Origin of the sequence: Bartonella kosoyi (assembly GCF_003606325.2) — a bacterium.
GTDB lineage: Bacteria > Pseudomonadota > Alphaproteobacteria > Rhizobiales > Rhizobiaceae > Bartonella > Bartonella kosoyi.
This window is the reverse complement of record NZ_CP031843.2, coordinates 1,783,127-1,898,469: the sequence shown is the minus strand read 5'-3', so window position 1 is coordinate 1,898,469 and position 115,343 is coordinate 1,783,127. Positions and strand designations below refer to the sequence as shown.

At 38.4% G+C, this 115,343-nt stretch carries 94 protein-coding genes, 3 tRNA genes, 1 other RNA gene and 1 pseudogene (2 of these 99 running past the window's edge); 63 read left to right on the top strand and 36 right to left on the bottom strand.

Annotated elements, in window-relative coordinates; genetic code table 11:
• Positions 1-74, top strand: the final stretch of a protein-coding gene (locus D1093_RS08305; protein WP_120101928.1) for a hypothetical protein. It extends 124 nt beyond the left edge of the window; 74 of the gene's 198 nt are visible here — the last part of the coding sequence; its start codon lies off the left edge, out of view; the stop codon is at positions 72-74.
• 681 nt (positions 75-755) lie between these two features.
• Here the strand turns inward: D1093_RS08305 and D1093_RS08300 are convergent.
• The 8 genes from D1093_RS08300 to rpmH form a co-directional block, all read right to left on the bottom strand.
• A tRNA-Leu gene (locus D1093_RS08300) sits at positions 756-840 on the bottom strand.
• 114 nt (positions 841-954) lie between these two features.
• Complete coding sequence (locus tag D1093_RS08295) at positions 955-1,575, bottom strand: 2,3-bisphosphoglycerate-dependent phosphoglycerate mutase (RefSeq protein WP_120101926.1); 621 nt, start codon at positions 1,573-1,575, stop codon at positions 955-957.
• Between the two features lie 28 nt (positions 1,576-1,603).
• Complete coding sequence (gene dapB / locus D1093_RS08290) at positions 1,604-2,416, bottom strand: 4-hydroxy-tetrahydrodipicolinate reductase (RefSeq protein ID WP_120101924.1); 813 nt, start codon at positions 2,414-2,416, stop codon at positions 1,604-1,606.
• 1,092 nt (positions 2,417-3,508) lie between these two features.
• Positions 3,509-4,201, bottom strand: coding sequence for a glutathione S-transferase family protein (locus tag D1093_RS08285; RefSeq protein ID WP_120101922.1), 693 nt, complete (start codon positions 4,199-4,201; stop codon positions 3,509-3,511).
• 140 nt (positions 4,202-4,341) lie between these two features.
• A complete protein-coding gene (gene yihA / locus D1093_RS08280; protein WP_120101920.1) occupies positions 4,342-4,986 on the bottom strand; it encodes a ribosome biogenesis GTP-binding protein YihA/YsxC in 645 nt (214 codons plus the stop codon).
• Positions 4,983-6,845: a membrane protein insertase YidC gene (gene yidC / locus D1093_RS08275; protein WP_120101918.1), complete on the bottom strand. Its 1,863-nt coding sequence runs from the start codon at positions 6,843-6,845 to the stop codon at positions 4,983-4,985. The genes yihA and yidC overlap by 4 nt, the downstream gene beginning before the upstream one ends.
• Positions 6,835-7,227, bottom strand: coding sequence for a ribonuclease P protein component (rnpA, locus tag D1093_RS08270; protein WP_120101916.1), 393 nt, complete (start codon positions 7,225-7,227; stop codon positions 6,835-6,837). The genes yidC and rnpA overlap by 11 nt, the downstream gene beginning before the upstream one ends.
• A 119-nt stretch (positions 7,228-7,346) precedes the next feature.
• Positions 7,347-7,481, bottom strand: a complete 135-nt coding sequence (rpmH, locus tag D1093_RS08265) for a 50S ribosomal protein L34 (protein ID WP_005864709.1) — start codon at positions 7,479-7,481, stop codon at positions 7,347-7,349.
• Between the two features lie 592 nt (positions 7,482-8,073).
• Here rpmH and D1093_RS08260 point away from each other — a divergent pair.
• Positions 8,074-9,135, top strand: a complete 1,062-nt coding sequence (locus D1093_RS08260) for an Mrp/NBP35 family ATP-binding protein (protein ID WP_120101914.1) — start codon at positions 8,074-8,076, stop codon at positions 9,133-9,135.
• 863 nt (positions 9,136-9,998) lie between these two features.
• Here the strand turns inward: D1093_RS08260 and D1093_RS08255 are convergent.
• The 7 genes from D1093_RS08255 to D1093_RS08225 all read right to left on the bottom strand — a co-directional run bounded on the left by D1093_RS08255 (position 9,999) and on the right by D1093_RS08225 (position 16,145).
• Positions 9,999-10,790 carry a pyrroline-5-carboxylate reductase gene (locus tag D1093_RS08255; RefSeq protein ID WP_120101912.1) on the bottom strand — a complete coding sequence of 264 codons (792 nt, stop codon included), beginning with the start codon at positions 10,788-10,790 and terminating at the stop codon, positions 9,999-10,001.
• Positions 10,791-10,845: 55 nt separating this feature from the next.
• Positions 10,846-11,091, bottom strand: a complete 246-nt coding sequence (locus tag D1093_RS08250) for a hypothetical protein (protein WP_005773112.1) — start codon at positions 11,089-11,091, stop codon at positions 10,846-10,848.
• Between the two features lie 103 nt (positions 11,092-11,194).
• The gene (locus D1093_RS08245) at positions 11,195-11,563 is read right to left on the bottom strand and encodes a YraN family protein (RefSeq protein WP_174767419.1); all 369 of its coding nucleotides are present in this window, start codon (positions 11,561-11,563) and stop codon (positions 11,195-11,197) included.
• Positions 11,564-11,579: 16 nt separating this feature from the next.
• Positions 11,580-12,470: a 16S rRNA (cytidine(1402)-2'-O)-methyltransferase gene (rsmI, locus tag D1093_RS08240; RefSeq protein WP_120101909.1), complete on the bottom strand. Its 891-nt coding sequence runs from the start codon at positions 12,468-12,470 to the stop codon at positions 11,580-11,582.
• A 296-nt stretch (positions 12,471-12,766) separates the two neighbouring features.
• The gene (locus tag D1093_RS08235) at positions 12,767-14,428 is read right to left on the bottom strand and encodes an electron transfer flavoprotein-ubiquinone oxidoreductase (RefSeq protein WP_120101907.1); all 1,662 of its coding nucleotides are present in this window, start codon (positions 14,426-14,428) and stop codon (positions 12,767-12,769) included.
• Between the two features lie 3 nt (positions 14,429-14,431).
• On the bottom strand, positions 14,432-15,352 hold the full coding sequence (locus D1093_RS08230) for an electron transfer flavoprotein subunit alpha/FixB family protein (RefSeq protein WP_120101905.1): 921 nt from the start codon (positions 15,350-15,352) through the stop codon (positions 14,432-14,434).
• 46 nt (positions 15,353-15,398) lie between these two features.
• Positions 15,399-16,145 carry an electron transfer flavoprotein subunit beta/FixA family protein gene (locus D1093_RS08225; protein ID WP_120101903.1) on the bottom strand — a complete coding sequence of 249 codons (747 nt, stop codon included), beginning with the start codon at positions 16,143-16,145 and terminating at the stop codon, positions 15,399-15,401.
• A gap of 532 nt (positions 16,146-16,677) precedes the next feature.
• Here D1093_RS08225 and D1093_RS08220 point away from each other — a divergent pair.
• From D1093_RS08220 to D1093_RS08210, 3 genes are all read left to right on the top strand, one after another.
• On the top strand, positions 16,678-17,550 hold the full coding sequence (locus D1093_RS08220) for a hypothetical protein (protein ID WP_120101901.1): 873 nt from the start codon (positions 16,678-16,680) through the stop codon (positions 17,548-17,550).
• 179 nt (positions 17,551-17,729) lie between these two features.
• A complete protein-coding gene (locus D1093_RS08215) occupies positions 17,730-18,656 on the top strand; it encodes a sulfite exporter TauE/SafE family protein (RefSeq protein WP_120101899.1) in 927 nt (308 codons plus the stop codon).
• Positions 18,657-18,658: 2 nt separating this feature from the next.
• Positions 18,659-19,471: a TIGR02186 family protein gene (locus D1093_RS08210; protein ID WP_120101897.1), complete on the top strand. Its 813-nt coding sequence runs from the start codon at positions 18,659-18,661 to the stop codon at positions 19,469-19,471.
• 24 nt (positions 19,472-19,495) lie between these two features.
• On the opposite strand, the gene D1093_RS10330 is transcribed toward D1093_RS08210, so the two are convergent.
• Positions 19,496-19,777 (bottom strand): DUF6460 domain-containing protein, encoded by a 282-nt coding sequence (locus D1093_RS10330; RefSeq protein ID WP_120101896.1) that lies wholly within the window; start codon positions 19,775-19,777, stop codon positions 19,496-19,498.
• A 1,048-nt stretch (positions 19,778-20,825) separates the two neighbouring features.
• On the opposite strand from D1093_RS10330, the gene D1093_RS08200 reads away from it, so the two are divergent.
• The 12 genes from D1093_RS08200 to D1093_RS08150 all read left to right on the top strand — a co-directional run bounded on the left by D1093_RS08200 (position 20,826) and on the right by D1093_RS08150 (position 38,404).
• The gene (locus D1093_RS08200) at positions 20,826-22,451 is read left to right on the top strand and encodes an ABC transporter substrate-binding protein (protein WP_120101894.1); all 1,626 of its coding nucleotides are present in this window, start codon (positions 20,826-20,828) and stop codon (positions 22,449-22,451) included.
• Between the two features lie 707 nt (positions 22,452-23,158).
• On the top strand, positions 23,159-24,790 hold the full coding sequence (locus D1093_RS08195; protein WP_120101892.1) for an ABC transporter substrate-binding protein: 1,632 nt from the start codon (positions 23,159-23,161) through the stop codon (positions 24,788-24,790).
• A gap of 659 nt (positions 24,791-25,449) precedes the next feature.
• Positions 25,450-25,572, top strand: coding sequence for a hypothetical protein (locus D1093_RS10485; RefSeq protein ID WP_280178758.1), 123 nt, complete (start codon positions 25,450-25,452; stop codon positions 25,570-25,572).
• 133 nt (positions 25,573-25,705) lie between these two features.
• Positions 25,706-27,337, top strand: coding sequence for an ABC transporter substrate-binding protein (locus D1093_RS08190; protein WP_120101890.1), 1,632 nt, complete (start codon positions 25,706-25,708; stop codon positions 27,335-27,337).
• A gap of 397 nt (positions 27,338-27,734) precedes the next feature.
• Positions 27,735-29,165: an exodeoxyribonuclease VII large subunit gene (gene xseA, locus D1093_RS08185; RefSeq protein ID WP_120101888.1), complete on the top strand. Its 1,431-nt coding sequence runs from the start codon at positions 27,735-27,737 to the stop codon at positions 29,163-29,165.
• A complete protein-coding gene (locus tag D1093_RS08180) occupies positions 29,143-29,769 on the top strand; it encodes a DNA-3-methyladenine glycosylase I (protein ID WP_120101886.1) in 627 nt (208 codons plus the stop codon). The genes xseA and D1093_RS08180 overlap by 23 nt, the downstream gene beginning before the upstream one ends.
• 1,273 nt (positions 29,770-31,042) lie before the next feature.
• On the top strand, positions 31,043-32,668 hold the full coding sequence (locus D1093_RS08175) for an ABC transporter substrate-binding protein (protein WP_120101882.1): 1,626 nt from the start codon (positions 31,043-31,045) through the stop codon (positions 32,666-32,668).
• 356 nt (positions 32,669-33,024) lie between these two features.
• On the top strand, positions 33,025-34,641 hold the full coding sequence (locus tag D1093_RS08170) for an ABC transporter substrate-binding protein (RefSeq protein ID WP_120101880.1): 1,617 nt from the start codon (positions 33,025-33,027) through the stop codon (positions 34,639-34,641).
• 111 nt (positions 34,642-34,752) lie between these two features.
• Positions 34,753-35,826 (top strand): ABC transporter permease, encoded by a 1,074-nt coding sequence (locus D1093_RS08165; RefSeq protein WP_120101878.1) that lies wholly within the window; start codon positions 34,753-34,755, stop codon positions 35,824-35,826.
• A 2-nt stretch (positions 35,827-35,828) separates the two neighbouring features.
• Positions 35,829-36,758 (top strand): ABC transporter permease, encoded by a 930-nt coding sequence (locus D1093_RS08160; RefSeq protein ID WP_120101876.1) that lies wholly within the window; start codon positions 35,829-35,831, stop codon positions 36,756-36,758.
• Entirely contained in the window at positions 36,751-37,635 is an 885-nt protein-coding gene (locus tag D1093_RS08155) for an ABC transporter ATP-binding protein (protein ID WP_120101874.1), read from the top strand. Before D1093_RS08160 ends, D1093_RS08155 begins: the two co-directional genes overlap by 8 nt.
• The gene (locus D1093_RS08150) at positions 37,622-38,404 is read left to right on the top strand and encodes an ABC transporter ATP-binding protein (RefSeq protein ID WP_120101872.1); all 783 of its coding nucleotides are present in this window, start codon (positions 37,622-37,624) and stop codon (positions 38,402-38,404) included. The genes D1093_RS08155 and D1093_RS08150 overlap by 14 nt, the downstream gene beginning before the upstream one ends.
• A gap of 599 nt (positions 38,405-39,003) precedes the next feature.
• Here the strand turns inward: D1093_RS08150 and D1093_RS08145 are convergent.
• Together D1093_RS08145 and D1093_RS10545 are read right to left on the bottom strand one after the other, a co-directional pair.
• Positions 39,004-41,847 carry an autotransporter outer membrane beta-barrel domain-containing protein gene (locus D1093_RS08145; protein WP_342212225.1) on the bottom strand — a complete coding sequence of 948 codons (2,844 nt, stop codon included), beginning with the start codon at positions 41,845-41,847 and terminating at the stop codon, positions 39,004-39,006.
• A 327-nt stretch (positions 41,848-42,174) separates the two neighbouring features.
• On the bottom strand, positions 42,175-42,531 hold the full coding sequence (locus tag D1093_RS10545; RefSeq protein WP_342212224.1) for a hypothetical protein: 357 nt from the start codon (positions 42,529-42,531) through the stop codon (positions 42,175-42,177).
• A gap of 230 nt (positions 42,532-42,761) precedes the next feature.
• Between D1093_RS10545 and D1093_RS10325 the strand changes: the two genes are divergently transcribed.
• Genes D1093_RS10325 through D1093_RS10320 form a run of 6 tightly spaced genes read left to right on the top strand, consistent with a single transcriptional unit; the run spans position 42,762 to position 45,829 of the window.
• A complete protein-coding gene (locus tag D1093_RS10325; RefSeq protein WP_244613984.1) occupies positions 42,762-43,781 on the top strand; it encodes a phage tail tape measure protein in 1,020 nt (339 codons plus the stop codon).
• Entirely contained in the window at positions 43,765-43,944 is a 180-nt protein-coding gene (locus tag D1093_RS08135; protein WP_150222287.1) for a hypothetical protein, read from the top strand. Before D1093_RS10325 ends, D1093_RS08135 begins: the two co-directional genes overlap by 17 nt.
• A gap of 11 nt (positions 43,945-43,955) precedes the next feature.
• Positions 43,956-44,402, top strand: coding sequence for a phage tail protein (locus tag D1093_RS08130; RefSeq protein WP_120102364.1), 447 nt, complete (start codon positions 43,956-43,958; stop codon positions 44,400-44,402).
• Positions 44,399-44,653: a tail protein X gene (locus D1093_RS08125; RefSeq protein WP_120101381.1), complete on the top strand. Its 255-nt coding sequence runs from the start codon at positions 44,399-44,401 to the stop codon at positions 44,651-44,653. Before D1093_RS08130 ends, D1093_RS08125 begins: the two co-directional genes overlap by 4 nt.
• Entirely contained in the window at positions 44,644-45,654 is a 1,011-nt protein-coding gene (locus tag D1093_RS08120) for a phage late control D family protein (RefSeq protein WP_150222289.1), read from the top strand. Before D1093_RS08125 ends, D1093_RS08120 begins: the two co-directional genes overlap by 10 nt.
• 28 nt (positions 45,655-45,682) lie before the next feature.
• Positions 45,683-45,829 (top strand): hypothetical protein, encoded by a 147-nt coding sequence (locus D1093_RS10320; RefSeq protein ID WP_244613969.1) that lies wholly within the window; start codon positions 45,683-45,685, stop codon positions 45,827-45,829.
• A 598-nt stretch (positions 45,830-46,427) separates the two neighbouring features.
• Here the strand turns inward: D1093_RS10320 and D1093_RS08110 are convergent.
• Positions 46,428-46,504 (bottom strand) — tRNA-Met (locus D1093_RS08110).
• 160 nt (positions 46,505-46,664) lie between these two features.
• Here D1093_RS08110 and D1093_RS08105 point away from each other — a divergent pair.
• Both D1093_RS08105 and D1093_RS08100 read left to right on the top strand, forming a co-directional pair.
• Entirely contained in the window at positions 46,665-47,621 is a 957-nt protein-coding gene (locus tag D1093_RS08105) for a Gfo/Idh/MocA family protein (protein ID WP_150222301.1), read from the top strand.
• A gap of 49 nt (positions 47,622-47,670) precedes the next feature.
• Positions 47,671-48,789 (top strand): DegT/DnrJ/EryC1/StrS family aminotransferase, encoded by a 1,119-nt coding sequence (locus tag D1093_RS08100; RefSeq protein WP_150222299.1) that lies wholly within the window; start codon positions 47,671-47,673, stop codon positions 48,787-48,789.
• Positions 48,790-49,093: 304 nt separating this feature from the next.
• On the opposite strand, the pseudogene D1093_RS10315 reads toward D1093_RS08100, so the two are convergent.
• Together D1093_RS10315 and D1093_RS08085 are read right to left on the bottom strand one after the other, a co-directional pair.
• Positions 49,094-49,736 (bottom strand): annotated as a pseudogene (locus D1093_RS10315) (hypothetical protein).
• A gap of 26 nt (positions 49,737-49,762) precedes the next feature.
• Positions 49,763-50,359 carry a DUF1134 domain-containing protein gene (locus D1093_RS08085; RefSeq protein WP_012232095.1) on the bottom strand — a complete coding sequence of 199 codons (597 nt, stop codon included), beginning with the start codon at positions 50,357-50,359 and terminating at the stop codon, positions 49,763-49,765.
• Positions 50,360-50,575: 216 nt separating this feature from the next.
• On the opposite strand from D1093_RS08085, the gene chpT reads away from it, so the two are divergent.
• Entirely contained in the window at positions 50,576-51,214 is a 639-nt protein-coding gene (gene chpT / locus D1093_RS08080) for a histidine phosphotransferase ChpT (protein WP_120101868.1), read from the top strand.
• A gap of 211 nt (positions 51,215-51,425) precedes the next feature.
• On the opposite strand, the gene ctrA is transcribed toward chpT, so the two are convergent.
• Positions 51,426-52,127, bottom strand: a complete 702-nt coding sequence (ctrA, locus tag D1093_RS08075; protein ID WP_005773147.1) for a response regulator transcription factor CtrA — start codon at positions 52,125-52,127, stop codon at positions 51,426-51,428.
• 566 nt (positions 52,128-52,693) lie between these two features.
• On the opposite strand from ctrA, the gene D1093_RS08070 reads away from it, so the two are divergent.
• Positions 52,694-53,089 carry a flagellar export protein FliJ gene (locus D1093_RS08070; RefSeq protein ID WP_120101866.1) on the top strand — a complete coding sequence of 132 codons (396 nt, stop codon included), beginning with the start codon at positions 52,694-52,696 and terminating at the stop codon, positions 53,087-53,089.
• 147 nt (positions 53,090-53,236) lie between these two features.
• On the opposite strand, the gene sciP is transcribed toward D1093_RS08070, so the two are convergent.
• On the bottom strand, positions 53,237-53,512 hold the full coding sequence (sciP, locus tag D1093_RS08065) for a CtrA inhibitor SciP (RefSeq protein ID WP_120101864.1): 276 nt from the start codon (positions 53,510-53,512) through the stop codon (positions 53,237-53,239).
• A gap of 424 nt (positions 53,513-53,936) precedes the next feature.
• On the opposite strand from sciP, the gene mnmA reads away from it, so the two are divergent.
• The gene (gene mnmA, locus D1093_RS08060) at positions 53,937-55,160 is read left to right on the top strand and encodes a tRNA 2-thiouridine(34) synthase MnmA (protein WP_120101862.1); all 1,224 of its coding nucleotides are present in this window, start codon (positions 53,937-53,939) and stop codon (positions 55,158-55,160) included.
• A gap of 279 nt (positions 55,161-55,439) precedes the next feature.
• Here mnmA and D1093_RS08055 read toward each other — a convergent pair whose 3' ends face one another.
• Entirely contained in the window at positions 55,440-56,258 is an 819-nt protein-coding gene (locus D1093_RS08055) for a TrmH family RNA methyltransferase (RefSeq protein WP_120101860.1), read from the bottom strand.
• Positions 56,259-56,954: 696 nt separating this feature from the next.
• On the opposite strand from D1093_RS08055, the gene D1093_RS08050 reads away from it, so the two are divergent.
• Positions 56,955-57,863 (top strand): cation diffusion facilitator family transporter, encoded by a 909-nt coding sequence (locus D1093_RS08050; protein WP_120101858.1) that lies wholly within the window; start codon positions 56,955-56,957, stop codon positions 57,861-57,863.
• Positions 57,864-57,965: 102 nt separating this feature from the next.
• On the opposite strand, the gene D1093_RS08045 is transcribed toward D1093_RS08050, so the two are convergent.
• Positions 57,966-58,802: a DUF1460 domain-containing protein gene (locus D1093_RS08045; protein ID WP_120102389.1), complete on the bottom strand. Its 837-nt coding sequence runs from the start codon at positions 58,800-58,802 to the stop codon at positions 57,966-57,968.
• A gap of 646 nt (positions 58,803-59,448) precedes the next feature.
• Here D1093_RS08045 and D1093_RS08040 point away from each other — a divergent pair.
• Complete coding sequence (locus tag D1093_RS08040; RefSeq protein ID WP_167309089.1) at positions 59,449-60,669, top strand: MFS transporter; 1,221 nt, start codon at positions 59,449-59,451, stop codon at positions 60,667-60,669.
• A gap of 254 nt (positions 60,670-60,923) precedes the next feature.
• Here D1093_RS08040 and carA read toward each other — a convergent pair whose 3' ends face one another.
• A complete protein-coding gene (carA, locus tag D1093_RS08035; RefSeq protein ID WP_120101854.1) occupies positions 60,924-62,120 on the bottom strand; it encodes a glutamine-hydrolyzing carbamoyl-phosphate synthase small subunit in 1,197 nt (398 codons plus the stop codon).
• Between the two features lie 259 nt (positions 62,121-62,379).
• Between carA and D1093_RS08030 the strand changes: the two genes are divergently transcribed.
• Entirely contained in the window at positions 62,380-62,832 is a 453-nt protein-coding gene (locus D1093_RS08030; RefSeq protein WP_120101852.1) for a GatB/YqeY domain-containing protein, read from the top strand.
• Positions 62,833-63,509: 677 nt separating this feature from the next.
• Here D1093_RS08030 and ubiC read toward each other — a convergent pair.
• The 4 genes from ubiC to D1093_RS08010 all read right to left on the bottom strand — a co-directional run bounded on the left by ubiC (position 63,510) and on the right by D1093_RS08010 (position 69,678).
• Positions 63,510-64,019 carry a chorismate lyase gene (gene ubiC / locus D1093_RS08025; RefSeq protein WP_120101850.1) on the bottom strand — a complete coding sequence of 170 codons (510 nt, stop codon included), beginning with the start codon at positions 64,017-64,019 and terminating at the stop codon, positions 63,510-63,512.
• Positions 64,020-65,219: 1,200 nt separating this feature from the next.
• Entirely contained in the window at positions 65,220-65,471 is a 252-nt protein-coding gene (locus D1093_RS08020; RefSeq protein WP_120101848.1) for a GlsB/YeaQ/YmgE family stress response membrane protein, read from the bottom strand.
• A gap of 1,227 nt (positions 65,472-66,698) precedes the next feature.
• On the bottom strand, positions 66,699-68,390 hold the full coding sequence (locus tag D1093_RS08015) for a Na/Pi cotransporter family protein (RefSeq protein WP_120101846.1): 1,692 nt from the start codon (positions 68,388-68,390) through the stop codon (positions 66,699-66,701).
• Positions 68,391-68,460: 70 nt separating this feature from the next.
• Positions 68,461-69,678 (bottom strand): mechanosensitive ion channel family protein, encoded by a 1,218-nt coding sequence (locus D1093_RS08010; RefSeq protein WP_120101844.1) that lies wholly within the window; start codon positions 69,676-69,678, stop codon positions 68,461-68,463.
• 135 nt (positions 69,679-69,813) lie between these two features.
• On the opposite strand from D1093_RS08010, the gene dnaG reads away from it, so the two are divergent.
• The 3 genes from dnaG (at position 69,814) to D1093_RS07995 (ending at position 75,218) form a co-directional block, all read left to right on the top strand.
• Positions 69,814-71,751, top strand: coding sequence for a DNA primase (gene dnaG / locus D1093_RS08005; RefSeq protein ID WP_120101842.1), 1,938 nt, complete (start codon positions 69,814-69,816; stop codon positions 71,749-71,751).
• A gap of 384 nt (positions 71,752-72,135) precedes the next feature.
• Positions 72,136-74,151: an RNA polymerase sigma factor RpoD gene (gene rpoD / locus D1093_RS08000; protein ID WP_120101840.1), complete on the top strand. Its 2,016-nt coding sequence runs from the start codon at positions 72,136-72,138 to the stop codon at positions 74,149-74,151.
• 605 nt (positions 74,152-74,756) lie between these two features.
• A complete protein-coding gene (locus D1093_RS07995; RefSeq protein WP_120101838.1) occupies positions 74,757-75,218 on the top strand; it encodes a YcgN family cysteine cluster protein in 462 nt (153 codons plus the stop codon).
• A gap of 29 nt (positions 75,219-75,247) precedes the next feature.
• Here D1093_RS07995 and D1093_RS07990 read toward each other — a convergent pair whose 3' ends face one another.
• The gene (locus tag D1093_RS07990) at positions 75,248-75,979 is read right to left on the bottom strand and encodes an SIMPL domain-containing protein (RefSeq protein ID WP_120101836.1); all 732 of its coding nucleotides are present in this window, start codon (positions 75,977-75,979) and stop codon (positions 75,248-75,250) included.
• A gap of 168 nt (positions 75,980-76,147) precedes the next feature.
• On the opposite strand from D1093_RS07990, the gene D1093_RS07985 reads away from it, so the two are divergent.
• Positions 76,148-76,224, top strand: a tRNA-Ile gene (locus tag D1093_RS07985).
• A gap of 1,111 nt (positions 76,225-77,335) precedes the next feature.
• Positions 77,336-77,518, top strand: a complete 183-nt coding sequence (locus tag D1093_RS10310) for a hypothetical protein (protein WP_005773171.1) — start codon at positions 77,336-77,338, stop codon at positions 77,516-77,518.
• Here D1093_RS10310 and D1093_RS07975 read toward each other — a convergent pair.
• Positions 77,442-77,756 carry a helix-turn-helix domain-containing protein gene (locus D1093_RS07975; RefSeq protein WP_005773173.1) on the bottom strand — a complete coding sequence of 105 codons (315 nt, stop codon included), beginning with the start codon at positions 77,754-77,756 and terminating at the stop codon, positions 77,442-77,444. The genes D1093_RS10310 and D1093_RS07975 overlap by 77 nt on opposite strands.
• Positions 77,757-78,234: 478 nt before the next feature.
• Between D1093_RS07975 and D1093_RS07970 the strand changes: the two genes are divergently transcribed.
• Positions 78,235-78,417, top strand: a complete 183-nt coding sequence (locus tag D1093_RS07970; RefSeq protein WP_120101834.1) for a hypothetical protein — start codon at positions 78,235-78,237, stop codon at positions 78,415-78,417.
• Between the two features lie 631 nt (positions 78,418-79,048).
• Complete coding sequence (locus D1093_RS07965; protein WP_120101832.1) at positions 79,049-79,360, top strand: hypothetical protein; 312 nt, start codon at positions 79,049-79,051, stop codon at positions 79,358-79,360.
• Positions 79,361-79,784: 424 nt separating this feature from the next.
• On the opposite strand, the gene D1093_RS07960 is transcribed toward D1093_RS07965, so the two are convergent.
• Both D1093_RS07960 and D1093_RS07955 read right to left on the bottom strand, forming a co-directional pair.
• Positions 79,785-79,964 (bottom strand): YegP family protein, encoded by a 180-nt coding sequence (locus tag D1093_RS07960; RefSeq protein ID WP_005773176.1) that lies wholly within the window; start codon positions 79,962-79,964, stop codon positions 79,785-79,787.
• Positions 79,965-80,352: 388 nt separating this feature from the next.
• Positions 80,353-80,886 carry a helix-turn-helix domain-containing protein gene (locus tag D1093_RS07955; protein ID WP_120101830.1) on the bottom strand — a complete coding sequence of 178 codons (534 nt, stop codon included), beginning with the start codon at positions 80,884-80,886 and terminating at the stop codon, positions 80,353-80,355.
• 366 nt (positions 80,887-81,252) lie between these two features.
• On the opposite strand from D1093_RS07955, the gene D1093_RS07950 reads away from it, so the two are divergent.
• Positions 81,253-82,302: a DUF475 domain-containing protein gene (locus D1093_RS07950; protein ID WP_120101828.1), complete on the top strand. Its 1,050-nt coding sequence runs from the start codon at positions 81,253-81,255 to the stop codon at positions 82,300-82,302.
• Between the two features lie 451 nt (positions 82,303-82,753).
• Here D1093_RS07950 and pncA read toward each other — a convergent pair whose 3' ends face one another.
• Positions 82,754-83,362, bottom strand: a complete 609-nt coding sequence (gene pncA, locus D1093_RS07945) for a bifunctional nicotinamidase/pyrazinamidase (protein ID WP_005775185.1) — start codon at positions 83,360-83,362, stop codon at positions 82,754-82,756.
• Positions 83,363-83,408: 46 nt separating this feature from the next.
• Positions 83,409-83,945 (bottom strand): hypothetical protein, encoded by a 537-nt coding sequence (locus D1093_RS07940; RefSeq protein ID WP_120101826.1) that lies wholly within the window; start codon positions 83,943-83,945, stop codon positions 83,409-83,411.
• A 177-nt stretch (positions 83,946-84,122) separates the two neighbouring features.
• Between D1093_RS07940 and ettA the strand changes: the two genes are divergently transcribed.
• The 24 genes from ettA to ligA form a co-directional block, all read left to right on the top strand.
• Positions 84,123-85,772, top strand: coding sequence for an energy-dependent translational throttle protein EttA (ettA, locus tag D1093_RS07935; protein ID WP_120101824.1), 1,650 nt, complete (start codon positions 84,123-84,125; stop codon positions 85,770-85,772).
• Between the two features lie 677 nt (positions 85,773-86,449).
• Complete coding sequence (locus tag D1093_RS07930; protein WP_120101822.1) at positions 86,450-87,388, top strand: ArsR/SmtB family transcription factor; 939 nt, start codon at positions 86,450-86,452, stop codon at positions 87,386-87,388.
• A 988-nt stretch (positions 87,389-88,376) separates the two neighbouring features.
• Positions 88,377-88,763, top strand: coding sequence for a hypothetical protein (locus D1093_RS07920; RefSeq protein WP_120101820.1), 387 nt, complete (start codon positions 88,377-88,379; stop codon positions 88,761-88,763).
• A 1,299-nt stretch (positions 88,764-90,062) separates the two neighbouring features.
• Positions 90,063-90,572 carry a lytic transglycosylase domain-containing protein gene (locus D1093_RS07915; protein WP_005775190.1) on the top strand — a complete coding sequence of 170 codons (510 nt, stop codon included), beginning with the start codon at positions 90,063-90,065 and terminating at the stop codon, positions 90,570-90,572.
• 94 nt (positions 90,573-90,666) lie between these two features.
• Positions 90,667-91,057, top strand: an RNA gene (gene rnpB, locus D1093_RS07910) — RNase P RNA component class A.
• 264 nt (positions 91,058-91,321) lie between these two features.
• Entirely contained in the window at positions 91,322-92,320 is a 999-nt protein-coding gene (rsmH, locus tag D1093_RS07905; protein ID WP_120101816.1) for a 16S rRNA (cytosine(1402)-N(4))-methyltransferase RsmH, read from the top strand.
• Entirely contained in the window at positions 92,317-92,724 is a 408-nt protein-coding gene (gene ftsL / locus D1093_RS07900) for a cell division protein FtsL (RefSeq protein ID WP_005775192.1), read from the top strand. Before rsmH ends, ftsL begins: the two co-directional genes overlap by 4 nt.
• Positions 92,721-94,463 (top strand): peptidoglycan D,D-transpeptidase FtsI family protein, encoded by a 1,743-nt coding sequence (locus D1093_RS07895; RefSeq protein WP_005775194.1) that lies wholly within the window; start codon positions 92,721-92,723, stop codon positions 94,461-94,463. The genes ftsL and D1093_RS07895 overlap by 4 nt, the downstream gene beginning before the upstream one ends.
• A 23-nt stretch (positions 94,464-94,486) precedes the next feature.
• Entirely contained in the window at positions 94,487-95,938 is a 1,452-nt protein-coding gene (locus tag D1093_RS07890) for a UDP-N-acetylmuramoyl-L-alanyl-D-glutamate--2,6-diaminopimelate ligase (protein ID WP_120101814.1), read from the top strand.
• On the top strand, positions 95,935-97,353 hold the full coding sequence (locus tag D1093_RS07885; RefSeq protein ID WP_120101812.1) for a UDP-N-acetylmuramoylalanyl-D-glutamyl-2,6-diaminopimelate--D-alanyl-D-alanine ligase: 1,419 nt from the start codon (positions 95,935-95,937) through the stop codon (positions 97,351-97,353). Before D1093_RS07890 ends, D1093_RS07885 begins: the two co-directional genes overlap by 4 nt.
• A 24-nt stretch (positions 97,354-97,377) precedes the next feature.
• The gene (mraY, locus tag D1093_RS07880; RefSeq protein WP_120101810.1) at positions 97,378-98,448 is read left to right on the top strand and encodes a phospho-N-acetylmuramoyl-pentapeptide-transferase; all 1,071 of its coding nucleotides are present in this window, start codon (positions 97,378-97,380) and stop codon (positions 98,446-98,448) included.
• 4 nt (positions 98,449-98,452) lie between these two features.
• The gene (gene murD, locus D1093_RS07875; RefSeq protein WP_120101808.1) at positions 98,453-99,847 is read left to right on the top strand and encodes a UDP-N-acetylmuramoyl-L-alanine--D-glutamate ligase; all 1,395 of its coding nucleotides are present in this window, start codon (positions 98,453-98,455) and stop codon (positions 99,845-99,847) included.
• Positions 99,848-99,992: 145 nt separating this feature from the next.
• Positions 99,993-101,141 (top strand): FtsW/RodA/SpoVE family cell cycle protein, encoded by a 1,149-nt coding sequence (locus D1093_RS07870; protein WP_120101806.1) that lies wholly within the window; start codon positions 99,993-99,995, stop codon positions 101,139-101,141.
• Positions 101,138-102,274, top strand: coding sequence for an undecaprenyldiphospho-muramoylpentapeptide beta-N-acetylglucosaminyltransferase (gene murG / locus D1093_RS07865; RefSeq protein ID WP_120101804.1), 1,137 nt, complete (start codon positions 101,138-101,140; stop codon positions 102,272-102,274). Before D1093_RS07870 ends, murG begins: the two co-directional genes overlap by 4 nt.
• Positions 102,258-103,685, top strand: coding sequence for a UDP-N-acetylmuramate--L-alanine ligase (murC, locus tag D1093_RS07860; RefSeq protein ID WP_120101803.1), 1,428 nt, complete (start codon positions 102,258-102,260; stop codon positions 103,683-103,685). The genes murG and murC overlap by 17 nt, the downstream gene beginning before the upstream one ends.
• On the top strand, positions 103,663-104,640 hold the full coding sequence (gene murB, locus D1093_RS07855) for a UDP-N-acetylmuramate dehydrogenase (protein ID WP_120101801.1): 978 nt from the start codon (positions 103,663-103,665) through the stop codon (positions 104,638-104,640). The genes murC and murB overlap by 23 nt, the downstream gene beginning before the upstream one ends.
• 239 nt (positions 104,641-104,879) lie before the next feature.
• Complete coding sequence (locus D1093_RS07850) at positions 104,880-105,800, top strand: D-alanine--D-alanine ligase (RefSeq protein ID WP_120101799.1); 921 nt, start codon at positions 104,880-104,882, stop codon at positions 105,798-105,800.
• Entirely contained in the window at positions 105,788-106,699 is a 912-nt protein-coding gene (locus D1093_RS07845) for a cell division protein FtsQ/DivIB (RefSeq protein WP_120101797.1), read from the top strand. The genes D1093_RS07850 and D1093_RS07845 overlap by 13 nt, the downstream gene beginning before the upstream one ends.
• The gene (gene ftsA / locus D1093_RS07840; protein ID WP_120101795.1) at positions 106,696-107,997 is read left to right on the top strand and encodes a cell division protein FtsA; all 1,302 of its coding nucleotides are present in this window, start codon (positions 106,696-106,698) and stop codon (positions 107,995-107,997) included. The genes D1093_RS07845 and ftsA overlap by 4 nt, the downstream gene beginning before the upstream one ends.
• Before the next feature lie 63 nt (positions 107,998-108,060).
• The gene (ftsZ, locus tag D1093_RS07835) at positions 108,061-109,833 is read left to right on the top strand and encodes a cell division protein FtsZ (RefSeq protein ID WP_120101793.1); all 1,773 of its coding nucleotides are present in this window, start codon (positions 108,061-108,063) and stop codon (positions 109,831-109,833) included.
• Positions 109,834-110,045: 212 nt separating this feature from the next.
• A complete protein-coding gene (gene lpxC / locus D1093_RS07830) occupies positions 110,046-110,930 on the top strand; it encodes a UDP-3-O-acyl-N-acetylglucosamine deacetylase (protein ID WP_120101791.1) in 885 nt (294 codons plus the stop codon).
• 161 nt (positions 110,931-111,091) lie between these two features.
• The gene (locus D1093_RS07825; RefSeq protein WP_120101789.1) at positions 111,092-111,985 is read left to right on the top strand and encodes an outer membrane protein assembly factor BamD; all 894 of its coding nucleotides are present in this window, start codon (positions 111,092-111,094) and stop codon (positions 111,983-111,985) included.
• Between the two features lie 7 nt (positions 111,986-111,992).
• Positions 111,993-113,654 carry a DNA repair protein RecN gene (gene recN / locus D1093_RS07820; protein WP_120101787.1) on the top strand — a complete coding sequence of 554 codons (1,662 nt, stop codon included), beginning with the start codon at positions 111,993-111,995 and terminating at the stop codon, positions 113,652-113,654.
• A gap of 133 nt (positions 113,655-113,787) precedes the next feature.
• Positions 113,788-115,343 carry the 5' portion of an NAD-dependent DNA ligase LigA gene (gene ligA / locus D1093_RS07815; RefSeq protein WP_120101785.1) on the top strand. It continues 604 nt past the right edge of the window, so the window shows 1,556 of its 2,160 coding nt (coding positions 1-1,556); its start codon is at positions 113,788-113,790; its stop codon lies beyond the right edge, outside the window.

Sequence of the window (115,343 nt, the reverse complement as noted above, 5' to 3'; positions counted from 1 at the left end):
CAGAATTAGAAAAAGTGATTAAAGAATGGGATGCAGCAATCGAGGGATTATTCGAGAAAGAACAAAAAAAGTGATACAAGGCTTCAAATTTTCTTATGGCACTCGTTTTTAAGCATCGAGATGTGTTATACTGATGATTGAATAGAGTGTATCATGTTTTAGATAGAACAAAAAAGAAGGTTAAAAAACACAGCTTAGATGTGTCTTTAGAATTTTTATATGCTGTTAAGATTGGCAAAAGTCTGTACCTATTGATATGGAAGCCAAAATCATAGAGCTCTTAGATTAAGAAAAGGCTTTTCTTTTCAGAAAAGGAGTCTCTATCTTTCTCGAAAGAATTCCAAAATCCGAGCTTTCTACTCTGTTGCAACATGAAACTGTTATCACGTGTATGAGAGTTTTAAATGGTTTGATGCAAGAGAGCTTACCCGTGCTCAAAAAATTATTAGAATTTTTCTAAAACGTACTTTGTAGAGGCATATTGAAAAAATTTATTTCCGCAATTTTATTCTCGTATCCCTTACGTTAAAAAATAACAAATTACACACAATAAAAAAGAGCATGCTGTTTTAGAGAGGGCTTTAAAAATTTTGACCTTTTAGAAGTGTAAGTCCTTTGGGCATTGAGCAAAGAAGTCTTGATTTTAAATAATTGAGGGACGCGTTAAAAAATCCTATACCCTTATGTTTATTTACGTGGCCCTCACATAAAAAATGTATACAAAATAAAAAAAGTTACTGTTGATATAAAGTTGATGGTGCCCGGAAGAGGACTCGAACCTCCACGCCTTGCGGCACAGGTACCTGAAACCTGCGCGTCTACCAATTCCGCCATCTGGGCTTATAAAAATCATCTAAGCCTGTGAAGCAATTCTGTCAATAAAATTATAGAATTTATTTTCTTTGTTTAAAACGATTGAATTAAACTTTTAGAGGGCATCATAGTTTTAAAAGTTTAAGGTGTGATGATTGTCCTGGATGCAATAGTTGAATCGGAATTAAAGGTGTAAAGAATAGGAATGCCGGTTGCTAATTCTTGAGATATAATTTCTTCACTGCTGAGACCTTCAAGCGCCATAATAAGAGCACGAAGAGAATTCCCATGTGCTGCGATCAAAACAGTTTGAGAGCGCAAAATATGAGGCTGGATATGATAAAGATAATAAGGCCAAATGCGTGCTCCGGTATCGCGTAGGCTTTCTCCATTAGGTGGCGCAATTGTGTAGGAACGGCGCCACATTTGCACTTGCTCTTGCCCCCATTGTAGGCGCACTTCATCTTTATTTAAACCAGAAAGATCTCCATAATTACGTTCATTCAATGCAGAGGTTTGGATCATTTCTAAATTTGATTGTCCCATTTGCTCTAAAATGTGCTGAGCTGTTTTTTGGGCTCGTTGTAAAGCAGATGTATATGCGATATCAAACTTCAAACCAGATTCTTTTAGTTTTTTTCCTGCTGCTATCGCTTCTGCATGCCCTTTTTCTGTTAAATCAGGGTCTTTCCAACCCGTAAAAAGGTTTTTGAGATTCCATTCGCTTTGTCCGTGACGGATGAGTACAAGTGCGCGTCCCATTATGAATTGCCTCTATTTTATTGATTGTTTAAAGTTCATCGTTTAATCCCAAGACATCGAGCATTGAATAAAGACCATTTTCATGGTTTTTTGCCCATAAAGCTGCTTTTAATGCGCCATTGGCAAAGATGGAGCGTTCTTGCGCTGTATGGGAGAGAACAATGCGCTCATGGGAGCCGGCAAAAATGACATTGTGTTCGCCAACAACTGTTCCACCCCGTGAACAAGAAAAACCAATGGAGCCTTTTTCGCGTTTTCCTGTATGGCCATTGCGTTCGTTGACACGTACATTTTGCAGCATAACATTGCGACCTTCAGCCGCTGCTTGCCCGAGAAGAAGAGCGGTTCCAGAAGGGGCGTCAACTTTGTTCGCGTGATGCATTTCGTAAATTTCAATATCAAAATCATTGGCTTCTAATGCTTTGGCTGCTTTCTTTACAAGGTTGGCTAAAAGATTTATTCCAAGGCTCATATTTCCAGATTTGACGATTGTTGTATGTTTTGCAAACTCTGCAATTTTTTTTTCTTCTGTTGTGCTAAATCCTGTGGTGCCAATAATATGGACAAGTTTTCTTTGAGCAGCATAGTGAGCATAAAGAATACTCGCTTGGGGTTGTGAAAAATCTATAATCCCTTCTGTGTTTGAAAAAGCCTTTGCGAGATCATCTGTGATGCACACCCCAAGAGAATCTGAGCCAATTAATGTACTGGCATCTTTTCCTACAAAAGGTGAGCCTTTGCGCACAAGAACAGTACAAAGCTCTACATCTTTCCTCTGCCGGATTGCTGTAATGAGTTCACGTCCCATTCTTCCATTTGCACCAACAATTGTAAGGCGCATTTTTATCTCCTTATGATGCTTTATTGCCCCGTAGTATAGGCAAATTCTTGCCTTCTTTCCAACCGTTCTTTTTCTTTATAGGAAAAAATTTTTTCTTGCTTTAATTTATCCTTTTGTACTGTAAAACTCTATCGTTTAGGGGAAGTGATATAAGATTTACAAATTTATAGAGAGATATTTTTTGTGAAAGTGTTTGATGGAGAGGGGGAGGTTTCTTGTAAAGCCTAATGGGGATTGTTCATTGCTTGACGTTTTTATTTCTCTCGTTCTTTAATGGGGCACAGCCCTCATGTACAATAAAACACTTCAAATAAAATACACTTAACTTATGCGCTTGTCTTAAAAAAATATGTATCAATGCTTTTAAGCTTGTTTTGTGATGACGTGCGTGAAGGGTATAACGAGAAAATCTCCATGAATAATATAAAATCTATTCTGTACGGCTACCTTTCATAAAAGCGCAAATTGGCACCATCATACGTTTTGCTCGCTCTTGGACCTTGAAATGATTCATAGGCATTATATACAATTTTTACACACCAAATGTTATCTGTGAATAAAACACATAAAAGGGGGGAGAAACAGAAAGATGTCTGAGAAGTTGGATTGTTCACACACAAGCGTTGGTCGGATTCTTTATTTTTTAGAGAGGCAAGTTGAAAAAGTTGTTATTTTATAAAAACGCATCATGATGGCACTTTTTTATTAAGTGCAAATGGTGTGCATATTATCCACTGCGTTTTTTTATAGATTAGGAAGAATGGAGGGGAACCATGCGTTAAGTATTGTTATTTTATTGGCCTCGCTTTCTAATGGTGCTGCAGCTCTTGTCTTTAAAGAAAGAGTTTAAAACCTTTTGTTAAATATCTTTATTTCTATAATTAGTCTTTTTGTGGATAGAGCAAAAATTGATTTTGGGGGGGCAGGATAAGAGGGCTTGAAATAAGAGATTATGATGAGTTCTTATTTTCTGTTCAATAGGATTGTGAAGCAATCTATTCTTGTATTATTTATAGGCAGGCATAAAGATTTATAAACGGGGAAGTCTTCTTTAGGTAAAATTTCATTTTTACTCGTTTTTGTGAGAGGAGACTAGAAATCAAGATCAGCATAGTGAGTACTTGCAACAATTCCACGGACACGATCTGTTAAAAGAGAACGAAAAGAAGGTCGTGATTTAATCCGCATATACCAGTCTTTGGCAGCAGGGGATTGTTCCCAGTCAATTTCCCCTAGAAAGTCAAGGACAGAGACAGCAGCGGCAGCGGCTAGGTCAGCATAGGATAAGGTAGAACCCACTAAGCTATCACGAGAGGCACAGAGCCAATTGAGATAGTTCATATGGGGTGGGATATTGGCGCGTGCATTGCGTAAAATTTGTGAATTGGGAGCCCCACCGCCAATGGAAAGGGGCATTTCACGTTTATGAATCCGTTCTCGTACAATATGACGTGTTGCTTCATTTTCAAATTTATTTAAAAACCAGTCATTAAGGCGGCGGACTTCCGCACGATCTAAAGGATTTTCTGGAAAGAGTTTATTTTCTTGTCGTAAACTTCCATGCGTCTCATCTAAATATTCACAGATAACAAAAGGACCTGATAATGGAACCTCGTGTTCATCGAGAAAAACAGGAACATGACCGGCGGGATTGAGAGCGAGAAATTCGTGTCTTCTTGCCCATTCATATTCTTCAATCAGTTGCGTGGCTACACCATATTCTCCAAGAATGAGGCGTATGAAGCGCGAAGCGGTGGATAGGGGAGAGTGAAAAAGTGTCAGCATAATTTACACAACTAAATAGAGTGGATAAGAATTCTTTCAAGTCATTCTTTTTTATAAAGATGCTTGATGAGAAGTACAAGATCATTAGCAGCTGCTAGCAATTATGCTTAATAAATTGTTAATAATATGAATGCCTTCTCTTATGCAATAGTTTGCAAAATGGCAGTACGTAATTCTTCCAAACCGTATGCTTTTTCTGAAGAGGTTGCAAGGATCTCAGGATACGCCGCTGGACGTTTGAGAAGTTTTGTTTGTGTGGTCATCATTAATTTTTCCAAAGCATTTGATTTTATTTTATCGCTTTTTGTCAAAACAATTTGGTAAGAAACGGCTGCCTTATCAAGGAGTGCAAGAACATCTTCATCATTATTTTTGATTCCGTGTCGTGAATCAATCAAGAGATATACACGCTTTAGTGTTGTGCGTCCCCGTAAATAGCTAAAAATCAAATTTGTCCAAGCATCAACCAGATTTTTAGGTGCAGCAGCGAAACCATAACCTGGCATATCTACCAATGTAAAAGGGGGAAGATCTCCTTGTTGTCCACTGAAGCCATCGGGGACAAAATAATTCAGCTCTTGTGTGCGTCCTGGTGTATTTGAGGTTCGTGCTAAGCCTTTTTGCTGGACAAGTGCGTTGATTAAAGATGATTTTCCAACATTGGAACGCCCCGCAAATGCGATTTCTGGTGGCCCTTCAGGGGGAAGAAAGCGTATTGCGGGGACACCACGAATAAAAATCCAATTGCGCGAAAAAATTCCATAAAGGGAAGAATCTCTTGTCATTCTTGCACTTCTTTTTGGGGGGGCACTTCTTTTTTGGGTGATTTTCTCCATATGGCTTTCAAATTGTCAAAAAGCTCAATTTTAACTCCCTGGCGCTTCATCATGATACCTTGCTGAATGATTGACAATATATTGTTCCATGCCCAATAAATGACAAGACCAACAGGGAAAGAAGCGAGCATAAAAGTAAAGACAACAGGCATCCATGTGAAAATCATCGCTTGGGTTTGATCTTGAGGTGCGGGATTCATACGCATTTGTAAAAACATCGTTATTCCCATAATCAAAGGCCATGCACCAATCATAAGAAATGTTGGCGTTGTATAGGGCAAGAGACCAAACAAGTTGAAAAGAGACGTTGGATCAGGGGCTGCTAAATCTTGAATCCAGCCAAAGAAAGGAGCATGGCGCATTTCAATGGTAATATAGAGAACTTTATAAAGCGCAAAGAATATTGGAAATTGAACCAACATTGGCCAACAGCCTGCAAGGGGGTTAATTTTTTCGGTTTTATACAGTTCTATAATTGCTTGTTGTTGTTTGTTTTTTTCATCGGGATATTTTTCTTTTATCTCTAGCAAACGCGGTTGGAGCAGCTTCATGCGCGCCATAGATTGATAAGATTTATTGGCGAGAGGGAAAAGAAGTGTTTTTAAGAGTACTGTGACAAGAAGGATGGCAATACCAAAATTTCCTGTTTGTTTATAAAGAATGTCAATGAGAGCAAACATGGGCTTTGTGATGAAATCAAACCAACCCCAATCAATTAAGAGAGCAAACTTGTTGATTTTTAGGTCATTTTGATAGTGATTAATGATTTCAACCTGTTTTGCACCAGCAAAAAGACGATTTGTAACGGTTTTTGTTTCATTGGGAGCAATCGTTAAAAGCGATCCTAGCAAGTCAGATTGATAATGTGTTTGCAAACGATCAAAATAAATAAAACGGCTTGTATATTCTTTATCTTGCGGGGGAATAACCGCTACAGCCCAATATTTATCGGTAATACCAATCCAGCCTCCTGTTACTTTGGAAAAAGTCATACTCTTTTGTCCATTATCAGGATTTGGATCAAGCTCTGCTAAGGTTTTATATTTTTCAGTTTTGAGCGAATCTCCAGCAATACCGATCATCCCCTCATGAAGCAAATAGGTGGCATTGGTATGTTCTGGTGGTGCTGCACGTGCAACGCGGGCATAGGAGGAAAGATAAACCGGTTGATCACTTTCATTGCTGATAGAATCCTCAATGGTAAACATGTAATGATCATCAACAGAAAGGGTACGGCGGAAGATTTGCCCCTGTCCGTTATTATAGATTAAAGTGATGGGTGTTGAAGGGGTTAGAGTTGTATTGTTTCCCTCTATTTGCCACTGTGTATTGGATTGAGGTAAAGCTTTTGCTGGCAAAGATGCACTTGCAAAACCAAATTCAGCCAAGTAGGTCGTTTTGAATCCTTTAGGATTCAGCAAATCAATTTCCGGTGATTTTTTATCGACGGTTACACGATATTTCTTAAGGTGAAGATCATCAAATTGTGCACCAACAAGATTAATAGAGCCTTCCAATTCATTGGTTTTGATCGCAACACGCTCTGTTTTGGCTAATACAGCTTTCCGGATTTCAGGAGTCATTGGCTGTTCGATGATTGATGTTGCTTGATGCGTTGAGGGATCGTCAGAAGAATTCGTCGTGGTAATAGAAAGGGATGACTGTTGTTTTGACAATTGCTGTTGTTGCGCGATGACTTGTTGTTTTTGTAACTTTGCTTGTTTGGGAGCAACATGAAGAAATTGCCATGCGATGAGCACTACGAAAGATAAGCCAATAGCGATAAAGAAATTGCGGTTATATTCCATTCGTATTCCCTTGTTGTCGTTGCTGATGTTTTGTTTTTGATTTTATTCGCCGATTCAATTCACTAATTAAAGATGTGAAAGGCGCATGTAATGCGTCACGATATGCTACAATGACATAGTCAGTCCCTGCTTCCATGTGGTTTGTTACACCAACTCTTACAGCTTCACGCAAGCGCCTTTTGATACGATTCCGTTTCACAGCATTTCCGTTTTTACGGGTAACAGTGAAACCTACACGCGCAACAAGAGAAGATTTTCTTTCTGTTGTTTGTTCACGAGATTTAACTTCGAGTAAAAATAAAGGACCACGTCGTTTTTCTCCTGTACGGACAGACAAAAAGTCTGCTCTTTTGCGAATGCGACAAGGATGTTTTTTCTTCATAAAAGAATATTTCGCAATTTCACTAAATCCTTGACTGATCAAGCATTAGAGGTTCATAATAAAAGTTTCACAACGAAGGAATAATGAGCAGTCGTCAACGGTTGTGAAAATTTAAGTGGTTAAGCAGAGAGCCGCTTACGTCCACGAGCACGTCTTGCAGCAATAACTTTACGTCCTCCAGCTGTAGCCATGCGTGCACGAAATCCATGGCGGCGTTTACGGACAAGTTTAGAGGGTTGGTACGTACGTTTCATTTACTTAAATACCGCGGAGTGCGGCCCTTCTTAATCTTCGTTTTATGAGCAGTTCTGCGCGTGATGAACAATTTTATCCTATCAGACAGCTGTTAACCCATAAGAAAAAATATGAAAAAAGTCAATCTCAGATTGTTTTTTCTTACGTTTGAAAAAATACAAAACACCTTATAACTGTTTGTGACACTTTTTTATGATACTTTGAAAGTGTCAGAAAATAGCGGTTGAGTCTACAGAAAATGAATGGCAAGAACGTTAAAGACTTAAAGAAAGCATGACAGATTATTGTATGCTCAATTTAAAAAATATTTTGATATTAAGAGTTTTTCTCAAGTTTTGTGTTTTATAAAACCCTTATCAAAATATTCATTAAAGTGTTAGCGCACAAACGTGATTGATAGGCTTTTAATAGCGGATTTTGTGCATGAATTTTTTTATTCAAGAGTGGTTTCGTGTTTTATAAAGAGATAAAATGTAAGTCATTTATATTTTGTAACTCTTAAACTAAAGTAGAAAATATTAGGTGATGAACCTGTCAGTATTTTTTGTTCGTATGCTTGTATTTGTTGGTATTTTATAGAGAGGAAAGAGCGTGGATCCTATCACAAGTGAGGCTGTCCGCAACGTGTTATGTAAAGTCAAAGGACCAGGTCTTGAAAGCGATATTGTATCGTTGGGGCTTCTTTCAGAAATATTCATTGCTGATGGCAAGGTTTTCTTTTCCATTACAGTTCCTGATGGACGTGTGCAAGAATGGGAATTATTGCGCCGTTCTGCTGAGGAGCTGGTGTGTGCTTTGGAGGGGGTCCAATCTGTTGTCGTTACGCTTACAGCAGAAAAAACAACAAAGGGAGTACCTCGACGCAGAGCAAATCTCTTGCCTGTGAAAATGCCCATAGAAGGTGTACGTCATGTCATTGCTGTTGCTTCTGGAAAAGGAGGGGTGGGAAAATCGACGATGGCAATCAATATCGCTTTAGCTTTACAAGATTCAGGTTTCAAAACAGGGGTGATGGATGCAGATATTTATGGTCCATCTTTGCCACGTTTGACAGGACTTGTTAACCAAAAACCACAGCTCATGGGAGGAAAAAAGATTCAACCTCTTGAAAAATTTGGTCTTAAATTAATGTCAATGGGCTTTTTGGTTGAGGAAGAAAAGCCGGTGGTCTGGCGTGGTCCTATGGTTATGGCTGCTGTAACGCAATTGTTACGAGATGTTGTATGGGGACCTTTGGACGTTTTAGTTGTCGATATGCCACCGGGTACAGGGGATGCTCAATTAACGCTTGCGCAACAGGTACAATTAACGGGAGCGTTGGTTGTTTCTACGCCTCAGGATCTTGCTTTAGTTGATGCACGAAAAGCGATAGAAATGTTCATGAAAGTCAATGTTCCTATTTTAGGACTGATTGAGAATATGAGTTATTTTATTGCTCCCGATACAGGAAAACGCTACGATATTTTTGGCCATGGTGGGGCGCGGGGTGAAGCAGAACGTCGAGAGGTCCCGTTCTTAGCAGAAATACCGCTTGATGCAGCTTTACGATTTTCTTCCGATGAGGGGAACCCTATTTTTGTTGTTCAGCCTAATGGCGAGCATGCTCAACGGTATCGTACAATTGTGGATCAAATAAAAAATAAACTCTGTTGAATATATGTTTTTTTTTAAAGAGTTTGCTAAAACACACTTATAAAAGATATAAAAATAGTTGCCTTTTTGTAAGGAAAATATGAATTCTAATCCGGAGAAAATAATTTTCTGTCATCATCATTTCATTTGTTTTTTCTACGTTCAAAAGCATCGAAAGAAAGATTTTTAAAAAGTGGAGATAACGCATTCTTTCACGGTTTCATTGTCCGCGGTTTTTATCGGGATAGGCTTTTTACGCAACAACAAAATTCTCACGAATATATTGATGCTGATTATGCAAGCGCTTGTTTGAAAAGAGAATATTTCTTAATGGGTTTCATTCGTTTTACGAGAGTACTTGTGAATGATAGAATGTAAAAACTCCTGTGAAGTGTAGAGATCTCATAGCATTTTTCCTTAAATAAAAAGAGAGAAGTCATACCCATTATGCTCTTTTCTTCCTCAAAATTTTCCTCTATTTTGCATAAAGTTGGCAAGTCTATTTACCTTCTTTTTTAACAATTTTATCGCAATGTTGCTTCCTTTTTAAGACACAAACAAACGTTTTTTATTTCATGACAAGAGAATAACGTAAAAAGGAAAAAGATTTTGTCAGTATTTTCATTTCAAATATTAAAGTATTAAAGAATGAATTTTCTTCCTATAAGCAATTTGGTGCTATAAAAATATCTTGAAGATTAACCAAAAGATTTATTGCTATTCATGTCAACTAAAAGGATGGGTAAATTAAAGGGATAGGTAGCTAAAAAATCCGTTTTCCTACTCTTGAAAGACCTATCGCAGACAATTTTATTAATTCATGTTCACAAAGAGCCCAATCAATAGATCCATAATTTTCATCTTTGAGATGAGAATTATGTTGGTTAAGTCTTTTTAGAAGCATTCATTTTTTGTAAAGTTGCCTCAAGAGCTGTTGTGAGAGCACTTTTCCCCCCTTGATGAGAAAAATAATTTGACAAAAATTCATTTGTTCCCCCCTTTGTTGAAAACTCTTTTTCAAGCAGTGCAAAATTAAGAGAGGTAGAACGATCCGTTGCTATAATTTTACGCATTTCATCCGTAAGATTTCCAAACATCATGGTCAGAAACTCTGCTGATTGCTGTTTGTTTAACCCTTGTGTTATAAACCATTGATGGGCTGTTTCGATAAAATTAAAATATACGCCCATAAGAGAACCAGCCGTCATAAAAAGATTAAACTGTTCTTCCTTTTCGAGCACCAATGTGCCCCCCAATGCATCAAATAAAATGCGTAAAAAGGGGTGATCGGGATAAATGGGCGTCAAATTTTTGCATTCTGCGACAAAAGGTAACGGAACAGCACGATAAACTTTATGGTTGATCCACGCTTCCACCTCTGCGGCTTTTGCCATAGCAAGAACGGAAATAACCAGCTGTTCTGGACGAAAACGAAGAGAGCGCAAAACACTTTCTGCAATTTGGTTGGGAAGGCAAAGAAAAACACAATCACTCATATCGAGCAATGCTTGGTTATTTTCAGCAATCACAACCTTATCATAAGTGCGTGAAAGACGCTCTGCTATTTCAGCATTGCGCGGTGAAACAATCATGGAAGAAACATTAAAGGCGCTTGTCATGAGGCCATCGATTATGCAAGCGCTGATTGTACCTGTTCCCAAAAAGCCCAGTTTCATTTTTATTTCTCAGTTTTATCTTTTAAAAGGAATCTCAATCAATATTTCAGGTGTTTTAACTAACATAAATGCTAATTGAAGAAGCAACACAGAGCATTGCAAGAATAATCAACCCCAAATAGATTTTGGGCTTGTCAAACAGAACGGCAAAAGCAGAAAACCAACCAACAATAGCTGCGGCTAATGCAAATAAAAAACCTGGTTTATTCATCAGTACAATATGCATTGCCATTAAACCACCAATAATCAGCGCTCCAAAAACAATGAGCAAACCTGTTGCAAACTTTTCATAATCATCCATATTTCGCTCCTTATAGCGCTCAAAAGATTATAGACTTTTTAACGTATATATACATAAAGGAGAAATGTTTTTTATGGAGTATGGTTAAAACGTGGGTCGCCTCTTATTGATCAGAGGTAAAAAATGCGGGGATATGTTGTGGCAAACGCCAAGGTAAAATTGCAATCAAATCAAAGCGTACAGACAAAAGCGCATAATCTTTTTGTCGTGCGAGCCAAATATCGGCTGCTGCTTCAATTCGCCTTTCATTCATTCGGGAAACCGCTTCCATTGCTTCCGCCAACGTTGAACGTGCTTTAACTTCAACAATTAACACAAGGTTTCCACGTCGTGCAATTAAATCAATTTCCCCACACTTTGTTTTAAAACGCATTTCGGCTATGTGAAATCCTTTGAAACGCAACCACCAAGCGGCCAATTTTTCTGCACGAATCCCTCGATAAAAAGACTTTTGTCTGTGTTTTTTTTGTATCGTTTTACGCATTATTTTACATATTTTTTAGAAAAATTAACCGTTGAAAAAGTTCCTGCTTTTTAAACCCGGTCTTTTTTGCAACCAAAGATGCGGCTTGAGCTGCGGAATGTGTTTGTGCGTGTTCTAATAACATTTTATCAATTTCTTGATCACTTATTACATTTAAGCAAGAAGATGATGTTTCTCCAACAAGCACAACAATTTCCCCACGAATCTGTGTCTGTTTTTTATAACTTTCCAACAAACTTCCCAAATTAGAAACGTCTATAGTTTCAAACTTTTTTGTTAATTCACGACAAATGGCGGCAGGTCTATCTGCCGAAAAAAGAGAGACCATATCTTGTAAAGTTTCAATAAGACGATGTGGTGCTTCATAAAAAATCAAGGTCGCTGGAATCTCTTTTAATTGTTCCAATCGTTTTTGACGCTGTGCTTTGCGGGCACTCAAAAAACCTGCAAAGAAAAAGCTATCGGTCGGAAGCCCTGTCGGTATCAGGGCAGCTAAAAGAGCGGAGGCTCCAGGGATCGGAATAATTTTATGACCTTCCTTACGGGCTTCTTCAACTAATCGAAATCCAGGATCAGAGATAAGCGGTGTTCCCGCATCTGAAACAAGCGCTACCGTTTTGTTTTCCGCTAAAGCCGCTAAGAGCTTTGGACCTGCTTTTTGCGCATTATATTCATGATAGAGAAGAACTTTTTTTTGAATACCGTAACGTTCCAACAAAACACGTGTTACCCGCGTATCCTCACACGCTAAAATATCAACACCTGCCAGCACTTGCAAAGCACGAAGTGTAATATCTGCAAGATTTCCAATAGGCGTTGCTACAAGATAAAGCCCTGGCTCTATGATGGGGGCTGAATAAGCATGCGTACCTATAAAATATGCTTTCTCACACACGCTCTTTTCTCTTCATCAAATTCCCCTTACCACAATAAAATTTTTATCCATACTCATAAGTTATTTTTGCTCACTTTTTACCAGCAGATTTTTATCATTACAACGGCTTATTTGCTCGAGACTCCTTGCTGAAATCGTTGATCATTTCACAATAGGATAACTTTTTGTATCGTGAAAGAGCTTAATGCATGAAGGTGATTGATAGATTTCTGATCTTAAGGGAAATATTTTGATCCATTGTGTTTTGTCTATTTCAATTTTAGGAGAACGAACAATGATGATATTGGCGGAAGAGATTACATATTGGGGTAGAAGGGACCCTCGCTGCCTTGTGGACAGGTCCAGGTAATGTTTTGATTTGGATCTTTGAGGTCGCACGTTTTACAATGTATGCAATTTGAAGCGTTGATCCTATACGTTAGATGGTCATGAGACTCTAGCCATTCGTAGACAGCGGCGGGGCAATAGCGTGTAGAAGGTCCTCCATAGACGGCATATTCGGAGTCCTTTTGTTTTTCTAATGAGGCTATTTTTAAATGACAAGGTTGATTTTCTTCATGGCGCGTATTGGAAAGGGCAACACTTGTAAGGCGGTCAAACGTTACAACACCATCAGGTTTTGGGTAAGCTATGGGTTGAAATTTTTCTGCTGGCTCAAGACAAGCATAATCTTCTTTGCTGTGGGTGAGTGTTTTAAATAAGGAAAATCCGAACAGCTGTTGCCACCACATATCAAAACCGGCAAGTTTAATTCCATATTTTGTCCCATATTTTGCCCAAAGCGGTTTGGCATTTCGCACTTTATAAAGATCTATACCAATGGGGCCTTTTCGCCATTGTTCTTCGATTTCCTTGACTTCATCATGGGCGCGCCCTTGTGCGAGAGTGGTAGCAATTTTATCGGCAGCTAATATGCCCGATAAGATGGCATTGTGTGATCCTTTGATACGAGGAACATTGACAAGGCCAGCAGAGCAGCCAATAAGCACTCCACCAGGAAAGGTGAGTTTTGGTACAGATTGCCATCCTCCTTCACTGATCACACGCGCCCCATAGGAAAGACGTTTTGCTCCTTTGAAGATTTCATAGAGTTTTGGATGGGTTTTAAAACGTTGAAATTCTTCAAAGGGAGAAAGATAAGGATTTTTGTAATCTAAGTGCACAACAAAACCAATAGAAATGATATTGTTTTCCTGGTGATAAAGAAAACCACCCCCACCGGTATGATTGTCTAAGGGCCAACCGGTGAAATGTTGCACTAAACCGCGTTGGTGTTTTTCGGGATCAATTTCCCAGAGCTCTTTGAGACCGAGACCAAATTTCTGGGGTTCACGATTCTTACTAAGGTTAAAATGCTGTATCAATTGTTTTGCAATAGAGCCGCGTGCACCTTCCGCAATTAGTGTATATTTTGCCAATAATGCCATACCAGGCATATAATTTTTTCCAGGGGTTCCATCTTTATTACGTCCCATATCCCCCGTGAGAACACCAATGATGGCTCCGTTCTCATTCTGGATGGTCTCTGTTGCGGCAAAACCTGGATAAATTTCTACACCCAGTGCTTCGGCTTTTTTGCTTAGCCAGCGGCAAACATTTCCAAGTGAAACGATATAACACCCGTCATTGGATAAGATTTTGGGGTGCAAGATATTGGGCAATCGTGTCGCTTTTTGAGGCTTTAGAAAAAAAAACTGGTCACGGGTAACAGGGGTTGTGAAGGGATGATCGTGGTCACTTCTCCATTCCGGTAAGAGTGTATCAATACCGATGGGGTCAACAACGGCGCCAGAGAGAATATGGGCTCCAACTTCAGTCGCTTTTTCAACAATTGTGACAGAAAGCTCAGGGTTAATTTGTTTCAGACGAATGGCAGCAGCAAGCCCTGCAGGACCTGCTCCAACAATGACGATGTCAAACTCCATACTTTCACGCTGATCATGCAGAGGTGCTTTCATGGCTTATAAAGCTTTCTCCAATTCTGGAATAATTTGGTGGAGATCACCGACAAGGGCGTAATCGGCAATTTGCATGATGGGCGCTTCTTCATCTTTATTAATGGCAACAATAATTTGTGCATCCATTATACCGGCTAAATGCTGGATTGCACCGGAAATGCCAACAGCGATATAGAGTTCGGGGGCAACGACTTTTCCTGTTTGTCCAATTTGCCAATCATTGGGAGCATAGCCTGCGTCAACGGCTGCGCGGCTGGCACCTAAAGCAGCATTTAATTTGTTTGCAAGGGGAAGAAGAAGGTCCATAAATTGTTCTTGTGAACCAAGACCACGCCCGCCTGAGATAATAACACGTGCAGAGGTAAGATCAGGACGATCACTTTTGTTGGTTTCTGCTTTTACAAAAGAAGAAAGATGGGGATTGGGCGCTGGTGTTATTGTTTTAATGGGTGCAGCATTATTTTGAGAAGGCGTTGGTAGGAAAGAGGCTGTGCGAACGGTGATAATCTTTTTGTGATCATTACTGCGGACAGTTTCAATTGCATTACCTGCGTAAATAGGTCGTTTGAAGGTATCGGGTGAAAGAACAGCGGTAATATCTGAAATTTGCATAAGATCAAGAAGAGCAGCTACGCGCGGCATCACATTTTTTCCAGTACTACTGGATGGCGCCATGATCACATCATAATCATTGGCTAATGTGATAATTGTATCGGCCATAGGCTCGGCAAGTTTATGGGCTAGATAATCAGCCTCAGCAATAAGAATTTGCCGCACACCATTAAGTTTAGCACTCCTTTCCGCTATCGTTTGAACGTTTTCTCCACAAACCAAAATATCGATATCGCTCTTGAATGCGTGCGCAGCGGTGAGCGCTTTTGCGGTTTCTTCTGTATGATGATCGGCCAATAAAAGAATTGCCATAAATTTTTACCCTTTTATATGCGTATTGCTTTTACTCTAGAGAATATTAAATGCAGTTTTTTTGCTTGAGTGCGCTGACAAGCTCTGCGACATTAGCAACTTTAATCCCAGACTGACGGGGTTTGGGCTCTTCAACACTTAAAATTGTTAGGCGTGCTTTCGTATCGATGCCAAGATCAGCAAGAGTTTTTTGTTCAATGATTTTCTTTTTTGCTTTCATGATATTGGGGAGAGAGGTGTAACGCGGTTCATTGAGCCGTAAATCGGCAGTCATAATCATGGGAAGGGGAAGGCAAAGGGTTTGTATTCCATTATCAATCTCACGTGTAACGGTAGCATGTCCATTTTCTAGGTTAAGATGTGAGGCAAAAGTTGCCTGTCCCCAACCAAGAAGAGCGGCGAGCATTTGTCCAGTTTGGTTGTTATCGTCATCAATTGCTTGTTTTCCTAAAAAGACCATATTGGGTTTTTCTTCATGAACAATGGCTTTGAGAACCTTAGCGATGCTTAAGGGTTCAAGTGTTTGATCTGTTGTGACAAGAATTGCGCGATCAGCCCCCATGGCAAGTCCTGTTCGTAAAGTTTCTTGGGCTGCTTCTTGTCCAATTGAAACAAGAACAACTTCTGAAACTTTACCAGATTCTTTTTGGTGAATTGCCTCCTCAACGGCTATCTCGTCAAAAGGATTCATAGACATTTTTACGTGAGACAGATCAACGCCTGTATTATCGGGCTTGACGCGTATCTTGATGTTATAATCAACAACACGTTTGACAGCGACAATTATCTTCATGATGATCCTCTTTGTTTGTCTGACCACAAGTTTATAGCAATACGCATAAGAAACCAAATTGTTTAAAATGAAGTCTCATTGATAACTTGTATTTTCTTTCATATAAGCTTTTTTATGTTTACGTGTACTTTCTTGTCGTCATTTTCAATCTTCATCTCTTTTGCCTTTTTATAATTGCCTTATTTGCTTGAATAAAAAGTAAAAAAATGATCGGTCTTGTGAGAATATTCTTTTTTCGTTTCATAGGCTTTGTTTATGATGAGAAATAGAGATTTTATGCAATGAAAAATACAGCAAAAAAATAAAAATGGGGAATGGTTTTACACTTCAAATTTTGAGGGTAGAAAAATTAAAGATCGTTCTTTCAAATAGTTGGGATGAATATTAAGCAAATATTTTAGATAAAGAGTGGGAAAAAATATTTCTAACAAAAAAATTGGGAATTCTTAAAGCTCTATTTACTAAAATAGCGCATACTTTCTCATCATTTCTTGTGATTCTTTTCAAAAAAGTTAATGAGGGGTAGGCATTTGTGAATACGAAGGGTCATACGATCGACCAGGCAGCCAATCAAGTTCGGAGTGATCAATTCTCTTCTTTTATTGAGCAGAAGGGGAGAGTGGATACGCCTGTGGAAGTAACAATGTCCGATATTGCTCAAAAATTACGCACTGTTTATGCACAAATGCAAATGAAACATTCACCTCGTCCTTTGAATCAACAGGGGAATGTCGAAGAACATTTTAAATCTTACTTAGATGATATTAGTCGGGCCATTTTGGCTGAATATTATATTCGTCGCCAAAGGGAAAAAAGACTTTTTGAGTCTTTAGAGCAGATTAAAACACTTATTCAAAATTTGCAGAGTGAAAAAAAAAGTTTAGAAGAAGCTGCGATAACACGACGGATGTCTCGTTTAAAATTATCTGATTCTGTTGTACAAAAACTTGCTCATATGGAGTGTGAGGGCAATCAAGAACGCTTATTCCTTCAAAAGGTGCAAAATTTTTCAGGACAAAACAGTTTTACGCCACTCCAAACAAATGTTGAAAATGCCTTACCGCAAGAAAATAAAAGCTCTCTACCCAGTGATGTACTTTTGCCAAGGGAGGCACTTTTGCCAAGCGATGCTCTGAAGTCTTCTTTTAAAAAAACTGAAGGAGCAGCGGAGCACACTGTGATAGAAGAAAAAAGTATGGGGGTTCCAGCATCTAACCATTGCTCAGTATCTCATCATTGCATGGAGAATGATTTTTCTCCTTCCTTAAAGGCGCAGTCTCGCAGACATGTCCCTTTTTTATCTGATTTTATAAAAAAAAGTGCCCTTTGTTTTTTAACCGTTGCATTTATGGGTGCGATAACGTTATGTTTTTATAGCTTTTTAAAAGGAGCTCGTTTTTTTTAGTTTGTACACTGTTGATGTTAATAGATGTGAAATGTATTACGCATTCATAAATTGTGCAAAAGCTATGGCAATTGAAATTATCCTTTTAAACACGCAACAGAGATTATTGGAAAAGAGGAGAGTTAGAGAAAGATTCTCCAATTGCTAAAAAACCTCAAATTATCTTAAAGGTTCTGCCAGTGAGTATTTATTTGCCAATTGCTGAAATGTCACTCAATATGCTGATCTTGATTGGTATGGGAGTCGTTGCTGGCTTTTTTTCAGGACTTTTTGGCATTGGTGGTGGTTTTCTCATCACACCTTTATTGATTTTTTATAATATTCCTCCTGCTATTGCTGTTGGAACAGGGGCTAACCAGATGATTGCATCATCTGTAACGGGGGCGATTACACATTTTAGACGACGGACTCTTGATATCAAGCTTGGTATTATTTTAGCAATTGGAGGAGGGCTTGGTTCATTAATCGGGATTCAGATTTTTTCTGTTTTGAAAAAGTTAGGTCAATTAGATCTTATGATTTCGCTTCTTTATGTGATTCTTCTTGGAAGTATAGGAAGTTTGATGATTGTTGAAAGTTGGTATGATATGAGGCGCAAGCGTAGGTTAGGAAAAGCCAATGTTCGTCTTGCAAGTCGACATCGACATAACTGGATTCATCGTTTACCGTTAAAAATGCGTTTCCGAGCTTCTATGATCTATGTCAGCATTATTCCAGTGTTAGGGATTGGTCTCATTGTTGGGTTGTTGTCTTCTATTATGGGAATTGGTGGGGGGTTTTTTATGATCCCTGCATTGATTTACCTTTTGCGTGTTCCAACCAGTGTTGTGATAGGGACTTCACTTTTTCAGATTACATTTGTGTCCTCTTTCACGACAGTTTTGCAAAGTATGACTCATCAGTCTGTTGATATTGTTTTGGCTTTTTTGTTAATGCTTGGAGGAAGTATTGGCGCACAATATGGAACACGGGCTGGACGGAAGTTAAAGGCTGAACAATTGCGTATGGCCCTTGCATGTTTGGTGTTGATTGTGTGTATGCGCCTTGCTTTTCAATTATTTGTACGCCCTGATAATCTTTTCTCTCTGGATATTCTTATGAGATAAAAATGGGTAGATTATTTTCTTTATGCATCATTGCAAGTTGCTTTTGTTTTGTTTCTTTTTCTACATGGTCACATGTAGGGATGACAGAAAAAACATTCATTGATCAAATTGATCACGAAACTGTCCAAATTATCGTCACAACGAATACGATTACGGTGGATACAAATTTTGCTGGTCGTGATCTTTATATTGCTGGTGTTTTGGAAAATATTGATCCATTATATTCTCAACAGAACCGTTATGATGTTGTTGTAAGCTTGGAAGGACAAGCGCGGCCAATGGTCATGCGGGAAAAAAAACGCAATGCCGGTGTATGGGTTAATACGGATTCCCTTATTTTTAAAAATGTTCCTCTTTTTTACTCTATGGTTACAACGCGTGAAATTGATGAGATTACTAGCATCGAAGATTATAAACGTTTGGGGGTAGGGGTACTCTATTTGCCATTACAGACAGATGAAAAGGATCAGAAAAAAGTACAAATCTTTCGTGATGAACTTATAAAACTGCAAAAAGCTAAAAATCTTTATTATGAAGAAGTAGGCGGTGTTCGTTTTGGTTCTGATACACTTTTCACGGCACATTTTCGTTTACCAGCCAATATCCCTGTTGGACATTATAAGGCTCGTGCTTATCTTTTTCGTGATGGGCAGTTTGTTGATAGTGCAACAACGACTCTTGAAATTGTTAAAGCACATATCGCTTATACAATTTTCTATGCAGCGCATAAGTATCGTTTCTTATACGGTATTGTTGCGGTGATTATCGCTGTGAGCACAGGATTTTTATGTCGTTTGATTTTTCGAAAAGACTAGCGCTAAGAAAAATATTTAAAGCGTTTATTTTTTATGAAAAATGCGTGAGATAAGAAAAATAGGCACAACAATAATAGCGCCCATCATAGTTATATGGAAGAAGTTTGTAAGCGTTATAAATCCTCTTTCCCATAAAGATTGAAGAAAATCTATTATTTTTTGTATGAGGTTGTGAGGTGTCCATCCAAAAAACTTCATTACGATGCCAATGAAGAATGAAAGGATCAGTAATTTTAGACCGACACGGCTGAATGTTTCTTTAAGAAATACATGAAAAGAATTTGACAATTTTTTCTTTCGGCTCATTTAAATATACTTTCGAATCTCTAGTGTTTTTATTTTATTATCATCGTAGAGTGGTTTTATTATCATAAAGGAAAAATATTTTCTTATTTTTTTAACACCTTTGTACTGGTGTGATACCGGTGGTGGTCGTTGAAATACACGCGTATTTTATTACATGAAGAAATCTCCTTTTATTTCTGAGAATTTCTAAGGGAATTTTTTAACGTTTTGATATTTCGCATTAGGGTGAGCGTTCTCATCCGTTAAAGATTTTGTAACGGACTTGTTATTATTCCGTGTATAGAAATAATATTTTGAGGAAATTTACTTAAAAAAAAGACTATCTATTCTGATAATGCTGTGCTTATATAGGCATTATATTTAGATATTTCAACCTTAGTGAATTGAAAAGATATTTTTTGCTGAAAAATACAAGCAATGAATTGAGTGTTGTTAAAGGAGCAGAGGGTATTAAAATAGGATGTTGAAAAAGTTTTGTGCTGTACGAATACGTGAGTAAATATCAGGGATTTTTGGTGCTCATGCTCTTTTTGTTTTGAAATACGCTATAATGAGGAGCTTGTTATTGAGCGGGAAAGTATGAAAAAATTCAAAACTCCTCTTGCAGCAGAGGGAGAGAGTTGGTTGGTGTTGAAAAATGGGTGAATTTTCCTGTTTTGTTGAAATATCAAATCGTTATTAAGGGTTATTAAGGCACTTGAGCTAACAGGGGGGCTTTGATGGCGTAAAAAACTAGAAGAAAGAAGGGGAAAGCTTGCTCGACAAGCAAGAGAGACAAAATCTTTGTCGTGTAGTTTTTAATGGTAGATGTTGTGATATCACGCGTAGATTTTGTTATCGGTTATACCATTTATTGTATATTAAATTGTTTTTCGGTGCATCTTGGGGGAGGAGCTTATAAGTATAGCAGGAGGAGTGGTTGGTAGGTAGTGTTGTTTGAAAGTTTTAAACCTTTGTCTCTTGGAGCCTATGGTTCATCTAATCTTGTTATTTTGCACGTTCTTATTGCGTGGGGAATTTATACAATAAACGTTAAAAGGAAAAGTCTATGAACTTGAAAAGAAAAATATTGAAAAGTAGCGGCTCTCTTATTTCTGTTCTTATGGCACTGGGGATGGTTGCACAACAGGCTTCAGCAAAAACGCCGGCGAATACTCTTGTGATGGCTTGGAATATGGATGCAATCAGTACATTTGATCCCGCGCAACTCACAGATGTTTATGGAAGTGAAATTATTCGCAATGTTTGTGATAATTTGGTGAGTGGTGCTACAGATAATCCTGCTAAAATGGTTCCGTCTTTAGCAACACATTGGGATGTTTCAGGGGATGATCACAGTACGGTGATTACCTTTCATTTGCGCGATGGTTTGAAGTTTAATGATGGGAGAGCAGCCAACGCCAATGATCTTGTTTGGGGGATGAAGCGGGTTGTTAAATTGAAGATGGGGAATGCAGCAATTTTTAATGAATATGGCATTACAGAGCAAAATGTTGATGATGCTTTGCAAGCTCCCAATGAAAAAACAGTGGTGATGAAATTTGATAAGCCTTATCCAGCAGAGCTTATTCTTAATAATATTGTGGCAAGTCCTGCAACAGCTTTGCTTGATCATAAAACAATTATGAAGCACGAAAAAGATGGCGATCTGGGAAATCAGTATTTAAAAACGCATGCTGCTTGTGTTGGTCCTTATCAGTTAAAAAGTTGGCGCCCTGGAGAAGCTCTTTTGTTGCGTGCAAGCTCCCATTATTGGGGGGAAGTACCAAAATTGAAGCAGATACTCATTCGCCATGTTGCAGAGCCTGGAACACAACGTTTGTTGTTGCAAAAGCACGATATTGATGTGGCTCGTAATTTGACCCCTGAAGATCTTGCAGATTTGCAAAAAACAACAGATGTTAAAATCGAGGAAGTGTTAGAGCCATCTATGATGTATTGGGGCTTCAATATGACAAATCCCATTTTTGCTAAGGAAAAAGTACGTTTGGCGATGCGCTATCTCATAGACTATGAAGGTCTTGGCAAGAAGCTTCTCAAGGGTGTTGGTATCCCACGGGCAAGTTTTATTCCTCTTGGCAATTTTGGCGCTTTGGATGAAAAAGAAGGACAGCCCTTTAAGCTTGATATTCAAAAAGCCAAGAAACTTTTAGCAGAGGCTGGTTATCCGAACGGATTTGAGGCCAATTTCCTCGTTTCAAATGATCCTTATAGGCTGCTCCTTGCTCAGTCAATCCAAGATAGTGCAGAACAGGCAGGTGTGCATCTTAAAATTGAGCGTTTGGCAGGGACACAGTTGTTTTCCAAACTTTATGCACGTAGCTTTGATACGATTTTTGTTGGATGGAATAATGACTCTGCGGATCCTCATACCATGGCTTCACGTCTTGTTTATAATCCTGATAATCGGTTTGAAGCAAAAAATACAGCCTATCCTAGTTGGCAGCATGGGTATGTTGATGTTAGGATGAATAAAAAAGTTGAAGAGGCTTTATTTCAAAAAGATCCACAAAAACGGGCAAAAATATATGCTGATTTACAACGTGAATTGATGCAAAAAGGACCTTATGCGTTTATCTTCCAGAAATATACCGTTATCGCGATGACACCTGATGTCAAAAAATGGGTTTGGAATAGTGCGCCACAAATTTTTTATAATAAAATTGAAAAATAAGTGTGTCTACAATGCTCTCAAATAGATAAAGAGTATAGCCATGATATATTCGGCGTTTTGCATAAGTTTTCGAGCTTTACAATATGCCGAATTTATGGGTGAGGAGTGAGTATGTTGTTGAATATCTTTTCAAGAAACTCTGTGAAGAGTGATTTTTTCTTCTTATTGAAGATGTGTTTGCATGGCTGTTAAGATTGAACATTTCAACTTCTCTGAATGCGAAAGAGGCAATTTCTTTGCTGAAAAAAACAGTACAACCAATGTCGCATAATGTATTATTTCTAAAGGATAAAAGGCTTTGCAATATTGAAGCAAAAATTTTTTATGGAAGTATATTGAGAGGGTGAGGAATATCCGTTTTTTATGGTGTTCGTGTTTTCTTTTTCTGTGAAAAATGATGAGATGCCAATTGGAAGGTGTTGTTTTACGGGGAGTGAAGCAAAAACTTGAAGAAAGAATGAAAGTCGTTGCACTTGGCAAATTGACGAAATTTTCTATTTTATCGATATTTCAAATTCTTATGAAGGCTCTTTGTTATTAAGGTACTTGAGCCAATAGGGGGGAGTGCTTTGATGATATTAAAAGAGGTTTTGGGGTGAAGGTTTTAAAACTTTATCTCTTGGAGCCTGTAGTTCATCCCATTTTATTATTTTGCGTATCTTTGTAGCATGGAAAATTTATATAATAACCTTTAAAGGGAGAAATCTATGAACTTAAAAAGAAAAATATTAAAAGGGAGCAGTCCTTTTATTTCTGCTCTTATGGCTTTGGGGATGGTTGTAAAACCAGTTTTAGCCAAAACACCGGCTGATACTCTTGTAATGGCTTTGAATCTTGATTCAATTGAGACTTTTGATCCTGCACAGATCAATGAACGTTATGGCAATGAAATTATTGGCAATATTTGTGATAATTTGATCGATTCTGCGACAGATGATGCTGCTAAAGTTGTTCCTTCTTTGGCAAAAAGTTGGGATGTTTCGGATGATGGCAAAGGGACGGTACTTACTTTTCATTTACGTGATGGTCTGAAATTTAATGATGGTCGTCCTGCTGGTGCCAATGATCTTGTTTGGAGTATGAAGCGGATTGTTAAGTTAAAATTGTCTGCAGCGGCAATGTTCAATGAGTATGGAATTACAGAACAAAATGTTGATTCTACTCTTCAAGCCCCAGATGACAAGACCGTGGTGATGAAATTTGATAAGCTTTATCCAGCACAGCTCATCCTTAGCCATATGGTTACGCTTCGTCTTGCTGCTTTGCTTGATCGTGAGACAATTATGAAACACGAACAAGATGGAGATATGGGCAATCGCTATTTGGCAAGTCACGCTGCTTGTGTTGGTCCTTATCAGTTAGTGAACTGGCGTTCTGGAGATGCGATTTTGTTGCGGGCAAGTTCCCATTATTGGGGAGAGGCGCCCAAGTTGAAGCAAATTCTCATTCGTCATATTGCAGAGCCTAGTACACAACGTTTGTTGTTGGAAAAACACGATATTGATGTGGCCCGTAATGTAACGCCAGAGGATATAGCTGATCTTCAAGCAACAACAGATATTAAAGTCGAAAAAGTGTTGGCTCCGTCCATGATAATATGGGGCTTCAATGCAACAAACCCTATTTTTGCCAATGAAAAGGTACGCTTAGCGATGCGCTATCTTATCGATTATGACACTTTGGGAAAGACCCTCCTTAAAGATGTTGGTATTCCACGGGCAAGCTTTATTCCCATTGGAAATCTTGGGGCATTGGATGAAAAAGAAGGACAACCCTTTAAACTTGATCTTCAAAAAGCCAAGCAGCTTTTAACAGAAGCAGGTTATCCGAATGGTTTTGAGGCTAATATTTATGCAGGAACCTCTCCCTATCCTTTTGCTTTGCCTATTGCTCAGTCACTCCAAGACAATGCAAAAAAGATAGGTGTGCGCTTTAAGATTGAACATTTTGTGGGGACGCAGTTGTTTTCAAAACTTTATGCCCGCAGTTTTGATACAATTTTTGTTGGATGGAATAATGACTCTGCGGATCCTCATACAATGGCTTCACGTCTTATTTTTAATCCTGATAATCGGTTTGAAGCTAAAAATACGGGTTACCTTAGTTGGTGCCTTGGGTATTTTGATGAAGATATGAATAAAAAGGTAAGGGAAGCCTTGTTTGAAAAAGATTCACAGAAACGGGCACAAATATATGCTGATTTACAGCGTGAATTTATGCAAAAAGGACCCTATGCTTTTATCTATCAGACATATAGCATTATCGCTATGACACCTGATGTTAAAAAATGGGTGTGGAATAGTGCACCACGTATTTTTTATGCTGCCATTGAAAAATAAACACGTTTTAAATGTTGTAACATACAACAATGAATGTGATGATGATATCTTCGGTGTTTTGCACAGGGCTTAAAGGCTTTGCAAAATATCGGAGTTTATCGGTAAAATGCATTTAAAATACATTATAGAATAATTCTAACATACTCTTCTTGAAAGAAGGGCTATGAATTTTTATTAAACATCTATATACATAGGTATTAAGATTGGAGATTTCAATCTGAAGTGAAGCAAAAAATAATAAATTTGTTTATTCAAGAAGTGGGCATACTGAATATAAGCAGAATTTAGTATTTTTTAGAAAAAGTGGGGACCTTAAAGTGTGTTGTTGAGAAAAATTGGGTTATATGCAGGTGCGTTGGGGGAATATGAGATTATTGTGGAGCGAATGCTTCAAATTTATCGTCTTTCCTAAAAAAACGATAAGAGGCTGGAGATTGTCCTTTGATGTGGTTTCATGGAAGGCTCAAATTTTCTTGTGAAGAAGGAGAAAAGTGGGCATTGCTGGAAACATACTTGTGAGGATTGTCAAAGTATCAAAGGGTGATTGAGGTTTTTAAAGAAACCGAAGTCGGTGCTTTAAAGACTCTTTTTAGAAAATCGCAAAAAGAGGTTTGAGGAGGAAGCCTTGTTTGATGCGATAAAGAAGATCTTTGGCTTGTATGTTCAAAGTTACAGGTGTTGTGACATCACCAATAGATGCTGTTGTCATTTGTGGTGTCACTCATCAGTTTATCAGATCATTTTCCGTTATCTCTTTTGTTTTAGCTACCAATATCGTCTAGGGGGCTGCTCCTGCTGTTTCAAGGGTTTGATATTTTGTCTTTAGGAGGTGTGTTTTCTAAGTTTGATCTTTTTATTTATGCACGTTTTTATTGCGTGAAAAATTTATATAATAAACTCTAAGGGGAAAAATCTATGAACTTAAAAAGAAAAATATTCAAAGGAAGCAGTTCTTTTGCCTCTGCAATTATTGCGTTTGGGATGTTAGTGCAACAAGTTGCAGCCAAAACACCGGCCGATACCCTCGTGATGGCTTGGGATCTTGATGCGATTAGTAATTTTGATCCTGCGCAGCTCAATGATCGGTATGGCGCTGAAATTGTTGTCAATGTTTGTGACAATTTGGTTGATTCTGCTAAAAATGATGAAGCTAAAATCGTTCCTTCTTTGGCAAAGAGTTGGGATGTTGCAAGCGATGACCAGAGTACAGTGATTATTTTTCATTTGCGCGATGATTTAAAGTTTAATGATGGTCGACCTGCTGGTGCTCGTGATCTTGTTTGGGGGATGAGGCGGGTTGTCAAATTGAAACTGTCTAATGCGGCAACTTTTAATGAATATGGTATCACAGAAAAAAATGTTGATGAGGCTTTTCAAGCACCCGATGAGAAGACCGTGGTGATGAAATTTGATAAACCTTATCCAGCAGAGCTTATTCTGAGCAATATTTCTACTAATCGTACTGTTGCTTTGCTTGATCGTGAAACACTTATGAAACACGAACAAGATGGTGATATGGGAAATCGCTATTTGGCAAGTCATGCTGCTTGCGTTGGTCCTTATCAGTTAGAAAGTTGGCGTCCTGGAGAAGGAATTTTGTTGCGTGCAAGTTCCCATTATTGGGGAGAGGCACCCAAATTGAAGAAGATTCTCATTCGGCATATTGCAGAGCCTGGTACACAACGTTTGTTGTTGGAAAAACACGATATTGATGTGGCTCGTAATTTGACGCCAGAAAATATAGCCGATCTCCAAGCAACAACAGATATTAAGGTGGAAAAAATATTGGCTCCATCTCTGATCGTATGGGGGTTCAATACAACAAATCCTATTTTTGCCAATGAAAAAGTACGCTTAGCGATGCGCTATCTTATCGATTATGACACTTTGGGAAAGACTCTTCTTAAAGATGTGGGCATTCCACGGGCAAGCTTTGTTCCTCTTGGTAATTTTGGGGCTTTGGATGAAAAAGAAGGGCAACCCTTTAAACTTGATCTTCAAAAAGCCAAGCAGCTTTTAACAGAAGCAGGGTATCCAAATGGTTTTGAAGCCAATATTTTTGCAGGAAAATCTCCTTACCCTTTTGCTTTGCCTATTGCTCAGTCTATTCAGGACAATGCAAAAAAGGTGGGTGTGCGCTTTAAGATTGAACATTTTATCGGGACGCAGTTGTTTTCAAAACTTTATGCCCGCAGTTTTGATACCATTTTTATAGGATGGAATAACTCTTCTTCCGATCCTCATACAATGGCTGCACGTTTTATTTTAAACCCTGACAATCGGTTTGAAGCTAAAAACACAGGCTATCCTAGTTGGTGCCATGGCTATTTGGATGAAGATATGAATAAAAAGGTGAAAGATGCCCTCTTTCAAAAAGATCCACAGAAACGGGCACAAATGTATGCTGACTTACAGCGTGAATTTATGCAAAAAGGACCCTATGCTTTTATCTATCAGACATATAATATTGTCGCTATGACACCTGATGTCAAAAAATGGGTGTGGAATGGTGCACCACGTATTTTTTATGCTGCCATTGAAAAATAATTTTTATTGGCAAAATGGAAAAATACGATCATGATATCTTCGACGTTTTGCATGTGGTTTAAAAGCTTTGCAAAACGTTGAAGTTTATCGCTAACAGATGGATGTGTTGTATAGAGAGGTCTTTTCAAGATAGGGCTCTTTTAGAAAGGTATTCTTTTTCTCATTAAATTTTTATGGATGTTGAGATTGAATATTTTAACCTTCATTGATAAAATTCTAGATGCAACAATCAGCTGATCTCCATGTTTTTAGCCTTGATGGTTTTGATCATCGGCGTGAGGTTAAAGGTGGACACTATTTGCTCATTGGTGTTACTGACATTGGGTAAAGCTATATTAAAAATTAAAGATGCGTTGTTTTAAAAAGATTCACAGAAACGGGCGTAAAGAATTAAAAAATGGTAGGTTTGTTTGGTGAAAAGACAAGTGCAACGAATGTTGCGGAATTTACTGTTTCCGAAATAGCAGGCGCTTTAAAGCGTGTTGTGGAAGAAAAGTTTGGATATGTACGGGTGCGTGGAGAGATCTCGGGTTATCGCGGTGCTCATGCTTCGGGTCATGCTTATTTTGCCTTAAAAGATGATAAGGCGCGGTTAGAAGCTGTTATTTGGCGCGGTTCCTTGGAAAAGCTCAAATTTCCTCCTGAAGAAGGGATGGAAGTTATTGCTGTGGGCAAGCTTACGACTTATCCAGGGTCATCGAAATATCAAATTGTCATTGAGGCTCTTGAACCAACAGGGGTTGGTGCTTTGATGACTCTTCTTGAAAATCGTAAGAAAAGATTTGCAGAAGAAGGCTTATTTGATGCAGCAAAGAAAAAGCCTTTGCCTTACATGCCTCGAATTATAGGGGTTGTAACATCCCCTACGGGGGCTGTTATTCGCGATATTATTCATCGTATTTCTGATCGTTTTCCGTTGCATATTTTGGTTTGGCCTGTTCGTGTGCAGGGGGAAACAAGCGGGAGCGAAGTGGCTGCTGCTGTTGAAGGTTTTAATGCACTTGCTTCAGGAGGGCTTATTCCAAAGCCTGATCTCATTATTGTTGCACGAGGAGGAGGAAGTTTAGAAGATTTATGGGGGTTTAATGACGAAGCTGTTGTTCGTGCTGTTTATGCTTCTGACCTTCCCGTTATTTCTGCTGTTGGGCATGAAACAGACTGGACTTTGATTGATTATGTCGCTGATTGGCGTGCTCCAACCCCTACAGGAGCCGCAGAAAAGGCTGTTCCCGTCAAGCTTGATCTTGAAGTGTGTGTCGCGTCACTTGGGGCACGTTTGCGTAAAGGACTTGCGCGTTCTTTTGATTTTCATCAACAAAAGTTGTGTGCAGCCAGACGAGGTCTTCCCTCTACTGATCAACTTTTTGCTCTACCGCGGCGTGGTTTTGATGAAATTTCAAGTCGATTACAGCGTGCTCTTTGTGTGAGTTACGATAAAAAACGTTTTTCTTTTCATGCTCTTCATCTCCGTCTTTCGCCCCGTTTGTTAAAGAGTGAAAAAGCACAACGCCATACAAAGGAATATACGGCACGCCTTTATCGTGCTTTTATGCGCAGTGTAGAAAAACAACGTGCGGCGTTAGAGTTGGCATGTAGGCTTTTAAAAAGCACTTCTTATCAGAATATTTTAGAGCGCGGTTTTGTTTTGGCTTTGGGGCAAGATCATAAACCTATTAAACGGTTGGCGCAGTTTCCTGAAAGTGGACAAATAAATTTACGCTTTTTTGATGGAGATATCTGTGTTGCAACACAAGAGCCTGTTTCTCCGACACGTTCAAAACATAGGAAGATAAAGTCGCTAAGCGATGATCAAGGAACTCTGTTTTAATACGGTGAAGATTATGCTTGCCGAAGGTCTTCTTAAGGGAGTGGATGGAAAAGTTCGTTGTGCATGGGCAGGAACCGATCCACTTTATTGTGCTTATCATGATAACGAATGGGGAAAACCTGTTTTTGAGGATATCCCTTTGTTTGAAAAAATTTGTCTTGAAGGTTTTCAAGCGGGGCTTTCTTGGTTTACAATTTTAAAAAAACGCTCTTTTTTTCGCGTTGCATTTGATGATTTTGACTTTGAAAAGATTGCTCATTACGATGCACTAAAGGTGCAAATGTTGATGCAGAATAAAGGCATTGTTCGCCATCAAGGGAAAATTCGATCTGTGCTGAATAATGCTTTGAGAGCACAGGAAATTATCACAGAGTGGGGGAGCTTGTCCAACTATTTCTGGTCTTTTCAGCCACCACAATCGGAGCGTTATGAAAAGATAGATTTTCAAGCATTGTTAGCAAATCCTATCACTCCAGCTTCTCTTCGTCTTTCTCAAGACTTAAAGAAGCGCGGCTGGAGATTTGTTGGCCCCACGATTTGTTATGCTTTTATGCAGTCTGTAGGAATTGTCAATGATCATCTTGAAGGGTGTTTTTGTCGATAAATTGGTAAAATTTCAGTCATAAGGGCCACTGATCAACTAGGATAACCATCGAATTGTTTCATAAATGTGCAATTATAAAACTCTATCGTATAAGATAATTGAAGCATACAAACGATACAATAGTGATGATTTTTTTAATTGTTGTTAGTCTTCAGTATACTTTAAAATGACAAAAGTATACTTTTGGGAATGAAAAAAAATGCAAAAAAGCGTAATATCTTAAACCTCCTGTATCTGGAGTTCGATAAGGACGATATTTTATATATAAAGCAGGATATCACTAGGTTGCTAATTCACGTGCTTTAAAAAACATTTCGCCCCTCAGCTCATTTTCGACGGTGCTGGTGAATAGGTATAACAGCGAAGTTATTGAGCATCACTATCTTACGCTTATGAAGGAATGAGCCGTACCATCATACACACTTCGCCAGTCCTAAAATATTATGACAGTGCTTGGCATTTGAAATGGTTTAGAAGAGGTGTTTTTATCTCAGTTAATGCCATGGACGTTATCATAAGTCATGAATATTTTATTCATGTTTATTGATGAATGCAAAATGATTTTTAAATGGAGCTGGTGTTGCATTGTTATATTTTGCTTGGGTTGTATGATCGTTGGTTTATGTGTGGTGGTCGATCATTCAAGACCTTTCTAGGTCATACAAAATAAAATGCTGCGATGAAAAATTGACGTTAAATAGCTCAAGCTGCTTGTGTTAGTTTTTTTTATCTGATAACTTTCTTCTATTAAAGAGGGGTTTTGCTGCGTGTGAGCTCCAGTTTTGGGGAGGATACTTAAGCTCAGACAGGCTGGTATTCACGACATTGCTCATTGAATCTCTGTATGTGGTTGTTGAAACCAAACGTTTTATTACAGCATGTTGTTTGCTATTCTATTTTTATAGCGGCAAAGCAATGATGCATACTAAAGTTTAGAAGGATTTATATTCGTTATGTCTTTGGGGAAAATTGTATCATGAATTTTGTTTTGATGATTAATTAGAGGGTGATAAAGCGCATTGTCGCGTGCAAAGAGCATTATGAAAAGAATGTGATATTGGTTGGTAAACATATATTCCATGTTCACTATGGTTTGATTAAGACTGTCAATCAATGAATTTATAAAGTGGATGAAATTTAAAAGGAGATGACTCTGTATAAGTGATGAGAACATATTTTCTCAATCTTTATAATTATAAATATGCCCTTTATGATTATAAATTTGCATGTCATTTCAATGTCATTCATTGATAAAAAATAAAGGGGAAATTTTATGAGCTTGAAGAAAAAAATATTGAAAAGGAGCAGCTCTCTTGTTTCTGTTCTTATGGCACTGGGGATGGTTGCACAACAAGTTATAGCAAAAACGCCGCCGAATACTCTTGTGATGGCTTGGAATATGGATGCAATCAGTACATTTGATCCTGCCCAAAGCAATGATGTTTATGCAAGTGAAATTATTGAAAATATTTGTGATAATTTGGTCACTACAGCAGCAGATGATCCAACAAAAATAGTTCCAGCATTAGCAAAACATTGGGATGTTTCGGGGGATGATCACAGTACGGTAATTACCTTTCATTTGCGCGATGGTTTGAAGTTTAATGATGGGAGAGCAGCTAACGCCAATGATCTTGTTTGGGGGATGAAGCGGGTTGTCAAATTAAAAATGGCTGATGCGGCAACTTTTAATGAATATGGGATTACAGAGCAAAATGTTGATGATGCTTTGCAAACTCCCGATGAAAAAACGGTGGTGATGAAATTTGATAAGCCTTATCCAGCAGAGCTTATTCTTAATAATGTTGTTGCAAATCATGTCACGGCTTTGCTTGATCGTGAGACAATTATGAGGCATGAAAAAGATGGCGATCTGGGAAATCAGTATTTAAAAACGCATGCTGCTTGTATTGGTCCTTATCAGTTAAAAAGTTGGCGCCCTGGAGAAGCTCTTTTGTTGCGTGCAAGCTCCCATTATTGGGGGGAAGTACCAAAATTGAAGCAGATACTCATTCGCCATGTTGCAGAGCCTGGAACACAACGTTTGTTGTTGCAAAAGCACGATATTGATGTGGCTCGTAATTTGACCTCTGAAGATCTTGCAGATTTGCAAAAAACAACAGATGTTAAAGTTGAAAAGGTGTTGGTGCCAAGTATGATGTATTGGGGATTTAATATGACAAATCCCATTTTTGCTAAGGAAAAAGTACGCTTGGCGATGCGCTATCTCATAGACTATGAAGGTTTTGGCAAGAAGCTTCTCAAGGGTGTTGGTATCCCACGGGCAAGTTTTATTCCTCTTGGCAATTTTGGCGCTTTGGATGAAAAAGAAGGACAGCCCTTTAAGCTTGATATTCAAAAAGCCAAGAAACTTTTAGCAGAGGCTGGTTATCCAAATGGATTTGAGGCAAAATTTCTTGTTGCAAATTCTCCTTATACTTTAGCACTTGCCCAGTCACTCCAAGATAGTGCGGCACAAGCCGGGGTGCGTCTTAAAATTGAACGTGTAGCGGGTACGCAATTGTTTTCAAAGGTGGATGCACGAGCTTTTGATACAACTTTTATTGGGTGGAATAGTGGATCTACGGATCCCCATACCATGGCTTCACGTCTTGTTTATAATCCGGATAATCGGTTTGAGGCAAAAAATACAGCCTATCCTAGTTGGCAGCATGGGTATTTTGATACAGAGATGAATCACAAAGTTGAAGAGGCTTTATTTCAAAAAGATCCACAAAAACGGGCAAAAATATATGCTGATTTACAACGTGAGTTAATGCAAAAAGGCCCTTATGCATTTATCTTTCAGAAATATAATGTGATAGCGATGACACCTGATGTCAAAAAATGGGTTTGGAATAGTGCGCCGCGTGTTTTTTATAGTGCAATTGAAAAATAAGCGTGTCTTTTTATGTCATCAAAGATAAAAAGAGCTGATCATAATTATATGATGAAAATACTCTTCTCAGTAAGAGCCCTTCAGTTTTTAAAGAAGATGAAATTGCTGGGGATTGTGTCGTATATGATTGAGGTCAGTGATAGGGAGAGATGGATATGGGAAGTTATATTGAAGAATTTTGGGTTTATGGTTACAAATTCTCTTCATTTTGAATAATAAATTGATCTATCAGAAAATTACTTTATAGATGCTTAGTTTGATTAGATGAAGTTGATGTTTGATACCTTGCTCTTGAAAAGATAAAAGAGGAAAATCATAATCACTTTGTATGAAAAGGTACAAGAGGAAGCGATAAAATGGGGAAAAAAAGAATGTTGAAAAGAATTTGTGTTTTATTAAGCACAATGGGATTTTTAAATGGGGCTATCGTATCAGCATTTAGTGCTTCATCGAAAGATATATTGGTGATGGCATGGAATATCGATTCAATGAGCAGTTTTGATCCAGCGCAAACCGTTGAGGTTGTGACAAGTGAGTTATTGACGAATATTTGCAGTGCACTCGTGCAATATGATGAGCATGATCCTACAAAAATTCGTCCGGCTATGGCACAATCTTGGGATGTTTTAGATAATGGTAAAAGAATAGTTTTTCATCTTCGTGATGATTTAAAGTTTGATGATGGGAGAGTGGCGACGGCGCAAGATCTCGTATGGTCGATGCGACGGATTATTAAATTAGGTTTGAGTTATGCTCAATCTTTAATGGATTATGGGTTTACCAAAGATAATATCGAAACAAATATTCAAGCTCTTGATGATAAGACTTTACAATTAAAATTAGATAAACCCTATCCTATTCAGCTCATCTTGACTGTTATTGGACAATCGTATGCTTCAGCTCTGCTTGATCGGAAAACAATTGAAGCGCAGAGTATCAACGGTGATATGGGGAATAAATATTTAGCAACACATTCGGCTTGTGTTGGACCTTATAAATTGGCAAGTTGGTCTCCAGGGGATAAAGTTGTGTTAGAGGCTACACAGCATTATTGGGGGAAAGTGCCTAAAATTAAGCAGATTTTCGTGCGTCATGTGGCGGATTCAGCAAGTCAAAGACTTCTTTTGGAAAAAGGTGATGTGGATATAGTGCGGGACCTTTCTTCAGAAGATATTTTAGACATTGAAAAAAAAGGCGGTCCGGTCAAAATTAGTCGTGTTTTACGTCCGCAGATTATTTATCTATCGTTAAACAATAAGAACGCAATTTTTGCGAACGAAAAGGTCAGATTAGCACTTCGTTATTTGGTTGATTATGAAGGTCTTGGAAAAACTGTCTTGAAGGGAATTGCTATTCCGCGGGCAACTTATATGTCTTTAGGTGTTCCTGGTGCTTTGGATGAAAAAGAAGGTCTTCCCTTTAAGTTAGATTTTAAAAAAGCAAAACAGTTAATAAATGAAGCAGGTTATCCTAACGGTTTTAAAGCTAATCTTCTCGTTGGAAGTCTTAGCTATATGTCGTCTGTTGCGCAGTCTATTCAAGCCAATGCACGCAAAATTGGTGTGGAGCTTACAATTGAAAAAATGGCACAAAATCAATTGTTAAGTCGTGTACGGGGCGGAAATTATGATACTGCACTTATGGGGTGGGGGAGCGCTGATCCTGATGGACATCCCGCTTCATTAAATCACGTGTTTAATCCTGACCCAACATTTACCAAAAAACATAATATGTATTTGGCTTGGCGCGCTGGATATTATGATGAAAATATTAATAAAATGGTGATGGATGCTTTGTTTGAGCAAGACCCTCATAAGCGTATTATGCAATATCGTACTTTACAGCATTATGTGCTAGAGCATGGTCCGATGGTTTATTTATTTCAGACATATTATACCGTTGGTATGGGACCTGCAGTCAAAAAATGGGTTTGGAATAGTTACAGACTTTATTACAATGAAGCAGAAAAATAAAAAGAAGCATGTTATGGAAAAGGCTTGCAGGACATGCTTCATAAGAAGTTGTTTCATTCTATAAAAAAGGTATTCGCTTTATGTTTTATCGCTACAGAGGGGATTTTTATAATGGTTTTGTCACTTTCAGAGACTGAAAGAGCTGTATCAGAAAAGCAGAAAAAATTATTTTTATGGGATTTTTTGTCCAAGGGATTAAAACTTCTTATTTCAGTTTTTATCACACTGCTTGGATTGGTGACGATTACTTTTTTTCTTGGTCATCTTCTTCCTCTCGATCCTGTTCTCTCTATTCTTGGTGATAATATCAGTCAGGAAGCTTATGATGCCATGTACTATAAGCTGGGTCTTGATAAGCCGTTGATTGTTCAATATTGGAAGTATCTCCATAATGTATTTTTATTCGACTTTGGAGATGCTTTAACGTCTGGACGTCCTGTTTTAGCTGATATTATGCGCGTATTCCCTGCTACATTAGAGCTTGCAACTGTTGCTATTGTTATTGGCACAACTCTTGGAATTCCCTTTGGTGTTTTTGCAGCAATGTATCGCGATTCATTTATTGATTATATTGTCCGTGTTTTTACACTCTTGAGTTATTCTACCCCGACATTTTGGCTTGGGCTTATGGCGTTGTTAATATTTTATGCCAAGCTTGGCTGGGTTGGAGGTCCAGGACGCCTCGATTTTCTTTATGAATATTCTTTTGAACCCAAAACAGGATTTTTTCTTTGGGATACCGCGAGCCAAGGACAATGGGAGGCTTTTGGGAATGTCTTTAGTCACATTATTATGCCTGCTTTGATCTTAGCTTTTGGTGCTATGGCTTATATTAGTCGTATGACTCGGGGGTTTATGATTGAGCAGCTTAATCAAGAATATATTATTACTGCTCGTGTAAAGGGATTATCGTGGGCACGAACCGTTTGGGGGCATGCCTTTCGGAATGCTGCGGTTCAAGTTATTACCGTTGTTGCACTTTCTTATGCTTTTTTATTAGAAGGGGCTGTTTTGACGGAGACAGTTTTTGCTTGGCCTGGTTTCGGACATTATTTGACAAATGCTCTCCTTGCTGGAGACATGAATGCAGTTGTCGGATGTACTTTACTTGTAGGATTTATCTTTGTTGCCATTAATTTATTTTCTGATTTGCTTTATCGCATTTTTGATCCAAGGACACGTTGAATATGACAGTTAGTAATCATCACAAATCGCAATCATCATCTTCTTTGAGCTCTTGGTTAAACGATCCTGTTCCACGGTCCATAATACAAGCAAACATACAAAGAATTTATCACGCACTGGTGAAGTTTTTTCATAACTTTTCAGCTGTCTTTGGTCTGTTTATTATTTGTATTATTATCATATGCGCACTTTTTGCTCCTTGGATTGCGACGCACGATTTTTTGAGCAATGATCTGGGGCATCGGTTGCAGCCCCCCTCTATGGCGCATTATTTTGGGACAGATGAATTAGGACGTGACATTTTTAGTCGTCTTGTTTTTGGTTCTCGTATTACTCTTTATGTTGTTTTTCTCACAACCATTATTGTCGGACCAATAGGGCTTATTGTTGGGACTGTCTCTGGTTATGTGGGTGGATGGGTTGATACTGTGCTCATGCGTATTGTTGATATTTTTCTCGCTTTTCCAGCGTTGATTTTAGCTCTTGCTTTTTCAGCTGCATTAGGACCAGGGATTGAAAATGCTTCTATTGCTATTTCAATTGCAGCGTGGCCACCAATCGCACGTTTAGCGCGCGCTGAGACTTTGACAATACGTTCTTCTGATTATGTTTCTGTGGTTCGCTTGCAGGGGGCTTCTGCTTGGCGGATAATTTTGTTTCATGTTGCGCCTATGTGTATTCCTTCAGTGATTGTGCGATTAACTTTAGATATGTCTGGAATTATTTTAACGGCTGCAGGCCTTGGATTTTTAGGGTTGGGAGCACAACTTCCAAGTCCTGAATGGGGAGCGATGCTTTCTTCAGGGCGGGAATTTATGATGACAAATTGGTGGTTGGCAGCAATACCAGGCTGTGCAATATTATTTGCAAGCCTTGCTTTCAATCTTTTAGGTGATGGTCTTCGTGATGTATTGGATCCACGCAATGGGTAATAAATTATTAGAAGTAGAAGATTTACGTATTTCTTTTCCCACAACGCGCGGCATTGCAGAAGTTGTGCGCGGTGTTAGCTTTTCTGTCGGAAAAGAAAAAATTGGCATTGTTGGTGAATCCGGATCTGGCAAATCGATGACTGGACGCGCAATACTAAAGCTGAGTCCAAAATCAGCTATTGTTAAAGCTAAAAAAATGCGCTTTGAGGATGTCGATTTATTGCGTGCCAGTGAACCTCAGATGCGAAAAATCCGCGGTAAGCGTATTTCAATGATTTTACAGGATCCCAAATATTCACTTAATCCACTCATACGGATTGGGGAACAAATTATGGAGGCTTACCGTATTCATTACCGTGTTTCAAAAGCTGAAGCGCGGGAGCGAACCATATCTATGTTAGAATCTGTTCATATTCGTGATCCTGAACATGTGATGCGTCTCTTTCCTCATGAAATATCTGGGGGGATGGGGCAACGCGTGATGATTGCAATGATGCTCATTCCAAAACCTGATTTAATTATTGCCGATGAACCAACATCTGCGCTTGATATTACGGTCAGACGACAAGTTTTGTCCGTATTAGATGAACTTGTGACAAAATCTGGAACGGGGCTTATTTTCATTAGTCATGATTTGAATATGATTGCTGATTTTTGTGATCGTATTTTAGTGATGTATGCGGGTCGTGTGCTAGAAGAGTTGCCTGCTTCTGATTTGTCTCACGCTTGTCACCCTTATACGAAGGCTTTGCTCGCCAGTTTGCCACGGCTTGATAATCCTGTTGATGTTTTGGCTGTTCCTGAGCGCGATCCTGATTGGTTGTATAATCCTACGATTGTTAATGGTGTTGAGGAGGTTCATCATGACAAATTGTGAGAATATTATTGATGTTTCTAATTTATCTGTCACGTTTGGGCACAGACATAAGGCTGTAACCGTTGTTAAAAATGTTAATTTTTATATTAAGCGTGGTGAAGCTTATGGTCTGATTGGTGAATCCGGATGTGGAAAATCAACTATTTTGAATACATTGGTGGGGCTTATTCCAGAGTATAGTGGAAAGTTTCTTTTTGATGGAGAAGAGGTTGCAAAAAAAAGGGACAAGAGTTTTCTGCGTCGTATTCAAATGGTGTTTCAAGATCCTTATGCTTCGCTGCATCCAAGAAAAATGGTCCATACGGTTCTTTCTGAATCGCTCAAAATCCATGGCATGGATAATCAAAGAGAGCGGGTGGAGGATGCTTTAGATTCCGTTGGCTTAAATTCTTCATTTCTTTATCGTTATCCTCATGAATTATCTGGAGGACAGCGTCAGCGTATTGCTCTTGCTCGTGCTTTAATTATCGAGCCAGAGGTTTTGTTGCTTGATGAGCCAACATCTGCATTGGATGTGTCGGTACAGGCTGAAATTTTAAACTTGTTGAAATCATTGCGCGAGAGAAAAAAGCTTACTTATTTGATGGTGTCCCATGATCTTGCTGTTGTTGCACATATTTGTGAACGCGTTGGTATTATGCATAAAGGGATTATTCTTGAAGAACTTAGCAATGATGAATTGCGTAATCTCCATGCACAACACGATTATACAAAAGAATTTTTTGAAGCCAGTATTGAGCCTATCGTTCATAGAGAGCAAAGAGCGTGATCGATTTTTCTGAAGAAAGAATATCGTTTTTTTTTGAAGATTCTGAAGTTGCTTGGCGGCCTTGTTGAAAGGGAAGGGAGAATAATAGGATTTTTTTGGTTATGAATTTGCTGGATAGTGTTTGAGCTATAATATTTTAAATTCTATTAGAATTCTGGTTGTAAAATATACAAGTGACTTATAACATACATTCTTTGTTTGATAGTATTGTCTTGTTTTTTGCTTATCATTTTCTGTTTAGTCGTTTTATTTTAGGATTTTAAGCACTAAATTTGTGAGAAATAACAGGCGATAATACATTGTGTTTTTCAGAAAAGATTCTCATTATTTTATAATATCATCTTATTTTTTAGTTGTGCTTTTTTTACAATTTCAGGCATTATTTAGCGAAAAATGCTAAGCTTTATTCTTTATAAAAAAAGTTTTTGTAAAAAATATCCAATGGTCAATGAGACAGTCTTCAAATATTTTGCTGTTTTCTATTTTAAAAACCGCTAAAAAAATAAATCGTCATAAACAAAAAAGGCAGCATGATATGCTGCCTTTTTTGTTTGATGAAGTGTATAGAATAACAATACACTTGTTGTTAAAGTTTTGCCTCAAAACTGATAGCGTATTCCGCCTGAAAAACTTTCTCCAGAGATCCCCGTTTTTTGCAGCTTTTGTTGATAACTTACATCACCATGAAGGGAGAGGTTCGTGGACAATTGTGCACTGATACCAAGCCCACCTTCAAGCAAAGAGCCCATAGGATCAAGTTGATAAGCTTTATCAATATATATTGCTTGATCATCACCAAACGTTTTGATCACATTTATTTTTCCATAGAAGGAAACAGCTCGCCCGTTTTCAGCAGTGACAATGGTTTTGTTCAAACGTCCTCCAACACGGATCAACCATTGATGATGTTTGTTCATATTGACTTTAAAGCTGTCAGTATCCGAAATGGTATCAAACATCAAATATTGATAGGCAAGTTGTGCTTGAGGTTCAAAGGTTACACCTGCAATCCCGGTGGCAAATTTTTTGCCAATAGTTGTAGAGAGGTTCAACATTTTTGCATTTTTCACTTTTGCGGTTTTGCCAATGATGGCGTTGCTGATATCTCCTTTTAGGATTCCATAGGATAAAAGGGTATCAAGATAGAAACCATTGTCATGCTGTATGCTACCATAGGCTGTAAGTGACCATTTATCCACTGTGCTTTTACTTGCGTCTTTCATATTCTTTGGCGTGAAAGAAAGCTGCCCGTAGGTTCCTATAAGACCGAAATGTGTTGTGGTATTTTGCCCTTCCAGGGCAGCAAAGTTCACACCCCCTTGGAGAGCGGCATAGCGAAGATGAGCACCGCTATAACCATATTTACGAGGAGCACTTTCAGAGGATAATGTTCCTGTTCCTCCGTAGGTATATAAGAAGAAGCCGTTTTGTTTTTCTTGTTGTTTCCCCGAGACAGATGTTCTCATATTGGCTAACAGCGCATTTTGTTTTGCCATATCGATCAATCCCGTATAGAAGAGGGCATTTGGCATGAGCAAATAGTTTGCCATTTGAGGGACGACGGCTTGCACATTTTGTTCAGGATCAGGGGGAGAGCCGGGGTTAGTGCCAGAACCGGGGTTAGAATTAAGAAATTCAGGTTGTAAACGAAAATCCCAGAAATTTTCATTTTTTTCATCCAACAGATTTTGCGCCATATTGGCTTTGCCATGGCTTGAATTTGGTCCATAGGCACGGAGAGTATATTTATTGGGTGCACCGTTTCTTGTGGTATAGCCATTGACTAATTTGAAGGAGTCTTCACGGGCATTTCCAGAAACTTGAATGAGTGAAAGACCGCGCACATTGGCAGAAGCGGAAGTGTTTTCTTTCACATTATTCCCTCCTGAGCGTCTTGTGACATAAATTGATGTATTGCCTGATACATCTCCATTGATCAGAAGCCGGTCTGTTTTTTGCTCAGTGATTAGTGCCCCATCACTCCACCAAGTATTGAGAGAAATCTGTGCATTTCCTGTTGCATTATAGACCGCTCTGGTATCTGGTTTTCCCGAACCTATATGCAATGTGTGGTAATAACCATCTTCTATTGGTTCTGCAAAAACAACAGAGCTGTTGTTGAGATTAAGCACAGAAACATCAGAGCGTGATCTTTGAGCGATATCAAGAAGATTACCATCAGCATCTTTTTCTTGTGCGCTGTTTTTTAAGAACCATTGTGTACCGTTTTTGAGGTTAAAACGTACGTTTCTCTCCTTTGTGATGTTTGCTCTGCCTTCTAAAATAGAATGATCTGCATTTAATGTGAAGCTACCGTTGGGTATTGCTTTTGCATTTATCGCTTCCAAAAACTCTTGATTTCCCCAAGTACCGTTGCCTAATAAAACATCTGCATGGATTTCTGAATTTATGAGATTGGCTGTACCAATTGACAGATTGGTAATATTTTTAATGGTATTATCACTGAAAGTTGCAATGAGAATTCCAGTGTCATTGTCGACATGGATCTTTGTATTGGTCAAATTGATCTCAGCGTTTTGATAATTTTTTGGATCATTTGATTCATTTAAAGAAGTAGAAAGAACAGATGCGAGCTGCAAACCACCAATTTTCCCTGTTACAGAGACGTTTGTAATATCAATGTGTCCCCCGTTTGCAGTATATAATGCAGCTTCTTTTGCATTTACTGTACCTTCTGTCATTGTAATCTTAGTTTGCGGATCGGTTGCATATAATCCACCACCATTAGATGAGATAATTTCAGCTTTGTCTTTTAAAGTAATAATACTGCCAGATTCAGCATACATTCCTACGGTGCTTGCAGAAACTAATCCCCCTGATACTGTTACTTGAGAATGATCATGAGCATTTATGCCTTGATCTACTTGAGTAATTATTACATTGTCTTTTAAAGTAATGGTGCTGTCAGAAACAGCAGATACTCCTAGGGTACTTGCAGAAACTGATCCCCCTGATACTGTTACTTGAGAATTAAAAAAAGCATCTACACCGGAATATGTTTGAGTAATTGTCACATTTTTCAAAGAGAGTTTGCTTTTTTTTAGGACATCGACTCCGGAGGATGGTGTCTCATTATTTTTAAAACCTGATATCACCACATCTTCCAGTTTATTTTCATCACTATTACTCTCAATGTATTCAGCTCCTATGAGCGAAGTTGTAATGGAGCCTCCGGTCATCTTGCCCGTGCTACCCTCGTGCACATCAAGCCCGATTGAAACATCTTTAATTGTTGTGCCATGCAATTCAATTACGCTCCCTTCATTTTCTGCAAAAATACCGGTTCCCATATCCGCTATTGATGTTACAAAAGTACCTTTAAAAGTTGATGTTATAATAACATCTGTAACATCAATATGGCCACCGTTTTCTGCACGCAATGTGCCTAGAGTAGTTCCACCTGCTACTGTTCCCCCCGTCATTGTGATTTTTGATTGTGGTCCATCTGCATATAAACCACTATAACTCGATGAGGTAATTTTAGCGTTATCTTTTATATCAATGATACTGCCTTGCTTAGCAGATACTCCATAAAGCTTTCCATCAAATTCCCCTCCTGATATTGTTATTTGAGAGTGATCATCTGCTTCTAGAGCATTGAAAGCGTGAACAGTTACCCCTTTTAAGGTAAGGTTGCTGTTTTTGGTAACTATTCCTAAAAATGTATCTAGACTATCATTCGCATCCGTTATAAGTACATTCTCTAGTTTATTTTCCTTGCTCTTACTGTTAGTGAAAGAAGCACCAGTTTAGCCAGCTATAATAGAACCTCCAATCATTTTGATTGTCGCACCGTCTTTGGCTTCAAGACCTAAGCGGACTTCAGAATCTTTTTTTCCAATGGTTGTATTATCCAATAACTCAATCGCACTGTTAGCACCTTCAGCTGTTACGGCGTATGGATCGTAATGTGGTGATTTTATCTTTAAATGCTTACCGATGATTTTACTGCCGTTTGTTGCATGAAGTGTATCATAGGTTTCTTCATGTACTGTTATTGTTTTTCCATCAGAAACTTCAAGGTCTTTAGCTTGTAGACTGAGAGAGCTATTAAACAGTATTATAGTTGCTATAGCTGTATATGATAGAAGGAATTTTTTATACACCAATACTCTCCTTATGAAAGCCCCCAATATTCATTTCCCCATCGATTTCATAAGAAGAATAGAATAATGATATTTGTTTTTTTATTTGGATAAGTTATTTTAATTTTTTTGTCAAAATGAAAATTTTAAAATAAAGAATATTTAAACTAATTACATAATGTACTTTAAATTAAGTGTATTGAAATAAAAATATTTTTTATATTTAGTAAAACATTGTAAAAAGCAGATCAGTGCTATCATATTTTATCAAGCTTGGAGCGCTCAGTCGTGGTCTTACGACGAGTTGGCGCGGGCTCTTGGCTTCAGGGCGCTCACTGGGCTTGCTCACCGCAGGGTTTGGGGCACGTTTCCTCAAACTTTTGCGCCCCATGACCTTGTTGGTGGGTGCTTTGCGGGGGATTGCTGTCTCAGGGGCGGCATTTGCGAGCAGCTTTGGTTTGATAGGAACCGTGATCGAAGTGGTTGGGGCAAGCCTGTCCTCTGTTGTGGGGGGGCTTTTTACTCCGGTAGGGGCTGTGATTGCTGCTGTTGTGGCTATCATATTGGCTGCTGGTTTTGCTTTGTGGAAATATTGGGACCGTGTTTCTTCTTTTATAAAGGGCTTTGCACGGGGGATAACACGGGCTTTTGGCCAAGCCTTTGAAGCCGTCATGCGTTTTTTTGGGGCTGATACCAGCACCATCACCCGTTGGAAGAATATCATTGCTGCTGCTTTTGATTTCTCTCAAAATTGGCAAAAGTTTAAACAAGGTCTTGCCTCTGTTGCTCAAATTTGTGAAAGCTTGTGGGAGGGGATTAAACAAAGCCTTTCCAATTTTTGGCAATGGTTGAAGCGTTTTTTTTCTCAAGAAAAGCTCACGGATAGTGCCAAGGCTGGTATGGAACAAGCCGGGGAAGATTTAGCGAATTGGATTGTTAATGGTTTTATGTCGTCCATCTCACAATTGACAGATTTTTGTAAATCTTTACCTCACCGCATAAAGGGGTGGATTGGGTCGATTGATGTAAGAGATTATTTGCCAAGTTTTTTAGGAGGCAAAACGCCTCAGCCCCTTGTACAATTTGCGGTGGCTGGTCGTGCCAATGTGCCTCTCACAGAAGCAAAAGACAAAGAACGCGTCCCCATCACGCACCATCAAAATGTCACGGTGCATGTCAATGGCGCGCGTGATCCCATTGCCACTGGTCGTGCGGTTAGTCACGCCATTCAACGCGCACGCGCCAATGCGCTGCATGGAGGGACCGAATAATGGCAGGAAGGCAATGAGGGGAGGGACACACAAACTTATGCATCGCACTCAAAATGTCACGGTGCATGTCAATGGCGCTCGTGATCCTGTTGCTAATGGTCGAACGGTTACTCACACCATTCAACGGGCACGCGCTAATGCATTGCATGAGGGAATAGAATAATGGGAGGGAGCATGCAAGATCCTTTGATGATGTTAGGTCCACATCAATTTTATGTGGACTGGCTTAATTTCCAATCTTTTGAAGAGGAATTCTCTGCCTCATGGGTTTGCTTAGAGCGTTTTGGCAAGTCGCCTAGTTTGCAATTTACTGGCTATGGCAATGATCCCAAAACCATTCATGGCGTTTGGTTTCCAGAAGAATTTGGTGATCGTGTAGCCATTGATGCCATCACCACAACGATCAAGAGAGCAAAGCCGGTCCAGATGCTTCGTTGGATCAATGATACCACCTATAGTGTCCTTCTCCATGGACCCGTGGTGATCACCAGTATCACGAAAGACCACGACTTTATCAGTCGCTCCGGTCAATCCCAGCGTATCCGCTATTCCATCAGTCTCTTACCCTTTTTTAATGGCGGAAAACCGCAAGGACAATATCAGGTGGGGCAAACTTTATGAAGATACCAGAAAAGCGTGTTGTTGTAGAGCTGGAGGATATGAGTCTCGATCTCCTCTGCTTTCAACATGCCATGGCTGTGTTAGGGGACCGTTCTCAAGTTGGATTATTAAATGGCTATTGTGAAGCCACATTGGAAGCCAATCCAGAGATTGCCAAATATGGTCCAATTTTACCGCGAGGCTTAACGGTCATTCTGCCTGAATTTATCCCCCAAGAAAAGAACCGCGTGGTGAAACGGTTATGGGATTAATGCGCACACACCCTTTTATTGTGGTTAAGGTGGGAGAAAAACCTGTTCATGAAGTTTTTTACCAACGTCTTTTAACGGCAACCATCACAGACAATGCGGGTAATGAAGCCGATACATTCGAGGCGGAATTTGATGATAGCGGCAATGATTTAGAGATTCCCTCCAGTAACAGTGCGCTCCATGTCACCTTTGGCTATCAGGACAGCATTCGTGCCTTTATGGGGCGTTTTGTTGTGGAGACGGTGATCAGTTGTGGGGGCAGTGATGGAGAGATTTTGCGCCTTTGTGGCAAAAGTGCCTCGATGTGTGCGGAGATCAAAGAACAGGCGAGTGAACATTTTGACCACAAAACCATTGCTGAGATTGTTGAGACCCTTGCCAAACGCCATGGTTATCAAGCAAAGGTCAGTCCACAATTGACCAAACAAACCTTGCCTTATGTGGTGCGCACCGATCAATCGGCGATTGATTTTTTAACTAGGCTTGCGGATCGCATGCGGGCGCGTTTTTTAATCAAAGACCATAAGTTTTTATTTTTAAGCGGGGACAATCTCCCCCTCCAGACCATTCATCAACATGAGTGTTCCCATTGGGAATTCACCCTAGAGCCGCGTACGCAATACGGCATCATTGAAGCTTCTTATTTTGATCGCGCAAAAGGGCAACAATGCCAAGTCAAGCATCAAACAGGGTTTACTGGCCCCATTCGCCGTCTGCGCAGTTGTTATCCAAGTCAAGAAGAAGCACAAGCGGCGGCTGCTTCCGAGTCGGATCGCTTATGCCGTGCTGTAGGCAGTGGCTCCTTAACTCTTGCGGGATACCCTGAAATCATGGCGGGTCAACCGCTTCTCCTGCAAGGGTTTCGAGGCGAAATCAATGGTCCATGGAAGGCTGCTACCGTGACCCATCGCTATGAAAAGCAAAGCGGCTACATCACAGAAATAACCTTTGAGGCACCAGATAAGGGAAACAAAACAGGAGAAAAGAAAACCTCTGAGTGACAGAAAATCAAAGGGTAATGTTTACCCTGTGATCGGTGATGATGAACATTTAGAGCAATTGGTGCAATTTGCACCAATTGCTAAAAGGAGCAATAGTGCAAACATTGCACAATTGCATGATGAAGAAAAATTGGGTCAAGTTGATCCTATTTTTGAAATATTCAGATCACAATGAAATTTTATGTGAAGGAAATGGAAGATCAAAAGTGCAACCTGCTCCTTTGATCGGTTGTAATGCTTTCTGAGATCAACGTGCAATGTTTGCACTTTGGGTGGGAGAGAGCAATGGGGACAACTTGTCCCTATTCCTTAAAGGTACAATAGGATCAAGTTGATCCAATTGCATGAGTTCAGCAATAGGGTAATGTTTACCCAATTCCTCAAACGCTTCTCTTTATAATAATGTACTTGAATAATATACTTGGGATACGGAAAAACGATCAGTCAATTTATGCTAAAAGAAGTCATATCCTTTTATGTATGTTGCTTCTCAAATAATGCGATTCCTGTCATACGATTCCAGCTCAATGATTGATCATCAAAAATTGCGGTCTTTAAGAGAGAAAAATAAAGACTCATTAAAGAGGCTCTAAATGATCTTTGAAAGGTCTTTGAAGACCCTTTGAAAACACCTTAAAAACCCTTAAAAGAAAATAAATTGGTACAAAACCTGGTGGCAAAATATACAAAACCTGCTGGCAAGCTACAGGCAAGCTACACAAGCTACAACCTGCTGGCAAGCTACAGCAAGCTACAACTACTGTGAAAAAAAATGGTAGCGGAGGAGGGATTTGAACCCCCGACACAAGGATTATGATTCCTCTGCTCTAACCTACTGAGCTACTCCGCCAAAATAAAATTATAAGTGCAAATAATTACATCTTCTGCGGATATAAGAGGTAGAATAGTGAGATGTCAAGCATCGTTTTTAAGCTTTTCTCTTGTCATTCTATTTTATCCTCGATATGTAAAGTATAATTTTATAGATCAAAGTAAGGTAAGGCATAAAAATGGTGCCACGTGTAGCGGTTTTAGGATGCGGCCATTGGGGTGGAAATCATATAAAGACACTCCATTCTCTTGGGGCTTTAGCAGCAGTTTCTGATATTGATAGCGATCGTGCTGTTCGTTTTGCCACGATGTATGATGTAGAGGCTGTTGCACCAGATGATCTTTTTGCTCAGCAAGATATTGATGCGCTGGTGCTAGCGTTGCCTCCACAATTTCATACACAAAATGTGCTGCGTGCTGTTAAAAATGGTAAAGATGTTTTGGTGGAAAAGCCAATAGCTCTAAATGTTGCTGATGCTAAACGCCAGGTTCAGGAAGCAGATGCCTATGGGCGGATTTTTATGGTGGGCCATATTTTACGGTTTCATCCGACTTTTGAAAAAATGTATGAATTGGTGAAAAAGGGGGAATTGGGGGAGGTGCGATATATTTATTCTCATCGGTTAGGCTTTGGAAAATTTCATACACACAGTGATGCTTTATGGGATCTTGCCCCTCATGATCTCTCAATGATTTTAGCATTGACAGGATGTGAACCCTCCAAAATTCGCGGTGAGGGGGCTGCTGTCGTTGATCAGATTTCCGATTTTTCCCATATTCATATGACTTTTCCAAATGGTGTACAGAGTCATCTTTTTGCTTCACGCTTGAGTCCTTATCGTGAAAGGCGTTTAACTGTTGTTGGAACAAAGGCTATGCTCGTTTTTGATGATATGGAACCGTGGAGCCGTAAATTGGCAATGCACCACTTTGCCATTTGGAAAGAGAATCAAGAGTGGGCTTTTAGCATGGATGAGCTGAATTACATTGATGTTTGTGAAGATTTGCCGCTTACTCGCGAATTACGGCACTTTCTTCATTGTATTGAAACGCGTCAATCACCTCGTACAAATGGTGGTGATGCTATTGCGATTTTACGGATTTTAACAGCTGCTGGTGTCAATTATGATAGATAAAAGAGACAGGTAGCGTTTTTGCACTCTTGTGATAATCAATGGAGCTAATATGCAATTCATCGACCTTGGGGCGCAGCGTGCGCGTATTGAAGATAAAATTAATTCTGCAATTGCGCATGTGGTCGCGAGTGGTAAGTATATTTTGGGGCCGAAGGTAACAGAATTGGAAGAGAAATTGGCAGAGTATCTTGGTGTTAAACATGTGATTGCATGTGCTAATGGAACGGATGCTTTGAAGATGCCTCTCATGGCTAAAAATATTGGTCCAGGGGATGCTGTGTTTTGTCCTAGCTTTACATTTTCGGCAACGGCCGAAGTGGTTGCTTTGGTGGGGGCTGAGCCTGTTTTTGTTGATGTTTTACCCAATACATTTAATATTGATGTTGAAAAACTTTCTCACGCTATCAAAATGGTTAAAAAAGAGGGACGGCTAAAGCCAAAGGCTATTATTGCTGTTGATTTATTTGGGCTTTCTGCTGACTATGTGCAAATTGCTCAAGTCGCCGCAAAGGAAAATCTTTTTGTCATTGAAGATGCTGCTCAATCTATGGGTGGAAGAAGTGGTAATACTATGTGCGGTGCTTTTGGTGATGTGGCCGCCACAAGTTTTTATCCTGCAAAACCATTAGGCTGTTATGGTGATGGAGGCGCTATGATGACCAATGATGATTATTTGGCAGAACTTTTACGCTCTATTTTGTTTCATGGTAAAGGTGAAACACAATATGATAATGTACGGATTGGTATGAATTCGCGTCTTGATAGTATTCAGGCTGCAATTTTACTCGAAAAGTTTGTGATTTTTGAAGATGAAATGGAAAAGCGTGTAAAAATTTCTCAACGTTATTCCAATGGTTTAAGAGATGTTGTTACAGTTCCAGAAATAGAAGAAAATATTCGTTCTGCTTATGCACAATATACGATTAAGGTCAAAGAGCGTGATAAATTAAAAGATTTTTTACAAAAAAATTCTGTCCCTACAATGATTTATTATAAAACACCTTTACATCAACAGCCCGCTTATAAACACTTTTCTTATGTGAAAGATTCCCTTACCGTTTCAGAGTCTTTAGGGGAGTGTGTTTTAAGTTTGCCAATGCATCCTTATTTGACGCAAACAGATCAGGATATGATTATCCAAAAAATAAGAGATTTTTATCATTCTTGAGCGTGTGCTTTTATCTTTAAAACTTATGGTAAAAGCTTTGGGGTTGATCTATCTTAGAAGATATTTTTTGTTAAAGTGTGTGATGCATATATTTGCTTCTAGGATTCAGGGGATGCTGTCCTTTAGGGCGTTGATATGACAAGCAAATGGAATCGCTAGATAAGAAGATGGATTTTTTCAAATCGGTTTAGGATAAGAAATCTTTTCTTTAACTGAGCAAGAAAGTTACATTTAATAAAAATTATTTGAGTTATAAAAGTTACAATAAAGCTTTTTTGATTTTAAAGTTTTTTTGAAATACAACTTATTTAAGGGGGAGGTTGGAGAGACAAGTTATTTTTTTGCGAATACGTGATGCTAGGTCATTTTTATTTTTTGAGTTTTGAATGAGGGTGTTGATAGGGGATATATTTCCCTCTTCTAGCGCTATTTGAGCGGCTAATGTTGCGGCAAGTTCTTTTGTTTCTTCACGCAGTTCTTCCAGCAGTTGCTGTTTAGCATTTGTGTCAAGCCCATGCGTTTGGATTTTTTGTAAACGTTGCTGATAGTGTGTGATTTTTTCACGCATCATTTTGCTTTTCCTTGAAGGTGTTTGTTGCGACGATATTTTGTTTGATTGTGACTGTTTCTTTGGGAAAAGTATTTTGTGCTGAGAGATATAGCTGATAAACTTGTTCTTTTACTTGGCTTAGGTGTATTTTCTGTTGGGCGTATTTTTTTTGCAAAGATTCGTATTTTTGTTGGTTCTTTGCTAATTCTACGGCATGTTGTGCACAGATAAAATCATGGTTGGCTTGTATTTCCGTGAGTGATAATGGAAGTTGTGCACAAACATTTTTATATGCAAAATAAACGGCTTTACGCCAAATAAAAGGAGATAAAAGCACCAGTAACCAAGAAATTGAGGCAACGCCAAGAATAAAAAAAAGAAACGATTGAATAAGCATAATACCCCTTTCAAATAAAAAACCGTTTAAAACGGATTCCATGTTGGTTTCGGTGTTAATTTTAAATACCCTATGTTGATACCAAGGCGCGCACCGATTCCTGTCCGTATTGGGATTAACAAGGTATCATGGTATTTAAGCACATGAAAACCAACACCTGCAATTAAATAGGCCGAACCTGAAACACCACCATAGCGCCTCCATAAATTATTTATGCTTTTAAGATTGTAAACCAAGATCATGAGACGGGAACCTTGTCCGCCAAAATCCCATCCTACCGATGGACCTTGCCAAAAAACTTTATGCTGACCATAATTTTTTGTAAAAACTTTTCCTTCGCCATAGGTTAATCCCGCAAAAAAGGCACCAGAAGCTTCTTCTCCTAAAATATAGGCATTTGGATAACCGTATTTTGAAAAAATATTTTGAATGGCGATTGCCAGACCACTAGCTGTTTTTCCAAAAAAAATATGACCAGAATCAATAATTTCTTGAAGTGAATAATGGGGTTCGTTTTGCTCTATTGGTTTTAGTTGAGCATATGCAGTGTTTATGGTAACGAATAAAAGGAAAATTAAAGATATAATATTTTTGTACCAGTATTTTAGCAGAGAGAGAGCCATGGAGTTTTCTCCTTTTATTAGTGACAAACAAAGAGATAATATTAGAATTTTCATTCTATTCAAATAAAAATAAAATGTAAGGTTATTTAAATTCTTGAATTTATTTCTGAAAATTTTTTAGCATGATTGTTAATGTTTTCTCTTATGCATGAGATGTTAAGAGTTTTTCTTTAAAATAAAGTTTGTTTTTTTTGAATTTAGGAGTTTTCAATCGTTATGACGTTCGCTGTTTCTTTGAAGCCTATGGATCTTGCTGCTTTGCTTTGTAGTCGTATTTGCCATGATTTGATTTCACCTGTGGGGGCTATTCAAAATGCAATGGAGCTTTATGACGATGGAGGTGCTGAAGAAGAGGCTTTGCAATTGGTGCGTTTATCTGTTGTGAGTGCTTCTGCACGTCTACAATTTGCGCGATTGGCTTTTGGTTTTGCTGGTGCAAGTGGAGGAAAAATAGAGACACGTGCCGCAGAGCAGGTTGCTCAACAATATATGCTGCAAGAAAAAGCAACTTTAAAATGGCAGGCTCCCTCTCTTTTATTACAAAAAGATGAAGTTAAACTTTTGCTGAATTTGTTATTGATCGCAAATGCAACAGTTTCTCGTGGCGGTGAAATCGTTTTTATGATTGAGCAAGAGGAAAATAAACGTTCTTTTCGATTTGAGATTTTGGGTGAAATTCTTCGTATTCCTCCACATTTTCTTGCGTTATATCATGGAAAAGCTCAAGAAGAGCATATTGATGCACATGTCATCCAATTTTATTACACAATGTTACTTGCTGAAGTGACAGAGATGAAAATAAATATTGATGAAAGGGATCATTGTATTGTTTTAGAAAGTGTGAGAAAGCTTTGAATAAGAGAGAAGCGCTTAAGCCGTATTGGGGAAAAAGAAACTTCGATCAGACTTACGAGCGATAAAATTATATTTGTGAATAGAGTGTGGTTATTTCTTAAGCTTTAAGCGCTTTCTATATGAGATTTTTTGCGTGCGAGTTTTTTACTTGTGACAGAGAAAAATCTCGGCCCGCTACACCCCGAGATTTTACAATGTGTATTTTCACTGCTTAAGCGGTTTTTCGTACGTTCTCTTCAACTGGATCACGCAAGACATAACCACGTCCCCAAACGGTATCAATATAATTTGCATTAGAAGAGACTGCTTCCAATTTTTTCCGTAGTTTACAGATAAAAACATCAATAATTTTTAGTTCTGGTTCATCCATTCCACCGTAGAGATGATTGAGAAACATTTCTTTGGTAAGTGTTGTGCCTTTGCGCAAAGAAAGAAGCTCTAGCATTTGGTACTCTTTACCGGTTAAATGAACAGGACGCCCTGCAACTTCGACGGTTTTTGCGTCAAGGTTAACGGTGAGATCACCGGTAACAATAACTGATTGTGCATGTCCTTTAGAACGACGAACAACGGCATGAATACGCGCAATGAGTTCATCCTTATGAAAAGGTTTTGTCATATAGTCGTCTGCCCCAGAGCCAAAACCACGAACCTTATCCTCAATGGCATTCATACCGGAAAGGATAAGGACAGGCGTTTTTATTTTTGCCAATCTTAGAGTTCGTAAGACATCGTACCCTGACATATCGGGTAAATTCAGATCAAGCAAAATGATATCATAATCATAGAGTTTTCCTAAATCGATACCTTCTTCACCCAGATCAGTGATATAAACATTAAAATTGGCTGACTTTAGCATCAACTCAATGCTTTGAGTAACCGCTCTATCATCTTCAATTAATAATACGCGCATTTTAGATCCCTCACTTCGCTCCTTTACGAATCACAAGGAGCATTTCTATTTTATAAACAGTTAGTAAAACCACTGTTGATAAAAACAATTCATGAAATTAAACACTTAGCAATAAAGCGTTTATAAATATTTCAGTAGTACGCGTAACAATCACTACCAAATTCCCCACTATCCATGATAGTGGTTAACAAAATATTGTTATTTTTGAAAGAGGCTACAAAATTATTTTGAAAAAATTGCGTACTTTTTAACATAATAAGAAATGAAGGGCTTTTCCTATAAACTTTAATCTAAAAAAAATCTTTTAAAAAAAGCTTTATAAATTACTTTTTTACAATTTCAGTGTTTATTTACGGAGCTTTAAACCTCTTCATTTTATAGTGGGAGGGAAAATAAAGAAATAGTTATGGCTCTTTAAAGAAGGTTGTGTTTGCAGATGCTTTAAGGAAGGGTGGAGTTATAGTCTCATTAATGGACTGTTTTTTTTGACTAGACATATAACTAAAACGATATGAATTGAGTATGAATGCGCGTTTTGAGTTGGCACAATCAAGGAGTAGTGAGGTATGAAGCCACGGGAAAATATGGTGCGATTGAGAATGTTTCAAGTGCGTGGAAAGCGTCGTGAAATTGCACAACTTGAGATGATGATCACAGAATTTGAACGAATGGTGTTAGAATTGGAAACACAGATTTCTCATGAAGAACGTAAATCTGGAAACAATGATGTTCACCATTTTGCTTATTCTGCTTTTGCACGTGCTGCTCGGCAAAGACGTGATAATTTGCTCAATTCCATTCGTGATTTACAGCTTCAAAAAACAAATGCTGAAATTGCTCTTCATGAAGCGCATACCGAGTTGCAACATGCACAACTTTTGGAAGCACGAGAAAAAAAGACTGTCGCGGATGATGTGGATGATGAAGATACTTTGATTCAATCTAATTCAATGGTTGGCTAATTCAATGAATGCGTAATCAAAACAATTATTGAAAAAGCAATTGTTCAGATTTATCTACTGAATATAATATAAAAACAGCCAAACTTTTATTAAGTTTGGCTGTTTTTATAAAGTGCTTTATGTTATCAAATCATGATCAATGGCAACTTAATGCCTGTAGTGTTGAATCTTGGTCGTTCGTAATCCTGCTAAACCGTGTTCATCGATCAAACTTTGCCATGAAAGAAATTCTTCCACAGTTAAAGTATAACGTTGACACGCTTCGTCAAGGCTTAACAATCCACCTCTGACAGCCGCCACAACTTCAGCTTTGCGACGAATCACCCAGCGCCGTGTTGTTTGTGGCGGTAGGTCGGCAATTGTCAGTGGACTTCCATCTGGCCCAATAACATATTTCATTTGTGTTTTTATCAAATTGGTCATTCGTATCCTCTACCTTTCGTCAAGGACTTGATTCGTTTATAGGGCATGAAATTTAAAAAAGAGCTAAACGCGCTGAAAGAAAAAATTAATAAAGTGATTGAGCGGGTAATAAAGAGGCTTAAGCGAACTGTGTAGAAGCGCCTCTTGCAACATTTTGCCAGATTGGAAAAAAGAGAAAAAATTTTTCCTTAATGATTTTTCTAACTAATTTCTCCCAAATGATTACTATTATGCCTTATTTCTATCACTCTTTTTTATTTACAGCTGCTTTTAAGAAAATGATGCTATGGTTGTAGAAAGGATAAAAAAACAATATAAGGGCAATCAATAGCATAAAAGTGGCAAAAGCATAAAAGAAGAAGCGCATATCAGAATGTTAACATATGGGTATCCATTAATAGAGTACTAAATAGAGAATGAATACATGTTTTTGAACAGTCTTGATTTACCAGGACAACCTAAGGATTCTCGCATTGTTGTTGCAATGTCGGGGGGGGTTGATTCATCGGTTGTTGCAGGTCTTCTAAAAAAGGAAGGGTATAATGTCATTGGCATTACATTGCAGCTTTATGATCATGGGGCTGCAACGCATCGGGTAGGGGCGTGTTGTGCGGGACAAGATATTGAAGATGCGCGTCGTGTTGCAGAAACGTTAGGAATACCGCATTATGTTCTTGATTATGAGAAACGCTTTCGTGAAGCTGTTATTGATCCTTTTGCAGAAAGCTATGCTCATGGAGAGACTCCAGTTCCATGTATTGCGTGCAATCAGACAGTTAAGTTTGCTGATTTATTAGCAACAGCTCGTGAATTGGGGGCCGATGCTTTGGCAACGGGACATTATATTCGTTCCCGTTCTCATGGGGCACATCGAGCACTCTTTCGTCCTCTCGATAATGATCGTGATCAGAGTTATTTTCTCTTTGCAACGACACAAGAACAGATTGATTATTTGCGTTTCCCCCTTGGCGACCTTCCAAAAGCGCGTGTTCGTGAAATAGCTGCAGAAATGGGCTTTGTAGTTGCCAATAAGCATGATAGTCAGGATATTTGTTTTGTTCCACAAGGAAAATATTCAGATGTTATCGCTAAACTGCGTCCAGAAGCTGCTAATCCTGGCTTTATTGTTCATATCGATGGAAAGATTTTAGGTAAACATTCAGGAATTGTTAATTATACTGTTGGTCAACGTCGTGGTATTGGGGTGTCAACGGGTGAGGCGCTTTATGTGGTTTATCTCGATGTGGAAAATGCCCGTGTTATTGTTGGTCCGCGTGAAATGTTAGAAACGCATAAGCTTTTTTTACGGGATGTGAATTGGCTTGGTGATGAGTCGTTAGATAATTTTCCTTCTCAAGGTATTGAGGTGGCTGTGAAAGTGCGTTCAACGCGTCCTCCCCACCTTGCGCGCTTGCATTATAAAGAGGGTGTTTTTTCTGTTGATCTGTTGGAGTGTGAAAATGGTGTGGCACCAGGGCAAGCTTGCGTTCTTTATGATGGAAATGGTCATGAGGCGCGTATTCTTGGGGGAGGATTTGTAACACGTTCAGAGCGTGCGGCTGACATTGAAATGATGTTGAAGCGTGTTTTGTGCAATCTTGAAACAGAAGATTCTGTTTCCCCTAAACTGAAAACAACAGCTTCGTAAAAAGATAGTCAATTAATTGATAATGATAATTTTATCCTTCAATGTGAATGAAAGACTTGTCTAAAGCTTTCTCAGTGCAATTTTTTAATGGTTGAATCCATCAAAGCCATGTCTTTGCACATTACAAGGGGAGGGCTGGACAAGTGGGCTTGTGGTGGGGAAGTTGATAAAAAGAAATGTAAAAATGTCTTTGATGAATGCTCTCAAATGCGAGGGGATAGTAACTTCTAGGGTTGGCAAAGAACGCACATCATTGGATATTTGTTACAACTTAAAATCTTATCGTCTTGAGTCTTCAAAGTCGGTAAAATGGGCGAGGGCAATCCCTGAGGCTGTGGCAACATTGAGGCTATCAAAGCCATCAGTCATGGGAATCCGTAAAGCTTGTGATTGTTGTAGTATATGAGGTGGTAAGCCATCACCTTCTGTTCCAAAAATAAGGGCTATTCTTTTGGTTTTGTTTGCTTGCTTGAGCGTGTGTGAGGCAGAGGGAGAGAGTGCATAAAGATGAAAATTTTCATCGTTTAGAGAAGCTATAATGTCATTTATATTAGCGTTTTGCGTATAGGGTACTTTTAGGGCAGCACCAGCAGAAACTCTGATTGATTTGCGATAAAGTGGATCGCAAGAAGTTTTGTCGACAATAATGCCGTGACTGGCAAAGGCTGCCGCATTACGAAAAATTGATCCCATATTATCATGATTCGAGATACCACATAAAACGAGAATCAAAGCTTTTTCTGGAAGATTTTGTAAAAAACTTTGTAATGATGGGAGCGTTTTGCGTTTACCGATACCCAGAACACCACGATGAACATGGAAACCGGTGATATCATCCATGACTTTTTGTGAAACGCAATAAATGGGACATCGAGGTTGTGTTTTTTCTAAAAGCGGTAGAAGTCCAGGGAGGCGTTTTGCTAGGATAAGCAGCGAGAGAGGAGAAAATTCTTTCGAATGCAATAATGCGGACAACGTTATTTTTCCTTCAGCAATAAATTGCTGTTGTCGTCCAACGAGATCTTTTTCACGGATATTATGATAGTCTCTCAGCCGTGGGTCATTTGTTTCGTCAATTGGTGTGATATTCAAATGCATGAGAGATTTTTAATGCTTTTTTCTTTCAATTTCCAGATGTTAGAACTTGCTTTATTTTTAAAAAGAGAGATGAAAAAATATTATTTTAAAACTTATGGTAGAATTTTTGTTGACAGCATATACAGATTAGTGTATCGTAAGAACACTGATGCGGGATAGTAGATTTTATTTTCGTATCGGGTGCAGTGTCTTGGGTCCCCGCTATTTCCCAAGTTCTGTATGCCCTTAGTTGTAAGGGAAAAGAATCTGGGTCCCCAATGCCCAGATTCTTTTTGGGGTCCATGATCTTTTTCTAAGTCTTTTGGCAGTCCTATTTTAAAATTTCCTTAAGCTGTAAAGGTATAGGGGAGTGCTCAGTCATTTTTTCTAAGCTATATTATGACACATTTGAGCAAAAGCAGTTTTTTTGTTCATAAAAGGCGAGATGCTCTTACGTTATTTAGAAAACGATTCATAAAGTGGATATGTTTGATTGTCCTTGAGAGAGCTGTTTTTTTATGCCTTGTTCGTCTCCATCTTTTATTGTTGATGCTCGTGTAACTGGACAGTTTTTGTGACAACAAGGGAGCGTGCATTGAGGCATTTAGTGTATAACGAAGCTTCTGTAATATCGAGAAAATATTGGCGATATGTTACAAATATCGTTATAGGGTTGAAAATATTATTCCTTGTTTCGTGAAGAAAAGGACGGGTTTCATGAATGCGAAAATCAATATACAAAGTTTAACTTTATACTCTATTTTTATTGCGTGTATTGTTTTTTCTTTGAAATATTGGGCATATCACATCACAGGGTCAGTTGCACTTTATTCTGATGCATTGGAATCAATCGTCAATATCCTTGCATCATTAGCGGCATGGTGGGCTGTTAAAGTGAGTTTGAAGCCAGCGGATCATGATCATCCTTTTGGACATCATAAAGCGGAATATTTTTCTGCGATTCTTGAAGGGATTCTCATTATTATTGCGGCAATTGTTATTTTAAGAGAAGCATGGATAGCGCTTTCTACTGTTAAATTATTGCAGAAACCTGGAATATGGCTTGTTATTCATCTTGTTGCAACTATTATAAATTTCACGTGGGGTATGGTTCTGCTTTGGCAGGGAAAACATCATCGCTCGCCGGCTCTTAAAGCTGATGGTGTACATTTTATAACAGATGTTTTTACTTCGCTTGCAATTTTAATTGGTTTGATTGCTGGTTTTATAGGGGGATGGGGTGTTTTAGATCCTATTTTAGCGATAATCGTTGCTGTTAATATTCTTTTACAGGGCTGGAAGGTGATTAGGAATGCTGTTCAAGGATTAATGGATGTTGGCGTTGAATTAAATGAAACCATACGGATTCGTGAGCTGATTTCTGCCAATGCAGATGGCGCACTTGAGATCCATGATTTACGCACGCGTGTTGCTGGAAGGGTTACTTTTATAGAGTTTCATTTGGTTGTGCCAGCTGTCATGCAGGTCGGAGAAGCCCATAAAATTTGTGATAAAATTGAAAGTGTTCTTCAAAAAGAATTTGATAATGTACGTACTTCTATTCATGTTGAACCTGAAGATGAGGCAAAATTGCCTCCCGGTACAACAATGATCCCTTTTATATAAAAGTTATCATTTATATAAAATACTTTATGAGATCACAATCATAACATACCTCGCTTTACTTATTCTTCCCCAAAATATGTTTTTCTTATTGCTGTGATGTTATTAAAGAGCCCTTAAAACAATGATTCCTGGTGTTTTTGCAACATAATCCATAAAAGGGGAATCAACGACTTTTTCATTTGCTTTTCGTGAAGAGGCATTGCGTAACATTGGTCCTTTATCGGTCATGATAAAGAAACCTACGTGTGTCACATCCAATCCAGCAAGTTTTGTATAAATACCAATGAAATCCCCTGATCTTAAACGGCTTATAACCTCTTCATTAATAAAGTTACTTGGAATATACGTTATTGTGCGCTTCACAACTGGAAGTCCAAGAAGGTAGTTTCCACCATCAGATTTTTTATTGAGATATTTTTCTATGCTGACTGCATGAGGACTTATTTCAGCAGTAATATCAGTGGCGAGCTTATATTCTCTATACGCCCAGTCTGTAAAAAAATGTTTTCGATTTAAAAAATGAATATTACCCTTAATGTAACGCGTTTTTATGACGTTATTAATGAATTCTTTTGGGGATGTTGATTTGCGCAATGCTTCAACATAATCTAGATACGTGAAACAATCTAAGCCTCTAAAATCAATAATGAGTTTTTCTGGTATCTTTTCTGAGCCCTGTAACATATTTGCTTTGTAAGGTGTCTCTAAAAAAGCTTTAGAAAAAAAATCAATCAAGGCTCCCTTTTCGGGGTCATTTATTTCTGAACGTTTTTTGAGAAGAGCATTTAATTTATTTAAAGTGTAGGGATCTAGCTCTATGTTAGTTGTTTGTTGGTTTTCTCTTTTATTTTCTAAAATACCCTTTTGTGAATCGGAATTTTGAACATCACATCCTGTCACGAATATTAAAGTGAGAATTAACAGGGATATTTTTCGCATTTTATACACTATTTTTAAATTCACAGCCATGACCAACTCTCACTAAAAGGGGTATTGCCTCATGTTTATTTGTTAGATCATTATTGGATTGAATAATAGCATATAATCATTGATGGCCTCAATAATTATGATCCGTTTTTACAGTGTTAAGCTATTCTGATGATACTTCTTTAATCTTATCGTATATTCTGAGGATGAGAAAAATTTTTAAGAGCTTATCTTTTGTAATGTTTTAATGATTATAGGCTCTCTGATCTATTCAATAAAATTACGATTTTTGAGAGGTGTGGTATGAGTGGAGGGAATAATGATTGATAAAGTCAATTATAATTTCTTGAAAACTATATAATTTCTCTAAAATTATTAGGATTTTCTATATCTTCGGAGACCTTATTCATGATTTTATCTCATGAATATTTGTTCTTTTAATGTAAAAAAAATATACTTCATACCTATATAATTATATACCAAGTAAAAAATAATTTTATATTTTTATCTTGACTCTTTTTAAAATTTTTACTTTGTTATTATTTTTCATGTGAAATTTATACGGTATAGAGTACTTAAAAAAGAAGATGGTAAAAGAAAGCGGGGGTGTAACTGTACGTGTAAAATGAGTAACTGAGTGTAAAATAGTATGTATGTTATGCAAGACCACATGCTCAATCCGAAATTTGTTCGGCGTGGGCTCATTTTAGTGTTCATCACTTTATTGTTAGATATTCTTGGCATTGCAATTATTTGTCCCATTTTGCCTGAATATTTTTCTCAGTTAACTGGAAAAGATGTCAGTACATCTTTTGTAGAAAGAGGGAAATTACTTGCAGCTTATTCAGTGATGCAGTTTTTGTTTGCTCCTGTTATTGGCAATCTTTCTGATCGTTATGGTCGTCGTCCTGTTTTACTTGTTTCTATTATCTGCTTTGCTCTTGATAATCTGATATGTGCTATAGCATGGTGCTATTCTATGTTATTTATCGGACGTCTTTTATCAGGAGTAAGTGGTGCTAGTTTTGCAACGTGTACAGCTTATCTTGCTGATATATCCGATGAAAAAAACCGTACACGCAATTTTGGTCTACTAGGGGTTGCTTCCGCATTAGGGTTTATTTTGGGGTCATTTATTGGTGGTTTTTTAGGTCAGTTTGGTCCGCGTATTCCGTTTTATTTTGCTGCTTGTTTTTCACTCATTAATTTTATTTTTGCTTGGATTATGCTTCCTGAGACTCTTTCTTTATGGAAGCGGCGCTTTTTTGATATTAAGCGGGCAAATCCTTTAGGTGCTTTTTGGCAATTGAAGCAATATCCGATGGTTCTTTGGGTATTGTTAGTCTTTTTTCTTTATTGGTTTGCGGAATCTGTATGGCTAAGCATTTGGGCGTTCATTGCAAAAGAACGCTATGAGTGGAGTTCGTTTTCCATAGGAATATCCTATAGCGTTTTTGGGATAGGACAATTTATTGTTGTCGCTCTTATTTTGCCTTATTTTTCTAAACGATGGAGCGATTGGCGTATTACGATAGTGGGGCTTTTGTTTGCATCCATTGCTATGCTAGGCTATACCTTCGCAACAAAGGGGTGGATGGTTTATATGGTCTGTGTATGTACAATGCTTGAATATCTTGTTCATGCACCTATTCGTGCTATTGCTTCAGCGCAGGTGCCGACAAATGTACAAGGAGAACTACAAGGAGCCATGACATCTGTTGTTTCATTGAGTTTAATATTTGGTTCTGTTTTTTATGTGTTTCTCTTTGAATGTTTTACAGATAAAAATGCACTGTTTTATTTTTCTGGTGCTCCCTTTGTTGGGGGCTTTTTGCTTCTTATCGTTGCAACGGTCATTTTTACTTTGCGCGTACGTTAATTTGTTGAAGGGGGGTGGTAAAAATATTTTGCGAGAGAATGCTCAAAAAATTACATTTAATAAGCGAAAATTTTTTGTGATATGGTTGTGCATCGTAAAACTTTATGTTTTTTGCTTATTTCCATTTAGTGTTCAGGGAGCAGCCTGTTGAAAAAACGCATCAGTGTTAGAGGCATCAGTGTTGTACAAACAATTTCAGTTTTTTATACTCAAATGGGAAGTAAAATGCTGCGTATATTTATTTGCATCTTATTTTAAGATATTTTTTTATAATTCATAATGAGATCAGAAAAATGCTGAAAGAGGTAGTGACTATCTTGTGGTCCCGGAGAAGCTTCGGGGTGATATTGAACAGAAAAAACGGGCTTTCCAATGATTCGAATACCACAGTTAGAGCCATCAAAGAGAGAGATATGGGTTTCTTGAACATGTTTTGGTAAGGTAGCAGCATCGACAGCAAAGCCGTGATTCATCGATACAATTTCAACTTTTCCACTATTAAGGTCTTTAACGGGGTGGTTTGCACCATGATGTCCTTGGTGCATCTTTACGGTTTTTGCGCCAAGTGTCAGAGCAAGAAGTTGATGACCAAGACATATTCCAAAAATTGGTAAATGATGATCAATCAATGTGTTGATTGTTGGAATGGCATATTGAGCTGTTGCTGCGGGATCACCTGGACCATTAGAAAGAAAAACACCATCAGGATTTATTGCCAGAATTTCTTTTGCACTTGTATGGGCGGGCACAACAGTAATGCGTGCTTTTTGTGTTGCCATAAGGCGAAGAATATTGCGTTTAATACCATAGTCAATGGCAACGATATGAAGATTGTGCACATTGTTTGTGCCATATCCTTTATTCCAACGCCATGGTTCTTCATCCCATTGCATTGACGATTGAGATGTCACTTCTTTCGTAAGATCAAGATTGACGAGACCATGCCATTTTTGTGCACGTTCTTTTAAAGAAAGAATATCAAAATTTCCATCAGGATCATGCGCAATGACAGCATTTTGCGCACCCTTTTCACGAATAAGAATTGTGAGTGCGCGTGTATCAATACCACAAAGTGCAATAATTTTACGGGCTTTAAGCCATTGATGAAGGTTTTCATTGGCACGATAGTTTGAAGGATGTGTAATATCTGCCTTGAAAATAGCGCCAACAGCACCGTGGTCGTTGAGAGGCGTGAGAGCTTCGATATCTTCACTATTTGCCCCTACATTTCCTATATGAGGAAATGTAAAATTAACGATTTGTTGTGTGTATGATGGGTCTGTGAGGATTTCTTCATAGCCTGTGATGGCGGTATTAAAACATACTTCAGCTTCAGCAATACCTGTCGCACCGGCTCCTTTACCTTCAATGACAGTTCCATCAGCAAGAACTAAGAGGGCTGTAGGTTTGCTAGCACTCCAAGGGCTGCTCGATGAAATTGTTTGTATCATAGTGTGTATCCACAATTTATTTTCTGAAAGGTATAATGATTAACTTTACACAAAAATCATAGCTCTAACAGATGCTGTATCTATTATTCTCATGATGTTTTTCCTAAAGCAGAAAGTATAAGGATATTCCATGAAGAGGTAAAGTCTTGTTTTTATCTTTTCTAAGATCGAGTTCTCGATTATTTTTTTATCCTTCATTGCAAGATGGATAAAGATTGGTTAAAAGGCATTTTCCGTTTGAACAAAATTGGATAAATTTATGGTGCGTGACCAGATTGATGGGGCTCTTAAGGCTGCTTTGAAAGCGCAAGATAGTACGCGTCTTGCTACACTTCGTTTAATGAATGCTGCGGTTAGAGATCGTGATATTCTTTATTATGATGAAGGGAAGCTAGAAGTCGATGATCAGCAGATACAGTCTGTTTTTACGAAAATGCTTCAACAGCGTGAAGCGTTAATGCGTGTCTATAAAGAGTCTGGTTGCTTGGAGTTAGCAGAGAAAGAACAAGCTGAAATAGAAGTTATTCGTGAATTTCTTCCCTATCAGCTTAAAGAGATGGAAGTAGAACAGGTTATTTGTGAGGCTTTGGCACAAACGAAAGCTAAAAAATTACGTGATATCGGTAAGGTGATGGCGTGGCTTAAGGAACGCTACGCAGGGCAAATGAATTTTTCTAAAGTGTGCAATAGTCTTCGTAAAAAATTGCAATAGATCTTATCCATTCAAAGGAATTGGAAATTTTTTTATTGTACGAGGGCTTTGTCCGTAAGCTGAATATTTGCTTAATGATATTTATCTTGTACATAAAGCTCTTATCAAAAAAATGATTCTTTGAAATGAACAAACCTGTTTTTTGAGGTTTATGGAGTAATAAAATATTTCTTCTACCTTATATTTTGTTGTTCTTCAAAGCTGTTACATCATTAGAAAAAAGATTATAGGAATTTTTACTTTTAAAAGGATTTATTATTTTCACTGTTAGAGATAAAAAATAGGATGATGAGAAAAAGCTAACTCATAAAAATTTCAAACTTTTTGTAGGCGTGTATTGTCGTCTTTTTTGATGATTCAAAGCGTTTCTTTGATAGAAAATTGCTGTTATTTTCCAAGAGTGGTGATTATTTGGCAAGAAGTTTAAATGCAGATGGTTTTATCAATATGATGCGTATCTGCTTAATTCAAGCGCTGGTTTTCATGATTGTGATAAGGAAAGCAGAACTTTAAAACGCTTTTTTATGGGGCGTATTTTAAAAGCTGGGATAAAGAGATATTTCGAAAAGAAGCCTTTGTTTGTAATTTGTTTTGAGACGATTTTGAATTTTTTTGCTCTGATAGCCCTTTTAAGCTATGCAAAATCCATACATTATGCAGAATAAAATGAATATCCTCTATTTATTATGGGTATACAGGGGTGAATCGGTTAAAAACAGTTCAGTGAGCAACAATGGCTTACCCGTTAACCGCAAACGGGAACGCCGTGCCCATAGCGTATCTTGTTGGCCAATATGAATGTAATCGCGGGTTAGTTTGTCACTGTTAAATAAATAGTGTCCTAAGGGGGTCGTTCCTAAATGCATCAAGGCTTGATTGTGGTGGAGGGTTTCTTGTGGAATGACAGTGCGTCCGAGGAGCCAAGGCTTATTATCGCCCATTAAGATGACTTCACGTAGCCAATAACGTGCACTTTTGGGGAGATGTTCTGCTTCTTCCTTTAATTTATCGCGTGTAATAAAACATTCGCGTTGTTGTTGAACTTGAAAGTAGGAACAATATTTTTTTAATCGAAGCGTCATTGAGCCCGATTCCATGAGCCAATCCCGAATGTTTTCTGGTATGGGAGGATTTTGATCAAAGAGCCACTTTAGAGGTGGTAAGATGGAATCTTCAAGATCAGACATCGTTTTACTCCACATCTAAAATCCTATTCCATATGTTGAGTGAGTTAAAGAGATGACTCTATTGTAATACAGGCATATAAAAGCAGCAAGATTTTAACAGGAAAATATCAAAGGGAAAATCGAAAACAAAGATCTTTAAAAGAAGATAGATGGAAATAGGTTATAGCGTTATTTTCATTAAAAGAGAAAAATTAATCTATTATGCTTTATCTAAAGAGCTTTCCCATAATGCGTTATAGAATCTTCTTGATAGTGCGAGGGGAATGGGTGGGGTATTTCCAGCTTTAAACTTTGTTTGTAACGCATACGAAAAAGGAATGAAGAATTCATCTATGTCAGATGGTATAAAGAAGAAATTTTGAGGGAAGTAAAATCCTTGTATTATAGTTTAGAAAGAGAGATACTCAAACTTTTTGAATTGAGATGAAAAAGTGATCGTATTTTCTATAAGATAGACTTGTATAGGATACATTTTTGGTAAAATAGCTTATAGTATTTCTTTCATATAATACTTAACTTATTATAATAAAACTATCTTATATTAACAGTATTCATATATAATTATAAAATATAATAATAGTTATTAATATTTTTTGTTAAAAAATAAATTTAAAGTAAGATATTATCATTTAATATATTTATATTAAATACTTTAGAAAAATTTAATTTATAAAAAATAAAAATTGACTATATTAAATTTATATTTTTTATTTTGTATGCTATAAAATATTTTTATTATTTTGCACCTACTTCTTATCTTTTAAGAATACAAAAGAATTCTTCGGTTTTTTTCAGTAAAATGGGCTTATTGATAAAGTGTATAGCATTAAGTGTTACGCGGTAGGATCTTTAATCATCATGATTGGTTTTGTAACCTTGTATATTGCTATGATAGTGCAATGAGTTGGGTTTGTGCGTTCGCTCCAAAATACGGTACAAAAATAAATTCGTATTTCATCAAAATAACGTGCATACCCCTCCTGCTCTGTATAGGTTTATATCGATCCGGAAGGGGGGATTATAGAAGTCTTTATTCTTTTTCGTTAATATGTCTGATGGTGCATGCTGTGTATACCGGAAATCGTAGCTCAAGCATCCCACCACCATACCCCAAATGGTATCAATGCATTATGGGGAAATATTTTAAAATATTCCAGTTGTTTTATTGAACACCAAAAGGTGTTTGAATCAATAAATGCCCTATGATCGAATTTTTCGTCCTATCCATATAAGAATACAGGCTCCTATAAAACCTGAAATAAGATAGCCAAGCCAACCAGCAAAACTTACGCCTAAAAGACTAAAAATGAAGCTCGCTAACACAGCGCCAATAATCCCTAAGATAATATTTAACAATATCCCTGTTTTGCTTTTCATAATATACTGTGCAGCCCAACCTGCAACCGCTCCGATAATGATAGCTGCAATCCAACCGATGTTTGCATTTTCCATGATACTCTCCTTTGCCTGCATTTAGATTGTAACTAGAGTAAACTTTGTAAAGATCAAGGTTTATTCCCTTTTTACCCAGTGGAAAGGATATTTTTGTTAGAGATTTTACTTATTAATTTCCTGTATATTAAAATAATATTGATATTTATATCAGTATAATATCTAATTATTATAAATATATATAACAAATTTTAATTTATAAAGAAATTATTTAATTTAAAATATGATTTAAAAATAAAATATTTATAAAAATATTTTAAGAATAAATAAAGTTTATTTATCATTTTTTAAAACTATTGTTTTCTCAAAATTTTTGAAAAAATAATTCACATTAAAACAATAAGATAAATGGATATTTAAAGATTTGGCACTTGCCAATTGATATCAACATTGTTTGAAATGAGATTAAAACTGTTTTGTTAATGCGTTATAAAATGCTGTATAAATTCAATCTCTACAAATATTGATATAAATGTTTATGGACATAAACGTTGCAATTAGGAGGCATTTTGCATTCCTTATCGGATATTTCTTTATTTTGCTACTCCTGTGAAGTGGTCGCTTTTTTACGAGGTGAATTTAGGCTGGAACGATCATTCTTTTTGCCATCTCCTTATAGAGACCTCTCCCAAACCCTATTTTATGATAATGTCTGTGAAGAGGGGAAAATTCATTAAGCATCCCCATCTTTGGGCTTCATAAAAGAGCAAGTCGATAGCATTACACACTTACTTCGAATGTTGCGACAGTTCTTGGTTTTTAAGATAGTTCATAAGAGGTGTTTTAAGTCTTTTTTTTATCATCTTATTCCATGCGGAATTATCCACATTTTAATGTGTAAGTGAATGGTTTTGATTGATTTAACAAGGAATGGCTTTGGAATGAGAGAATCTTACAGTATCTTGGGGGCTCATTCAATATAAATGAGTAAATTATCATTATAAATCAATCTATTGCTTTATATGAAATACAGTTTTTGCTTTAAGAGGGCGAGACATTCTTTGTTCAAGAGCTTTATTCTACATGGGGTATGGGGCAAATCGCTTAAGTGCAAGCAAATAATTGTGAGAAATTCATTATGAATAGATTAAAAATGAGAGAAATTTACACGATTGAAGAGAGTCTATTTAAAACGTCTAAAATATTTTATTAAATCAATATGTTAAGCAAGATATTTAAAAGTTCAAAATTGAATAATCGATGGGATGCGTTTCTTGTTTGGAAAGTTTAAGATTTTTCTGTTTGTTCTTCAGCAGGGTTGCGTAGGCGTGAACTTTGAAGAAGACCTTGTTCTTCTAAGATAGGGTAGATCATTGAGGTCAACAGAGAGTTAATTTGTTTGAGGTCGCGGACAGTATCAAGATGAAGACTGGACGATTCTACATTTTTGAGATCTCCTTCACGTAAGCGTTTAAAATGTTTTAAACTCATCTCTTTTTCTAAGTTTCGTAGTTGATCTTTTTTTTGCACCAATAGATGGGCCGTGTGGGTGTCACGGGAGACGAGAACATTAAATGCGATATGCGCGTTGGCCAGTACAATGGCATGGAAACGAAGGAGATCATCCCAGCCTTCGTTGCTGAACTTTAGATTTTTTTGTTGTTTCTTTTTAACCAGCATCAGCATATTGTGAATAATGATATCGCCTGCTTGGTCTAATTTTATACAGGCACCTAGAAGTTCTTGTGTTTGAAGAGCTTCTTCATCCGATAATTTTTGTCCCGCTAATCGTGCAAGATAAAGTTTGATGGCGATATGTTTTTTGTCCAATATGGTGTTTAGTTGATTGAGTTCAGAAATAATATGGGGATCTGGCTTTTCATAAAGTCCCATAATTTTTTCTAGCATGATGTCGACAAGATCACAAATATGAATAACTTCACGCATGACATTCGAGAGCGCTAGAGCTGGGCGTTCAAGAACGCTATCATCAAGAGCTGTTTGATCCGATAAATTAAGCGTTTTATCGGTTTGCATTTTTTTTGTACTCATATGAACGATTTGAGTGGTCAATTTCAAAACCCATTTTGAAAGTGGTATTCCAGCGAGGAGAATGAAAACATTAAAAATGATATGGGCGTTGATCACTTGAGTAGGGGCGTTGTTGCCAAGCCATGTGATGGGTGGTTGAAAAGACAGAAATAAGATCAGCACAAGGATTGAACCAGCTCCACGCATGAGTAAATTCCCCAAGGGAACAAGGCGGGTATTGGGAGAAGCATTGCGTGTTAAAAGCGGTGCTATAAGAGAAGAGCCAAAGTTGACACCAAGAACCATGACAACGCAAAGTTGTGTATGGATAAGGTCGTAGTTGGCAAAATTAACCAGCAAAATGATTCCTGCAATAGATGAATGCAAGAGATAGGTTAAAGCCGCAGCTAACAAAAAAGTTGAAACAGGATCGGTGGAAAGGTAACGAATGATGCTCGGCAAAATTTCGCTATCCCGCAAAGGTTCTGTCGCTGTACTGATCATTTGTAAAGATAAAATTAAAAGACCAATACCGATGACAATACGTCCTATTTGGCGCCACTCACGTTTTTGTGTTGTCATGAAGATACAAGTACCAATTAAAAGGCAAAGGGGTACAACAAGTGTGAGATCGTAGGTGAGAATTTTAACAACGAGTGCTGATCCTAACTCTCCTCCACGTACAGCCATAAGTCCTGCTACTCCAGAGACAAAACCAGATTCAACGAAGGAACCAACGAGAAGCGTTATGGCTGTAGAGCTCTGTAAAACCATCGCTGTAAAAAGTCCAAAGCTTACAGCAAACAATGGTTTTGAAATGACGTGGCGCATGTTATATTTAAGTCTGTCACCATAGGCGCGTTCAATTCCTGTGCGCACCATACGTGTGGACCAGAGAAGTAAAGAAACTGCACCAGCAAGATGGAGGAGTACCAATGAGCCATTCATGATACTTTTTCTTTCTCTTTTGTTTATGAATAGGGTTAACTCAAAATTGATAACTTGAAGTTTATTCTTTTTACTTTGCTTTTGCTTTTAATACTTGATTAAAATCAGAACCGCTAGGATTTTGAAAAACCTTTAAACCAAAAAAGGGAAGAATGGAATAAAGGTGATCAAAAATATCTCCTTGAATTTGTTCGTAGTCTAGCCAAACGGTGGTATTCGTAAAGCAATAGATTTCTAAGGGTAAACCATTTTCTGTAGGGGGTAATTGTCGGGCCATAAAGGTCATATTGGGGTTGATGTTGAGATGCTGTTGTAGATAAGCAAAAACATAAGCGCGAAAAGTTCCAATGTTAGTTAAACGGCGCGTATTGGCTACAACATCGTGATTTTTATCTAATTGTGCATTCCATTGATCGATTTCTGCTATTTTTTGCGTGAAATAATTTTCTAATAAATTAAATCGGGAAAGATATTTTTGTTCTTCTTCTGTGAGAAAATGGATACTTGATTGATCAATAAAAAGAGAGCGTTTGATGCGTCTGCCCCCTGATTCTTGCATTCCACGCCAATTTTTAAAAGGGTCGGTTACAAGCTTACGGATCGGTACTGAGGTGATGGTGTTGTCAAAATTTTGAACTTTAACAGTATGAAGGGCAATTTCAATTACATCACCATCAGCACCAAGATTGGGAATTTCAATCCAATCACCAACACGAACCATATCCGTGGATGAAATTTGAATACCGGCAACAAGAGAAAGAAGTGTATCTTGAAAAATTAACATGAGAACTGCGGCCATCGCACCAAGACCGGAGAAAAGAATAAGAGGGGAACGGTCAATTAAGGTGGCGACCATTAAAACGGCTGCAATAGCAAAAAGTGCAATTTTAGCAATTTGAATATACCCTTTTATTGGTTTTAGTCGTGCTGTTGGTCGTTGTTCGTAAAGAATGTTAATGATATTGAGACAGGCAGAAATTGTCAGAACAACAAAAAAGATAATGAAGGCGTTGGCAACATTATTGATGACAGTGCTGAATGCATCGGGCAATGTTGGTATAAAATTAACACCGACTGAAAGAATAAAAGCTGAAATGATATTGGCTAGGTATTGAATAGCATTTTGAATATCGGTTGTTGTATTCTTGGGGAGGAGAGAAGAAAGTTTTTTTGCTCCGTGGATGAGTAATTTTCGTCCTATAAAGTTGATTAAAAGGGCAAATATAGTAAGAATAACAAGCCAAGAAATAGCTTCTAACCACGGATATTGAACAATAAACTCGATCACTTTTTTACTCTCCATTTCTAAAATTATAGGCAGTTGAGAGATTAAAATTTTACAACTTCTTAAGAGGAAGTCTTGGAATTATGCTCTAAAGTCGTTAAATATGCAAAAAAGAATTTTTAAACTCTGTGAGAGATAATGCGTTTCCCGCCTGATTTTCTTAATGAACTACGCAGCAGACTTCCAATTTCAACAGTGATTGGTCAACGGGTGGACTTTGATCCTCGAAAAAGTAAGCCTTCACGGGGAGATTTTTGGTGTTGTTGTCCATTTCATGGTGAAAAAACGCCCAGTTTTCATTGTGATGATCATAAAGGGCGTTATTATTGTTTTGGTTGTGGGGTCAACGGTGATATTTTTACCTTCCTGTGCGAGCTTGATGGATTGCATTTTTCAGAAAGTGTCGAGCGTTTGGCTGATTTTGCAGGAATGAAACTCCCTGTTTTGGATCCACAAAGTCATCAACGTCAAATGGAAAAAGCTGACCTTTATGACGTAATGAAAATTGCGACAGATTTTTTTCAGTATCATTTACGCGATCAAGAAGGGGCGCAGGCACGTCGTTATCTGGAGGAACGTGGTGTTACGCAAAAGCTTATAGAGCGTTTTCGAATTGGTTTTGCACCGGTAAGGCGTACAGCTTTGAAAGACGCTTTAAGGGCGCGGGGTATCTCAATAAAGCAAATGGAAGAATGTGGACTTCTTACAGCGCATGAGGAGAGAGCGGATTCTTATGACCGATTTAGAAATCGCATTATGTTTCCTATCGAAGATTTGCGCGGTCGTGTGGTGGCCTTTGGAGGGCGTGCGTTAGAGAAAGAGACACGCGCAAAATATCTTAACAGTCCTGAAACAGTGCTCTTTCATAAAGGCAATATACTTTACAATGCGGCATCGGCGCGCAAAAATAGTCGCTTTGTTGGCGATGAAAAAATTCATTCACTTCTGGTTGTTGAGGGGTATATGGATGTCATTGCATTGACTAAAGCCGGTTTTGAAGGAGTCGTAGCACCCTTAGGGACTGCATTAACGGAAGCGCAAATTGAGCTTTTATGGCAGATGGGAAAGGAGCCTATTTTGTGTTTTGATGGTGATGATGCTGGTTTAAAGGCTGCCTTTCGCGTTGCTGATCGGGTATTGCCTCTTTTAAAGGTTGGGGTTTGTATCCGCTTTGTTTTGTTGCCACAAGGAAAAGATCCTGATGAAATTGTTGGTGCTGGTGGTGCGCCCCTTTTTTCTTCTTTTTTGCAAAAAGCCATTCCTTTGATTGAGCTTTTATGGTGGCGGGCTACCTATGGAAAGAATTTTGAAACGCCAGAGACACGTGCGGCGCTTGAAAAACAACTCAAACAGCAAATTTTTACGATTAAGGATGAAGATGTCCGTCGTTATTATTTGCAAGATATAAAACAACGCCTTTTTGAGTTTTTTCGTCCCTCTTTTTCAAAAAAGAAAGGGGGAGGACGCTATGAACAGACTTTACCCAATAGGGTCTTTAAAGGTCAATCCTTTTCTCTGTTAGAAAATTCTGAAATAGTGCGAAATTCTTCGCAGGCTATTCCTTTACGTGAAGCTGTGATTTTACTCACTTTAGCTTACTATCCTGAGTTGTGGCATGAAAATTTTGAAATTCTCTCTGAGTTAGAATTAAAAAATACACAATTGATGTATTTTCACCAAACGATGTTGGAAATTCTCGGGGATCAGTCGCTTCATGATAAAGAAACGATGGTTGCGTTCTTAGAAAAAAGAGGGCAAAAAGCTTTATTAGAGCGTATGAAACATCTTGTGCAGAATATTGGTATGCGTATTATCTTTGCTGGAGCTCCTATAGAAGATGCACGTGCTATATTAAAACAAGCTATCTACTTGCATCTTCAGGAACACCACCTACATAAGAGGTTACAGGATATTGAAGAGCAACTTGTAGAAAATCCTAAGAGTGAGGTTTTTGATCTGCTTCGGGAGATAAAAAGTGAACTGGAGCAGATGCAGGCAACAGAAGCGTTAATTGAAGGGTTTGGAAGTTGGTTGGATGAAAAAATAGACGGGAACATACAAGATACGATAAAATGATTCGCTTTTTTAATGCGAATCAGTCACTTAAACTTTAGATGAGGAAGTGTATGTGGAATAACATTTTCATAAAGATGACAATTAAATTTTAGAATAAATTTTAGGAAAAGCGGGAAATTGGTTCTTACGATAGGGTACAGAGATTATCTCAGAAGGACTGAGAGGTGTCGGGGAAACTTCTGGAGTTTTCCCGCGTTTTTGTCTGGATGGCAAGTTTATCTGGATATTAAGGCGTGTACAAAATGTATTCTTTCCAATAGTAATCTCTTAAAAGGAAGTATATATGAGAAACTGTTGGTCGATTTAAGTGAGAACAAAAAAAGCTGGTCACATGAAGACTATGGTTACATGGAAGCTACGAAGTGATCGAGTGGAGTTTATGGTATGGCAACAAAGGTTAAACAGAAAGATAATGCGGAAGTAACAAGCCAAGCGAGTTTGGATGGTCCTCTTCTTGATTTTTCTGATGATGCCATCAAGAAAATGATTAAACTTGCCAAAAAAAATGGTTACGTAACGATGGATGAACTCAATGCCGTTCTTCCTTCCGATGAGGTTACGTCCGAACAAATTGAAGATATCTTGGCGATGTTTTCTGAGATGGGGATTAATGTTGTCGATGATGAGGATGAAGTTGAGTCTGAAAATTATGAAGATGAAGTTACGGTAGAGGGAGGGGACTTAGTAGAAGCCTCTAGCCACGCACTTGCAACGACAACAAATAAGCGCGAAGTAACAGATCGTACAGATGATCCGGTGCGTATGTATTTACGTGAAATGGGAGCTGTTGAACTTCTTTCACGGGAGGGTGAAATTGCCATTGCCAAGCGTATTGAAGCAGGGCGTGAGACAATGATTGCCGGACTTTGTGAGAGTCCTTTGACTTTTCAGGCCCTGATTATCTGGCGTGATGAGTTAAAAGAACAGCGCATTCTTCTTCGTGAAATTATTGATCTTGAAACGACTTATGCTGGTCCAGAAGCAAAGCAGGCTCCTGTTATTGAGCGAAGTGAAGTTGATAAGATAAAAGAAGAAAAGATGTCTTCTGCTATACGTAATATGGGGGAAAATGTAGGAGAAAGAAGCATTGAAGAAGATGATGAAGAGGACGATGATGATGTTAACTTATCTCTTGCAGCAATGGAAAATGAGCTTTGTCCTCAAGTTATGGAAACATTGGATTTTATTGCTCAGACCTATGTAAAATTACGCAAATTACAAGATCAGCATGTTGAAAGCAGTTTGGCAGAGCGTAAAGAAGGGGCTCTTACAGCTTCTCAAAAGAAAAAATATATTCAACTAAAGGGTGAGTTGATTCAAGCTGTGAAATCTCTCTCTTTGAACCAAAATCGTATCGAAGCTTTGGTTGAACAGCTTTATGACATCAATAAGAGACTTATTCATAATGAAGGTAAGCTAAAACGAATCGCTAACACCTATGGTATTGGCCATGAAGATTTTTTAAGAGAATACCAAGGGCGTGAATTGGATGCAGATTGGATAAATTATATTGCCACTTTGCCTACGCCGGGTTGGAAAGAATTTTCATTGCGTGAGGCAAAAGAAATTCAAAAACTACGGAGTGAAATACAAAATCTTGCGCAAGAAACGGCTATTTCAATTGGTGAATTTCGCCGGATTGTTATGCAGGTGCAGAAAGGTGAACGCGAATCAACCATTGCAAAAAAAGAGATGGTCGAATCTAATTTACGTCTTGTCATTTCAATTGCAAAAAAATATACGAATCGTGGTTTGCAGTTTCTTGACCTTATTCAAGAGGGCAATATCGGTTTGATGAAGGCTGTGGATAAGTTTGAATATCGGCGCGGCTATAAGTTTTCAACTTATGCAACATGGTGGATTCGTCAGGCCATTACGCGTTCGATTGCGGATCAGGCACGTACTATTCGTATCCCTGTTCATATGATTGAAACAATTAATAAAATCGTTCGTACCTCACGTCAGATTCTTCATGAAATTGGACGAGAGCCAACACCAGAAGAATTATCGAGTAAGCTTTCTATGCCGTTAGAAAAAGTGCGAAAGGTTCTTAAAATTGCAAAAGAACCTATTTCACTGGAGACACCTGTTGGTGATGAAGATGATTCCCATTTAGGTGATTTTATTGAGGATAGGAATGCATTACTCCCTATTGATGCTGCTATCCAAGCGAACTTACGCGATACGACAACACGCGTTCTTGCTTCATTAACACCACGGGAAGAACGTGTTTTGCGGATGCGTTTTGGGATAGGGATGAATACAGATCACACTTTGGAAGAGGTGGGACAACAGTTCTCAGTGACAAGAGAACGTATTCGTCAGATTGAAGCAAAGGCACTTCGTAAATTGAAGCATCCTAGCCGCTCAAGAAAATTACGCAGTTTTCTTGATTCTTAAATAAAGAAATTGATGCATTTTAATTATTCCCCCTTTTTTCATAGAGGGGAAGGTTTGTTACTGTGTACTTGGGTACTTTTTTGAGAAAAATATGGGAAGATTTCGAATAATCTAGAAGTTTACGGTCTTTGACGTTGTTCGTAGCTTTGAGACTTTGTGCTTCTCTGTCTCAAAAGAACAGATATAGGGCAAAGAGTGGTTATGGAACAGAGAGGTGAGGGAGGCTCTATCTAAAAATGAATGATAAAATACTCTTTTCCCTAGAGCGGTTTGTTTTTTTAAAAGATGGAATATCTCAAGAATAAACTATAGTGCAGTATCCTGTTTTTTTGATGAAAAAGGTGTATTTTTTGCAAAATTATTCTACTATTTTAGGGGTCGTATTTTGTTCTTTCTCGATTGACGAAGGAATTTTTCAATAGGTTATGTTCATTTATATAGGCTATTTTTTCAATACTCCCTTTTTCTTCAGATCAATTTTAAGAAAATTATATGAAGTACGCATTGAGTTGAAGCTTTTTAAGAGACAGAAATCGATGAAATTATAGAAATTAAATTTTTAATTTTTATCGATTTTCTTTATTAAAAAAGGTGTGCTTAAGTTTATGAGTGGAGAACTTCCTTTTTGGAAAGTAAAAAAATTAGAAGAGCTTTCTTTCTCTGAGTGGGAAAGCCTTTGTGATGGTTGTGGTCGTTGTTGTCTCCACAAAGTGGAGGATGATGATACGGGTGATCTGTATGCAACCAGTATTGCTTGTCGCCTTTTAGATGAAGAAACTTGCCAGTGTCGAGACTATGTTCATCGTAAATCAATTGTACCAGATTGTATATCGTTAGACATTACAACAGTTAAAATGGCGCGTTGGCTTCCAGAAAGTTGTGCTTATAAATTAATTTATGAAGAAAAAGATCTCCCATGGTGGCATCCATTGGTATCAGGAGATTGTCAGACAGTGCATAAAGCACACATTTCTGCACGTGGATCCATAGAGATCTACGAAGACGAATTATCATCTGAAGAAGATTATCTCACTCATATTACTGGCCTTCTCTGTGAAGGCCAGTGATATGAGCGTTTTATATAATGCCTGGTGATTTAATCGATCGCGAAGACGACAGTGACACTCACATTATAATTTAATTCACCCCCTGCAAAATTTGTATCTGTGTAGCTTGCATCTGCTGCTCTACTCATGAGACGTGGCGTTGGACGGTAGTAATCATCTTTTTCATTGATCTCAATAATTTTTCCTAATTTTAAATCAGCCGCTTGTGCTATGGTTTGCGCTTTTTCAATGGCTTCAGTAATGGCTTTTTTACGTGCTTCTTGATAAAATGGCTTCGTATCTGCATTGGTAAAAGTAATGCCATTTACTGAATTAATTCCCAGTGCCATCGCCTGATCAAAGATTTTACCAGCATTGCTAAGATCACGAATACGTACAGTTAAAGAATTTGAAACTTGATAGAGTTTTTCATTATTCTTTTTTTCGTGGGATGACTGGTAAATAGATAAACCTGATGTTTGCAAATCATTTGCTTGGATGCCATTATTTTTAAAAGCTTTTATAATATCATTGATCGATTGATTATTGGACGCTAATGCTTTTTGAGCTGTTTTGTCATGGGTAACAACGGCGAGATTAATAATTGCCATATCCGGTGTAGCTTGACTTTCTCCGATTGCAGTCACTGTAATTGTTGCATCTCTTTTACTTTCTTCAGCATAAGCACGGACAACAGTCAGTGAAGTGGCTAAGAGTGTGAATGTTAATATAGCTATTTTAACCAAAGAACTCTTCAGTGGTTGAATTTTCTTTTCTATCATATCTATTCCTTTACATTTATTATGACGACTCTCTCATTTTTGAGAGTTCTTGTAAAGAAATTAGGGCATTAGAAAAAAAACCAATAGAAAAGAGAAAAAGATGGGTTATAATCTCGGTCAGCTCTTGTATCATAGAGCATTTTAGTTTAGAGAGAGACCACCTATATGGGGCCTGTAGCTCAATTGGTTAGAGCCAGCGGCTCATAACCGCTTGGTTGGGGGTTCGAGTCCCTCCGGGCCCACCAATAGGAAATTGTCCAAGAGAAAAATGAATAGTTGAGTGAAGGTTTGAGGATTTTGCCTCCTTCATTCTTTTGATTTATTTCTCTTTTTGTTCTAAATTATTTTATCATTTTTTGTTGCAATGTTTTTCTATCAATCATTTTAATATATAAAGTGTTAATATAATTTTCAGGCTCATTAAAAAAGTGCTTTCATTTGCAAGATTAGTGCATCTGGAATAGTTTAATATGTGTTGCTGTTTGCATTCTTATTTTTACCATTGTGCATTTTCTGCTTTATGCTCAAATTACATTTTTATGTCATTCAATTGAAGTCACGAGGTTTTTTTTGATTTTACGCTCATAAGGTATTGGCTGTATTTCCTAAACCTTACCTTTTTTATTGCTAATTTTTTTGTATTGATTGTAAAAAGAATTTTTTCTTTTCTACAAAATGACTGGCAAGGGAAGTGATATTCTTTTTGGAAAAATACATTGCTTCTTCAAAGAGCATAATTTTTTATTGATGTGAGAGAATTTCTTCCTTGTTGTAAATCTACATACAATTTACCTATGGAGATCAGGGGTGATGATTCATTTTATTTTTTTAACATCACCATTTTTATTCATGATAGAGAATCAGTATTTAAACAGTGTTTTTGAGGGGAGGTTGCCTTGTCAATGTGTTACAGGGTTTTAGGGGACGCGGCTGTTTATAAGGGCTTATTCCCACATTATTCTTATCTTCTTACTTTGCAATATTGTTAAAAAAATATAGATAGTGCTAGGTAGAATAAAATTTTGATAGATTTTTCTTTTGAAATAAGCTGTTTCGTGTTCTCTTATAAAGAGTTCAGGGATATTTTTACATTAATTTGTTATTGGTTCGAATCAAAAGATTTGCGTAACATTATTCGCGTTGTTGATAGATCATACCAATTTTCATAAGAAGGTCTGGATCGGGCGATGCTTTCTTTTTCACCATGGTACATAACTCATAGAATTTTATCTGATTTTATAAAATAAGTTTGTGCACAATTGCTTCCATACTGCCTATTGCAAATATTTTTTTCTAAGGTATGAGATATGTTTAAACGCTTTAGCGTTATATTGTTTGACAATACGGAGTGTGACTATGAAGAATGATGAAAAATTTGAGGCGGCTTTATCGGATATTATTGTGAAATGGGAGTCTTTATCGACGTCTCAAAAGCAAGCGATATTGGATAGAGTGGAAAATTCTACAACTGCTTCTCATTCAACAGAACATTTAAAGCTTCAATCTTCTTTTTATCTCCCGACGAAATCAAAGCTATAAGTTTTAAGTCTTCATCAGAGATGTTGAAGCCAGTTATAACATATATGGCACTAGCATTTCCGAGTGTATTTAGAATCGCCATAAGTTTATCGACTGAAGGTCTTTTTCCTCCTTTTATCATTTGTTGGACATAGTTTTGTCCACAGCCTGCTGCTCTGCTTATTTCGATCATCGTCCGTCCGTCACTTTTTATTAATTCAATTAAGCGTTGGAACCAATCTTTTTCAGTCTTTGTCATTTTTAGACCTTTACACATTTACGCTATAGCGTTAATATTGCATCGCGAATCCAGAATACATGATACAAGGAGCGTGAAAATATCCATGTGTAGCTCTTCGCTAATGAAGCATATAGAGTTGTTTTTAACTAATAACAAAATGTCCCCATACACTTTTAGATTCGAATCAATAAAAATGGTTCCTTAATTCCACGGTTGTGAAGAAATCAGCGCGTATACCAGAAACGGTGATACGCACGCGTGTGTTCATAAGATTTCGCTGTGATAGTATACGTAGCAGCATTATAAATCAAGATATACCCCAACATCAGCATTTGTAAAAAATTCTGTGTTAAGCCGGTATGTGAGCATATAACGAAGCTTTACAGCCTTAAGAGACAAGATTGTGATTGGAGAAAAAAACATAAATTCATAGGTTTTAAACGTTTATTTCTCTTTTATTGTAATAAATTAGGTCACTATCAGAGGTATGTCGTATGTGTGCGTTAAAAAACTTTGGAAATATCAAAAAAATGATTTTGGTGTTTTTATAGAACATAAAAATAATTTGGAGCACGAAGGTCGTCGTTTGCTAGAATGTGATACATGCGACCAATGCTCCTATGAGGTTGGATGTTCTTTTGATGATGCGATGGTTTATAATGAAGTCTGTTTACGATGATATTTTTTATTTATGACAATGCGCTATAGGGTCCTCTAGGGGCCAAGAATTTGCATGTTTATGAGAGGAGAGAGCTTGATTGTCATTTGAGTATGAGTGGAGAGGCATATGTTTATACTAATGTAGTGGTTTTAGCCAAATTTTGAATGCTCAATAGAGTGAAGTTTTTAGGGATACTGGTGATTATAGAAAGGCTTGTGTTTATAAGAATGCTTTGGTTTGTGGTGATTAAAGATTTGTGGGAAGGTAAAAGATTACAGAAAAGCTGTGTTTTGTGACACCGAAGATTTTTGTAGTAATGAAAAAATTCCACATGACGAAAAAAAGAAGATAGGAATGTTTCAAGAAGGACGTGTACGATTTTATCACGTTGTTCGTTTTGTTGGAAGTTCTTTATTTTTTATATTTTGGATCAATAAATATGTCGCGAATAATCGGTGAGAGCGTGTGGATTTAGCCGCTTTCAGAGTATTTTGCGTTATCTATCAATGTTTTCATGGAGAGAATACGAATGCCGAGGGCGATTATGCGCACTTGGAGACTGTAGTTTATTGCCTTCTTTTTTGATGGAGGATGAAACAAAACAAATTGCTTAAGATGATCACTTGAGCGGCAATGAGAGGAGATCAAAATGAATATAAACGAAATTTTATTGGGAGCAATGATGGTTGTTTTGTTGTTCAGCGGGGTTATATTTCGATTTGCTTTATATTATCGCGGTCAAATTAAAGCTCTAAAAGAGGAATCCAGAAGGATAAAGCATGAATTTTTAAGGGATTCTATGAAGATGACTGAAGAACGAGACAGAGTTCTTAGAGAGCAGAATATGGTGATTAAAAGACGCGAGCAAGCAATTGAAAAACTGAAAAAACAAATTAAGAAATATGAAGAAAACGAAAAAAAATATCAAAAAGTGCTTAAATCTGAAGATGATAAAGGGTGATTGTATTCATATTTTGAATCGAATTTATTGCATTAAAGGCTTTGGAGATGTGTGGGAAAGATCGGAAATAATGAGAAAGAGATAGATTTTATGAAGTCCATGACGGTGCTTGTGAAAAGGTTGTCTTGGAAGAGAATATTCAAGTTTACTCTGATCTATAATTTATTTTCTCTTCATAGGCGTTTGTTCTATGAAGAGGCACAAGGCTTGAGGGATTTTCTTCTTGATAGATGCTACCAAAATCCAATTATCTTTGAATATAAACATATACCTTGCAAAAATGTAATTGTTATGCAAACCTGTTAAAAACAACGCAAAAAATTCTCTTCATTGAGAAAAAATCAATCATCTTTTATTAATTACAAAAATGTAACCCAAAATCTCATTATACAAATTAAACTCTTAATCTTAATGGTAAAGAACGTTAAGATTGTAGTTCTTTAATAAGAGCCTTATGGGTAATTTCTTTGATTTGCTCAATATTTATTAAGATATCTTGTTTTGTTGGATATCCTTTACTCGAAAAAGCAATTTTTTGGGCATCTCCTGAGATTAAACGCCAGTACCATTGATTGTGAACTCCTTGAAACACCTCAAAATACATGTTTCTCACCTCATAAAATAGCTGATAATTTTCAGGATAAATACTCAACTAACCCATTTACGAATACTAATGTATGTCTCTATAGGAAGTCGTCAATATATTCCCCTTAAATTTTCTGACCTAAAAAATAATTTCTATGAGAGCTATTATTCTTTTAACAAGAAAAAATTTCTTGTCAATAAGATGTGAATGAGAATTTTATACTATAAAATCATTTTTTTTAATTTAATGACACTATATGTCTATTTATAATACAAATATTTTTCTTTTACTGAAGTAAATTTTATAAAGCACACAAACCTTCACCTGCATGGGGAGAGGTATTTTTCCTCTCCCCATGCAGGTGGCTCTTAATCATTTCCTGTTTTTTCTTTTGAAATAAAAACGCTTATTGATTAGCAATAACTTCTTTTTGCGACACGCTTCGAATGAGTAAATCAATGAATAAGCTAAGGGTATAAGAATTAGCCATTTTGGCTTTCATATCGATCAGTGATGTTGCAGCTTTAGGGTTAAGGCCATTTCCTTGTCTTGACAAATATTGCTGCAATTTTTCATAAGAGCTGTCAATTTTTTCTTGATTGAGTTTTTCATTACGATCACTATTGGCAAGTGTTTCTTCTAGTCCTTCAATTTTTTTTATAAAATAATTCCAGTCAAAATCACCTTTTGTATATTCGGCATCAAACATTTTTCCTTGTCCGGTTAGAAGCCAATTAATGTTGACACCATATAATGTGCGGTATGTTTGTAAGACACTAAGATTGGGTTCTCTTTCTCCACGCTCATAAAAAGCAATGGAATTTTTTGTCATGCTAAAACTTTTAGCTAAAGTCTCACGTGATGGATCGCCTAAAGCAAGACGTACATAACGTAAACGTTTTCCAAATATGGTTTTTGATTCAGTTTCAGGACGTGCCACGAATTATCTCCCTCAGTAAATCATCATGGTATAAATTATTAAAAAATAAAAGCACACTATGTATTAATATTCTATGACATAATGTCAATATTTATCATTTTAATTTTTCTTTATTTTTTTTATTTTAATGGATAAAAAACAATCTCTCAACTCTATTGTATTGATGATTAATATTCATTTCAAAATAAAATCCTCTGTTTACTGCATTTGTCTCTTGCTTTTTTTGAGAAAATTTTCATGTAACTTTACCATATATATTCTATACACCTCTGCATTAGGAGATGCAACTTTAAAGAAATACAAGCTTTTGATTTGCACTATGTGTGTGCTGTAGGTGAATGAGAAAATAAACTTTAAGGAATGATTATGGCCCTACTACGCTATTTTGGGTTTGCTTTTTTTTTCACGATTATTGGTGTCTTTTTAGGAGGGGTTATTGGTTGGTTTGAAACGGGAAGCATGACTGGCTTTCTTAAATATTTTTTTATTTGCTGTGTTTTAGGGGTTTTGGAAATTTCTTTATCTTTTGATAATTCTATTATCAATGCACGTGTTCTTGGTAGAATGAATCCGTTATGGCGTCGCCGTTTTCTTATATGGGGTATTTTGATCGCTGTATTTGGGATGCGGATTGTTTTTCCGTTGTTGGTGGTTGTTGTGGCTGTTGGGATTAGTCCAATTGCGGCAGTTAAATTAGCAGTAGGGGAACCACATCGATATGCCGAAGTCTTAACCGATGCGCATATGGGAATTGCCGCTTTTGGAGGAACTTTCCTTATGATGGTTGGCTTAAAATATTTTTTTGATTCTGAAAAAGAGGTCCATTGGTTGAATGCTATAGAGAGACCTGCTCAAAAGTTTGGGGCGCTTATGGGGATTGATATTGCAATTGTTCTGATTTTGATCTTATTCGTATCAGGGCAGATTGTTGCAGAGGATAGAGTCACTTTTTTATTAGCAGCCCTCTATGGGCTTTTGACTTTTATAGGTGTTGAAGCTATTGGTCATCTTTTAGATGCTCCTAAGAAGACTTTGACGACAGTGACGCAAGGGGGGCTAGGGGCATTCCTTTATTTAGAAGTGCTCGATGCGAGTTTTTCTTTTGATGGTGTGGTTGGTGCTTTTGCTTTTTCACACAACCTTTTTATTATCGCAATTGGTCTTGGGATCGGTGCATTTTATATTCGTTCTATGACAATTATGTTGGTCGAATCAGGGACATTGTTGCATTATCGTTATTTGGAGCATGGTGCTTTTTATGCAATTTTAGTTCTTGCCATGATTATGTATCTGCAAACGATTATATCGGTTCCTGAAGTTTTAACGGGACTTGTGGGAGTCTGTATTATTGGAATGGCATTATATTCTTCGATTCGTTTTAAGCGTCGTCAATTGGATAAACATGTTGCGTCTTAAGTCATTAAAACTTTATGCTTTTGTTTATCACATATTCTTAATATGAGAGATCTTTCATGCAAAATAAAATGCCATTGTCTTTTTTATTGGCGTCTTTATTTTAAAGTTCAATCGATGGCATGATTCTTCTCGCGAAGGGAATACTGTAAAATTTCTTGGAGTGCTTTAACTTAAATACAAGGTGCAAACCGGCATTATACTTTTTACACGCTTTTAGAACGACGCAAGCTCTTATTTTTAACGATGCATAAGAAGCATTTGTTGCTTTCTTGAATGATTTTTATTTCCATATTGATTCTATTTATGACGTGTAGGAGAATAGTTTATTTATTATGAATAGGTTCGATATAAGAGAATTTTATTCTATTTTAGTCTCTCACTTAGAATATGCAAAAAATAATTTATTTCTTATTAATCAATATCTTATAATAGATTGCGAGAATACAATATTTTATGAGACCATTAACAGTTCGACACCAGCTTCGTTCATTGTTTTAAGCATTGTGTTTAGAGATTCGTTTACATCAATACCAGCGCAGGCATTTAATGAAACACTGACTTTAAAACCACATTGTATGGCGTGAAGAGCAGAAAATCCAACACAAAAGTCTGTTGCTAAGCCGCACATAACAAGCTTGGTAAAACCATGTTCTTTGAGATAAACTTGTAAACCTGTTGGTGTTTTTTGATCATTTTCAAGAAAGGCAGAATAGCTATCCATATTTTGATTATAGCCTTTTCTAAGGATAAGTTGAGCCTTTTCCACTCTGAGAGATGGATGAAACTCTGCTCCTTGGGTTCCTTGTATGCAATGATCAGGCCAAAGTATTTGCGGACCATAGTCAAGATTAATGGTATCATAGGGCTTCTTTTCAGGATAGCAGGAAGCAAAGCTACAATGATTTTTGGGGTGCCAGTCTTGGGTTAAGATAACGTGGTCAAAATGATTGATGAGATTATTGACGGCGGGTAAAATGGCGTCACCTTGTGGTACTGCGAGTGCTCCACCGGGTAAGAAGTCATTTTGAACATCAATGACGAGTAAGGCTTTTTTTTCCATAAATATATTCCTATAGAAGATGAGCTTTTATCGTATTTTTAAAAAGCTATACTTCGTCTTGAAGTTTTGAAATGATTTGCTGAATATTGATGTTATTTTTATAATTATCAAGCCAAAAGAGGGGGATAGATAACTTTTTACAATTCATTTTATAGTTTTTTACGAAGTGTAACCACGTCCCAATAGGAAGTGCACTGTCGTTATTTGTTGCGACATGTTGACGCAAAGCTTTCATGATCATTGGGCTTGGGACGTCAGATCCCATAAGGCGGCGGTCGTTTTGTAAACGCAATTTAAGCCACATCAAGGCAAGAGGTGAAGTCCATTGTTTTCCGTAACAAAAAATTGATGAAAAAAGGGAAGGTTTTTTTACTGCGTAATATAAAGCCCATAAAGCAAAAAAAGAAGGTGCATAGAGAATTACTTTTCTTTTTGGTTCTATATTACATTGATAGGTTGGTTTAATACGGTAAAAGTGTAATGTGATATCTGGTATGGAAAAGAGGGGCAATGTTTGATAACATGTTTCAGGGACCGCTAAAAAGATTTGCTTTTTGCTTCTTAAGGGGATGTTTTTTTGCATTTAGAACCATACTGGGGCTTGTGAGATGAGAAAAAATGTACCAATATTAAAGTGAAAAGCTTTTGAGATGATGTAAGCTCTATTTACTGTGCAGTTTCAAGAAGCAAAAGCAGTTTTTCAAAATCCTAATCTTTAATATCACACAATATAAAAAGAAATTTATATAAAGAGAAATTTATGGCACGTCAATTTATCTACCATATGGCTGGGCTCAACAAATCTTACGGCAATAAAAAAGTTTTAGAAAATATCCATTTGTCTTTTTATCCAGATGCAAAGATCGGTATTTTAGGGCCAAATGGTGCAGGTAAATCGACTATTTTACGGATTATGGCTGGGCTCGATAAGGAATATACGGGAGAAGCATGGCTTTCTGAAGGAGCACGTTGTGGCTATCTACCACAAGAACCTGTGCTTGATGCGAGCAAAGATGTGCTTGGCAATGTGATGGAAGGTGTTGCAGATAAACAGGCCATTCTTGAGCGTTATAACGAATTGATGATGAATTATAGTGAGGAAACGGCTGATGAAAGTGCAAAGCTTCAGGATATTATTGATAGTCAGAATCTTTGGGATTTAGAAAGTCAGGTAGAAATGGCAATGGCTGCTCTTGGTTGTCCACAAGCTAAAGGGGATGTGACAAAACTTTCGGGCGGTGAAAAGCGGCGTGTGGCGCTTTGCAAATTGCTTTTGTCAAAACCTGATTTGTTGCTTTTGGATGAACCAACAAACCATTTAGATGCTGAAACGACAGCTTGGCTTGAAAGGCATCTGCGTGAATATCCTGGCGCCGTGCTTTTGATAACCCATGATCGTTATTTTCTCGACAATGTCACGGGATGGATTTTAGAGTTAGATCGCGGTAAAGGTATCCCTTATGAGGGAAACTATTCTGCTTATTTGGGGGCTAAAGCCAAACGTTTGGCTCAAGAAGGTCGTGAAGAGGCTGCACGTCAACGTGCTTTATCACGTGAGAAAGAATGGATTGCTTCTAGTCCAAAAGGGCGACAAGCAAAGTCAAAGGCGCGGATTAAAGCTTATGATGAGTTGGTTCAGGCAGCACGTGAGCGCCGTCCTGGAGAGGCGCAAATCATCATTCCTATTGGAGAAAGATTAGGACAGGTTGTCATTGAAGTTGATCATCTTTCTAAAGCTTATGGAGAGCGTGTGTTGATTGATTCTCTCTCTTTTAAACTTCCTGCTGGGGGCATTGTCGGTGTTATTGGGGCTAATGGTATGGGAAAGTCGACCTTGTTTAAAATGTTGACAGGACAAGAACAGCCCGATTCAGGTCAAATACGGATCGGTGAAACGGTTCACATGAGTTATGTGGATCAGAGTCGCGATTCCTTGGCTGGGGATAAAACTGTTTGGGAGGAGATTTCTGGTGGAAATGACATTATTAAGTTAGGCAAATATGAGATGAATAGTCGTGCTTATTGTGGGGCTTTTAATTTCAAGGGGGCTGATCAACAGCAGAAGGTGGCAAATTTATCAGGAGGGCAGCGCAATCGCGTTCATTTGGCAAAACTTCTAAAAGAGGGGGGGAATGTGCTTCTTCTTGATGAACCGACAAATGATCTTGATACTGAAACGTTGGGTGCATTGGAAGATGCATTAGAAAATTTTGCTGGTTGTGCAGTGATCATATCGCATGATCGTATGTTTCTTGATCGCTTAGCAACGCATATTTTAGCCTTTGAAGGTGATGGTCATGTGGAATGGTTTGAAGGAAATTTTGCTGAATATGAGGCTGATAAAGTTCGCCGTCTTGGAGCTGAATCCCTTAATCCTAAGCACGCAAATTATAAGCCTCTTACACGCTAGAATTTCTTAATCTTATTGGAACGTTATTGAGAAAATAGTGTGTTTTTGTATTTATGACTTCATTAATAAAGTCGTGTGTCTTTCGTGGAGGTTTTTATTCATTGGAAAGAGGAGAGACTCTTTATGAGCCCATGGTGTAAATAACGCCATTCTACTCGTGATATAGCTGTTTTTGCTTGTAAAATTGCCATGAAGAGAGAGTCTTTTTATGGAAAATGCTATTCTATAAATGTTCTGGTCGTTGAGCTTAGCGCCTTTGCTTAAAAAGCGATGAGCTAAGTCATCCTATTATTTATTCTCTCCACATATTGGATCATTTTTGTTTTGAGATAGCTATAAGAGGCATTTCATTTACCTTTATGTTTTTTATCCATAGGTTACCGTTGCTGAGGAGCAAGAGGATGGTTTTGTTTGATTTACCATGAATAGGTTTTAAAGGAGAAAAAATTACGATACTTTAGCTTTTTATTGAGGTTATAAATTATGGATTACTATTATAAATCAATATATTATAATTTATTTTGGGCGCTGGGATAAAATCTTTTCATCTTTTACAGAGGCCTATTTTTTTTCATAGTATGATAAAATAGCGGGAACGAAATAGAGAAGAATATGCGCATTATGCTTGACTTTTGTTCCTATAAATAAATCTTTATAGGAAAGTTTAGGGAATAATTATGAAAAAAAGTGCAAGTTTAAATGCAATGATTGTGATCCTGAAAGCGGTTGCAGAAGTGAGTCATTTACGTGTTCTCAGACTCTTAAATCATGAAGATTTAACAATCCCTGATTTTATTTTTATTCTTGATCAGTCGCAAGCGTGTATATCACGACATTTGTGTTTATTATACGAAGCACGATTGATTGAGCGTTATCAGAAGGGAGGTTTTCTTTATTTTAAGCTTTGTCATGATTTTTGGGGTAAAGATATTGTGATGAGCATTCTTTCGGCTTTGCCAAAGCATGATACGTTGTTAGTGCACGATTTAGAACGTTTGAAGAAGGTCAAAAAGCAGCGTCAAAAAACGAGGAAGAAACATTTCTTACAAAATACGTCGCAATGGGATGCCTTGCGATCGTCCTACGGAGCAGACCAGGGTGTGGAAAATGCTTTACTTAAAATCGTGGGTGATAAGCCATTTCAGACGATGCTGAATATTGGAATGGGGGGAGATTCTCTCTTAAAATTATTTTCTGATCTTTATACGCATGCGGTTGAAGTTGTGCTTGATCGTGATGTTTTGCATTTGCCTTTTGGAGAGACGACTTTTGATTTAGTCATCCTTCATTGGGTTTTACATTTTCTTGAAAACCCTGAAGGGGCTCTTCATAAGATATCAGATGTGTTGCGTCCTCATGGGCGTTTATTGATTGTAGATTTTTGTTATCATGAAGTTCAGTCTTCACATTCTGATCAAGCGCCTATGCATTTTGGATTTTCAGCTTCACAAATAGAACAATGGCTTAAAAATGCGGGATTTGTTTTAGAGCAAACGATTTGTCTTACTCCTATACAAAGTAAAAACAGTGAGTCGTGTGTGGTGACACTTTGGCTTGCTCGTGATCCGCGTTTATTGGTTGATGATATTCAAGATAAACAAATCGATTTTGCATAAATCGCTTTTGTTAATGTACTGTATTCTCAGATTTCTCTAAATAATATATAGGGATGTGTTGGCTATTTTAGGGTAGTTTATCGTTATTGGGAATGATTATAGGGTATGATTCGAAATAAATACCTTCAGAGGGTTCATTTGTTTCATAAGCTATTTCAATTCTTTATTGATGCTAGCAGTCAAGAGATTTGACAATATTTTTAAAGTGTCATTTTCAGAAATTTTCATGAAGATAGATAAGACTTTTTCCCTTTAATTTATTGTTTTTTATTGAAATAATTCATCTGTTCTTTTGAGCAGGTGTTTCTGCTTTTATTGTATAAGGCTTAAAGACGACGTTTTTCTTTTGTGGTGATCGCTGCTGGGCAAGTGATTCTGCTGATTCTATTTTTTATAGGGCGAATATATACAGATTACTTATTTTTTAATGATGATCATCAGAGCTGTAAAAGAAATTATTATAAAAAACTATAATGGCTGTCGATTCTGATTGATGTTTCTTGGAATAAAATTGCTTCAAATTGGGTCATTTTGAATTTTTTTTTGCCTAAATTTCACCATTTTTAAACAATTTATAATTCTTTTGTGTTTTTTTGCGTAGGAGATGATAAGAATTTCTTGTTGTTTAAAGCATTTTATTCCATAGCAAGAATATTGCATCGGCTATCTTAGTGGTTGATGCGAGAGGACGATCGGGGAACCTCCTCCCCCCCCCCCGCGTGGATCCCCTAGATTGTCTGGCCTGACTGAGAATTTCCTCAGTCAGGTTTTTTTGTAAATTGTTTTTAAGGCTTGGTAAGGTATTTTCAGGGGCCTTAAAAGGTGTAAGATTTATTATTGCGTAGCGTGTAGTCCTGGGGGATAAGTTCATTGAGTGGTTAGTGTTATCGTATTCATTTTCAGTAATGAGAGTTTTTCTTTATTGAGAAATCGTTGAATGTTATAAGAAGAATCTGTGTCTGATTCTGTAATCTTTAGGTAAGAGATAATGGGATTTTTCTCCGGTCGTATTGTTCTTATTTTATTTATGTTTCTTATTTTGGGCGTTGGTATTTTTGCTCCTCGCAGTGCTGTTGTTCATAAGTTTCTTTCCAGCTACATATCTTCTTCATCATCATCTTCTCAGCAGGTTGAGGTAACAGAGGCGTTATTGCTAGAGAGATGGGCGATGGCTTTTCCAGATATTATTGAGCACCTTTCTAAGATGAGTCCTCAGCAGCAGGAGCTGTTTATTGAACAAGTGCGTCGCGATGCGGTTTCATTTGCTTCTGAAAGTGGTCAAAGTCGTGAAAAGTCCCACAAGTTTGGTGAAACTGTTGCTATGGCTCTCTCAAAAGCGATGTCTCGTCCTTCCATTGCGAATGCTTATTTTTAATTATTTTTTTAATCGTGCTTTTGTATTTGATTTTAAGGGGTAGAGCTTTTCGTGACGTTTTGAAAAGTATAAGGAAAATAGTCAATTTGTAAGATCATTAGCAAAATTTCTATTACCTAAAAGGTAAAAAAATTGGATTATAGGAATCAGGTTGCAATCATTACAAGAGTGATCGTAAATTGATCGAGAATACTTCAGGTTAACTGTATTATCAATGGTTACAATGACCAAAGGAATAAAAACAGCTCAAATCAAGACAGACTTTTCATAGAGGGTGAAATGATCTGAGAGCGCTTATTGCTAGCAAAGCAAAGGCATGAATTGTTATAATAAAACATGTTAAGCGGATTTTATATATCCGTTATTTTTTTTTGTTTGAGTGGAAGAATAGAAAATTCTCAAAAGGCTTTTTGGGGGCGGGAGGAATATTTTCGAGAATTAAAAAAACAGACAACAATAATCGTTAAGCTTTATTTTAGAAATAAAGAGGAATATAATTTTTTTTCTAAGATATTGTTCTATAAGGGTTATTTATTCTTTTATACGTGAAATGAGAATTATAAATATTGTGGAATTCTCTTATTTTCAATCTGTTAAAGAAATGAAAATCAGTTTTTTTACACAACACAAAGCAAGGGGCTTTTGTGGATAAATGTCCTTTTTAGAAAAAAGTAAAAAGCTTCTTTGAGTTATCTCAAAGACCAAAGGCTGTTGCCATCTTTTGAATTGATAAAGAGTATGAGGGTTTTGATATATTTATGAGCTTTTTATGCACGATGTTGGGGTGAGAGATTGGTTTTGGTTAATGGTTTATTGAGGATAAAGAGTGTGGCGGTCATTTATTGGCGCGTGAGAAGCATGGATAACGGTTTTTATTTTTTTTTGAAACTTTTGTGATATCGAGGCTCTTCAGTAAAGATGATTTTGTCTCTATTGCTTGGTGGAATTGATCTCAATAAAGAATTTAATCATCGTCTGTAAAAAATATTATGTCTATTTAAATTGTTATCTTTGTACTATAAAAATTGGTGATAAAATAGCAATAATAGAAATTTATCCAGTATATCATATTCATTGAATATACTGTAAGATTAACTATAGTCTCTTTATTTTTTTTAATTTATGATATAGGACAATCTATAATTTGTGCATAAAGAGATTTTCTTTTGATAGAGAATTTTATCTTGAAATTGTCTTAGTATTTCCTTTTTCAAGCCGTTCTTTTGCTTTCTTTTTTTGTACAATGCGCTTGCAAACTATTGGCGAATAGAATTTGAGAATGTTGTGAAGAGAAAGAAAATGCAATTTTTAAAAAACTTGTTAAATACAGCGTGTGCTGTATTTTTTATATTCGATATAAACTGGACTCATAGTGCCTTAAATATTGCAGAATCAAAAGAGGGCTCAGTGATTGTTGCTTCTAAGACACCTGCACGTCCTTATGAGTTTCTTATTCAGAAACTTGCAACGAAGCATAATGTTCCCGTTAATTTAGCCCATGCTGTTGTAAAAGTTGAAAGTAATTATAAGGCAAGCATAAAAGGGGCCGCGGGCGAAATAGGTTTGATGCAAATAAAACCCTCTACGGCACGAGGGTTGGGCTTTAGTGGTTCTGTAAAAGATTTGTACGATCCTGCGACCAATCTTGAATATGGTATGCGTTATTTGGCACGGGCCTATAAACTCAGTGGGGGAAGTACGTGTGGTACAATTCTTAAGTATAATGCAGGACATGCTGCAAAAAAAATGAATTCCATTTCGGCGAAATATTGCGCAAAAGTGAAAATGTATTTGGCTTCATTAAAATAACAACAAAGTAATAACGTTTTTTAAAAGGGATTGGCTATAAAATATTTTCAGATGCTATTTTCACAGAGCAGAAAATGTTTTATAAGTTAATACGTCAGTCGGCTGGGCAGCCGCGCTTGTCCAATGCTGAAAAGCGGCAGGTGAGGAAAGTCCGGGCTCCATGGAAAGACGGTGCCGGGTAACACCCGGCGGGGGTGACCCTAGGGAAAGTGCCACAGAAAGCAAACCGCCTATTTTTATAGGTAAGGGTGAAAGGGTGGAGTAAGAGCCCACCGCGCATTCAGTAATGAATGTGGCAAGGTAAACCCCACCGGGAGCAAGACCAAATAGAAATGACGTGCAAGATTTAATTTGCAGCCGATTTCCGGGCGAGTCATTCGGGTAGGTTGCACGAGGCGGATGGTAACATCCGTCCTAGATGAATGGTTGCCATGTAAAGTATAAGCTTTACACTACAGAACCCGGCTTATAGGCCGACTGATATTTTATGGATAATACGCGATATTTTGTATGTTCAATGACATATGATCTTTTATGGAGTTTGCGTTTTAAATGAACACTTGAATGAAAGAGTGTTTTAAAAAACTATAACATTTCTTTAAGTATAATACGTTAGGATGTGTCTTGGAATATCTTTAACTTTTTTCTTTCATGGTGATGTATATGAAAGTTGAGGGTTCGTTATTCTGGTATCGGTTGCCATGAGGGCGCTGTTGATTTGAAATAGCATAACTTCAAGACGGATTATTTTGACAAAACAGGATCAAAGAGCTGAACGCCATATTCCAGTGTTGTTGCAGCCAGTTTTGGCTGGGCTTATGCCATTGGTTGGAGCAAAAGTGATTGATGGCACCTTTGGTGCTGGTGGTTATACGCGCGCCTTGTTAAAGGCAGGGGCACAAGTGATTGCTCTTGATCGTGATCCGCATGCTATTGGTGCCGGTCAAACCCTCGTTGATGAATTTTTTCCACGGCTTCGTTTGGTCCATATGGAATTTTCACAGCTCGATCGTGTTGTTGAAGAGAAGGTGGATGCGGTTATTTTGGATATTGGTGTCTCTTCAATGCAGCTTGACGAAGCAGAAAGAGGCTTTTCTTTTCAAAAAGATGGTCCCTTAGATATGCGAATGGCTCAGACGGGTTTTACAGCCAGTGATGTTGTCAATCATTTAAAAGCAAAGGATTTAGCGCGTATTTTTAAGATATTAGGAGAAGAGCGTTATGCAGGGCGAATTGCACGAATGATTGAAAAGCGTCGTGCTGTTCAGCCTTTTTTGCGTACAGGTGATTTAGCTTATGCTATCGAAGCGTTGGTAGGGCGCAAGCCTGGAGATCGCATTCATCCTGCAACACGTGTATTTCAAGCTCTTCGTATCTATGTTAATGATGAAATCGGTGAATTAGCGCGTGGTTTATTTGCTGCTGAACGCATTTTAAAAGCTGGAGGCCGTTTGGGGGTTGTCAGTTTTCATTCTCTTGAAGATCGTATGGTTAAAAGATTTTTTGTCTCTCGTTCTGGAGAAGGTATGAGATCACGCCATTTACCTGAAATAAAGCATTCTCCGGCAACATTTTTCCCTTTGTTTAAAGGGGGAATAACGGCAAATAAAGAGGAATTACAGCAGAATCCTCGTTCACGTTCTGCAAGATTGCGTATGGGGGTGCGGACTGATGCAGAAGCTCTTGGGGAAGATATGAAATTATTTGGTTTAGCAGAGATTGCCGGTTTTGAAAGTGGCAAGAAATGACAGTTTTCCGTACATTTGATATGATTTTAGTGATGATTATGATTTGTATGGCAGGCCTTACTTATAAAGTAAAATATGATGTTCAAAAACGTATGAGTGAGGTTCGTCATCTTGAGCATGAAATTGCTGCAGCAAAAAATACGGTGAGTTTGCTTCATGCTGAGTGGGCTGTCATGATAAGGCCTTCACGCATGCAAAAACTTGCGAAACGTTATCAAAAACAACTTGGGTTAGAGGTTATACAGCCGCATCAAATCGTGGAGCTTAAAGATATTCCGGTACGAGAACACGATCCAATTGAAGAAATAATTAAACAAAATATCTTGGAAGATCATCAGGATATTTTGGCAAATAATCGGGCTTCTCAAGTCAATCGCGTTGTTCAAAAAGGCGCACAGCAATGAAATCGTCCTTTTTATTCTCAAAGAAAAAAAAGTGCTTAAAGGATTCGTTGAATCATCATCATGTTTCTGTTCGTCGTTCGTACTCTAGTCGTCCACGGTTACTTTTTTCGTTGTTCTGCTTTTTAATTTTATATGGCATCATGGGAGCTTGCCTTATTTCTTACGGGCTGGAAGGTGGACAGATTGAAGAAGCAAAGGGACCAAGCATTCTGCAATTGACGGCACGACCTGATATTGTTGATCGTAATGGTCGTTTATTAGCAACAGATATTAAAACCTATTCACTTTTTGCTGAGCCACGGCGTATTATTGATGTGGATGAAACAATTGAATTGCTTTCAACAGTTTTGCCTGATCTCAATTGGCAGGAAACTTATAAGCGTTTAAAAAGAAAAACCGGTTTTTCTTGGATACAGCGTGGGTTAACACCCATGCAGAAAACGCAAATTATGGCTCTTGGTATTCCAGGAATTGGTTTTCGGACTGAAATTCGTCGTTTTTATCCCGATGGACCTATAACTTCCCATATTCTCGGCATGGTCAATGTGGATAATCAGGGCATTGCAGGTATGGAAAAATATATTGATGATACGGGGTTGAGTGCTCTGCGTGCTGCTGGTCTTGCCGTGGAAGAATCATTAAAACAAGTTCAGCTTTCGATTGATGTGCGACTTCAGGCAATTGTTCATGATGAACTTATTCAGGCTATGAAGCGTTATAAGGCGATTGCTGCAGGCGCTGTTATTTTAAATATACACACGGGGGAAATTTTGGCTTTGGCATCACTCCCAGATTTTGATCCTGGAAACCCTATTGAAGCTTTAAAAAGTGATCGTCTTAATCGGATGACAGCTGGAACCTTTGAAATGGGATCGATCATTAAAAGTTTTACGACTGCTATGGCTCTTGATTCCGATATTTTTCATTTAAACAGTGTTATTGATGCTTCAAGGCCCATAAAAGCAAGTAGTGGCTATACGATTCATGATTTTCACGGAAAAAATCGTCCCTTAACGTTATGGGAGGTTTTTATTTATTCTTCCAACATTGGTTCTGCTAAAGAGGCATTAGCGATAGGGATTGATAAACATCGCAGTTTTTTGCAAAAACTTGGGCTTTTGGATCGTCTTACAACAGAATTGCCTGAAGTTGCCCATCCTATTGTGCCTCATCATTGGAAGGATATTCATTCTATGACAATTTCTTTTGGGCATGGTATGGCAACAACACCCTTACAAACAGCCGTTGGGGCTGCTGCTTTAATGAATGGTGGTTGGTTGATTGAGCCGACATTTTTAAAACGGACAAAAAAACAAACTTTGCATCATGCAAAACAGGTTTTGAAGGCCAAAACAAGTCAAAATATGCGTTACCTTTATAAATTAAATAGTGATATTGGGTCTGGACGTAATGCAAAAGTAGAAGGCTATCGAGTGGGCGGAAAAACCGGAACAGCTGAGAAAGTTGAAAATGGAAAATATTCTAAAACAAAAAATTTCAATAGTTTTCTGGCTGCTTTTCCGATTGATGATCCTGCTTATGTTGTTTTAACAATTATTGATGAACCTAAGCCAGAAGAGGGAAAAAATTCCGCAACAGCAGGGATGAATGCTGGACCAATGCTTGCAAATATTGTTCGTCGTTCAGCCAGTTTTCTTGGTGTAAAGCCGGATTTTAAAAAAGAATATGAGCCTTTTTTAGGTAAAAAGAACCATTCAAGTTTTGTTAAACAGCGGTAAAATGAATATAAAGGTGCGTCGTTATGTTGTTTGGAACAGTTTTTACAGAATGTCTTGAAGATCAGAAGCTTTCTTCAATGGAAATAACAGGAATCAGTGCAGATTCTCGACAAGTTTTGCCGGGCTATGTTTTTGTCGCTGTTCGAGGAAAGCAAGGGGATGGAAGAGAATATATCAATGATGCGATAAAGCGGGGAGCACGCGCAATCGTTACTGATTGTCAGACGGTTCTTGAGGATTTGTCTGTTCCAATTTTACGTGTTTTGAATGTTCGTCATAGTCTTGCGTTGGCCGCTGCCCGTTTTTATGGTTCTCAGCCTGAAACGGTTGTTGCTGTGACGGGGACAAGTGGTAAAACATCTGTTGTCTCTTTTATCCGGCAAATTTGGACTCATGTTGGATTGTGTGCTGCCAGTATAGGAACAGTTGGTGTTGTTTCACCTCATCGGAATGATTATGGTTCTCTCACAACACCTGATCCAGTTGTCTTGCATCGTCTTCTTCGTGAAATTTCTCATGAAGGTGTGACCCATGCCGCTCTTGAAGCTTCTTCACATGGGCTTGATCAAGGACGACTTGATGGAGTCCGTTTAACGGCTGGTGCCTTTACCAATTTAGGGCGAGATCACATGGATTATCACAAATGCGTGGAGGATTATTTGCGGGCTAAAATGAGGTTGTTTGATACACTGTTGCCTGTATCTGCGCCTGCTCTGATTTTTGCTGATGATGTCTATTCACAAAAAGTTATTGATGCTGTTACACAAGCGCGCCGCCGTGTCTTGACAATTGGACGTAAGGGACAATTTATCACAATTAATCGTGTTGAACATCAACGTTCAAAACAGTGTATTGAGTGTCGTGTGGAAAATAAGATTTATACATTTGATTTGCCTTTAGCAGGAGACTTTCAGGTAGCCAATGCGCTTGTGGCGGCAGGGCTGGCCCTTGCAACAGGACTTTCTCCTGATAAGGTTTTTTCTGCCCTTGAAACTTTGCAGGGAGCACCTGGACGGTTAGAGTTTGTTGGAAAGACAGAAAAGAATGCGCCTGTTTATATTGATTATGCGCATAAACCAGAAGCTTTAGAGCAGGTTTTGCTGTCTGTTCGTCCCTTTACGCAAGGGCGTTTGGTTGTTGTTTTTGGTTGTGGAGGGGATAGAGATCAAGGAAAAAGAGCTTTGATGGGAAAAATTGCAGCAGATAAAGCGGATATGGTTATTGTAACGGATGATAATCCGCGCACAGAAAAGCCAGAAAAAATACGCAAGGATATTTTACAGGCGGTACCAACAGCAATAGAGATAGCAGATCGTGGTGAAGCTATTTTTTATGCGGTAGGGCTTTTGAAAGCTGGTGATACACTCATTATTGCTGGAAAAGGTCATGAAGATGGCCAAATTATAGGGCAGACAACGTATCCTTTTTCAGATCGTCTGAAAGCGATAGAAGCTCTAGAGGACCGGAGGAGATGACAGCTTTATGGGATAAACAAGCACTGGTTGCGGCCATTGATGGTATTGTAATGGGAAGCGTGCCAGAAACTTTTCCTGGTGTTTCCATTGATAGCCGTACTCTTGCAGAAGGCGATATTTTTTTCTGCATTAAGGGGCATCATCTTGATGGACATGATTTTGCTGCGCAAGCTTATGCACGAGGTGCAGGCGTTCTTATTGTGGCAGAACATCGTTTGAAGGATATAGAAAAGATATCGGCTCCATTGATTGTTGTTCCGGATGTTTTGCAAGCCCTAGAAAAACTTGGGAAAGCCGCGCGCAAGCGTTCAAGAGCTAAAATTATCGCGATAACAGGATCAGTGGGAAAAACAACAACAAAAGAAGCTTTAAAACAAGTTCTTGCAACGGCTGGGAAGGTTCATGCCAATCTCGCTTCTTTAAACAATTGCTGGGGGGTTCCACTGACTTTAGCACGGATGCCTGTGGAGAGTGATTATGGTATCTTTGAAATTGGCATGAATCATAAAGATGAAATTCGCCCTCTGGTTAAACTGGTTTGTCCGCATGTTGCTCTCATTACGCATATTTGTGCAGGACATATGGGTTTTTTCAAAGATCTTGAAGAAATAGCAGAGGCAAAAGCTGAAATTTTTGAAGGATTGGATGAAGAAGGTATTGCCATTTTAAATGCGGATAGTGCTTTTTTTTCTTATCTTGTTCAAAAAGCAAAGCAATGCGGTGTGAAAAAGATCTTAAGCTTTGGTGAGACTGAAAATGCTGATTATCAGGCGCGGGATATACGTCTTTTAACCAATCATTCTTCCATGATTGTGTGTATTGGAGGACAGGATAGGGAAGTTCAAATTGGAGCTCCGGGGCGTCATATTGTGCAAAATAGTTTAGGAGTTATTGCGGCTTGTGATGCCGTTGGTGTTGATTTGGATTCTATTGTGTTTTCTTTGAGCCATTTTTCTCCTCAAAAGGGGCGGGGTATTCGTTATCGATTGTCTTTATCAAATGAAGGTGAATTTTATCTCATTGATGAAAGCTATAATGCTAATCCTGCTTCTATGCGTGCTGCTCTTGCGCTTCTTGCTACAGGACCAGTAGGAGAGAAGGGACGGCGAATTGCTGTTTTAGGGGATATGTTAGAGTTAGGAGAGTATAGTGAAAAGCTTCATCATGATTTAATAAAGCCAATCCGTCTTTCTGGTGCTAATCCCGTTTTTTTATTTGGTGAGGCGATGAAATCTTTAGTCAGTGATTTGTCTGCTGATGTTAAGGTTCATTATGCTGAAAATATTGAGAAAATTTTACCGCTTCTTTTGACCGAAATTTCTCCTGGCGATCTGCTTATGATTAAATCATCCAATAGCCTTTGTTCATCAAATATTGTGGCTGCATTGCTGGATCGCTATAAAGCGGTTTCTTGATAGTTTTAAGAGGTTTTTTGTCTCATGATGCTGTTTTTTTCTTCGTTGAGTGATTGGCTTCCAGGTGTGAATGTTTTTCGTTATATTACTTTTCGCACGATAGCAGCGATGCTGACCTCGGGGCTCATTGTTTTTTTGTTTGGACCTAGCATCATTGCTTCTCTTAAATTGCGTCAGGGCAGAGGGCAACCAATTCGTGCCGATGGTCCTCAAACACATTTTAAAAAGGCTGGAACACCTACAATGGGTGGATTGATGATTTTAACCGGTATTGTTGTATCGGCATTTTTATGGTGTAATTTATCGAATATTTATTTTTGGGTATCGCTCTTGGTTATGCTTTCTTTTGGGGCTATTGGATTTTATGATGATTATCTTAAGGTTACAAAACAAACAGACAAAGGATTTTCTGGGAAAGCACGTCTAAGCTTGGAGTTTGTTGTTGCAGCAATTGCTGCTTTTATCATCCTGCAAATTGGCTCAACTGGATTCGCTTTGCCTTTTTTGAAAGATTATCTTATCAATTTGGGCTGGTTTTTTATTCCTTTTTCTGCTTTTGTCATTGTTGCCACGGGGAATGCAGTTAATTTGACCGATGGACTTGATGGGCTTGCGATTGTTCCTGTGATGGTTGCGGCCTTATCTTTTGCTCTGATTGCTTATCTTTGTGGTAATATGAATTTTGCTGATTACCTCCAAATACACTATGTATCGGGAACAGGTGAACTCGCCGTTTTATTGGGTGCTGTTGTAGGGGCAGGGCTTGGCTTTTTATGGTTTAATGCCCCACCTGCTGCTATTTTTATGGGGGATACTGGCTCATTGGCTCTTGGAGGTCTACTGGGGACTGTTGCGGTTGCTACGAAGCATGAAATTGTTTTGGCTCTTATTGGTGGGTTGTTCGTTGTGGAAGCTTTTTCAGTCGTTATTCAGGTTGGTTATTTCAAATTGACAAGAAAACGCGTGTTTCTTATGGCACCAATCCATCATCATTTTGAGAAAAAAGGCTGGACTGAAAGCCAAGTGGTGATACGTTTCTGGATTATTTCAATTGTTCTTGCTCTCATTGGTCTTTCAACACTTAAATTGCGGTGAGATTTTGATTTCTGTTGCGTGTTATAAGGGGAAAAAAGTTGCTCTTTTTGGATTAGGGAAGTCTGGATTAGCAACGGCACAAGCGTTGATGCGTGGCGGTGCAGAAGTGGTAGCATGGGATGATCATCCTGCGAGTGTGCAAGAAGCTTTTCGGCAAAATATTCCAACAAGAGATCTTCACGGTGAAAATTGGTCGGAATTTGTAGCATTGATTCTCGCACCTGGCGTTCCTTTAAATTATCCTAAACCCCATTGGGTTGTTGAAAAAGCACGTCAAGCAAATATAGAAATTATCGGTGATATTGAATTATTTGTTCGTGCGCGCCATCATTTTTTACAGCGTTATGGTTTTTGTGATGAGGATGTTCCTTTCATTGCGATTACGGGGACGAATGGAAAGTCGACAACAACGGCTTTGCTTGCGCATTTGTTGGACAAAATGGGTTATGATGTGCAAATGGGGGGAAATATTGGACAGGCGATATTAACGCTTAAGCCCTTTGTTAAACAACGTATCTATGTCATTGAATGTTCATCGTTTCAAATTGATCTTACGCCCTCTCTTCAGCCAACCATTGGGCTTTTATTAAATTTGACACCTGATCATATTGATCGTCATGGGAGTTTTGCTGGTTATGTGCAAACCAAAAGACATCTAGTTGCTCAGGCTTCTCAGGCTTTTATTTCCGTTGATGATGCAGTTTGTAAGATGTTGTATCAACAATTGCTTCACGAGGGGCATCAAATTGGGGCCATTTCCAAGGATCATTTTGTTAAAAATGGTTTTTATGCAGAGGGGACCAAGCTTTTTTCTGTCCGTCAAGGACAGCGACATATGCTTGCAGATCTTGCTTCTGTGACTGCTTTGCGCGGAGGTCATAATGCGCAAAATGCTCTTATGTCTTTGGCAACGTTGCAGGCTTTAAAAATAACCGATCCCTCTATAAATGAGCATTTAGCAAGCTATAAAGGACTGCCTCATCGTATGCAGCAAGTCCGTAAAATGGGGACAGTTTTGTTTATCAATGATAGCAAGGCAACGAATGCAGATGCAACAGCGCCAGCACTTTGCGCTTTTAATGATATTTTTTGGATTGTTGGGGGGCAGGCAAAAAAGGGAGGAATTGAGCCTCTTAGAGAATTTTTTCCTAAAATTCGTAAAGCCTATTTGATTGGGAGTGCAGCAGAAGAATTTGCGCGGATGATTGGATCTTCTTTTCCCTTTTCTATGAGCTTAACTTTAGAAAATGCGGTGCGTGAAGCCACCATTGACGCAATGCATTGCAAGGCAAAGGAGGTGGTGGTTCTTTTGTCACCTGCTTGTGCAAGTTATGACCAATTTAAAAATTATGAGGTGCGGGGAGAAACGTTTATCTCTTTGGTGATGCAATTACAATAAAAAGAAGCATTACTTATAAAAAATATTTTTGCGTTAAGACTCCAGAATCTTTTTTTGTGTAATTTAGTTTTTAAAGTGTTTGTTGGACAGGTTGAGGAACCTTATCACTTTGAGATAATTTATAAAACGGATAAGGTGGCTATAAATGATTACGCGTGCAGATAGAGACCCAATTGCGAATTGGTGGTGGACAATTGATCGCTCTATCTTTGCAGCTTGTTTAATTTTAATGGGGATTGGCATTATGCTGTCTTTTGCTGCTAGCCCCACTATTGCAAAAAAAATCGGAATTGCTGATAGTTTTTATTTTGTTCGCTGGCATATCATTTTTAGCATTGCAGCATTTTTTACGATGGTTACCATTTCTTTTTTTTCGCTTCCTAATATTCGTCGTTTATGTGCTCTTTTACTTATTGTAACGCTTGCTCTTATGGTGGCAACCTTATTTTGGGGTCCTGAATTAAAGGGAGCCCGGCGGTGGATTTTGCTCTTTGGTTTTTCTGTACAAGCATCAGAGTTTATGAAACCAGCTTTTGTGGTGATGTCTGCTTGGCTGTTTTCAGAACAGATACGTAGGAGAGGAATTCCGGGTTACATATTAGCAACTCTCCTTTATGCTCTTTGTTGTGTTCTTCTGGTTTTACAGCCTGATATTGGACAAACAATTTTAATAAGTGCAACATGGGGGGGGCTGTTTTTTATTGCTGGTGTGCCTCTTACGGTTATTTTTTTCTTTCTCATTTTTGGCGTTGTAGGAATTATTCTTGCTTATCTTTTTTTGCCTCATGTGCGCGATCGTATCAATGGTTTTTTGACAGGGGAAGGAGATACCTTTCAAGTGGATGTAGGACGTGAGGCTATTTTAAATGGTGGTTGGTTTGGGCAAGGTCCCGGAGAAGGAACAGTAAAACGGATCATTCCTGATAGCCATACAGATTTTGTATTTTCTGTTGCTGCGGAAGAATATGGTATTATTCTTTGTTTGTTTATTATGGTGCTTTTTGGCTTTATCGTTATGCGTTCATTATATATAGCTATGAATACCCGTGATTCCTTCATACGTCTTGGTATTACGGGTATAGCCATGATGATAGGCTTTCAATCAGCAATTAATATGGCTGTTAATCTTCATTTAATCCCTCCCAAAGGCATGACATTGCCGTTTATTTCTTATGGTGGTTCATCAATGGTGGCAATTGCGTTTTCAATGGGAATTTTACTCAGTTTAACACGTCGTTGGCCAGAAGCGCGTCTTTCAGCTTTTCCTTCTTCTGTCTTGGATACCTCTTCATGAATGATAAAAAAGTTATTGTTTTAGTGGCGGGGGGTACAGGTGGACATCTTTTTCCTGCTGAAGCACTTACTGTTGAATTAAGGCGACGTGGATATGATGTTCATTTAATAACAGATGAAAGAGCGCGATCTTTTGTACGGCGCTTTGATGAAGAGCATACACATATCGTTTCATCGGCAACATTTACACGGCGCCATCCTTTTGCTTTGATAAAAACGTTTTGGTCTTTGCTCAAGGGTATGGGGCAATCGTTGGCGTTATTTTATAAATTACGTCCTGTTCTTGTTGGTGGTTTTGGGGGATATCCGAGTTTTCCTCCTCTTTTTATTGCGGTCTTAATGCGGCGTGTAACATTTATTCATGAGCAAAATGCTGTTATGGGGCGTGCCAATCGGGTATTGGCAATTTTTGTGCGTGCCATCGCTGGTGGTTTGTTGTCGCCAAAAGGTGCTTATGCTCATAAAACGCTTTTAACCGGAAATCCTGTGCGTGAGGCTGTGTTGAAGGCGGCTGAAATTCCTTATCATTCTGCTGTGGGGGAAGAGCCATTTAATTTTTTGATTTTTGGGGGTAGCCAAGGAGCATCTTTTTTTTCACATATTGTTCCAGAAGCGGTCGCTTTGCTCGATGATCAGAACCGTAAACGCTTACGAATTGTACAGCAAGTTCGTGGTGATGCTGCGGGGTTGATCAAAATCTATCGTGATATGGGTGTACAAGCTGAGGTTGCTCCTTTCTTTGATGATATGGCTGAACGGATGGCACATGCCCATTTTATTTTGTCGCGTGCTGGTGCTTCATCGGTTTGTGAGATAGCGGTGATTGGTAGACCTGCTTTGCTTGTTCCTTATCCTCATGCTTTGGATCATGATCAGTCTGCCAATGCTGCCCTTCTTGCACGTGTGGGTGGTGCGCAAATTATATTAGAAAAAGATTTAAATGCGCAAAAACTTGCGGCTCTTCTAACGCAAGCTTGTTGTGCACCCCATTTATTGAAAAAACAAGCGCTTGCTGCAAAAAAAGTTGGGCAACCTCGTGCAACGTGTTGCCTTGCTGATATGGCTGAAGCCTTAATTGCAGGGCGATTGTTGTCAGATATAAAAGAGGAGCTTTTTGATGAAAATGCCACTTGATATAGGCGTTATCCATTTTATTGGAATCGGGGGGATCGGTATGAGTGGAATTGCGGAGGTTTTTTATAATCTTGGCTATAAAGTTCAAGGGTCTGATCAAGTTGAGAGTGCCAATGTTGAACGTTTGAAGAGAAAAGGAATTAACGTTCATATCGGTCATTGTGCTGAAAATTTAGGAAATGCTGAGGTTGTTGTTTTTTCTACTGCCGTTAAAAAAACAAATCCTGAGTATATTGCTGCAAAGGAAAGACATTTGCCGCTTGTTAGACGTGCAGAAATGCTTGCCGAGCTGATGCGGTTTAGGCGTGCAATTGCAGTGGGTGGTACACATGGTAAAACAACGACCACATCAATGGTCGCAGCGCTTCTTGATGCTGGTCATTTTGATCCGGTGGTGATTAATGGCGGTATTATTAATGCTTATGGTACGAATTCTCGGACGGGAGAGGGCGATTGGATGATTGTTGAAGCCGATGAAAGCGATGGCACATTTTTAAAACTGCCTGCTGATATTGCTGTCGTTACCAATATTGATGCTGAGCATTTGGATCATTATGGAAGTTTTGATTCTGTCCGCGCAGCTTTTCGACAATTTGTAGAAAATGTTCCTTTTTATGGTTTTGCTGTTTTGTGCCTTGATCATCCAGAGGTTCAGTCATTGGCGGGCCGTATTGATGATCGTTGGGTGATTACTTATGGTACAAATCCACAAGCGGATGTTCGTTTTCTTAATCTTTCGATGGATGGTCAAAAAACGTATTTTGATGTTCTTATTCGTTCACGCAAGACAGGAAGAAAGATTGAGTTAAAAAATTTGCTCCTGCCCATGGCAGGAGAACATAATGTTGCCAATGCAACAGCGGCGATAGCCATTGCGCATGAACTTGGCATTTCAAATGAATTGATAAAGAAGGGTTTAGCGGAATTTGGGGGCGTAAAACGGCGTTTTACCCGAACAGGAAGTTGGTGTGGTATTGAAATATTTGATGATTATGGACATCACCCTGTTGAAATAAAGGCTGTTTTGCGCGCAGCACGTGAGAGTGCAAAAGGGCATGTCATTGCCATTGCACAGCCCCATCGTTATTCGCGTTTGCATCATTTATTTGATGAGTTTGCTACTTGTTTTAATGATGCCGATACAGTGTTGATTACCCCCGTATATGCGGCAGGTGAAGAGCCTATTGTAGGGTTTGGTTCGCAAGAATTGGTCGAGCATATTAAAATGGCTGGTCATCGTGATGTGCGTTTGATACACGGTCTGGAAGATGTTGTGTCTCTTGTCTCAAAATTTGCGCAGCCAGAGGATTATGTTGTTTTTCTTGGTGCAGGCAATATCACACAATGGGCTTGTGCGTTGCCTCGTCAGTTGTCGGGACTTGGTGGTCATGATAAATTTTCAGAACATTGATGGTGAGGCGCTATTAGCGCAATTGCAACCGCTGTTGGGTAATGTCAGAGGCAAGCTTACGCCGAATGTTGAGATGCGTAAGGTGACATGGTTTCGCACTGGTGGGTTGGCAGAGCTTTTTTATCAGCCTGTTGATGAAGAAGATTTGGCTCTCTTTCTTCAAAATTTGCCTGAAACTGTTCCCGTAACAATTGTCGGTATCGGTTCTAATCTTCTGGTGCGTGATGGGGGCGTTCCGGGGGTTGTGATTCGTCTTTCGCCTAAAAATTTTGGACAAGTGCAGCAAGTTTCTCCAAAAAGCTTTTTAGTTGGCGCTGGTACGGCAGATAAACATTTAGCTGCTGCTGCTTTAAAGGCAGAAATTGCAGGGTTTCATTTTTATCATGGTATTCCTGGTGGCCTTGGAGGGGCTCTCAAAATGAATGCGGGTGCAAATGGTGTTGAAACAGCTGCGCGTGTTGTTAAGGTCTATGCGCTGGATCGTAAAGGACAACGTCATATCTTAAATTTGAAAGATATGCATTATTCTTATCGTCATTGTGATATTCCTAAAGATTTTATTTTTACGGCTGCTTTATTGGAAGGCGAACCCGGTCATAAAGATGCTATTCGTGCTGCTATGGATGAAGTTGCACTCCACAGAGAAACTGTACAACCTATTCGTGAGAAGACAGGAGGATCAACTTTCAAAAACCCTGAGAATACATCCGCGTGGCGTGTGATTGATGAAGCAGGGTGTCGTGGTTTACGGATTGGTGGCGCTCAAATGAGTGAAATGCACTGTAATTTTATGATTAATACAGGGCAAGCAACAGGCTATGATCTTGAAGCATTGGGAGAAACAGTGCGGGCGCGTGTTTTTGCACATTCAGCTCACCTTTTACAATGGGAAATAGAGCGTATTGGTCAATTTGAGCAAGGGCGAAGTGTTCCTCTTTTTGATCCATTTCATTGATTTATTGTTCACTAAAAAAGTGCAAATAAAAAATTGAGTCATTTCAAAGAGATAATAAAAAAATTCTATTAAGAATCAATAAATTAACAAAGAATCTCTTGCATCAGGCTTTTGAGTCTGATTCATTATGCAAAATGCTAGGTTATTGATTCGCAAGGATAAACTTTATTTTTCCTGTATGTGGTGCTGATGTCTTCTATATAGGCTACATATAGTATGCAAAAGAGGGTGATTTTATTATGAAAGATAAACATATAGCTGTGTTAATGGGAGGTTTTTCTTCTGAACGGTCTATCAGTTTATCTTCAGGGGCGGCTTGTGCTGATGTTCTTGAGATGCAAGGGTATCGCGTGAGCCGTGTGGACGTTGGCGCTCATATTGCTTCTGTTCTTGAACAGTTGCAGCCCGATATTGCCTTCAATGCATTGCATGGTCCATTTGGTGAAGATGGTCGGATTCAGGGGATTCTTGAATATTTAAAAATTCCTTATACCCATTCTGGTGTGATGGCATCCGCTTTGGCAATGGATAAGGGACGTGCAAAAATTATTGTTGAAAGTGTGGGGGTTTGTGTTGCTCCTTCTCGTATTATGAACCGCTTTGCTGTTGGGAAAACGCATCCCATGGAGCCTCCTTATGTTATTAAACCTGTGTGTGAAGGATCAAGCTTTGGTGTTGTCATTGTCCAAGAAAATGAAGCTGCACCACCCCATAATATTGGGGGAGCTGAGTGGGGATATGCCGATGAGGTGATGGTTGAGAAATATATTCCTGGTCGTGAATTGACTTGTGCTGTTTTAGGCAATGAAGTGCTGGATGTGTGTGAAATTCTCCCCAACCAACATTTTCCATTCTACGATTATGACTCAAAATATAAGACGGGTGGTTCTCTTCACATTTGTCCTGCACAACTTTCACTAAATATTTACCAAAGTGTGCAAAGAATGTCTTTAGCAGCCCATCAGGCGATAGGGTGTCGAGGTGTTAGCCGTTCTGATTTTCGTTTTGATGAGAAAACTGGAGAATTGGTTTGGCTTGAAATTAATACGCAACCCGGTATGACATCGACGTCTCTTCTTCCTGATATTGCAAAAGCGAGCGGTCGTACTTACGGCGATATTGTTCAATGGATGGTGGAGGACGCATCATGTATGCGTTGAATGTTAATAAAACAAATGTTCCGATGGAGGTGCTTTCAGTGCCGGCTTTACCACGTCTTTATCGTCGTTTTCTTCGGTTTATGTTTGAATTTGTTTTTGTCAATATTCATATTCCACGCCATTTCGGCTCTTTCGCTGTTGTATGGTTTTTCTTTGTGACAGCTTTTTATGGACTTTCATCAAGTGGTCAGATGGCGATGATCGTAAATGCGATTATATCGGATAGTGGTTTTGTGGTCGTCGATGTTGATATCAGTGGTAATAAGCGTTTGACAAAGCAAGATATTTTGAAAATGTTAAAACTTGATGCTGCGCCCTCTATATTCACTTTTGATGTTGAAAGAGCACGTTCTCTTTTGGAAAAACAGGCTTGGGTTCAATCGGCAAATGTTCAGAAAATTTATCCCAATAGAATGCGTATTTCCATCGTGGAGCGTGAGCCTTATGCTATTTGGCAACATGATAGCATAATGGATATTGTTGATCATACGGGGCGTGTTATCGTGCCCTTTAAAGCTGAAATTGTTCGGGATTTGCCTCTTGTAGTTGGGCAGGGTGCGCAAAATGCAGCTAAAGGATTTATTCAAGCGCTGTCAGTTTATCGGCAAGTGTATGATCGTGTTCGTGCTTTTGTGCGGGTAGGTGATCGGCGTTGGGATCTTGTTTTGGATAATGAAATGCGCCTTATGTTGCCTGAAAATGGTGCCCTGGAAAGGCTTTCCTCTCTTATTTCATCCGGTAGGATGCAAGATCTTTTATCGCGCGATATTCTCAGTGTTGATTTACGTCTTGCTGATCGAATTACTGTTTCTTTATCAGATGAAACGTTTGAGCGTTATCAAGCTCGTGTCGCAGAAGAAGAAAGTATTTTAAAGTCGCGAAAGGTAGGAAACCCATGATGTTGCTCAGATCACATCATCGGGGGGGGCGTAAGACACGTTTTTTAACTGTTCTTGATGTCGGCTCAAGTAAGATTGTTTGTCTGATTGCCTGTTTGCGTCCTTTGAAGTATGCGCACTATTTGCATGGTCGTACGCATTCTATGGAAATTCTAGGCTTTGGAGTACAGCGTTCACGCGGTATTAAATCTGGTGTTGTCATGGATATGTTTGCAGCAGAACAATCCATACGCTTGGCTGTTGATGCGGCAGAAAAAATGGCTGGTTTGGTGGTGGATTCAGTAATTGTGAATTTTTCCTCAAGTCGATTACAAAGTGCTTTGATTCATGGAGAGGTCGATTTGAATGGTCGTGAAGTGACTAAGCGTGATATGCGTATGGCCTTTTCAGATGTTTCGCGTAAAGCTTTTGATGCTGAACGCCATGTTATGCATTCAGTTCCAGTTTCTTATATCTTGGATGGAGATAAAGGAATTTCTGATCCTATTGGCATGGCAGGGGAAATATTTGGTGTCGATGTGCATGTGGTAACAGCAGAAACAGCCTCTTTGCGTAATTTAGAAACGTGTATTAATCGTGCACATTTGAGTGTTGAAGCAATAGTTGCTACTCCCTTTGCAAGTGGTCTTGCTGTCTTGATGAATGATGAGGCACATTTAGGAGCTGCATGTATTGATTTTGGTGGTGGAACAACAACGTTTTCGGTGTTTTTTGAGGGAAAATTTGTCCATGCGGATGCTCTTGCTGTTGGCGGGCATCATGTCACTCTTGATGTTGCGCGCGGATTTTCTATGTCTCTAACAGAGGCGGAACGTTTAAAAGTTGTTTATGGTTCAGCACTTTTAACAAGTGCTGATGAGCGGCAAATGATTAATGTCGCAGAAATTGGGAGTGAACAGCGTGAAACGCAATATCCTCGCGCGGTTCTTGGACGCATCATTCGTGCGCGTGTTGAAGAAATTTTAGAAATGGTTCGTGATTGTTTAAATCGTTCTGGTTTTGGTCACATCATTGGTAAGCGTGTTATTTTGACTGGGGGAGCAAGTCAGTTAACAGGATTGCCGGAAATGGCACGTACTATATTAGGAAGAAATGTTCGTATCGGGCGGCCTTTAGGAATTTCGAGGCTTCCTTCTCTTGCAAAAGGGGCGGCATTTACATCTGCTGTGGGATTGTTAATTTATCCGCAATTGGTGGGTTTTGAAGAAAAAACAATGCAGGCGGCAGGAAATCACTTATCGATGGGCACGCGTGGGTATTTTCAGCGTGTTGGTCAGTGGTTGCGTGAGAGTTTTTAGTTAAGTCTAGTTGGATAAATTTCATCGCTTTGGCTTGCGGTGTCTTATGAGAAGGAAAAGAAAATGACGATTAATCTGCATCGGCCAGATATCGCGGAATTGAAGCCACGCATTACCGTTTTTGGTGTTGGAGGTGGTGGCGGGAATGCCGTGAATAATATGATTAATGCTGGTCTTCAAGGAGTTGACTTTGTTGTTGCAAATACGGATGCACAGGCTTTAGCTATGTCAAAGGCTGAACGTGTTATCCAGCTTGGTGCTGCTGTGACAGAAGGTTTGGGTGCTGGGGCTTTACCAGAAGTTGGACAAGCGGCGGCAGAGGAATGTATTGATGAAATTATTGATCATCTTGCAGACTCTCATATGGTTTTTATTACTGCTGGTATGGGGGGAGGTACTGGAACAGGGGCTGCTCCCGTTGTTGCGCGCGCAGCGCGGGAAAAAGGTATTTTGACCGTTGGTGTTGTGACAAAGCCATTTCAGTTTGAAGGGGCGCGTCGTATGAAAACGGCAGAGGCTGGTATTGAAGAATTACAAAAGTCTGTCGATACATTGATTGTTATTCCCAATCAAAATCTTTTCCGTATTGCAAATGATAAAACAACATTTGCTGATGCTTTTGCTATGGCTGATCAAGTGCTTTATTCTGGTGTTGCTTCCATTACGGATTTGATGATTAAAGAGGGCTTGATTAACCTCGATTTTGCTGATGTTCGTTCTGTTATGCATGAAATGGGACGAGCCATGATGGGAACAGGTGAAGCATCTGGTGAAGGGCGTGCTTTGGCTGCTGCTGAAGCAGCTATTGCGAACCCATTGTTGGATGATACCTCTATGCGTGGAGCACGTGGTTTATTGATTTCTATTACGGGTGGGCGTGATATGACCCTCTTTGAGGTTGATGAAGCTGCTAATCGTATTCGTGAAGAAGTGGATGCTGATGCGAATGTGATCTTTGGCGCCATTGATGATGAGTCATTGGAAGGTGTTATTCGTGTTTCTGTGGTTGCTACCGGTATTGATCGTGAGGTTAGTGATGTGGTTCAGCCCTCTCAACCTCAGCTCCAAAGGCCAACCTCTTCAATACGCAAGAACGATCCTGGAACGCAGCACAGTTCTTTTCATGTTCAGTCACCGCCTTTGCGTTCTGAATCAATGGTAGAAGTCATCGAATCACTTGAAATAGAAAAGAGTAAGCCAACAGGAGAACAGTTCCGTCCCAAAAGTCAAATTTTTGCACAGCCTGCAGAAGCAATGATGACACGCAGTGCGACAAAAACTGTTGCCTATGGTTCAAATGCTGTGCAGGATCAGATATCAAATGGTCCACGTATGCAAGTAAGTCGAGGTTCTCAACAAGCTATGACGGCTCCTGTGAGCATGGAGGCAACAGCGCATGTTCTTGATGAGATGACCGGGATCGTGAAGCAAAAAGAAAAGCCAGTGCAACCAAAACAAATGCAACAGATGCAAACGCGCGCACCAATGCGGATGCCTGAGTTAAAGGATTTTCCTCCTGTTGCTCATGGACAAAGTCAAAGAACATCTGTGACTGATCAAGGTCCTCGTAATCTTTGGCAGCGTTTGAAACAGAGCTTGACACATCGTGAGGAAGCAGAGCCAGAAGCAAGGTTGGAACCTGCTGTGAGATCGTCACAGCAGCAAGAGTCTTCTCTTTACAATAAAAACTCTCAGGCGTTTTCTCAAGATGCTTCTGTTTATGTTCCACGTCGTTCTGGTGAGTTGCATCCTCAGGTGCCACAAGATCAGCGTACTTTTATCAGTGAAGAAGATCAGTTAGAAATACCAGCATTTTTACGTCGTCAGGTAAATTAATTGATAAAAAATGAGGCAGTAAGAAATATTATGCCCTCTTTGGTAATGAGCCAGAAGTTATAAAGTAAAATATACTGTTATTTTAGATAAAATACTTTGTTTTTAAAAAAAACCGCTTATAAAAAGCGGTTTTTTTATTATTTACTATGAATATTTTTTTTATAGTTTTATAAATTTTGTTAAAAGATGTAAAAGAAATGCAATAAAATAACATGATGAATTTAGTGCCAAGATATCAGTCTACTCTTAAAAAAGCAGTAACATTTAAGGGGATTGGCGTTCATAGTGGCTGTTTGTCAGAGGTCAAGGTTTGTCCAGCCGATGTTGGATGTGGTATTGTTTTTAAGCGTTGTGGACTAGACGGAACAGAGAAAATATTGCAAGCTCATGCATCGCAAATGGGAGAAACTGAGTTATCAACGGTGCTTGGAGATGGAGAAGTAAGGGTTGAAACAATTGAACATTTGATGGCAGCCATCGCTGCTTATAATTTGGACAATCTTGTTATTGAAGTGTCGCATAATGAGATCCCGATTTTAGATGGTTCTGCATGGCAATATTGCCAAGCTTTTGAAGATGTTGGCATTGTCCAGCAAAATGCATACCGTTCTTATTTTATGATAAAAAAGCCGTTGCGGGTTGAAGGAGCGCATGGTTTTGCAGAGCTTTTGCCATTTGATGGACGCCGTTTTGATATAACGATCTCTTTTTCTTCTCTTGCCATTGGTAAGCAACATTTCAGTTTTGATCTTACTACACGAGGGTTTCGAGATGATTTGTCACGCGCACGCACTTTTGGTTTTATCAAAGACTTGGAAAAATTACGACTTTCTGGGAAGGCGAGAGGTGCTTCTTTGGAAAATTCTCTTGTTATTGGTTTTGATGACAAAATTTTAAATCCCGATGGTCCTTATTGGGAAAATGAGTTTGTTCGGCACAAGATGCTTGATGCGATTGGTGATACTGCTTTGCTCGGAGGCCCTTTTATTGGATTATTTCGTTCTTATTGTAGTGGGCATAGAATTAATGCACAATTGGTGAGAGCGGTTTTGGCAGACGAATCATATTATGAAAAAAACTCTTTAGAGAAAGAATAAAAGAAAATTGACAAGACTTTTTTATCGTTTATTTGATTTTTAAGGGGATGATTGACCTAAACTGCTAAATTGGTTATGTGCATTTTAAAGTGATATGGTATAAAAACTTTTAACAAATTATTTTTGCTACAAGGTGATATTCTCTGGAGGCCGGAAAAATTATGAAAAAATCTCATGTGTACATTAGAAATATGGCATATAGAAAATCTAATATTGTACGCAAAATATTGGGGGTGATGCTTTTGGGAAGTACTTGTATGTTAGCAGGATGTCTCTTTAAAGAGAAAAATACCCTTGATCCATCTGCTTATGTTTTGAAAATAGATCCACCAGATGTTCTCTATAATCAGGGGCTTGCCAGCCTTGAGAGTGGGCGTCTTGCAGATGCAGCGAAAAAATTTTTGAAGATTGAAAAACAGTACGCTTATACAGACTGGGGACGTAAATCTTTAGTCATGGGTGCTTTTACAAATTATCGGCTTGGAAAGTATGATGATTCAATTAGTATGGCTCAACGCTATATTACGCTTTATCCAGGGTCTACTGACTCGGCTTATGCGTACTATATTATTGGTCTTTCTTCTTTCCGTCGGATTCCTGATGTTACGCGTGATCAACGTGATACGAAACGTGCTATTGCTGCGATGCAGCTCCTTATAGAGCGTTATCCGAATTCTGAATATGTCAAGGATGCTAAGGATAAAATACGTTTCGGGCGTGAACAGCTGGCTGGTAAAGAAATGCAGATTGGCCGTTATTATGAAGAGGGGCGGCGCTATCTTGCTGCAAGTAGACGGTTTCGTACTGTCGTTGAAGAGTATTCCGATACAAATCAAATTGAAGAGGCGCTTTTCCGTTTAACAGAAGTTAATCTTGCTCTTGGTTTAACGGCGGAAGCACAGACGGCAGCCGCTATTTTAGGACGTAATTATCCCCAAAGTGAGTGGTATAAATTTTCTTATAATCTCTTGCAGAAGAATAAAATAGTGCCACATGAGCACAAAACTTCTTGGATCTCACATGCTTTAGGTGGTGATAAGAAGAGGGCACGTTGATTCTCTCATGCTGGTACAGCTTTCGATTCATAATATTGTTTTGATCGAAATGCTCGATATTCATTTCACGGCGGGATTGACGGTTTTAACTGGAGAAACAGGGGCGGGAAAATCTATTCTCCTTGATGCTTTATCGCTGGCTCTTGGGGGACGGGGAGATGCTTCGCTTGTGCGTCATGGTACTGATCGCGGGCAGGTTACGGCTGTTTTTGATGTCCCTATTTCACATCCTGCACGTCAGCTTATTCGTGAGAATGGTCTTGATGATGAGGGGGATATTATTTTACGGCGTGTGCAATCGAGTGATGGACGTAGTCGTGTCTTTATCAATGATCAGGTGGCGAGTGTTGCATTGATGCGGAGTGTTGGTCGTCACTTGGTTGAAATCCATGGACAGCATGATGATCGTGCGCTTGTTGATGTTGCTATACATCGCCAATTATTAGATGCTTTTGGTGGGCTTGAAGATGAAGTCGAAAATTTGCGCCAGTGTTATCGGGTATGGCATGAATGTGAAGAGCGTTTGCAAAAACAGCGTCTTAAAGTGGAAAATGCAACGCGCGAGGTGGATTATCTGCGTGCGTGTGTGGAAGAACTTGAAAAGCTTGATTTTCAAGTTGGTGAAGAGGAGGCTCTCTCTCTTCGTCGCGCAGATATGCTTAAATTAGAAAAAATAGCGACGGATATTAAAGAAGCGGATGATCTTTTAAGTGGTCAAAAATCGCCCATTCCGATGCTTTCTAATTTGGTAAGGCGCTTGGAGCGGAAAATTCCTGAGGCAGAGGAGCTCATTGCACCAGTGGTGAAATCTATTGATGAGGCATTGTGTGCACTTGCAACAGCACAAGAAGGCATTGAGACGGCAATGCGGGCATTGGATTTTGAACCTGATGAATTGGAACGGATAGAAGAACGCCTTTTTACGCTGCGCGGTTTTGCGCGTAAATATCAAGTTTCTGCCGATGAATTGGTCCAGTTGCGCGATAAAATGGATGCTGAACTTACGGATTTTGAAGAGGCTCAGAACACGTTAACGCGTTTTGAAGATGAGGCAAGGGAGGCACAAAAAAATTATGATAGGTTGGCAAAAGTCTTAACAATAAAGCGTCGGGAAACAGCAAAGCATTTATCTGAAAGTGTTATGGCTGAGTTGCCGGCGTTGAAATTAGAAAAGGCAGAATTTATTGTTGAAATGCAGACTGATGTTGAAAGGCGAAGTGCGGAGGGGTGTGATCGTATTGAATATTGGGTTCGAACCAATCCTGGAACACGTGCTGGACCCATGCTGAGTGTTGCTTCTGGTGGTGAATTGTCTCGTTTTTTATTGGCATTAAAGGTTGTGTTATCTGATCGCGGATCAGCTCCCACGTTGATTTTTGATGAAATTGATACAGGTGCTGGGGGTGCTGTTGCGGCCGCTATTGGGCAACGCTTGCAACGTTTGTCGGAAAAGATTCAGGTTTTTGCTATTACCCATGCACCCCAAGTCGCGTCAAAAGCGCATAGTCATTTTCTTATTTCAAAGATTGAAAGTGATGATAAGGGGTGTTTTATGACTGTTCTTCATAAAATGGAAGAGGAGGAGCGTGCAGAAGAAATTGCTCGTATGTTGGCAGGAGAACAGATTACTGAGGAGGCACGAGCTGCTGCTCAAAAACTTCTTGCATAAAGATTCAGTGATTGAACGATAAAAATATCGCTTATTAATTATTTTACTGACAAGCGTGTGTTCATTTGAGTTCACTTTATAATTAAAGAGTTGAGATTTTTATGACTATAGCCCATCATTTGGAATAGATTTTATGAACAAGGACGGAATTAAAAACCTCACTGCTCTTGAAGCAGAACGTGAATTAGAATGGTTAGCAAAAGAGATCGCACGTCATGATGTGCTTTATAATCGTGATGATCAACCTGAAATCTCTGATGCAGAATATGATGCTCTTCGCCGGCGTAACGCAGAAATTGAAGCTCTCTTTCCCAAACTCGTTCGTATAGATTCTCCTTCACATAAAATTGGAGCACCGGTTTCTGAAAAGTTTGAAAAATCTGTTCATACACAACCGATGCTTTCCCTTGATAATGCGTTTAGTGCTGCAGATGTTACTGAATTTGTTGAACGTGTGCGTCGTTTTTTGCGGTTTTCAGAAATACAAATATTAGAAATAACGGCGGAGCCAAAAATTGATGGTTTATCGTTGTCTTTGCGCTATGAAAAGGGACGGCTTGTATGTGCTGCAACGCGGGGTGATGGAGCTGTTGGTGAAAATGTGACAGCGAATGCTCGAACAATTGCTGATATTCCACAAGTTTTGCAAGGCAAATTTCCTGATATTCTTGAGGTTCGCGGTGAAGTTTATATGGAGCGGGAGGATTTCCAAGCGCTTAATATCAGCCAGAAAGAGAAGGGTAAGTTAACCTTTGCCAATCCTCGAAATGCTGCGGCTGGATCACTGCGTCAACTGGATTCACGGATAACTGCTAGCAGAAAGCTGCGATTTTTTGCTTATGGTTGTGGTGAGGTGAGCGAAATATTTGCAGAAAGCCAAATAGAGATGATAAAAAATATCAAAAAATATGGCTTTATTATCAATCCATTAACAAAAGTTTTTAAGACAGTAGAGGAAATTATTTCCTATTATCATGATATCGAAGAATGCCGTTATTCTTTAAACTATGATATTGATGGCATTGTTTATAAGGTTAATGATTTAATGCTCCAAAAGCGTTTGGGATTTGTTTCTCGTTCGCCGCGTTGGGCTATTGCGCATAAATTTCCAGCAGAAAAGGCTACGGCACTTTTGGAAGACATTGATATTCAAGTGGGGCGCACTGGAGCATTAACACCTGTTGCACGTCTTACGCCTATTACTGTTGGTGGGGTGGTGGTGACCAATGCTAGTTTGCATAATGAGGATTATATTAAAGGAATTGGTCATAAAGGAGAGCCCATTCGTGAGGGACGTGATATTCGTATCGGCGATACGGTGATTATACAACGTGCTGGTGATGTAATTCCTCAAGTAGTTGATATTGTTGTAGAAAAACGTCAAAAAGATTCTTCTGCTTTTGTTTTTCCTCATCTCTGCCCTGCTTGTGGCAGCCATGCGGTTCGTGAAGCAGGAGAAGCAGTGCGTCGTTGTACTGGGGGGCTTATTTGTCCTGCACAAGCGATTGAGCGTATTCGTCATTTCGTTGCGCGTAATGCTTTTGATATTGAAGGGCTTGGAAAAAAACAGGTGGAGTTTTTCTTTCATATTCAAGAAAAAACGCTTCGGATTCATACACCTGCTGATATTTTTACTTTACAGCGGCGCCAAGAAAACTCGTTGGTACGTTTAGAAAATATGGAGGGTTT

Bases quoted from the DNA above. Each gene is read 5' to 3' on its own strand.
- ubiC (WP_120101850.1), bottom strand. From the start codon at position 64,019: ATGTCTGATCTTGAAGATTCCATCTTACCACCTCTAAAGTGGCTCTTT.
- D1093_RS08170 (WP_120101880.1), top strand. From the start codon at position 33,025: ATGGGGAAAAAAAGAATGTTGAAAAGAATTTGTGTTTTATTAAGCACA.
- D1093_RS07950 (WP_120101828.1), top strand. From the start codon at position 81,253: ATGGCCCTACTACGCTATTTTGGGTTTGCTTTTTTTTTCACGATTATT.
- D1093_RS08070 (WP_120101866.1), top strand. From the start codon at position 52,694: ATGAAGCCACGGGAAAATATGGTGCGATTGAGAATGTTTCAAGTGCGT.
- D1093_RS07965 (WP_120101832.1), top strand. From the start codon at position 79,049: ATGAATATAAACGAAATTTTATTGGGAGCAATGATGGTTGTTTTGTTG.
- D1093_RS08190 (WP_120101890.1), top strand. From the start codon at position 25,706: ATGAACTTAAAAAGAAAAATATTCAAAGGAAGCAGTTCTTTTGCCTCT.
- D1093_RS08295 (WP_120101926.1), bottom strand. From the start codon at position 1,575: ATGGGACGCGCACTTGTACTCATCCGTCACGGACAAAGCGAATGGAAT.
- murC (WP_120101803.1), top strand. From the start codon at position 102,258: ATGAAAATGCCACTTGATATAGGCGTTATCCATTTTATTGGAATCGGG.
- ftsZ (WP_120101793.1), top strand. From the start codon at position 108,061: ATGACGATTAATCTGCATCGGCCAGATATCGCGGAATTGAAGCCACGC.
- mnmA (WP_120101862.1), top strand. From the start codon at position 53,937: ATGTTTTTGAACAGTCTTGATTTACCAGGACAACCTAAGGATTCTCGC.
- D1093_RS07940 (WP_120101826.1), bottom strand. From the start codon at position 83,945: ATGCAAAAAAACATCCCCTTAAGAAGCAAAAAGCAAATCTTTTTAGCG.
- D1093_RS07960 (WP_005773176.1), bottom strand. From the start codon at position 79,964: ATGTATTTTGAGGTGTTTCAAGGAGTTCACAATCAATGGTACTGGCGT.
- D1093_RS08130 (WP_120102364.1), top strand. From the start codon at position 43,956: ATGCAAGATCCTTTGATGATGTTAGGTCCACATCAATTTTATGTGGAC.
- yihA (WP_120101920.1), bottom strand. From the start codon at position 4,986: ATGACAAGAGATTCTTCCCTTTATGGAATTTTTTCGCGCAATTGGATT.
- lpxC (WP_120101791.1), top strand. From the start codon at position 110,046: ATGATGAATTTAGTGCCAAGATATCAGTCTACTCTTAAAAAAGCAGTA.
- D1093_RS08225 (WP_120101903.1), bottom strand. From the start codon at position 16,145: ATGAAGATAATTGTCGCTGTCAAACGTGTTGTTGATTATAACATCAAG.
- D1093_RS07920 (WP_120101820.1), top strand. From the start codon at position 88,377: ATGGGATTTTTCTCCGGTCGTATTGTTCTTATTTTATTTATGTTTCTT.
- chpT (WP_120101868.1), top strand. From the start codon at position 50,576: ATGACGTTCGCTGTTTCTTTGAAGCCTATGGATCTTGCTGCTTTGCTT.
- D1093_RS08165 (WP_120101878.1), top strand. From the start codon at position 34,753: ATGGTTTTGTCACTTTCAGAGACTGAAAGAGCTGTATCAGAAAAGCAG.
- D1093_RS08150 (WP_120101872.1), top strand. From the start codon at position 37,622: ATGACAAATTGTGAGAATATTATTGATGTTTCTAATTTATCTGTCACG.
- D1093_RS08155 (WP_120101874.1), top strand. From the start codon at position 36,751: ATGGGTAATAAATTATTAGAAGTAGAAGATTTACGTATTTCTTTTCCC.
- D1093_RS07850 (WP_120101799.1), top strand. From the start codon at position 104,880: ATGAAAGATAAACATATAGCTGTGTTAATGGGAGGTTTTTCTTCTGAA.
- D1093_RS08040 (WP_167309089.1), top strand. From the start codon at position 59,449: ATGCAAGACCACATGCTCAATCCGAAATTTGTTCGGCGTGGGCTCATT.
- D1093_RS08020 (WP_120101848.1), bottom strand. From the start codon at position 65,471: ATGGAAAATGCAAACATCGGTTGGATTGCAGCTATCATTATCGGAGCG.
- D1093_RS07915 (WP_005775190.1), top strand. From the start codon at position 90,063: ATGCAATTTTTAAAAAACTTGTTAAATACAGCGTGTGCTGTATTTTTT.
- ftsA (WP_120101795.1), top strand. From the start codon at position 106,696: ATGATGTTGCTCAGATCACATCATCGGGGGGGGCGTAAGACACGTTTT.
- D1093_RS08160 (WP_120101876.1), top strand. From the start codon at position 35,829: ATGACAGTTAGTAATCATCACAAATCGCAATCATCATCTTCTTTGAGC.
- D1093_RS07825 (WP_120101789.1), top strand. From the start codon at position 111,092: ATGAAAAAATCTCATGTGTACATTAGAAATATGGCATATAGAAAATCT.
- ettA (WP_120101824.1), top strand. From the start codon at position 84,123: ATGGCACGTCAATTTATCTACCATATGGCTGGGCTCAACAAATCTTAC.
- pncA (WP_005775185.1), bottom strand. From the start codon at position 83,362: ATGGAAAAAAAAGCCTTACTCGTCATTGATGTTCAAAATGACTTCTTA.
- D1093_RS08135 (WP_150222287.1), top strand. From the start codon at position 43,765: ATGGAGGGACCGAATAATGGCAGGAAGGCAATGAGGGGAGGGACACAC.
- D1093_RS08235 (WP_120101907.1), bottom strand. From the start codon at position 14,428: ATGAAAGCACCTCTGCATGATCAGCGTGAAAGTATGGAGTTTGACATC.
- D1093_RS08145 (WP_342212225.1), bottom strand. From the start codon at position 41,847: ATGACGGGGGGAACAGTAGCAGGTGGAACTACTCTAGGCACATTGCGT.
- mraY (WP_120101810.1), top strand. From the start codon at position 97,378: ATGATGCTGTTTTTTTCTTCGTTGAGTGATTGGCTTCCAGGTGTGAAT.
- D1093_RS07870 (WP_120101806.1), top strand. From the start codon at position 99,993: ATGATTACGCGTGCAGATAGAGACCCAATTGCGAATTGGTGGTGGACA.
- xseA (WP_120101888.1), top strand. From the start codon at position 27,735: ATGGTAGGTTTGTTTGGTGAAAAGACAAGTGCAACGAATGTTGCGGAA.
- D1093_RS08055 (WP_120101860.1), bottom strand. From the start codon at position 56,258: ATGCATTTGAATATCACACCAATTGACGAAACAAATGACCCACGGCTG.
- rpoD (WP_120101840.1), top strand. From the start codon at position 72,136: ATGGCAACAAAGGTTAAACAGAAAGATAATGCGGAAGTAACAAGCCAA.
- D1093_RS08195 (WP_120101892.1), top strand. From the start codon at position 23,159: ATGAACTTAAAAAGAAAAATATTAAAAGGGAGCAGTCCTTTTATTTCT.
- D1093_RS08085 (WP_012232095.1), bottom strand. From the start codon at position 50,359: ATGGCTCTCTCTCTGCTAAAATACTGGTACAAAAATATTATATCTTTA.
- D1093_RS08045 (WP_120102389.1), bottom strand. From the start codon at position 58,802: ATGCGAAAAATATCCCTGTTAATTCTCACTTTAATATTCGTGACAGGA.
- D1093_RS08180 (WP_120101886.1), top strand. From the start codon at position 29,143: ATGATCAAGGAACTCTGTTTTAATACGGTGAAGATTATGCTTGCCGAA.
- D1093_RS07975 (WP_005773173.1), bottom strand. From the start codon at position 77,756: ATGACAAAGACTGAAAAAGATTGGTTCCAACGCTTAATTGAATTAATA.
- ctrA (WP_005773147.1), bottom strand. From the start codon at position 52,127: ATGCGCGTATTATTAATTGAAGATGATAGAGCGGTTACTCAAAGCATT.
- D1093_RS07895 (WP_005775194.1), top strand. From the start codon at position 92,721: ATGAAATCGTCCTTTTTATTCTCAAAGAAAAAAAAGTGCTTAAAGGAT.
- sciP (WP_120101864.1), bottom strand. From the start codon at position 53,512: ATGACCAATTTGATAAAAACACAAATGAAATATGTTATTGGGCCAGAT.
- D1093_RS08030 (WP_120101852.1), top strand. From the start codon at position 62,380: ATGGTGCGTGACCAGATTGATGGGGCTCTTAAGGCTGCTTTGAAAGCG.
- D1093_RS07885 (WP_120101812.1), top strand. From the start codon at position 95,935: ATGACAGCTTTATGGGATAAACAAGCACTGGTTGCGGCCATTGATGGT.
- rnpA (WP_120101916.1), bottom strand. From the start codon at position 7,227: ATGAAGAAAAAACATCCTTGTCGCATTCGCAAAAGAGCAGACTTTTTG.
- D1093_RS08050 (WP_120101858.1), top strand. From the start codon at position 56,955: ATGAATGCGAAAATCAATATACAAAGTTTAACTTTATACTCTATTTTT.
- D1093_RS07890 (WP_120101814.1), top strand. From the start codon at position 94,487: ATGTTGTTTGGAACAGTTTTTACAGAATGTCTTGAAGATCAGAAGCTT.
- D1093_RS08015 (WP_120101846.1), bottom strand. From the start codon at position 68,390: ATGAATGGCTCATTGGTACTCCTCCATCTTGCTGGTGCAGTTTCTTTA.
- D1093_RS08125 (WP_120101381.1), top strand. From the start codon at position 44,399: ATGAAGATACCAGAAAAGCGTGTTGTTGTAGAGCTGGAGGATATGAGT.
- D1093_RS08120 (WP_150222289.1), top strand. From the start codon at position 44,644: ATGGGATTAATGCGCACACACCCTTTTATTGTGGTTAAGGTGGGAGAA.
- murG (WP_120101804.1), top strand. From the start codon at position 101,138: ATGAATGATAAAAAAGTTATTGTTTTAGTGGCGGGGGGTACAGGTGGA.
- D1093_RS07995 (WP_120101838.1), top strand. From the start codon at position 74,757: ATGAGTGGAGAACTTCCTTTTTGGAAAGTAAAAAAATTAGAAGAGCTT.
- rpmH (WP_005864709.1), bottom strand. From the start codon at position 7,481: ATGAAACGTACGTACCAACCCTCTAAACTTGTCCGTAAACGCCGCCAT.
- dnaG (WP_120101842.1), top strand. From the start codon at position 69,814: ATGCGTTTCCCGCCTGATTTTCTTAATGAACTACGCAGCAGACTTCCA.
- D1093_RS07990 (WP_120101836.1), bottom strand. From the start codon at position 75,979: ATGATAGAAAAGAAAATTCAACCACTGAAGAGTTCTTTGGTTAAAATA.
- D1093_RS10485 (WP_280178758.1), top strand. From the start codon at position 25,450: ATGTTCAAAGTTACAGGTGTTGTGACATCACCAATAGATGCTGTTGTC.
- D1093_RS07930 (WP_120101822.1), top strand. From the start codon at position 86,450: ATGAAAAAAAGTGCAAGTTTAAATGCAATGATTGTGATCCTGAAAGCG.
- dapB (WP_120101924.1), bottom strand. From the start codon at position 2,416: ATGCGCCTTACAATTGTTGGTGCAAATGGAAGAATGGGACGTGAACTC.
- carA (WP_120101854.1), bottom strand. From the start codon at position 62,120: ATGATACAAACAATTTCATCGAGCAGCCCTTGGAGTGCTAGCAAACCT.
- yidC (WP_120101918.1), bottom strand. From the start codon at position 6,845: ATGGAATATAACCGCAATTTCTTTATCGCTATTGGCTTATCTTTCGTA.
- D1093_RS08250 (WP_005773112.1), bottom strand. From the start codon at position 11,091: ATGGATGATTATGAAAAGTTTGCAACAGGTTTGCTCATTGTTTTTGGA.
- D1093_RS07845 (WP_120101797.1), top strand. From the start codon at position 105,788: ATGTATGCGTTGAATGTTAATAAAACAAATGTTCCGATGGAGGTGCTT.
- D1093_RS08175 (WP_120101882.1), top strand. From the start codon at position 31,043: ATGAGCTTGAAGAAAAAAATATTGAAAAGGAGCAGCTCTCTTGTTTCT.
- D1093_RS08100 (WP_150222299.1), top strand. From the start codon at position 47,671: ATGCAATTCATCGACCTTGGGGCGCAGCGTGCGCGTATTGAAGATAAA.
- D1093_RS10310 (WP_005773171.1), top strand. From the start codon at position 77,336: ATGAAGAATGATGAAAAATTTGAGGCGGCTTTATCGGATATTATTGTG.
- recN (WP_120101787.1), top strand. From the start codon at position 111,993: ATGCTGGTACAGCTTTCGATTCATAATATTGTTTTGATCGAAATGCTC.
- D1093_RS10330 (WP_120101896.1), bottom strand. From the start codon at position 19,777: ATGAGCCGAAAGAAAAAATTGTCAAATTCTTTTCATGTATTTCTTAAA.
- D1093_RS08210 (WP_120101897.1), top strand. From the start codon at position 18,659: ATGGGTAGATTATTTTCTTTATGCATCATTGCAAGTTGCTTTTGTTTT.
- D1093_RS08105 (WP_150222301.1), top strand. From the start codon at position 46,665: ATGGTGCCACGTGTAGCGGTTTTAGGATGCGGCCATTGGGGTGGAAAT.
- D1093_RS08230 (WP_120101905.1), bottom strand. From the start codon at position 15,352: ATGGCAATTCTTTTATTGGCCGATCATCATACAGAAGAAACCGCAAAA.
- D1093_RS08285 (WP_120101922.1), bottom strand. From the start codon at position 4,201: ATGCTGACACTTTTTCACTCTCCCCTATCCACCGCTTCGCGCTTCATA.
- murB (WP_120101801.1), top strand. From the start codon at position 103,663: ATGATAAATTTTCAGAACATTGATGGTGAGGCGCTATTAGCGCAATTG.
- D1093_RS08255 (WP_120101912.1), bottom strand. From the start codon at position 10,790: ATGAAACTGGGCTTTTTGGGAACAGGTACAATCAGCGCTTGCATAATC.
- D1093_RS08200 (WP_120101894.1), top strand. From the start codon at position 20,826: ATGAACTTGAAAAGAAAAATATTGAAAAGTAGCGGCTCTCTTATTTCT.
- ftsL (WP_005775192.1), top strand. From the start codon at position 92,317: ATGACAGTTTTCCGTACATTTGATATGATTTTAGTGATGATTATGATT.